The 110,911-nt window shown below is 66.0% G+C and carries 96 protein-coding genes, 1 tRNA gene and 3 pseudogenes; 36 read left to right on the top strand and 64 right to left on the bottom strand.

Features of this window, described 5'->3' with window-relative positions; genetic code table 11:
* The 15 genes from A5708_RS26990 to A5708_RS21170 all read right to left on the bottom strand — a co-directional run.
* Positions 1-574 (bottom strand): DUF732 domain-containing protein (locus A5708_RS26990; RefSeq protein WP_155766115.1); only part of this gene is annotated, 574 nt, incomplete at its 3' end.
* Positions 575-624: 50 nt separating this feature from the next.
* Positions 625-939 carry a hypothetical protein gene (locus A5708_RS21105; RefSeq protein ID WP_155766116.1) on the bottom strand — a complete coding sequence of 105 codons (315 nt, stop codon included), beginning with the start codon at positions 937-939 and terminating at the stop codon, positions 625-627.
* 156 nt (positions 940-1,095) lie between these two features.
* Entirely contained in the window at positions 1,096-2,061 is a 966-nt protein-coding gene (locus A5708_RS28055; protein WP_065030485.1) for a peroxiredoxin, read from the bottom strand.
* 349 nt (positions 2,062-2,410) lie between these two features.
* Positions 2,411-3,991, bottom strand: coding sequence for an ABC transporter permease (locus tag A5708_RS21115; protein WP_065030486.1), 1,581 nt, complete (start codon positions 3,989-3,991; stop codon positions 2,411-2,413).
* Positions 3,988-4,908, bottom strand: a complete 921-nt coding sequence (locus A5708_RS21120) for an ABC transporter ATP-binding protein (RefSeq protein ID WP_065030487.1) — start codon at positions 4,906-4,908, stop codon at positions 3,988-3,990. Before A5708_RS21120 ends, A5708_RS21115 begins: the two co-directional genes overlap by 4 nt.
* 13 nt (positions 4,909-4,921) lie before the next feature.
* Entirely contained in the window at positions 4,922-5,710 is a 789-nt protein-coding gene (locus tag A5708_RS21125) for an HXXEE domain-containing protein (RefSeq protein WP_231117972.1), read from the bottom strand.
* Positions 5,677-6,084, bottom strand: coding sequence for a hypothetical protein (locus A5708_RS21130; protein ID WP_065030488.1), 408 nt, complete (start codon positions 6,082-6,084; stop codon positions 5,677-5,679). The genes A5708_RS21125 and A5708_RS21130 overlap by 34 nt, the downstream gene beginning before the upstream one ends.
* The gene (locus A5708_RS21135) at positions 6,081-6,899 is read right to left on the bottom strand and encodes a TetR/AcrR family transcriptional regulator (protein ID WP_065030564.1); all 819 of its coding nucleotides are present in this window, start codon (positions 6,897-6,899) and stop codon (positions 6,081-6,083) included. The genes A5708_RS21130 and A5708_RS21135 overlap by 4 nt, the downstream gene beginning before the upstream one ends.
* A 63-nt stretch (positions 6,900-6,962) precedes the next feature.
* Complete coding sequence (locus A5708_RS21140) at positions 6,963-7,457, bottom strand: hypothetical protein (protein WP_155766118.1); 495 nt, start codon at positions 7,455-7,457, stop codon at positions 6,963-6,965.
* Between the two features lie 95 nt (positions 7,458-7,552).
* On the bottom strand, positions 7,553-8,377 hold the full coding sequence (locus A5708_RS21145; RefSeq protein ID WP_065030490.1) for an SDR family NAD(P)-dependent oxidoreductase: 825 nt from the start codon (positions 8,375-8,377) through the stop codon (positions 7,553-7,555).
* Between the two features lie 214 nt (positions 8,378-8,591).
* On the bottom strand, positions 8,592-9,794 hold the full coding sequence (locus tag A5708_RS21150) for a cytochrome P450 (RefSeq protein ID WP_196772707.1): 1,203 nt from the start codon (positions 9,792-9,794) through the stop codon (positions 8,592-8,594).
* A 14-nt stretch (positions 9,795-9,808) separates the two neighbouring features.
* Positions 9,809-10,828: an NAD-dependent epimerase/dehydratase family protein gene (locus A5708_RS21155; protein WP_065030491.1), complete on the bottom strand. Its 1,020-nt coding sequence runs from the start codon at positions 10,826-10,828 to the stop codon at positions 9,809-9,811.
* 4 nt (positions 10,829-10,832) lie between these two features.
* The gene (locus A5708_RS21160; protein ID WP_065030566.1) at positions 10,833-11,843 is read right to left on the bottom strand and encodes a zinc-dependent alcohol dehydrogenase; all 1,011 of its coding nucleotides are present in this window, start codon (positions 11,841-11,843) and stop codon (positions 10,833-10,835) included.
* A gap of 53 nt (positions 11,844-11,896) precedes the next feature.
* Positions 11,897-12,373 carry a VOC family protein gene (locus A5708_RS21165; protein WP_231117973.1) on the bottom strand — a complete coding sequence of 159 codons (477 nt, stop codon included), beginning with the start codon at positions 12,371-12,373 and terminating at the stop codon, positions 11,897-11,899.
* The gene (locus A5708_RS21170) at positions 12,370-13,260 is read right to left on the bottom strand and encodes an IclR family transcriptional regulator (protein WP_065030492.1); all 891 of its coding nucleotides are present in this window, start codon (positions 13,258-13,260) and stop codon (positions 12,370-12,372) included. The genes A5708_RS21165 and A5708_RS21170 overlap by 4 nt, the downstream gene beginning before the upstream one ends.
* 59 nt (positions 13,261-13,319) lie before the next feature.
* On the opposite strand from A5708_RS21170, the gene A5708_RS21175 reads away from it, so the two are divergent.
* Genes A5708_RS21175 through A5708_RS21185 form a run of 3 tightly spaced genes read left to right on the top strand, consistent with a single transcriptional unit; the run spans position 13,320 to position 16,621 of the window.
* Positions 13,320-14,600, top strand: coding sequence for a sulfotransferase family protein (locus tag A5708_RS21175; RefSeq protein ID WP_065030493.1), 1,281 nt, complete (start codon positions 13,320-13,322; stop codon positions 14,598-14,600).
* A gap of 9 nt (positions 14,601-14,609) precedes the next feature.
* Positions 14,610-15,875 (top strand): MBL fold metallo-hydrolase, encoded by a 1,266-nt coding sequence (locus tag A5708_RS21180; RefSeq protein WP_065030494.1) that lies wholly within the window; start codon positions 14,610-14,612, stop codon positions 15,873-15,875.
* The gene (locus tag A5708_RS21185) at positions 15,872-16,621 is read left to right on the top strand and encodes an SDR family NAD(P)-dependent oxidoreductase (RefSeq protein WP_065030495.1); all 750 of its coding nucleotides are present in this window, start codon (positions 15,872-15,874) and stop codon (positions 16,619-16,621) included. The genes A5708_RS21180 and A5708_RS21185 overlap by 4 nt, the downstream gene beginning before the upstream one ends.
* On the opposite strand, the gene A5708_RS21190 is transcribed toward A5708_RS21185, so the two are convergent.
* Positions 16,590-17,276, bottom strand: coding sequence for a TetR/AcrR family transcriptional regulator (locus A5708_RS21190; RefSeq protein WP_081293039.1), 687 nt, complete (start codon positions 17,274-17,276; stop codon positions 16,590-16,592). The genes A5708_RS21185 and A5708_RS21190 overlap by 32 nt on opposite strands.
* Positions 17,277-17,284: 8 nt before the next feature.
* On the bottom strand, positions 17,285-18,055 hold the full coding sequence (locus A5708_RS21195; RefSeq protein ID WP_065030496.1) for an SDR family NAD(P)-dependent oxidoreductase: 771 nt from the start codon (positions 18,053-18,055) through the stop codon (positions 17,285-17,287).
* 99 nt (positions 18,056-18,154) lie between these two features.
* Between A5708_RS21195 and A5708_RS21200 the strand changes: the two genes are divergently transcribed.
* The 4 genes from A5708_RS21200 to A5708_RS21215 are packed head-to-tail and all read left to right on the top strand — an operon-like array spanning position 18,155 to position 21,801.
* Positions 18,155-19,399, top strand: coding sequence for an alkyl sulfatase dimerization domain-containing protein (locus tag A5708_RS21200; protein WP_065030497.1), 1,245 nt, complete (start codon positions 18,155-18,157; stop codon positions 19,397-19,399).
* The gene (locus A5708_RS21205; protein ID WP_065030498.1) at positions 19,396-20,142 is read left to right on the top strand and encodes an SDR family NAD(P)-dependent oxidoreductase; all 747 of its coding nucleotides are present in this window, start codon (positions 19,396-19,398) and stop codon (positions 20,140-20,142) included. Before A5708_RS21200 ends, A5708_RS21205 begins: the two co-directional genes overlap by 4 nt.
* 14 nt (positions 20,143-20,156) lie before the next feature.
* A complete protein-coding gene (locus tag A5708_RS21210) occupies positions 20,157-21,353 on the top strand; it encodes a sulfotransferase family protein (RefSeq protein ID WP_065030499.1) in 1,197 nt (398 codons plus the stop codon).
* A complete protein-coding gene (locus tag A5708_RS21215) occupies positions 21,340-21,801 on the top strand; it encodes a VOC family protein (RefSeq protein ID WP_065030500.1) in 462 nt (153 codons plus the stop codon). Before A5708_RS21210 ends, A5708_RS21215 begins: the two co-directional genes overlap by 14 nt.
* A 49-nt stretch (positions 21,802-21,850) precedes the next feature.
* Here the strand turns inward: A5708_RS21215 and mobF are convergent, their stop codons facing one another.
* Positions 21,851-24,655: a MobF family relaxase gene (mobF, locus tag A5708_RS21220; protein ID WP_065030501.1), complete on the bottom strand. Its 2,805-nt coding sequence runs from the start codon at positions 24,653-24,655 to the stop codon at positions 21,851-21,853.
* A 524-nt stretch (positions 24,656-25,179) separates the two neighbouring features.
* Between mobF and A5708_RS21225 the strand changes: the two genes are divergently transcribed.
* Positions 25,180-25,335: a helix-turn-helix domain-containing protein gene (locus A5708_RS21225; RefSeq protein ID WP_231117974.1), complete on the top strand. Its 156-nt coding sequence runs from the start codon at positions 25,180-25,182 to the stop codon at positions 25,333-25,335.
* Positions 25,336-25,434: 99 nt separating this feature from the next.
* Positions 25,435-26,832 (top strand): site-specific integrase, encoded by a 1,398-nt coding sequence (locus A5708_RS21230; RefSeq protein WP_065030503.1) that lies wholly within the window; start codon positions 25,435-25,437, stop codon positions 26,830-26,832.
* A gap of 66 nt (positions 26,833-26,898) precedes the next feature.
* On the opposite strand, the gene A5708_RS21235 is transcribed toward A5708_RS21230, so the two are convergent.
* The 7 genes from A5708_RS21235 to A5708_RS21265 form a co-directional block, all read right to left on the bottom strand.
* The gene (locus tag A5708_RS21235) at positions 26,899-27,417 is read right to left on the bottom strand and encodes a hypothetical protein (RefSeq protein ID WP_081293040.1); all 519 of its coding nucleotides are present in this window, start codon (positions 27,415-27,417) and stop codon (positions 26,899-26,901) included.
* Positions 27,414-28,277 carry a TIGR02391 family protein gene (locus A5708_RS21240; RefSeq protein WP_065030504.1) on the bottom strand — a complete coding sequence of 288 codons (864 nt, stop codon included), beginning with the start codon at positions 28,275-28,277 and terminating at the stop codon, positions 27,414-27,416. The genes A5708_RS21235 and A5708_RS21240 overlap by 4 nt, the downstream gene beginning before the upstream one ends.
* Before the next feature lie 81 nt (positions 28,278-28,358).
* Positions 28,359-29,486, bottom strand: a complete 1,128-nt coding sequence (locus A5708_RS21245; protein WP_065030505.1) for a S1 family peptidase — start codon at positions 29,484-29,486, stop codon at positions 28,359-28,361.
* 285 nt (positions 29,487-29,771) lie between these two features.
* Positions 29,772-29,846, bottom strand: a tRNA-Val gene (locus A5708_RS21250).
* A gap of 55 nt (positions 29,847-29,901) precedes the next feature.
* Complete coding sequence (locus tag A5708_RS21255) at positions 29,902-30,363, bottom strand: peroxiredoxin (RefSeq protein WP_065030506.1); 462 nt, start codon at positions 30,361-30,363, stop codon at positions 29,902-29,904.
* Entirely contained in the window at positions 30,363-30,785 is a 423-nt protein-coding gene (locus A5708_RS21260) for a DUF3052 domain-containing protein (protein ID WP_065030507.1), read from the bottom strand. The genes A5708_RS21255 and A5708_RS21260 overlap by 1 nt, the downstream gene beginning before the upstream one ends.
* Before the next feature lie 83 nt (positions 30,786-30,868).
* Positions 30,869-31,456, bottom strand: a complete 588-nt coding sequence (locus A5708_RS21265; protein ID WP_065030569.1) for a hypothetical protein — start codon at positions 31,454-31,456, stop codon at positions 30,869-30,871.
* 184 nt (positions 31,457-31,640) lie between these two features.
* Between A5708_RS21265 and aceE the strand changes: the two genes are divergently transcribed.
* The 7 genes from aceE to A5708_RS21300 all read left to right on the top strand — a co-directional run bounded on the left by aceE (position 31,641) and on the right by A5708_RS21300 (position 41,384).
* A complete protein-coding gene (gene aceE / locus A5708_RS21270; RefSeq protein ID WP_065030508.1) occupies positions 31,641-34,430 on the top strand; it encodes a pyruvate dehydrogenase (acetyl-transferring), homodimeric type in 2,790 nt (929 codons plus the stop codon).
* Positions 34,431-34,585: 155 nt separating this feature from the next.
* Positions 34,586-35,914 carry a PucR family transcriptional regulator gene (locus A5708_RS21275; RefSeq protein ID WP_065030509.1) on the top strand — a complete coding sequence of 443 codons (1,329 nt, stop codon included), beginning with the start codon at positions 34,586-34,588 and terminating at the stop codon, positions 35,912-35,914.
* 137 nt (positions 35,915-36,051) lie between these two features.
* Positions 36,052-36,960: an ACP S-malonyltransferase gene (locus A5708_RS21280; protein ID WP_065030510.1), complete on the top strand. Its 909-nt coding sequence runs from the start codon at positions 36,052-36,054 to the stop codon at positions 36,958-36,960.
* An 85-nt stretch (positions 36,961-37,045) separates the two neighbouring features.
* A complete protein-coding gene (gene acpM / locus A5708_RS21285; protein ID WP_065030511.1) occupies positions 37,046-37,393 on the top strand; it encodes a meromycolate extension acyl carrier protein AcpM in 348 nt (115 codons plus the stop codon).
* On the top strand, positions 37,390-38,640 hold the full coding sequence (gene kasA, locus A5708_RS21290) for a 3-oxoacyl-ACP synthase KasA (protein ID WP_065030512.1): 1,251 nt from the start codon (positions 37,390-37,392) through the stop codon (positions 38,638-38,640). The genes acpM and kasA overlap by 4 nt, the downstream gene beginning before the upstream one ends.
* 36 nt (positions 38,641-38,676) lie before the next feature.
* Complete coding sequence (gene kasB, locus A5708_RS21295) at positions 38,677-39,930, top strand: 3-oxoacyl-ACP synthase KasB (protein ID WP_065030513.1); 1,254 nt, start codon at positions 38,677-38,679, stop codon at positions 39,928-39,930.
* Between the two features lie 32 nt (positions 39,931-39,962).
* Complete coding sequence (locus A5708_RS21300; protein WP_065030514.1) at positions 39,963-41,384, top strand: acyl-CoA carboxylase subunit beta; 1,422 nt, start codon at positions 39,963-39,965, stop codon at positions 41,382-41,384.
* Positions 41,385-41,405: 21 nt separating this feature from the next.
* Here the strand turns inward: A5708_RS21300 and A5708_RS21305 are convergent, their stop codons facing one another.
* Positions 41,406-43,007, bottom strand: a complete 1,602-nt coding sequence (locus A5708_RS21305) for an FAD-dependent monooxygenase (RefSeq protein WP_065030515.1) — start codon at positions 43,005-43,007, stop codon at positions 41,406-41,408.
* A 136-nt stretch (positions 43,008-43,143) separates the two neighbouring features.
* On the opposite strand from A5708_RS21305, the gene A5708_RS21310 reads away from it, so the two are divergent.
* Positions 43,144-43,536 carry a hypothetical protein gene (locus tag A5708_RS21310; protein ID WP_065030516.1) on the top strand — a complete coding sequence of 131 codons (393 nt, stop codon included), beginning with the start codon at positions 43,144-43,146 and terminating at the stop codon, positions 43,534-43,536.
* 6 nt (positions 43,537-43,542) lie between these two features.
* Here A5708_RS21310 and A5708_RS21315 read toward each other — a convergent pair whose 3' ends face one another.
* Positions 43,543-45,084 carry a glycerol-3-phosphate dehydrogenase/oxidase gene (locus A5708_RS21315; RefSeq protein WP_065030517.1) on the bottom strand — a complete coding sequence of 514 codons (1,542 nt, stop codon included), beginning with the start codon at positions 45,082-45,084 and terminating at the stop codon, positions 43,543-43,545.
* A complete protein-coding gene (locus A5708_RS21320; protein WP_065030518.1) occupies positions 45,081-45,650 on the bottom strand; it encodes a TetR/AcrR family transcriptional regulator in 570 nt (189 codons plus the stop codon). Before A5708_RS21320 ends, A5708_RS21315 begins: the two co-directional genes overlap by 4 nt.
* Before the next feature lie 47 nt (positions 45,651-45,697).
* On the opposite strand from A5708_RS21320, the gene A5708_RS21325 reads away from it, so the two are divergent.
* Together A5708_RS21325 and A5708_RS21330 are read left to right on the top strand one after the other, a co-directional pair.
* Positions 45,698-47,278, top strand: a complete 1,581-nt coding sequence (locus A5708_RS21325) for an FAD-binding oxidoreductase (protein WP_155766123.1) — start codon at positions 45,698-45,700, stop codon at positions 47,276-47,278.
* On the top strand, positions 47,275-48,210 hold the full coding sequence (locus A5708_RS21330; RefSeq protein ID WP_065030520.1) for a diacylglycerol kinase: 936 nt from the start codon (positions 47,275-47,277) through the stop codon (positions 48,208-48,210). The genes A5708_RS21325 and A5708_RS21330 overlap by 4 nt, the downstream gene beginning before the upstream one ends.
* A 114-nt stretch (positions 48,211-48,324) precedes the next feature.
* Here A5708_RS21330 and A5708_RS21335 read toward each other — a convergent pair whose 3' ends face one another.
* The 3 genes from A5708_RS21335 to A5708_RS21345 form a co-directional block, all read right to left on the bottom strand.
* Complete coding sequence (locus tag A5708_RS21335) at positions 48,325-48,837, bottom strand: DUF3145 domain-containing protein (protein ID WP_065030570.1); 513 nt, start codon at positions 48,835-48,837, stop codon at positions 48,325-48,327.
* Positions 48,838-48,989: 152 nt separating this feature from the next.
* Positions 48,990-49,808 (bottom strand): serine hydrolase domain-containing protein, encoded by an 819-nt coding sequence (locus tag A5708_RS21340; protein WP_065030521.1) that lies wholly within the window; start codon positions 49,806-49,808, stop codon positions 48,990-48,992.
* On the bottom strand, positions 49,808-50,866 hold the full coding sequence (locus tag A5708_RS21345; RefSeq protein ID WP_065030522.1) for a class I SAM-dependent methyltransferase: 1,059 nt from the start codon (positions 50,864-50,866) through the stop codon (positions 49,808-49,810). The genes A5708_RS21340 and A5708_RS21345 overlap by 1 nt, the downstream gene beginning before the upstream one ends.
* Positions 50,867-50,969: 103 nt before the next feature.
* On the opposite strand from A5708_RS21345, the gene A5708_RS21350 reads away from it, so the two are divergent.
* The 4 genes from A5708_RS21350 (at position 50,970) to A5708_RS27895 (ending at position 54,329) form a co-directional block, all read left to right on the top strand.
* Positions 50,970-52,055, top strand: a complete 1,086-nt coding sequence (locus tag A5708_RS21350; protein WP_065030523.1) for an S-(hydroxymethyl)mycothiol dehydrogenase — start codon at positions 50,970-50,972, stop codon at positions 52,053-52,055.
* The gene (locus tag A5708_RS21355) at positions 52,056-52,679 is read left to right on the top strand and encodes an MBL fold metallo-hydrolase (protein ID WP_065030524.1); all 624 of its coding nucleotides are present in this window, start codon (positions 52,056-52,058) and stop codon (positions 52,677-52,679) included.
* A gap of 48 nt (positions 52,680-52,727) precedes the next feature.
* Positions 52,728-53,825 carry an SAM-dependent methyltransferase gene (locus A5708_RS21360; protein ID WP_065030525.1) on the top strand — a complete coding sequence of 366 codons (1,098 nt, stop codon included), beginning with the start codon at positions 52,728-52,730 and terminating at the stop codon, positions 53,823-53,825.
* Positions 53,826-53,897: 72 nt separating this feature from the next.
* On the top strand, positions 53,898-54,329 hold the full coding sequence (locus A5708_RS27895) for a hypothetical protein (protein ID WP_065030526.1): 432 nt from the start codon (positions 53,898-53,900) through the stop codon (positions 54,327-54,329).
* Between the two features lie 22 nt (positions 54,330-54,351).
* On the opposite strand, the gene A5708_RS21370 is transcribed toward A5708_RS27895, so the two are convergent.
* Both A5708_RS21370 and A5708_RS21375 read right to left on the bottom strand, forming a co-directional pair.
* On the bottom strand, positions 54,352-56,070 hold the full coding sequence (locus A5708_RS21370) for an Hsp70 family protein (RefSeq protein WP_065030527.1): 1,719 nt from the start codon (positions 56,068-56,070) through the stop codon (positions 54,352-54,354).
* A gap of 108 nt (positions 56,071-56,178) precedes the next feature.
* The gene (locus tag A5708_RS21375) at positions 56,179-57,264 is read right to left on the bottom strand and encodes a dihydrodipicolinate reductase (RefSeq protein WP_065030528.1); all 1,086 of its coding nucleotides are present in this window, start codon (positions 57,262-57,264) and stop codon (positions 56,179-56,181) included.
* 83 nt (positions 57,265-57,347) lie between these two features.
* Here A5708_RS21375 and A5708_RS21380 point away from each other — a divergent pair, with 83 nt between their 5' ends.
* The 4 genes from A5708_RS21380 to A5708_RS21395 all read left to right on the top strand — a co-directional run bounded on the left by A5708_RS21380 (position 57,348) and on the right by A5708_RS21395 (position 60,163).
* Complete coding sequence (locus A5708_RS21380; RefSeq protein WP_196772705.1) at positions 57,348-57,695, top strand: MmpS family transport accessory protein; 348 nt, start codon at positions 57,348-57,350, stop codon at positions 57,693-57,695.
* A gap of 37 nt (positions 57,696-57,732) precedes the next feature.
* Complete coding sequence (locus A5708_RS21385) at positions 57,733-59,040, top strand: cytochrome P450 (protein WP_065030530.1); 1,308 nt, start codon at positions 57,733-57,735, stop codon at positions 59,038-59,040.
* A 91-nt stretch (positions 59,041-59,131) separates the two neighbouring features.
* Positions 59,132-59,674, top strand: coding sequence for an ester cyclase (locus A5708_RS21390; protein WP_065030571.1), 543 nt, complete (start codon positions 59,132-59,134; stop codon positions 59,672-59,674).
* 36 nt (positions 59,675-59,710) lie between these two features.
* Positions 59,711-60,163, top strand: a complete 453-nt coding sequence (locus A5708_RS21395; RefSeq protein WP_065030531.1) for a hypothetical protein — start codon at positions 59,711-59,713, stop codon at positions 60,161-60,163.
* A gap of 5 nt (positions 60,164-60,168) precedes the next feature.
* On the opposite strand, the gene A5708_RS21400 is transcribed toward A5708_RS21395, so the two are convergent.
* Together A5708_RS21400 and A5708_RS27665 are read right to left on the bottom strand one after the other, a co-directional pair.
* Entirely contained in the window at positions 60,169-61,656 is a 1,488-nt protein-coding gene (locus A5708_RS21400) for a flavin-containing monooxygenase (RefSeq protein WP_065030532.1), read from the bottom strand.
* 277 nt (positions 61,657-61,933) lie between these two features.
* A pseudogene (locus tag A5708_RS27665) lies at positions 61,934-62,172 on the bottom strand (acyl carrier protein).
* A 232-nt stretch (positions 62,173-62,404) separates the two neighbouring features.
* Between A5708_RS27665 and A5708_RS21405 the strand changes: the two are divergent.
* Positions 62,405-63,163, top strand: a complete 759-nt coding sequence (locus A5708_RS21405) for a cutinase family protein (protein WP_065030533.1) — start codon at positions 62,405-62,407, stop codon at positions 63,161-63,163.
* A 12-nt stretch (positions 63,164-63,175) separates the two neighbouring features.
* Here the strand turns inward: A5708_RS21405 and A5708_RS21410 are convergent, their stop codons facing one another.
* The 16 genes from A5708_RS21410 to A5708_RS21485 all read right to left on the bottom strand — a co-directional run bounded on the left by A5708_RS21410 (position 63,176) and on the right by A5708_RS21485 (position 87,388).
* Positions 63,176-64,099: a sensor domain-containing protein gene (locus A5708_RS21410; RefSeq protein WP_196772706.1), complete on the bottom strand. Its 924-nt coding sequence runs from the start codon at positions 64,097-64,099 to the stop codon at positions 63,176-63,178.
* A 76-nt stretch (positions 64,100-64,175) separates the two neighbouring features.
* The gene (locus A5708_RS21415; protein ID WP_065030535.1) at positions 64,176-65,186 is read right to left on the bottom strand and encodes a sensor domain-containing protein; all 1,011 of its coding nucleotides are present in this window, start codon (positions 65,184-65,186) and stop codon (positions 64,176-64,178) included.
* A gap of 4 nt (positions 65,187-65,190) precedes the next feature.
* Complete coding sequence (locus A5708_RS21420; protein WP_065030536.1) at positions 65,191-66,198, bottom strand: sensor domain-containing protein; 1,008 nt, start codon at positions 66,196-66,198, stop codon at positions 65,191-65,193.
* Positions 66,199-66,201: 3 nt separating this feature from the next.
* Entirely contained in the window at positions 66,202-67,176 is a 975-nt protein-coding gene (locus A5708_RS21425; protein ID WP_065030537.1) for a sensor domain-containing protein, read from the bottom strand.
* Between the two features lie 17 nt (positions 67,177-67,193).
* Complete coding sequence (locus A5708_RS21430; protein WP_065030572.1) at positions 67,194-68,348, bottom strand: hypothetical protein; 1,155 nt, start codon at positions 68,346-68,348, stop codon at positions 67,194-67,196.
* A 23-nt stretch (positions 68,349-68,371) separates the two neighbouring features.
* Positions 68,372-69,298, bottom strand: coding sequence for a hypothetical protein (locus A5708_RS21435; RefSeq protein ID WP_065030573.1), 927 nt, complete (start codon positions 69,296-69,298; stop codon positions 68,372-68,374).
* Positions 69,298-71,787 (bottom strand): hypothetical protein, encoded by a 2,490-nt coding sequence (locus tag A5708_RS21440; RefSeq protein WP_065030538.1) that lies wholly within the window; start codon positions 71,785-71,787, stop codon positions 69,298-69,300. The genes A5708_RS21435 and A5708_RS21440 overlap by 1 nt, the downstream gene beginning before the upstream one ends.
* On the bottom strand, positions 71,784-73,829 hold the full coding sequence (locus tag A5708_RS21445) for a hypothetical protein (protein ID WP_065030539.1): 2,046 nt from the start codon (positions 73,827-73,829) through the stop codon (positions 71,784-71,786). Before A5708_RS21445 ends, A5708_RS21440 begins: the two co-directional genes overlap by 4 nt.
* A gap of 2 nt (positions 73,830-73,831) precedes the next feature.
* On the bottom strand, positions 73,832-76,483 hold the full coding sequence (locus tag A5708_RS21450) for a hypothetical protein (RefSeq protein ID WP_065030540.1): 2,652 nt from the start codon (positions 76,481-76,483) through the stop codon (positions 73,832-73,834).
* A gap of 2 nt (positions 76,484-76,485) precedes the next feature.
* Positions 76,486-80,031, bottom strand: coding sequence for a tubulin-like doman-containing protein (locus A5708_RS21455; RefSeq protein ID WP_065030541.1), 3,546 nt, complete (start codon positions 80,029-80,031; stop codon positions 76,486-76,488).
* Positions 80,031-83,036 carry a VWA domain-containing protein gene (locus tag A5708_RS21460; RefSeq protein WP_231117976.1) on the bottom strand — a complete coding sequence of 1,002 codons (3,006 nt, stop codon included), beginning with the start codon at positions 83,034-83,036 and terminating at the stop codon, positions 80,031-80,033. Before A5708_RS21460 ends, A5708_RS21455 begins: the two co-directional genes overlap by 1 nt.
* Positions 83,036-83,602: a hypothetical protein gene (locus A5708_RS21465; RefSeq protein ID WP_065030542.1), complete on the bottom strand. Its 567-nt coding sequence runs from the start codon at positions 83,600-83,602 to the stop codon at positions 83,036-83,038. Before A5708_RS21465 ends, A5708_RS21460 begins: the two co-directional genes overlap by 1 nt.
* A 10-nt stretch (positions 83,603-83,612) precedes the next feature.
* Positions 83,613-84,278, bottom strand: a complete 666-nt coding sequence (locus tag A5708_RS21470) for a DUF4190 domain-containing protein (RefSeq protein WP_065030543.1) — start codon at positions 84,276-84,278, stop codon at positions 83,613-83,615.
* Positions 84,279-84,282: 4 nt separating this feature from the next.
* On the bottom strand, positions 84,283-84,957 hold the full coding sequence (locus A5708_RS21475; protein ID WP_065030544.1) for a DUF4190 domain-containing protein: 675 nt from the start codon (positions 84,955-84,957) through the stop codon (positions 84,283-84,285).
* A gap of 372 nt (positions 84,958-85,329) precedes the next feature.
* Complete coding sequence (locus A5708_RS21480; protein ID WP_065030545.1) at positions 85,330-86,109, bottom strand: Rv3717 family N-acetylmuramoyl-L-alanine amidase; 780 nt, start codon at positions 86,107-86,109, stop codon at positions 85,330-85,332.
* 16 nt (positions 86,110-86,125) lie between these two features.
* On the bottom strand, positions 86,126-87,388 hold the full coding sequence (locus A5708_RS21485; protein WP_065030546.1) for a condensation domain-containing protein: 1,263 nt from the start codon (positions 87,386-87,388) through the stop codon (positions 86,126-86,128).
* A gap of 270 nt (positions 87,389-87,658) precedes the next feature.
* Here A5708_RS21485 and A5708_RS21490 point away from each other — a divergent pair, with 270 nt between their 5' ends.
* Entirely contained in the window at positions 87,659-88,828 is a 1,170-nt protein-coding gene (locus A5708_RS21490) for an acyl-CoA dehydrogenase (protein WP_065030547.1), read from the top strand.
* On the opposite strand, the gene A5708_RS21495 is transcribed toward A5708_RS21490, so the two are convergent.
* The 5 genes from A5708_RS21495 to A5708_RS21515 form a co-directional block, all read right to left on the bottom strand.
* Complete coding sequence (locus A5708_RS21495) at positions 88,808-89,344, bottom strand: TetR/AcrR family transcriptional regulator (protein WP_196772710.1); 537 nt, start codon at positions 89,342-89,344, stop codon at positions 88,808-88,810. The two genes, A5708_RS21490 and A5708_RS21495, sit on opposite strands and share 21 nt — an antisense overlap.
* Positions 89,345-89,468: 124 nt before the next feature.
* Positions 89,469-90,014, bottom strand: a complete 546-nt coding sequence (locus A5708_RS21500) for a carboxymuconolactone decarboxylase family protein (protein WP_065030549.1) — start codon at positions 90,012-90,014, stop codon at positions 89,469-89,471.
* Positions 90,011-90,562, bottom strand: a complete 552-nt coding sequence (locus tag A5708_RS21505; RefSeq protein ID WP_155766121.1) for a carboxymuconolactone decarboxylase family protein — start codon at positions 90,560-90,562, stop codon at positions 90,011-90,013. The genes A5708_RS21500 and A5708_RS21505 overlap by 4 nt, the downstream gene beginning before the upstream one ends.
* Before the next feature lie 86 nt (positions 90,563-90,648).
* The gene (locus A5708_RS21510; RefSeq protein ID WP_155766122.1) at positions 90,649-91,320 is read right to left on the bottom strand and encodes a C39 family peptidase; all 672 of its coding nucleotides are present in this window, start codon (positions 91,318-91,320) and stop codon (positions 90,649-90,651) included.
* 200 nt (positions 91,321-91,520) lie between these two features.
* Complete coding sequence (locus A5708_RS21515; RefSeq protein WP_065030576.1) at positions 91,521-92,360, bottom strand: GAF and ANTAR domain-containing protein; 840 nt, start codon at positions 92,358-92,360, stop codon at positions 91,521-91,523.
* Positions 92,361-92,524: 164 nt separating this feature from the next.
* Here A5708_RS21515 and A5708_RS21520 point away from each other — a divergent pair, with 164 nt between their 5' ends.
* From A5708_RS21520 to A5708_RS21530, 3 genes and pseudogenes are all read left to right on the top strand, one after another.
* Complete coding sequence (locus A5708_RS21520; RefSeq protein ID WP_065030551.1) at positions 92,525-93,235, top strand: cutinase family protein; 711 nt, start codon at positions 92,525-92,527, stop codon at positions 93,233-93,235.
* A 266-nt stretch (positions 93,236-93,501) separates the two neighbouring features.
* Positions 93,502-94,307: pseudogene (locus A5708_RS27670) on the top strand (virulence factor Mce); the annotation flags it as partial.
* A gap of 142 nt (positions 94,308-94,449) precedes the next feature.
* Entirely contained in the window at positions 94,450-96,012 is a 1,563-nt protein-coding gene (locus A5708_RS21530) for a serine/threonine-protein kinase (protein WP_065030553.1), read from the top strand.
* 202 nt (positions 96,013-96,214) lie between these two features.
* Here A5708_RS21530 and A5708_RS21535 read toward each other — a convergent pair whose 3' ends face one another.
* The 5 genes from A5708_RS21535 to A5708_RS21550 all read right to left on the bottom strand — a co-directional run bounded on the left by A5708_RS21535 (position 96,215) and on the right by A5708_RS21550 (position 104,129).
* The gene (locus A5708_RS21535) at positions 96,215-98,479 is read right to left on the bottom strand and encodes a DUF2357 domain-containing protein (protein WP_065030554.1); all 2,265 of its coding nucleotides are present in this window, start codon (positions 98,477-98,479) and stop codon (positions 96,215-96,217) included.
* A gap of 2 nt (positions 98,480-98,481) precedes the next feature.
* On the bottom strand, positions 98,482-100,629 hold the full coding sequence (locus A5708_RS21540) for an McrB family protein (protein WP_065030555.1): 2,148 nt from the start codon (positions 100,627-100,629) through the stop codon (positions 98,482-98,484).
* Between the two features lie 685 nt (positions 100,630-101,314).
* Positions 101,315-102,847 (bottom strand): adenylate/guanylate cyclase domain-containing protein, encoded by a 1,533-nt coding sequence (locus tag A5708_RS21545; RefSeq protein ID WP_065030556.1) that lies wholly within the window; start codon positions 102,845-102,847, stop codon positions 101,315-101,317.
* A gap of 279 nt (positions 102,848-103,126) precedes the next feature.
* Positions 103,127-103,399, bottom strand: a complete 273-nt coding sequence (locus A5708_RS26465; protein WP_081293043.1) for a DUF3761 domain-containing protein — start codon at positions 103,397-103,399, stop codon at positions 103,127-103,129.
* 277 nt (positions 103,400-103,676) lie between these two features.
* Positions 103,677-104,129, bottom strand: a complete 453-nt coding sequence (locus A5708_RS21550) for a VOC family protein (protein ID WP_065030557.1) — start codon at positions 104,127-104,129, stop codon at positions 103,677-103,679.
* Positions 104,130-104,281: 152 nt separating this feature from the next.
* Between A5708_RS21550 and A5708_RS21555 the strand changes: the two genes are divergently transcribed.
* Complete coding sequence (locus A5708_RS21555; protein WP_065030558.1) at positions 104,282-105,550, top strand: cytochrome P450; 1,269 nt, start codon at positions 104,282-104,284, stop codon at positions 105,548-105,550.
* Between the two features lie 4 nt (positions 105,551-105,554).
* On the opposite strand, the gene A5708_RS21560 is transcribed toward A5708_RS21555, so the two are convergent.
* Positions 105,555-106,160: a TetR/AcrR family transcriptional regulator gene (locus A5708_RS21560; protein ID WP_065030559.1), complete on the bottom strand. Its 606-nt coding sequence runs from the start codon at positions 106,158-106,160 to the stop codon at positions 105,555-105,557.
* Positions 106,161-106,224: 64 nt separating this feature from the next.
* Here A5708_RS21560 and A5708_RS21565 point away from each other — a divergent pair, with 64 nt between their 5' ends.
* Complete coding sequence (locus A5708_RS21565; protein WP_065030577.1) at positions 106,225-106,653, top strand: DUF1707 domain-containing protein; 429 nt, start codon at positions 106,225-106,227, stop codon at positions 106,651-106,653.
* 28 nt (positions 106,654-106,681) lie between these two features.
* The gene (locus tag A5708_RS21570) at positions 106,682-107,503 is read left to right on the top strand and encodes an SDR family NAD(P)-dependent oxidoreductase (protein ID WP_065030560.1); all 822 of its coding nucleotides are present in this window, start codon (positions 106,682-106,684) and stop codon (positions 107,501-107,503) included.
* 127 nt (positions 107,504-107,630) lie between these two features.
* On the opposite strand, the gene A5708_RS21575 is transcribed toward A5708_RS21570, so the two are convergent.
* The gene (locus tag A5708_RS21575) at positions 107,631-109,118 is read right to left on the bottom strand and encodes a serine/threonine-protein kinase (RefSeq protein ID WP_065030561.1); all 1,488 of its coding nucleotides are present in this window, start codon (positions 109,116-109,118) and stop codon (positions 107,631-107,633) included.
* A gap of 270 nt (positions 109,119-109,388) precedes the next feature.
* On the opposite strand from A5708_RS21575, the gene A5708_RS21580 reads away from it, so the two are divergent.
* Positions 109,389-110,774 (top strand): FAD-binding oxidoreductase, encoded by a 1,386-nt coding sequence (locus A5708_RS21580; RefSeq protein ID WP_065030562.1) that lies wholly within the window; start codon positions 109,389-109,391, stop codon positions 110,772-110,774.
* A 3-nt stretch (positions 110,775-110,777) separates the two neighbouring features.
* Here the strand turns inward: A5708_RS21580 and A5708_RS26995 are convergent.
* A pseudogene (locus A5708_RS26995) lies at positions 110,778-110,911 on the bottom strand (thioredoxin-disulfide reductase); the annotation flags it as partial.

Consider the following 110,911-nt stretch of genomic DNA (forward strand, 5'->3'; position numbering starts at 1 on the left):
GCGCCGCCGCATGCACCTCGAAGTCCAACCGCGCGCCGGCGGAGCGACCCGTCGCGAAGGCGCCACCGTGCGACACATGCGGCTCCCGCAGGCGGTTGCGCGAGTCGACCGCGTTGCGGATGTTGTCCGACATCCGATGTTCCGGATCGTTCCATCGCGATGTCGGATCGGTGACCAGGAAGGTGATTTTGCTCCGGTCGTATGGACAGTAGGCACCCACCGACGCGGTGATGAACCGTGCCTCGGTGCGCGCGAGGCGGCCGGGGGCGTAGAGGCGCTCGGGTGGATCGTTGCCCTCCGCATACTCGACCATCGCGTTGAGTACGCGGTCCGCGGGAATGCCGGCATCCAGTGCGCGACAGACCTTATGAGCGACGTCGACGAGGCTTGGCACGCCTTCGAGGGCGGGGATGCCTTCTTGAGCGAGCAGCGTCAGGAAATGGTCGTCTTCGTTTAAGTCAGCCGTTGCTGCACCGCCGCGAAGAATTGCGGCGCCGCTTAACAACACGAGGGTGGTAACCAGAACGCCGGCATGGCTGGTGACGCCGGTGCACCTGGTGGTGGGGGTGAACATGACAGGATTTCCGTTCTGCGAGAGCCCGTCCCCGCGCGGACTTTGAATAATCACTTATGCCGCAGGTGTGATTGCCTGCGCGCCAGCGCGTCCCAACGCAGGTTCGCGATGGGGATATCGCCGGTGAAAGTGGTGCGCACGGTCGTTGACGCGCACCACGTAAGACGCCTTGGCGCGGTCGCCGGATCCGTCTGTGTCACCAGACGGTGGGCGTCGTCCGCGCAGACGCCGGTGCTCAGCATGTTGAGCGAATTACCGCGGGCCAAACGGGGACGCCGGGTGAAGTAGACCTCGCCCATCCCGACACATCCCAACAACCGCAGGATGGCATACCCAGCAAACATATTGCCGTTAGCCAACGGCATGAAGAAATCGTAATTCCGAGTTGCTGTTAAGTGACATAGACATTAGCTGCGGGTGTACTGCGGGTTAACTGTCATCCGGCTAGCGAATGCCTATCCGGATTGCGAAACACGTGTACAACAAGTCCGAGGCGGCAGCAATACTCGTCGCCCGCCCCCTCAGAGTGCTCGTAGGCCGCGCAAAGTCCTGCCTATCAGTTCACGTCGTTGGTCGATCGTCATCGAGTCACCGAGGGGGGTGTGCACCCGCAAATATCCTTGTGTGACCAGCTCGCCGACCAGAAACCGCGTCGCACCGAGCGGCAAGGACAGACGAGCGGCGATCTCTGCGACCGAGGGGCTCTGGACGCAATACGTCAGGATCTGGCCCCGCACATCGTTTCTCGGCCAGCGCGGCGGCTTCGATGCGGTGGTGAGCGCTTCGACCGGAGCCTCGAGTGCCAGTTCGACGCCGGCGTCGGTACGGCCTCCCGTCAGCGTGTAGGGCCGGACCAGGCTTGCCTCGTCCGCGGCTTTCCGTTCGCTGCCCTCGTCCTCCGACTGCTGATGCGCGTCGGAATGTTTCCCTCCGGCATGCGGCGAACTGTGCGGCCCCTTGTGGTTCTGCAAGAACCACAAGGTCTGGTCGGCGTGCACGGACGCCCGAAGCTCGTTGGAGACCACCTTGAGTACGGTGCGATCGGTGTCGATGACGAACGTGGTCCGTCTGACCGGCAGCAGCCGGGCCAGCAGGCCACGGCGCCGAGCGTGCCGGCCACGCCGGGCCGCCTCACGCGCCACGACCGATCTACTCAGCTTGGCGAGCCTGCCCCGGCGCACCCCGAACAGCTCGGACACCACGCCGTCGGCGTCGGAGAGCAGCGGATAGTCGAACGAGCGCTGTTGAGCGAAGTGCGCCTGCCTGTCGACGGTGTCGGTGCTGATGCCCACCCGCTGGGCGCCCACCGTGACGAATTCGTTGCTCAGGTCCCGAAAATGACAGGCCTGGGCCGTACAGATCGGTGAGGACGCCAGCGGGAAGAAGAACAACACAACCGGCCCGTCGGCCAGGAGCGCCGACAGCGCCCGGGGCCGACCGGTGTGATCGTAAAGAGTGAAGTCAGGCGCCTTCTCGCCCGCGATCATGGGCAAAGAGTAACTCTGGGGAAGCTCGACGCGACCACACTCGAAGAATTCGCCCGAGGCCGACCAACCGACGGGGTTGCCCGCCAAACCCGGTCAACTCGACCTGCGACGCTGACCTGCGTAAACGTTGGTGGGCGCGGACGGTATCGAACCGCCGACCGCTGGTGTGTAAATGGTTTTTTGCCGTATTCGTGGCGTCTCGTCTGTCGTGTTGAGTGCGGATCCGAGCAGGTCAGCGCGTCGCAGCTGTTTCACTGCGTCGACTGGCTATCGCCTGTTTTTGCGGGTCTTGGCACACTCTCGGCACAACGGGGGATCGCATACGCAGCGGTGCCCGCGATGACGTCCATCAGCTGATGTCACGTTGTCGGAATCCGATGAATGCGATGGTTGTCAGTAGCCCAAAGGCAGTGATGACGGCAGCTGTTCCGGTCCAGTCGATTTGTGCCGCGGTGACGTTCGGGACGTGGTGGAGGGGGCTGATCCCGAGGGCCCATTCCGGAAGTTTGAAGGTGGGTCCGAGGATGGTCAGGCCGAAGGTCGCGACGATGGCGAGCCATCCGGCGAGCCGCAGGACGGGTCGGGCGCCAACGATTGCAGCGGAAACAGAGACGAGCGCCCATACGGCCGGGACTGTCAGCGCACCTTGACCGACCACGTCCGCGGTGCTGACCCCGATTCCCGCGGCAACGACGCCGATCACGGTGGCAGCGACAATTAAACAGACTGCTGGGGTGAGGTACGCGACGGCGAGGTTGGCGGCTAGGTACGTGCGTCTGCGTAGCGATGCTGCCAGGAGGGGTTCGATGCGAAACTCGTTTTCCTCCAGGACGATCCGGTTGACGATTTGGACGCCCGCGATGGCGGCGATCAGCCCTGCCAGCTGCAGAACGGTGACCAGGAACGCGAACGCCGGGTTCGCGGTGGAGCCGCCGTTGGCGGCCAGCACATTGGCGAGCGAAGAGTTGGCCAGGACATCGGTGATCGAGGTGGCCAGATAGCCGAAGATGATCCCCAGGCCAGCGAAAGCGGTGAGCCAGGTCAGTAACGATCCACGGTTGAGCCGTATCGCCAAGCCCCACACATTCGCGGCGTTGCGGCCGCGTGCTGGGCCGGGTCGGGCCGCGATGATGCCGGCCCCGAAGTCACGCCGGCTGTCGAGCGCGACAGCTACGACGACCAGAATGCTGGCCAGCCCCAGGGCGGCCAGCAGGGGCCAGGGGTTGTTGTCGGTGGCAGGCCGGACGTGTTCAAGCCAGCCGAATGGCGTAAGCCAGGACACCCAGCCGGGGGCATCGACGGTGTCGATGAATCCCCGCAGCACAAAGAAAATGCCGAGGGCGGCGACCGCGATGCTGCTGGCGGTGCGGGCTTCTGAGCCCAGTTGGACGGCGATGGCCCCGATGCCGGTGAACATCAGTCCGGATGCGGTGAATGTGGCCGCAAGCAGCAATGAGGAAACCGGGGCACCCCCCACTGCCACGGTGATGAGCAAGCACACTATTCCCAACGTGATTGAGGCAAGGGCCGCCAACGCGATCGCCGTGGTCAAGCGGGCTTGACGGCCGAGCACACCGGCCGCGATGAGTTCGGCTTGGCCGGAGTCTTCGTCAGCGCGGCTGGTGGACACGACGGTCAAGATGGCCATCAGGGCAGCGAAGAAGGTGCCGAGGGCTCCCGAGCGCCAGGCGTTGAAGCCGTCGTTGGTGAGCAGGTTATGGGCGGGCCCGAAGATCAGCGACAGCGCTGGGTTACCGCCGAGCGCACCGGCGAGCTGTTTGCGATCGGCGAGGTCGGGAAAGATCAGGCGGTAGGCCAGGATTGAGGATGCGGACAGCGCGCTGACCCCGGCGATCCAGGGGGCGAGACGCCGCGCGTTGGCTTTAGCGGTGACTAGCAGCAGAACGCGGGTGCCGGTGAACGCCCTCATGCCCGTGTACCGGTACCGGTGTACTGCTGCAAGAACAAACTCTCCAGAGATGGCGGGGTCACGGTCAAAGTGGTGATGTCGTAGTGGGTCAACTCGGTCATCGCGCTATTGATCGCGTCATTGTCGACGGTGGCGGTCAGCCGGTTGCCGTCGAGGCGAGGGAAACGTATGGCATGCAGCTGACGCAGATCCCGCGGCGGACGACCCAGCGTGGCGGTGATGGTGGTGCGCGTGGTGCCCCGCAGCTGGGCGAGCGTGCCGGTCGTGACGACGCGGCCGGCGCGGATGATGGAGACCCGGTCGGCGAGCGCTTCGACCTCGCTGAGGATGTGGCTGGATAGCAGCACCGTACGGCCGCGGGCCTTCTCGGCGGCGATCTCATCTTGAAACACCGATTCCATCAACGGGTCCAGGCCGGAGGTGGGCTCATCCAGGATCAGCAACTCCACCTCGGCGGCCAGCGCTGCCACGATCGCGACCTTCTGCCTATTGCCTTTGGAGTACTGCCGTCCACGTTTGGTGGGGTCGAGCTCGAAGCGCTCGATCAGCTCTGCGCGGCGGGTCTCGTTGAGCCCGCCACGGAGGTTGCCGAGCAGGTCGATGGCTTCCCCACCGGTGAGGCTTGGCCAGAGCACGACGTCGCCAGGGACATAGGCGAGCCGTTGGTGCAATTCCACAACATCACGCCACGGATCGGCCCCAAGGAGGGACACCTTTCCGGAGTTGCTCCGCAACAGGCCCAGGAGCACCCGGATCGTGGTCGACTTCCCCGCGCCGTTTGGGCCGAGGAAGCCATGGACCTCACCGCGGTTCACTGTCAGATTCAGACCGTCGAGGGCGGTGAACGCCCCGAACTTCTTCACCAGACCCTCGATGCGGATCACCGGATCATCCTGTCGAGTCACAATTGCCGCCATTGGTTTCGGTTGGTCACGCCGCTGCCACGGCCAGTGAGGGCGCTACCGGGGTGGGCGGCCATCTGCGACTGGCCACCCAGGGCAGCAGCAGCAACAGCACCGGGTCGATGGACTGGATGACGATCGCCGCCGCTAGCGGGATGGACCCGCGCGACAGTGCCATGAGCAGCATGAGGAGCACTGCTTGCGCCAGGATCGAGGCGACGAGAATGACCATCAGCACGGGCCAGCGCAGCAGCTTGCCGCGCCCGAAGAACGTGATGAACACCCACACCGATAACGGGACGAAAATAATTGCCGCAGTAAGTGTTCCCGGTGAGTACCCCATCGGGGTGAAGGCCCCACCGATATGGCTGAGCGCATTGGTGAAGACCAAGCCGACCCCGGTCAGCCCGACCGCGGGATTGCGGCGGCACCACAACGCAGCGATCGGGAGCACTATCCAGATAAATGGGATGTTGACCGCCACGAAGAACGACGGCACCAGTGGGCAGCCGTTGACCGAATCGAAGCCGTACTGAGCGCAGGCCGTGACGGGAAAATGAAACGGCCGGCCTTTGGCGTCGATGCCGTACTCCTCGAAGTTGTGCAGCATGTAGGCCACCACCATCGACCACGCGATCCAAACCGGGTCACGCCACCGGGACACCCCGGACATACTTCGGAAAGTATTGGTGCACAACAACAGTAACGCCAACACGATGGCGGCGCCGAGCCCCACCGAACTCCAGTACCGCTCAAACCACTGCCCCATCAGCGTGCTCGCGATCAGCTCTGCTCGACCGGCGGACGGGTAGCCCACCAGGTCAGGGTGGCAACTGCCATCTGTGCTGGGATACGGGCGAGGACCAGCTTGGGGTTGACCCCGAGGGCCCGCATCTGCTCGGGTTTGCGGGTCTGGGCAACTGCTGCGGGCAGGGTGGGGACCAGCATCGTCAGGTTGACCCAGCGTGCGAGGAGCCGGGCCCGAGGAATGAACATGGCGATACCTCCGACGAACTGCAGCACCGCTGTGGCCGCGCTGATCGGTTTGCGCCACTGAGCCAGACCGTCGGGGACCAGCTGCTCGAACCACTCGTGCTTGACAACGTGGGCGACTCCGGCGCCGGTGAACGCGATACCCAGCGCAATGCGCGCTTTCTGTGTCGAATCGAGTTGAGATCCTTGCTCACTCATGATTTTCTCCTCGCTTTCGTCGTGGTCTTCGACGTGATTGGGGCCGCAACCGCGCGGACGAAGGCATCAGCGAAGACATCGCACACCGTGTCCTCGTCGGGTAGCTCCAGTCCCGCCAACTGTGGGACAGCAGGACGGATCAGCATGTGCACAGCGATCGGCGCGAGCAACTGTTGGATCAGCAGCGGTATCGGCAGCTCTCGGATGGTGCCGGTGTTGATCTCGCCGGCCAGCCAGGCGCCGAGGCTGGCCAGAATGCGAGGTGCGTTGTGCCCCAACAGGTTCTGGATGGCTGGACTGTCCGGTCGGGCGAGTGCCTCAGCCAGCAGCGCAGGGGCGACACGGGGTTCCTGCGCCAGCGTATGAGTGATCATCCCGTAGAGCCGACGGACGGTGGTCGCCAGGTCGGCGTGGCCGCTATCGAAGAAGTCCTCGATTTGCAGTAGTGGGCTGTGTCGTTCAAACAATGCCCGAAGCAGCTCATCGCGGCCGCCGAATGCCGCGTAGAGGCTGTGCACTGAGCACTGCGCTTGGATGGCGATCGCTTCAAGCGTGACCGCGGAAAGTCCGGCGGTGCCGATCAGGGCGGCAGCCGCGTCGAGCGCGCGGGTCCGGACGGGAGCTTGGCCGCCGGGATCGAAACCAGCTTCCCGCACGGCCTCATCGAGAGCTGCGCGTTTACCTCCGAGGCGGCGGATCAGGGTGGACCGCGAGATCCCCGCTTCGCGGGCGATCGCGATGACGGGCACATCGGCGACATCCCGGCCCAGTGCCCGGGCGGCACGAAGCGCGGCGGCTACCAGATCTTCGCCTATAGCGACGGTGTCGCCGGCTGACGACGTCGGTGTACGGGTTGTGTTGGTGGGCATCGCTTTCCGTCAGTGGTCGCCGAGCATCATCAACTGCACCGCACCGGCAGGGACGCCAGCCCAGTCGCTGGCCTCGATCTGCTTGTACATCTGGCGTAGTTCGGCACGCATCGCCGGGATCTCCGCTCGTGGGGCGTCGGTCGCATGGAATGAGTAGCTGGGGAACATCAGGTTGGGATCTACAGGGCCGCCGGCATTCGACGCGACCTGGTTACGCATCGCCTCCAGAAGCTTGGTGTGGATGGCGATATGCTCCGGTGCACCTAGCGCCCATTCCTTGAATAGCGCGAAGGTGGGAAATGTGTAGAACGACAAGGTCAGCCCTTGGTCTTCGCCGGCACCCATGAATTTGGGGCCGATGATCGGAAACCCATCAGTGACGTTGTGCCAGGACAGCATCTTTCCCGGCTTGATCCAGTGCTCCTCGATCGCTGCCACTTCCTCGCTGACGTCCAAATCGGCTAGCCACTGAGGGCAAGGACCGATCTGACCTCGCACAAACATCCCAACTCCTTTCACTCTCAGCGATAGTGGTGCGGCAACTACCGCGCCACGACCCGATACAAGCTGCGTGCCTACAAGCCCGCCACGGCGGCGGTCTACTCTGCGGCGTTGCGTTTGAACGTTTCCAGCATGTGATTGCGCCGCTCGTTGGTGAGATAAGCGGCCGCAGAGAACCAGCCACCGTCGACGACGATGTCGGTACCGGTGATGTACGAGGACTCGTCGCTGGCCAAGAACAACGCCGTCGCGGCAATCTCTTCGGGCTTGCCCATCCGGCGAAGCAAGACTGTCTCGGACATCTGCTTGTCGATAATGTCCTTCATCGCCGGATTGGCGCTCATCGGCGCGGTCATCTTGGTGGCGATGAAGCCCGGCTGGATCACATTGCACCTAATGCCCCAGTCGGCGAAAATATAAGCCGCTGAACGTGACAGACCCTCCAGGGCCCATTTTGATGACGAGTACGCCGTGGAGAAGGTTCCCGACAAGCCGCCCACCGAGCCGATATTCACGATCGAGCCCCCGCCGGAGTCTCGGATCAGCGGTGCGCACGTCTGCATCCCGACCATCGTCGCGGTGACGTTGATTTCGAATACTTTGTTCCACGCGTCAAGGTCGGCATCGGGCATCATCACGAGCTCGTTGGTGCCCACCACGTTCATCAAGATGTGCAGACCCCCGTAGAGGTCTTTCGCCTGTGCGACGGCGGCGGCCCAGTCCTTCTCTTCTGTCACTTCCAGCTCTACGAACGAGGCAACTCCCCCAGTTTCGGTGATCTCCGAAATCAGTGGGTCGGCAAGCTCCTTGTGTCGAGCAGCTAGCAGAACCGACGCGCCCTCCTTGGCGAACATTCGAGCCGAAGCGGCGCCCATGCCACCGGTGGCCCCCGTGATCAACGCGACCTTGCCTGCCAGCCTCATCCGCGAACCTCCCAGAATTGCCCGCCCGGAACCGAGCGCTCCCTATCTGATACTTGATGCAATGTAACCCGTACTTGGGTATCACACAAGGAACGGGTGAATCACTGCCATGACGTCGTGGCGCAGATCGCGGGAGGCGTGCGCCTATTAGGTGCAGCGCGCAAACCCGCTCAGCCCATAGCGACGAGCCGTTCGAGTAGGTCTTGGTCCGAGCTCAGGCGGTGGCGCCCAGTGGCTGGGTGGGTGTGAAGCGTACGGGCATGGATTCCAGGCCGCTGACGAAGTTCGCGGGCCGCAACGGCAACGCAGTCTCGTCAGCGAGCGTCAGGTCGGGCAGGCGCTGCAGCACCCGGGTCAGCATGAGCCGCAGCTCGAGTCGTGCCAGCTGGTTACCCAGGCAGAAGTGCGTTCCGAAGCCAAACGCCAAGTGACTGTTGGGGTCTCGATCGATGCGAAAGTTCTCGGGGTCCCCGAAGACACTCTCGTCGAAGTTGGCCGATTCGAACATCAGCATGATCTTCTCGCCGGCGGCCAGCTCCGTGCCGTGAAAGGTGGTGTCTGCGGTCAGGGTTCGGCACATGTTCTTCACCGGTGAGGTCCAGCGCAGCATCTCCTCGATGGCCATCGGCAGGAGTGACAGGTCACCGGTGAGGCGATCCCACTGGTCTGGGTGCCGCAGTAGTTGTTCGGTTCCGCCGGTCAGGGTGTGTCGGGTGGTCTCGTCGCCGGCAATCAGGAGCAGCAGCGTCTCCATGACCAGTTCGTCGTCGGCCATCCGTGCCCCGTCCACCTCGGCGTGGACCAGAACCGAAAACAGGTCGTCGGTGGGGTGCGCGCGGCGTTGAGCGATGACACCGGTGGTGAATGCGGTATAAGCGGCGAAGGTTTCCGACAGCATCAACATGGTGCTCTCGTCGAGATGTGAACTCAGTCCGCACACCAGATCGTCGGACCAGTTCAGCAGCATGGAGCGTTCTTCGGGGGCCACACCGAGCATGTCGCCGATGACCGCCATCGGCAGCGGGGCAGCCAGATCGCTAACGAAGTCGCACTCGCCTTGTTCGCAGATGGCGTCGATGAGCCAGTCACAGAGCCGCTCAATGGACGGCAGCCGATCCATCAGGCGTTTACGGGTGAATCCGGAGTTCACTAGCTTGCGGCGGGTGAGGTGGGCCGGGTCGTCCATGTCGATCATGTAGGGCATGCCGGGCTGGTCGGGTCGGATACCTCCGGTGTTGGAGAACAACTCCGGATTACGTTCGGCGTCGATGACCGTCTGGTAGGTGGTCGCCGCGGCCAGACCGTTGCGGTCACGGAACACCGGCTCGTGGGCACGCATCCACTGGTAGACGGCACGGGAGTGCCGATCGGCATAGAAGGTGCCGTCGGCCAGGTCGACGTCGGGACGGGTCTGAATGTCGGAAGTCATGGTCATTGCGGTGCTCCTTCGATGGCGGATCGCCGGGCCGCGCGCTGGCGGGCCCGGTCGGCGAGTAGATCCTGCAGGGACTCGGCTGCCGGGCGGAACCGGACGCCGAGGTCCCTTTCGGCGGGGGCGTTGTCGGCCGGTGGCTGGTCGACGAGGTAGCGCACGCCGGCCTCGCTGAGCTTGCTCAATGCCGCGGGCACTCGGGATCGGAACCGGTCGGCGAGTTTGCCTGCGCCGATGAGCAACTCGTCGGGAACGCCGATGTGGCGCACGGTGCGCCCGGTGATGCTGCTCAGCTCGGCGGCCAGTTGGCCACCGGTGAGATAGTGGCCGCCGAGCACGTAGCGTCGCGGGCCCCGACCGGGCTGCAGGAGACGAGCGTGTGCCTCGGCAATGTCGCGGACGTCACCGATGGTCAAGCCGGCACCGCGGCCGAGGATGCCGGATTTGACGAAAGCGGCGATCGCTTCACCTGATTCGCCGTACTGATCGCCCGCCGCCGGACCGATGACGGTGGACGGGTAGGTGACGACCACCGGGGCGCCGAGGGCCTGCAGATCGCGAACGTACTCCTCGACGCGCACCTTGCTGGTGGCGTAATCGTCACCACCGCCGTGTGGGGGTAGCTCGGCGTGCAGCAATGCGCAGCGCGGATGCCACAGTGCCGTCACGCTGGAGACGTGGATGATCGGGTCGATATCTCGCTGAGCGGCCTGCCCGATGACGTTGTGCGCGCCAGCGAGATTGGCGTTGATCATTTGGTCGGCCTCGCCAGCGCGCAGCGCGATCACCGCTGCGGCGTGGATTACGGCGTCACACCCGTCGAGCGCCTCGCCGACGCGGCGTGCGTCGGTCATGTCGCCGACCACGACGTCGGAGTCATCGAATGATAATGCCGATGCGATCGGTGCGAGCTTGGCGGGATCACGCACCAACAGTCGAAGCGTGTGTCCGTGTTCGTGGACGGCTTTGGCGGTCCATGCGCCAACGAAGCCGGTCGCACCGGTGATGAGTACGCGCATCTTGCTAGTCGCGGGTAACGACGATCTTGTCGGCGGCCCCTGGTGTGCTTGCTTTGACCAGCGCCTCATCGACGTCATCGAACGGGATGGTATGGCTGACGATGAGGGCGTACTTTTCCCAGTTTTCGACGAGATCCTTTGTAACCTCGAAGATCTCGTCGGGGTAACCCATCGATCCAACGATGGTCAGCTCGTGGCTCATCAGTGTCAGGAAATCGAGGGGAACCGGCTGCTTGTGGACAGCGACGACGCCCAGCGTTGCGCCCTTCTTGGCCGCCGCTATGGTGGCGTCGATGACGGCGGGCACCCCGGCGGCGTCAAGATAAATGTCGGTGTCCGCGCGTCCCGGGAACATCGCTTCGCCGTCACCATGCAGCTCGATGAGCCGTTTGCGCAAATCCTCGGAACCGGAATCGATGACAGCATCGGCACCGACCTCAAGGGCCTTCTGCAGCCGAGAGGGGATGACATCGGCAACCACGACGTGTTGCACACCAAGTGATTTGAATCCCAGAACGGCACCTAGCCCGATCGGTCCCGCCCCGAAGATCACCACCTTGTCGGATTGTTTGGGCTGACAACGATTCACCGCGTGGCGTGCAACCGCCATGGGCTCATTGAGCGCAGCGACCTCAAAGGGGATGTGATCGGGGATCACTTCCAGGCTGACGCCTCGGCGGGCATCCTTGAGCAGTACGAATTCTGAGAGACCGCCCTGTGGACCGCCATTGCCGATGATGCCATCCGGGGCGGCCATCGGATTGAGCACGACATGGTCACCGACGGTGATGCCGGTGACGTCGGATCCGACTTCGATGACCTCGCCGGCGGGTTCGTGGCCTAAAGGCATGTGTCCTTGCAGCGGGGGCAACCCGCCGATAGCGATGTACATCGAGTCGGTGCCGCAGATGCCGCAGGCCCGTATGCGAACCAGCACATCGCTCGACCCGATTTCCGGTCGCGGTGCCTCGACGACTTGGGTTGTGCCCGGGCCGGTCACCACAGAGGTTTTCATTCGATCTCCTTCGGTCATTTCGGTCGAGAATTCGTGCGGCGTGAGGACGGCATTCAGCGGGCCATGGAGTGCAGGAAGCCGGGCCAATCCGTGAAGTATTTGCGGGCGACCAGTTCAATCCGGACGCCGGAAGTGTGGACGTAGTAGCCGAAGGTGCCTGCGAGGTCACCGAGCGGTTCGAGTTCTCGTGCGTATCCGGCAGATTCGAGGCGGTCGACTGCAGCGGCCATGTCATCGACCCAGAACCCGAGATGATGCGCGGCGCTGTCAGGTGAGGTCGTCCACGGGGTGCCCGGTACCGCTCTGACGAGTTCGATATGCGGCGCCTGCACCGAATAGACGAACGCGACGTCGGCTGTCGTTTCACCAGTAGGTGTAGCGATGGTCATCGCGGCTTCGATCGGCCGGGTCCACTGGTAGCCGGCGAGCTGGGTCAAACCGGTTGCGGCGGCGTCGATGTCGGGGACAATCAAACCGAAGTGGTAACAGTCGGCCGGCGACAGGCACGGCGGGGTTGTCGCCGGTGTCACGCGAGGTTCGTTTCGATCTGGGCTGCGGCAACCTTGACCTGCTCACCCAGGGCGGCGACTGCGGTGGCGGTGAGTTCGCAAAACGGTGCAGCGCTCACAGACATGACCACCGTCCCGGTTGAATCCCTTATCGGTGCTGATACTGATGCGATCGGATACTTCTTACGGCCGCTGAATTCACCGGGCAGGAAATCGACCAGGGTGAGATCGGCGAAGGCTCCGGCCAGTCGGGCGGTGATGGCGTCGGGTTGCCCGTCGACGCTGAGCGCCCGCAGCGCCGAATACACCCGGACGTATTCCCGGCTGAGGCGCTCGACGACGTAGCCCCGGTGCCGGACTTCGGCCAATACCTCTGAAAGGCGCTGTGTCAGTTCATTTGTCGGTGTTCCCAGACCGGCCAGCCATGCCTGACGGTCGGTGTCTTCGGCCCAAGCGAGGAAATCTCGTCCGAACGGCGCCACCAACGGCAGTCGAAAGCCCGCACGCGCCGGAGACGCGGTGATCAAATCCCCAACGCTGTCGATGACGGCGATCGTCGCCGCCTCACGACGCGCCACGAACGCTTGGACCCCGGTCACCTCATGTAGCTCGCGCAACGCCTCCTGAAACGGTTGTCCACCGGCCGCTTTGACCAGCGCCGGCACCGCAGGACCCCACGAGTATCCGTGGGTGCGGTCGTCACGGCGCACCCAACGGTGAGCGACCAGGCTAGCCAAAATGGCATGCACAGTAGCCCGGCTCAAATGCAACGCACGAGCGATCTCGGTCAAGGTGATCGCTCGACCCGCTTCGGCGGCAAGCAGTTCCATCACCGCGATGACCCGTTCGGTCGGCGGGGAGGGAACTTGACGGCCGTCGTCTTCCGGCTCTACCGTCTGAGGCGTCATATTATCGAAACCATACATCGAATATTCGACGCTGACAACACACGGATCGGAGCTCGGCGATGGCCGATACACACGACGTACTGGACTTCGACGATCTGATCGCGCCGCGATTGACCGACGTGCAGCGGCAGATCCTCGACTACACCGAGTCCAGCGTTGTGAACTTCGATCTCGATCTCATGCTGGCCGAGGCTGTCGAGCAATCCGGTGTCGACGACCTGGACGATTCCGACGGCGTCACCGCACGCATCGCCGCCTACATTGACGCGATCGAGGCCGACGACGGACTAACGCAGATGATCCGCGGCACGCTGCGCGCCCGGGTCGTGCGACTGTTGCGCAACCGCCTCTCGCTGACCGAGCTGATCAAGCGCTATCCGGAGATCGAGTCGGTCCCGATCGAAAAGCCGTTCATCGTGGTCGGCATGCCTCGGTCCGGAACGACACACCTGGTCAACCTGTTGGCAGCCGATCCGCGGCGCCGAGCGTTGCCCTATTGGGAAAGCCGCGACCCGCTGCCGGTTCCTGGTCGAGGGCCCGACATCTTCGGCATCGATCCCCGTTATGCCGCGGCGAAATCCGAGCACGACGCGCTAATGGTGACCGCTCCAAAGACCGCCGCCCTACACGACCGCTTCCCCGAGGCCATCGAAGAGGAGTGCGAGGTCCAAGACCTCGACTTCTCTGCCTATGTATTGGAGTGGCACGCACGGGTTCCGGGCTGGCGCGACTACTACTTGTCGCTGGACCAGACGCGTCATTACGCCTACATGAAAAAGGTGCTGCAAGCGCTGACGTTCCTGCGCGGGCCACATACCTGGGTGCTGAAATCACCGCAGCATTGCGAGCAACTGGCAGCACTGACCGCGACGTTCCCCGACGCCACGGTGGCTTTCACACACCGGGATCCGGTGGCGGTCATCCAATCGGCGATCACGATGATGGCGTACTCCGACCGCCTACGCCGGCGCAGCATCGATGCGCAGTGGCTGGTGGATTACTGGAGCGATCGGGTCGAAAGACTATTGGGCGCCTGTGTGCGGGATCGCGAGTTGGTACCGGCTGAGCGCAGCGTCGATATCAGCTTTCATCACCTCAACGGCCATGAACTCGAACTGCTCGACGATCTCTACGCACGTGCGGGCGTGGAACTGACCCCGGCCGTGCGGTACGCGTTCCAGACCTACCTGGACAGCAATCCGCGCGGCAAGCACGGCAAAGTCCGCTACGACCTGCAAGGGCACTTCGGTGTCAGCCCCGAGGAGCTGCGGTCGCGATTCGACTTCTACTTCGACCGATTCGACGTCCGCCCCGAAAACCCCACGCCGGCAACCAGGTAAGGACCTGCCATGAGTACACCAGAATCCGCATTCGAACCCATCTACCGCAGCCGGCCCGGAGCCGATGCACTGGCACCGGCGACGGCGCCTCAAGCGATCGAAGTCGCCCCGCATGTGTGGGAATCCCCCGGGCTGTCCAACGCCTACCTGCTGCCCACCGACGACGGCCGCGTCATCATCAACACCGGAATGGGCTTTGAAAGCCCAGTCCACCGAGCCAATTTCGACGCTGTCGACGACTCCCCCACGCGCTACATCATCATTACTCAGGGCCACTACGACCACGTCGGCGGTCTCGATGTCCTGCGCGATTCCGATACCCAGGTGATCGCCCGCGCCAACTGGCGGCAATGGCGCGACGACAACGAGCGCCTGGCCACCTTCCGGGCCCGCAACAGCGCCTTCGCCTACGCCGATACCCTCGCCACAGGTTACGCCGCCATTCAGAACCGCATCGGCACTAAAGACCTCCCTGCTCAGGCCAGCCCGACCGCTGACATCGAGGTCGACGACACCCTCACCCTCGCCGTCGGCGGTCGCACGTTCGAGATGTTGGCGACCCCCGGCGGGGAGACCACTGACTCGATGGTCGTGTGGATGCCCGAGGAGAAAATCTGCTTCTGCGGCAACACCTTCGGCCCGATCTTCGGCCACATCCCCAACTTCGTCACGATGCGCGGCGACCGTTACCGCGACGCGCTCACCGCTATCGCCTCCGTCGAACGCGTCCGCGACCTCGAACCGGACATCTTGATCACCGGTCACTTCGACACCATCACCGGTGCGGACCGCATTCATGCCGAACTGACCCGGCTACGCGACGCGATCGCGTACGTCCACGACCACACCGTGGCGGGGATGAACGCCGGGAAAGACGTCTACACGCTGATGCGCGAGATCACCTTGCCACCGGAACTCGAGGTCGGCCAGGGCTACGGCAAGGTGTCCTGGGACGTGCGCGCAATCTGGGAAAACTACACCGGCTGGTTTCACCACCGCTCGACGACCGAACTCTACGCGGTGAATCCCAGTGAAATGCACAGCGACATCGTGGAATTGGCCGGCGCCAAAGCGCTGCTCACGCGGGCTGAAGGACACCTCGCCGCGCACCGCCCGGTGCAGGCCATCTATCTGGCCGAACCCGTCCTCACTCAAGAACCTGACAACGGCCACGCCAAAGACGTCCTCAAAGCCGCTCACGAGCAGCTCTTGGCGCCGAGCGTCAACTTCTGGGAACGTGCCTGGCTGACCAAGCAGATCGCGTCCTTCTCATGACCGCCCAGATCACTTTTGACTTCAGAGGGACCTCAGTCCTGCTGACCGGAGGGACGAGCGGTATCGGCCACGCCACAGCCACACTATTCCGTGACGCCGGTGCCGATGTGACGATCACCGGCACCAAAGCATCCGCGGCAGACTACGACACCGATCTGTCCGGAATGACCTACCACCAGCTGAAGCTCACCGATGCAGCCGCTGTCGACAAGTTTGCGAAAACCTTTAGCCGCCTTGATGTCCTGATCAACAACGCTGGAGCCAACTTTCCCGACGGCCTGGACGAAGTCACTCCCAAGGGATTCGATGCCTCGGTCGCACTGAATCTGACCGCGCCCTACCGGCTCACCATCGGCCTGCGCCACGCACTGCGCGCATCAACGGCTATTGGCGGGGGCAGTGTCGTCAACTTGGCGTCAATGTCCGCCCTCCGCGCGGTCACCCTGGTACCCGGGTACGGCGCCGCCAAAGCCGGCGTCATTGCCATGACCCGCAACCTCGCCGTCGACTGGGCCGCCGACCGAATCCGGGTCAACGCCGTGGCTCCAGGAGCGATCAACACACCGATGACCGCACCCGCACTGGGGATTCGTGAAATCGTCGATGCCGAAATCGCCCACATCCCCATGCGCCGCTTCGGCGAAGTCGGCGAGATCGCCCCCACCATCGCGTTTCTGTGTACCAAACACAGCAGCTACACCAGCGGCGCGCTGTTCATCGTCGACGGCGCGTCCGACTGCTTCTAGCCTCGACCACTGCGGCGGCCGCTCGGTCCACTGAAGTCGCGGCGCCGTGAGTGATCGCGATTCCAGCGACGACGGACTCAAGCAGTTCCTCGACCTCGACGGGGTCACCGAGCGAGGTGTCGCCCGATATGAATCGGGTGAACAGGCCGGCGATCACGGTCATCACCGCCGTAGTTTGTTTGTCGCGCAGATCGCGGTCCTCGCTAGCGAGTTGCAACCCGGCGATCGCATCAGCCGCCAAGGCGAAAACGCGAATGGTGAAATCGCGCGATATCTCGACCAGTTCCTGGTCGCGTGTCGAGGCCAGCAGCAGTTCGTGACGGGCCTTGTTCAGCATCAGCCCTTGTCCGTCGGATTGCATCATGACGAGCTGCGCCAGTCGTGCGAACGGCCTACTCGTGCCGGGAATGTCCGACAGCAGCGATTCAAGATTGGCACGGTCAATGTCGGCCACGCGGTGCCCCACGCCGCGGAGCAGGGCTTCGCGGGTGCGGTAGTAGTACGACGTCGTCCCCTCCGCGACGCCCGCACAGCGGTCCACCTGCTGATGGGTCAACCCCCGCGACCCGTGTTGACCCAGCACCTCGATGGCGGCGTCACACAGTTCACGGCGGCGCTCTTGGCCGTCTCGTCGGCGGGGAATTGACCTGTTCATCGGAGCACTCAGCGTAGAACAGTGCCACCGTCGACGTTGATCACCTGCCCGTTGATCCATTCGCCTTCCGCGGAGAGCAAGAATGCCACCAGAGCCGCGACATCGGCGGGACCACCAACGCGATGACTACGAATCCGTCTGAGCGCTGACGCCTCCAGATCGGGCCACTGCGGGGCCGAACGAATCGCGTCGGTCGCGGTGAACCCCGGCGCGACCGCATTGCACCGGATCCCGTCTTTACCCCAGCGGGCTGCCACGTGCCGGGTCAGCGCACCGATGCCCGCCTTCGCTGCGGCGTACGCCGGACGTGTCGGTTCTCCTTGAAACGCTGCCGCCGACGACATGTTCACGATCGCGCCCCCGCCTGTCGCCAGCATCGCCGGGATCGCGGACTTCATGGCCGCGACGTAGCCGCGCAGATTCACGGTCATCACGCGGTCCCACAGCGCGAAGTCGATATCGACCACATCGCTGTCATCTCGCAGGGTGGACATGTCGGCGCCGATGGTGAATAGGCCGTCCAGCTGCCCAAAGGTATCGGTGGAGTGCGCGATCAGGTTGGCGACTGACTGGGGGTCAGCGAGGTCGAACGCGACCGCGACAGCCGTCCCTCCCCCACCGCTGATGCGCTCCACGGTGCGCCGCGCAGCATCGATCGCAATGTCTCCCAGGACAACCCGGCACCCCTCTGCCCCCAGTCGCAGCGCCGTCGCCGCACCGATACCGGTGGCACCGCCCGCGACGACCACAACCGCGCCCGCCAGGCCCTGCAAGCCCATCGGCGTGCCTCCTTGAGAGACGGGGGTTGACAGTAACTCTATAAGCCTAGAGTATCACCTCTGCAACTCTAGAGTTCAGGTGCAGAAAAGGGAGCGACCATGGTCGGCATCCATCGCGAACGCCCCGGGGTCGACCAGTTGGCCGCCGCTACCGGGGACCCAGCCATCGCGCTCGGCGACGACATCTGGATGTCGCCCGGAGTGTCCAACGCCTACGCCATCGGCACTGACGCCGGCCGCGTTGTCATCAACGGCGGTTTGTTCTTCGAGGGTGAGCTGCGGCGCAAAGCTTTTCAGGACATACCCGGCCCCACTCGCGCTCTGATCGTCACCCAAGGCCATGCCGATCACTACGGCGGCGTCTATGCCCTGCGCGAGCCCAACACCGAGGTGCTGATGCACCGCAATTACCGCTACTGGCGCGATGACAACGAACGCCTCGGCGGGTACCGCGCACCCAAGACGGCCTTCGCGTTCCAGAAGTTCTCAGACGCCATCGTCGCGGCTCTCCACGACATCGATCCAGCCACCATCGACTTCTCGTTCCCCGAACCCGACACGACGTTCGACCACCGACACTCCTTCGCGGTGGGCGACCGTCGCTTCGAACTGATCTGGACTCCTGGCGGCGAAACTACCGACTCACTAGTGGTATGGCTACCCCAAGACCGGATCCTGTTCACCGGCAATCTTTTTGGCCCGCTCTTCGGCCACGTACCCAACCTGATGACCATCCGGGGCGACCGCTACCGTGACCCCGTCCTCTACATCGAAGCACTCAATGCCGTCCTGGATTTACAGCCGCACAGACTGATCACCGGGCATTTCGACCCTATCGAGGGGGCCGACCGCATCGCCGAGGAAGTGACCGCGATGCGCGATGCCATGCGCGCGGTGCATGACCAGACGATCGACTACATGTCCTCGGGTCGCGATCTCTACACCGCTATGCGCGAAGTCGCAGCGCCCGAAGAGTTCGATGTCGGCGAAGGCTACGGCAAGACATCCTGGAACGTGCGAGCCATCTGGGAGACGTACGCCGGCTGGTTCCAACACCGCGACACCACCGAACTCTACGGCGTGCCAGCCGATTCCGTCGCTGCCGACATCGTCGACGCCGCCGGCAGCGTGCCACTGCTGCGCGCCGCCCGCGCACACCTGGACGCCGGCCGCGCAGTGCAGGCCCTGCACCTGACGAGTCTGATCCTGATCGCCCAGCCCGACCACGACGACGCACGCGAGATGGCCGCCGAAGCACACCAGGCCCTGCTGGACGACACCGAAAACTTCTGGGAAAAAGCATGGCTGACCAAGCGCATCGAAGAACTGAGGAGCTTTCAATGAACACCAACACCTTTGACTTCACCGGGTCTCACGTCCTGGTGACCGGGGGCACCGCCGGCATCGGAAACGGTATCGCCGCCGCCTTCGCCCGGGCCGGCGCGTCCGTGACGATCACGGGAACCCGAGACTCCGCCGCCGACTACGACGACGACCTCAGCGCGTTCACCTACCGGCAGTGCCAGATCCGTGATCCCGAATCCATCGACGCCCTGGCCGAATCTCTCGGCGACTTGGACATTCTGATCAACAACGCAGGCGGTCCCTACCCCGCCGGAGACGAATACGACCCCGACGGCTACATCGCCTCGGTAACCCAGAACATGTTCGGCCCCATGCGATTGACCATGAAGTGCCACGACCGCCTCAAATCAAGTAACGCCCCAGGCGGAGCCAGTGTCGTCAACGTGGTGTCGATGTCCGCGTTCCGATCAGCCGTGTTCGTTCCTGGCTACGCCTCATCCAAAATGGGTTTGATCTCGCTCACCATGAATCTCGCCCGCCAATGGGCCAACGACGGCATCCGGGTCAACGCCATCGCACCCGGACTCATCGACACCCGAATGACTAATCCCGCCATGGGAATTCCCGAGATCATGGACGTCGAGATCGGATTCCACACTCCCCTCGGCCGACCCGGCACCCCACAGGATTGCGCGGGCGCCGCGCTGTTCTTGTGTACCGACGCCGCGGCCTACATCACCGGAACGAGCATCGCCGTCGACGGCGGCTATCTCACCGTCTGAAGGATCACTTCACTATGAGCGAATTCGACAACATCGAAACTCCCGACGACGTGTTAGATCTGGCCTCGCGCCGCGCTGGCCTGACCGAGGTCGAATCCGATTCGTGGAGAGAAGGACTCGCCTACATCCTCGACGAGCTCGACACCTCAGCGCACGCCTTCACCGACTACGGCCGACAACGCATTCTTGACGACGCCACCAATGCACTCGCGCGGCGACTGCAAATCCACGACTACATCTCCACCCACCCCCACGTGCTCGACACCCCCGTTGAACGGCCGTTGATCATCCTTGGCATGCCCCGCACCGGCACCACCGTCATTAGCTATTTGCTCGACAAGGACCCCGCTCGCCGCTCGCTGCTGCACTGGGAATGTGTGCACCCGGTTCCGCCCGCCACCACCGCCACCTTGCGTACCGATCCCCGATGCGTGGCCCTACTGGAAGAACAACGCAACATCCTCGCGTTCGCGAAGGAAGCCAAGATGTCAATTCCACACTGGGAAGACGCCGACGGGCCCACCGAAGACATGTTCATCCACAACCAGGACTTCAAAGGGCTGTCCTGGGATTCCTTCATGAACACCCCACGCTACGGCGACTGGCTGCTCCACGAGGCCGACATGACCAGCGCCTACGAATACCAGAAGCGCTACCTCCAGGTGCTGCAGTCAACCGCACCTGGCACCTGGAGCTTGAAAATGCCGTCGCACTCGGTGCACATCGAAACGCTGCTATCGGTATTCCCCGACGCCCGGCTGGTCTGGGCACACCGCGACCCCTACCGGGCAACGGCGTCCCTGGCCAACCTGTGGAAGTTGCCACGCAGCTTGACCCAGAAGCCGGAGGCCGTCGACCTGAACGCCATGGGCAAAGCCGCTGCCGCACAAATGCAAGTCCACGTCGAACGCCCACTCGCCGCACGCAAACGGATCGGCGACGAGCAGTTCTTCCATATGTACTACTCCGAAATGATGCGTGACCCGATCGATGTCATGCGCCGCCTCTACGACTGGGCCGGCGATCCGCTGACCCCTGAAACCGAAGACGCCATGCGTGCGTGGCTAGCCGCGCACCCCCAAGACTTCTACGGCATCAACTCCTACAACCTCGACGAGTACGGCCTCACCGTTGAGCAACTCAAACCGATCTTCGCCGAGTACCTTGACACCTTCGATATCGAACTCGAGGCCAGCAATGCTCGCCCCTAACGACTGCTACCACACCGGACTCGTCGTCCCCGACATGGACGCTGCCGCACAAAGTTTGACCCGCGCCGCCGGATACACCTGGACACAACCCATTGAGGCACCGCTGTCCGTCACGACCGACGACGGTGACCGTGAGGTGCCCTTCAAATTCGTCTACTCGATCGAAGCGCCCCATCTCGAGTTAATCCAAGAGGTTCCCGGCACGATATGGACGGCCTCCCCGCACGGAGCCGCCCACCACCTCGGATACTGGACGGACGACCTGGCGGCGACAGCGGCCGCGCTCGAACACGCTGGATACCGACTGGAGGCCCGCCCCAGCGGCGAGGAACTCAAAATGTTCGCCTATTACCTCGACCCTTTCGGGGTTCGCATCGAAATCGTGGAGCGCGGACTCTTTCCCAACTGGTCTGACTTCCTGGAGATGATGAAAGCCTCGACACAGTGACGATGGCTTGACTCGGCGGGAGTGAGGTTGTCCGGGCCGAGTCTTCAGATCAAAGTTCGAGTCCGAAGTCGGCGCTGCGGTGCTGGCTTTGGTCGATGGTCCGTTGGCCGACTTCTTCCATGTGGCGGTCGTGCTCTCGACGCGGGGCATTCCAGGCTTGGTAACTCTCGTTGCGGTGTTGGGTCGCGGCGGCGCGCATGGCGAGCAGGGAGCGGACGCGATCGGGTAGTGCTTCGACCCGGGTATGTGTGGCGTAGTCGTGAGCGGTGATGACGGATTCGTCGTTAGCCAGGATGGCGCGCAGGAGGGCGGCAGCTTCGAAACTGTCCCCCCGCTGGGCGGTGTGGGTGCCGGCAGGCTCTTGGTGGCTGAATTCTCCTGCTTCGGTGGCACGTTTGTAGATGTGGGCGTGGTTGGCGTGCCGTCCGCGGGTCATCGCGACATACAGCAGGTTGCGGCTTGTGCACTCGCTGAGGACAGCGAGGCTGGCATCGGCGGTTACTCCTTGCGCGGAGTGCGCGGTGACGGCATAGCCGAGGCTGACGTGCTCCCGGAAGTAGTCCTGGTCGAAGAGAACGCGGGCGCCATCGTCGAGTCGTTCGGCACCAAGCAGATTGCGGGTGGTGTCGATCCCTGCGACTCGCCACCGGTTTCCGTTGCGCACCGACGGGAGCGAGTCCGCATTCGGAGTGGAGTGGTGGAACGCAATGGTGGGGTCGTTGCGGCGGCTGATGATCACATCCCCCACTGCCACCTGCTGCCCTCGGGCCACCGTCATCGTGGGTGCATCGGGGTGAACACGCTCGCCATGGATCCGCTGGTTCAGAGCGTCCACAATCTCCGTGGTGTCGCACACCAACAACGCGTCCCGGCCTAGCCTCGTGTCAGTGTTATAGGCGGCGAGCGCATCGCTGGCCATGGTGATGGCATCGCCACTGTGCAGCCGGTGGTGGGTGCGATACCAATCCACTGCATCACGAGTGTCTTTCGCGTCACCGTCGCGCAGCGCTAAAGACGCGTGCCGTTCTTCCGGGTCGGCCATCCGCCACACTTCCGACAGCTGTTGTGTCCAGGGCAGGTCGGTGCAGAGTTGGGCGAACATGCCGCCGCGCGCTTTGACAGGGGCCAACTGATTCGCATCACCGACGAGAACGGTCTTGGCGCCGGCTTGGGTGGTCGCGGTCAGAAGGTGCCGCAGATCGTCGGTGCCGACCATGCCGGCCTCATCCACGATCACCAACGTCGCGGGGTCCAAACTCAACGTGTCCTCCCGCAGCGCGTGGAGTGCTTTGGCGATCGTCATGCCCTCATCACCGGCACCCTCGCGCATCGCAACATCGACCGCCTGACCAGTGGGCGCCAACACCAAAACCTTCCCGCCGAATCGTTTGCGCACCGGCCCGGCCAACGCCCGCAACGAGGTGGTCTTGCCCGCACCTGCCGGCGCGCTCAAGGGCTGCACCAGCCAGGGTGAGCGACCGATGTTCTCCACCACCGCCTTCTGATCCTGGGATAAGCCTGCGGTGTCGTCCTCGGTCACCCACAGCATGCAGCGCGGATTCTGCGCGTCAACCAGATTCAGGACTGCGGCTTCTTCGGCCAGGATCCGCGCCAGCGTGAATCGCTCATGGCCCTCGCGCTGGTGCGCGGCGCGTGACGCGGTTAACCGCAGCCCGATGTCGTCAACCGCCGCCTCCACCGCAGCGCGCGGTGACAATTCGCCATCGACGGGGAGTTGCGCGCCGACGATCTCGACTAGATCCGCGCGCGTGAACACCGCTTTCTCGATCTTCTCGGCGGCCGCGGCCAACCGCGCCTTGCTCAGCGGCGTCCGCGCCGTGGCGCGGCGGGCCGCGCGCGCTTCCAGGAACGCGGCGCGGTCCACCCCGAGACCCCGCGCGTCGGCGCGCCACTGCTGCTGCAACTGGTGCCAGGCCAGCTCCTCGGGCTTGGCCGGGCGCGTCGCTTTCTGCGCCGCTGCCAACTGCGCCGCGCTCAACGAGCCGTCGGCCGAGAACAGGTTATGGGCAGCCCATTCCCGCAATTGTGAGGAGCGCCGCGACCACGCCTGGATAGTGTCGCGATCCACGCCCGCGATTTCGGCCATTCCAGTCGATGGATCGACCGGCTCCCATTCGATCCCCAACAAGTAGTGCAGTTCGCGGCGCAGGGTGGCCTGATAGATCACCCCGGCGGCGCGGGCCTCGTGATACAGCGACGTCCCGTCCAGCGACACCAACACCCCGTCGGCGCGGGCTTGCCGGTTCGGCACGATCACATGGGTATGCAGATGCGGATCCCCACACCGCGACGTCTCATGCTGATAGGCCACCGCCACCAACCCCGGTAACCGCACCAGATCCTTCTCCCCCGTCACCGGGTTGTGCACGCGGGTGTAGCCGGCATGAACGGCGAGATACTCCATTGCCTCGGCCAGCGCAGCGGCGTGCCCGGCCGCGATCGCCTTCTGCGCCACATCATCACCGCGCAACGCACGCACCAGCGACACACTCTTGGGCGCGGAGAACGTCAGATCAAAACCATGCACACCGCGGGCACCGAATGCACGCCCTCGCGCGGCGTTCGGCGCAACCCCGTCATCCAGCCAACGCGCCACCGCGGCTGAATCTGCTTCGCCGCCCGCGCGCTGCACATTGCTCAAACCCACCAGCCGCGCGGCGGTGTGCGCGTCGCCCGCGCACACCCACACCGGTGTCCGAGTCTCGTGCTCGGAGTAGTACTCCCCCAGCCCGCCATTCGCGCGCCGTAGATCAGAGCTTGCCCGCGAAGCCGTTGCGGCGGTGTCGATGTAATAGCTGACCGACGACCGCTTCAGCTTCGAAATCGTCAACACTCGCAGACCCACTCACCAACTGACGGTCGACGACGCTTACTGCGCCACAGCCATTCTCGCACATTGTGCAAATGTGCCAAGGCGAATAAAGGATTTGAGAGAGGTGAGATGGATTGATGTAAGTGTAATGGGGACAGGGTATTTGGGACGTATTGGTATGCGATGATGTGTTGCGTTATGGGTAGGTGATGACGTTGGAGAACGTTGGGTAGAGGACGTGAGGGTAGAAGCGGGAGCGGCTGCCTCGGCGCGGGACTTGTACGCGGCCGTGACATTGGAGGGTGCGGATGATCTCCGGCGAAAAATCTGTGCATGAGACGTCGGTGGAGCGACTTACAGTTGTGTTAGTCGGCTCGATGGATGCCACACCGGGGCGATCAATCCGCCCGTTGCGGTGCAGACCCTCTGGGCATCAATCGCATAAAGCATCTGCTGCCCATCCTCGGTCGGCCAGCAGGGACTCCCGAAGGGTGATGAATGAGATGCACGACAGCGTATTTAACAACTTGCCGCTACTACTACCCGTGCCTCAAGCAGCCGAACTCCTGGGAGTGAGCCGCGCCGCGGCGTATCGGCTGGCGGCTTCGGGTGAACTGCCCACTCGCCGACTCGGCGGGCGGGTGTACATCGTCACATCGGGTCTGCGCGACCTCGTCGCGTTGCAGGGCGAATGGGCATAAGTAGCCGCCCGCGTATGCGAGGCCCCCAGAAGTGTCATGCGCCAAGCCGGGTGTGACTTTGGCAGGCTCTGAAGAAGCGGCGAACGAACTGGTGATCCGATGACCAACGACACTGACGAGGCGGCATCGAAGCGAGCCCGCCGCGCGGAACCGATCACGCGGCGCACCGCCAAGAATGGCAGCGTCGCCTATACGTTCCAACTCGACATCGGCGTCCGACACGACGGATCTCGCGAGCGGCAGCGGTTCACCTTTCCGACACTGGCTCAGGCTCGTCGTGAATACCGGCGCATCTCGACTGATGTCGCCGCCGGGACGTTCGTGAAGCGGAATCCCACGACAGTGGCCGATTTCCTCATGGGATGGCTGGATGGCCGACGTGATATCAGGCCCAATACGCTCCAGGGCTACCGAAATCATCTGAAGCCTGTCATCGAGCATCTTGGCGAGATCACCCTGCAGCAGCTTCGTACTGCAGACGTCGACGCATTGGTGACTCTGCGGCTTGAGGGGAAGCCAGTCGCGCAACGGGACAAGCGGGGTCGGCGTGCAGCGGAGGTTCTCGCATTCCTGCGCAGTCACCCTGACGGCGCACAGTACTCGGATATCTATGCCGCGCTGGGCAATTCGGGTATCAAGGCACTGGATCGGTTGGTGGCGGCCGGTGATGCGCTGCGGCCCGCACGAGGTCGCTACCTCGCCGCACAGCCCGCGGATCCTCAGCGTCCGAAGGTTGCCGGCGGAGTTACCGCGCGAACGGTGGTGAGCATGCTGGTTGTCCTGTCAGCGGCTCTCGACGATGCGATGAGACAGGGTCTGGTTACCCGCAACGTCGCGCGCATGGTCAAGCGTCCAGCCATCAAGCACTACGAGATGGCCACGTGGACACCGCAGCAAGCGACACAGTTTCGGGACCACATCCGTGATGATCGATTGGCCGCGTGTTGGCTGCTCACCCTCGCCGGGCTGCGGCGATCAGAGATCCTGGGACTACGGTGGTCTGATGTTGACTTCGACGCGGGGACAGTGAGCGTCGCCCAGGGGCGCGTCGTGGTCCAAGGTATTGGAACAGTGACGGGTGATCCGAAGTCGAAGCGATCACGACGCGTGTTACCCATGCCTCCTGAGATCTTCGCCGCGTTACGGACGTTCAAGGTTCAGCAAGCAGCCGAGCGTCTCGCCCTGGCAAAGGCTTACCACGACAGCGGACTGGTTGCCGTCAACGAGGACGGTTCACCGATTAGGCCCGAATCCTACTCGGCGGAATTCGCGCGCCAGTCGAAAGCTGCTGGGGTGCCGCCGATTCGGCTTCACGATGTGCGCCACACTGCGGCGACGATGTTGTTGGATGTTGGAACCACCGCGATCGCTACCGCGAAGTGGCTGGGCCACGATCCGGCGATCACCCTGCGGGTGTACGGGCATGTCTATGACGATGCATTGGCGGCGGCCGGCGACGCTCTAATGGGTCGGACTCGCGCGACCGAACTGCGATAGACCCCGCACGCTGGAAAGCTTGGTCCGTAGCTGGTTGCGTGTCGACCGCCTACGCCGAGCTAATTTCTAGATTCGGCGGCGCGATAGGTTTGAGGTAAAAGTCCGCCCGCCGCTTTCGACGGTCGCGATGATGCGTTGTCGGCGTGGATCAATCGCTCCGCTGGCGGCGGACAGCGCGCGGATATTCACGACGCCGGTGAAGAACGTGGCTTCAGCGCCGGGTGCAATGTCGTGCGGGACCGACGGGCACCCCAGTGGGTCGTCAACAGACACAAACGAGGTGCGTGCGGGGTCGGCTCGAATTGCCCACTTCGCGACATGGAAAGGTGCGCGTCCCGCGTTGACGACGTTGACGCCTACGACGAACTGACCACCCGATGGAAACTGGGAGATGGCCGAGCGGAGTGACTCGCGTACATCGCGGCTCGCGTCGTTCGTCAGCAGTCCGCCGCCATAGTGGTAGCCCATCACTGGTGTCAGTTTGGGCCGCGCCCCCTGCATGAGGAAGGTGTACACCTGCCAAGTCAACGAGGAGACGGCAACGCCGAACCCGAGCAGACCCAGTATGAACGCGGCGACGGTCATGACACGTCCTCGGCTGATGAATGAGGTGCCTCGATTAGGTCGCACGCGTCGACCCATCGCGCAAGCAGGCTGAGAACCGATAGCCGTTCGACCGCCTCCTGCGAGGTCATTTCACCCGGACCGTGCGTCGCTGGATTCCGGATCGTCATTTGCGCACCCGGGGCAAACCGGCGCAGTCCGTCGTTCATCGAAACGACGGTTCGGTCGGTCTGGTCGCCCGGCCAACGCAGCCGCGGCCTGCCCGGTTCGGGGTCCTTCTCGGAGAACGCTTGATTCCACCGCGTCGTATCGTCGAGTTCCGGTCCTCCCGTCCGCGACTTGACTAACTGCACGACGCCGTCCGCGCCCGCCTGCACCGCCTGCCGATAGTGGCCGTCCCGCCATAACCGTGCCGCCTGACCCCACACCGCCGGATGCATCTGCGCGACGTCGACTGTAGGCGGTGCCTCGGCCTCGGCTTGGGCCGCCATGTCCTCCAACGACCCGATCATCTGGTCGCAGGCGTCGATGATGTTGGCCGGTTCAAGCAAGGGCTTCGGCTGCGTCACGGTGTGCCAGGCCGCGATTGGGTCAACGATGTCGGGCTTTCCTCCAGCGGGGTCTCGGACGCCGAAAACGCAGCCGGTCAGCGCCGGTGCACGACGGGCTCGGCCCGCCGCCTCGGACGTTCGGGCGCGGCGAACTTCGATCTCTGCCGGATCGGACCCGTCTAGGGGGGAAACGGCCGGGAACATGCCGACACCAGGTCCTCTATAAGTCGGCGTGTGAAGTTCGAGGAACGATCGGAACGCGTCCCTAAATACCGTGACATGCCCGGCAAGGTCGCGAAGATAAGTGGGATTGCGGTCTGCGTCCGCCATAGCTACCGACGCTAATTACGACCTAGCGGACTACCACCCCGACATGCCGAAGCTGCGTCGCCTAGAGCGGACAGACCTGAACTACGTTCCGGGGAGCGCGTCCATCTCGAGAATGCCGCCGAAGCCCATCTCATCGAGCGCGCGGACGATCTCGCTCGATGGGATACCGCGGTAGAACGACGGCGCGAACGCCTTCTCCTTCAGCTCCGCAATATCGCGGTCGAAGCGTTCCAGCCTTTCGGGGGTAGAGCGTGGAGGCGACGACCCCTCGTGGTCGTCGGCGCCCACACCGGCGCGCGTAGATGTTCCACTGTCTTCGACCACGAGACCAATAACGCGGCCATCTTGCGCAACGATCGGACCGCCGCTGTTGCCAGGCCGAGCGACAGCCGAGTAAAGGAAGATTTTCTGCCGCGCGAGTGTCTCGGCGGCCGGGTTAACCACCTCGCCGCGCTGGACGGTGATCGCCATCTCGGCAGTCATCGGCACCCGCGGGTAGCCGAACACGTAAACCTCATCAGCCCAGTCAGGATCGCGGAAAGCCATACCGCCCAGGCGAGGAATCAGCCTGCCCTCGGGCAGCTCGAACTCGATCACTGCGACGTCAATCGTGGGATGCGTGCGAGCTTTGCCGCCGATGGCCATCTGCTCAGCCGTGGACAGGTCGCCGGACGGAAACACGGACAACCCCGCGCTTGTGCCAGCGAGTCCGGTCACGACATGCTTGTTCGTGACGACATGCTTGTTATCAATGATCAGGCCGGTACCCCAGCTGTCGACCGGATCGCCAAACTCATCGTGACCGGCCAGCTGCAACGTCACCGCCCGGTAGCTCGGGATGATCAGGGCGGCTCCGAAAACCGGTGACAACCAGAGATTTCCGCCTGACTGCCCCTTCGAAATGTGGCCTGTGGAGTAGTAGCGCTCGCCCATGATTGGCAGTTGAGGGTCGCGCCCTACCAACCACAGGAGCCCTGCTCGTTCGAGTGCACCGAGCAGTTTGGTGAGTTGGATTGCGTTGTTCGCCCCCGGTACTGCTTGAGCACCGAGATATCGGGAGAAATCTAGGACGCTCCACGGATCGAACGGCATCGCATTGCGCGGGTTTACGGCCGTTGCCGCCGCCGCGCCAGCAGGCGGGACGGGCTTGCCGATCGCTTCGGCGACCTCGGGATCATGCGCAACGCTAAAGAACGCGTGGGCATACATCGCTACAGTGACGCGCCAATCAGGTGTACCCGGTTTCAAGTCGGCAATTGTCAGTGCAGGCCGCGGAGGCGCGGCCGCCTCATCATCGGTATCCGCCACGACAATCGACGCTACCGACGGCTGGCCGGTTTCCCGCGCTTCGACATGCCGCCGTCTCGTACGTGGGCAGGCCAGCGCGCTGGCAGATCGAACGGCACTCGAAAACCGTTGGCACACTCTTGGCACAACGGGGGTTCGGGGCTCTGACCAGAAGCCGGGCCGAAAAGCCTTGAACTGCAGTTTTCTTGGTGGGCGCGGACGGTATCGAACCGCCGACCGCTGGTGTGTAAAACCAGAGCTCTACCACTGAGCTACGCGCCCGTGCCCGGGCAGGCTACCTGCCCGAAGGCCAACTTCCCAAAATTCTCAGTCCCCCTCAGGCCCGCAAGGCCGCCAGGGCGTCCGTCCAGAGCCGCTGGTCGCGGGACTCGCCGGGCTGCTTCATCTCGGCGAAGCGAATGATGCCGGACCGATCGACGACGAACGTCCCACGGTTGGAGTAGCCGGCGTCCTCGTTGAATACGCCGTAGCTCTGGCTGACCGCGCCGTGCGGCCAGAAGTCCGACAGCACCGGGAAGGTGAAGCCGCTGTCCAGCGACCAGACCCGGTGCGTGGGCGGCGGTCCCACCGAGATGGCCAGCGCCGCGCTCTCGTCGTTTTCGAACTCGGGCAGGTGGTCGCGCAACAGGTCCAGCTCGCCCTGGCAGATCCCGGTGAAGGCCAGCGGAAAGAACACCAGCAGAACGTTCTTGGCGTCCCGAAAGGAACTCAGCGTGACGCGCTGTTGGTTCTGGTCGCGCAAAGTGAAATCCGGGGCGGCTGTGCCGACGGGCAGCATCAACGCTTCCCGGCACGGGATTTGGGCTGCACCAGCCGGCTGGCGCTCCAGTCCCCCAGGTTGACCGACGAGGTCGGCATCAAACCGGCGGTGGGCGCGGCCTCGGCGATTTCGGCCGGCAGTACGTGACCCGGCTTGCCGGTCTTGGGCGTCAGCACCCAGATCACGCCGTCTTCGGCCAGCGGGCCGATCGCGTCCATCAGGGTGTCCACCAGGTCGCCGTCCCCGTCGCGCCACCACAGCAGCACGACATCGACCACCTCGTCGGTGTCCTCGTCGAGCAACTCACTGCCGCAGGCTTCCTCGACCGCGGCGCGGATCTCGTCATCGGTGTCTTCGTCCCAGCCCCACTCCTGGACAACTTGGTCCCGTTGGATGCCCAATTTGCGGGCGTAGCTCGGGGCGTGATCCGCCGCGACCACCGTGGAGCCTCCTTAACGTCCGCGCGCTATGCGATTGGGGATTATCGTCGCACAGCCAGAACCTGGTCCATACTTCCGCATCATCACGTTGCCAGGCACAGTTTCACCGCGTTCTTTTTTGTGTCGTTGAGTTGATCGACCCGCTTGTTGAATTCCCCGGTCCCCGCGTGGGTGCCGATGGCGTTCGCCACCGCGCGGGCGGCATCGATGTAGGCGTTGAAGGCGTCCTTGATCTGCTGCGACATCGCATCGCTGAAACTGTTGCCCACCGTGGTGGCGCTGTCGTTGAGGGCGTCGATAGCCGGGCCCTCGGTCGGGCCGGTGCCGCGCCCGGCGTTGAACGCCTGGACGAATTCGTTGGTCTTATCGATCGCGTTCTTGCTGGTGGTGATCAGCGTGGCGCAGGCAGTGCGCACCGCCTTGGTGGTCAGCGACTGTTGCCGCTGGGACTCCCGGACGCTGGAAGTCACCGACGACGCGGACACCGACGCCGACACCGACTGGCGGTAAGCGGGCGCCACTTTGGTGTCCGGCGTTGCCGTGCCGTTGGTGACGGAGGTGCACCCGACGATGCCCATCAGCGTCACGGCGACACACCCGAGGGCCGATGCCGCGCGCCGGGGAACAGCCTTCACCTGCGTCTGAGGGATGGCACCCCACCGGATGAGCACGAGCCTGACGTTACCGGGTGGGTTGCACGCCTGCCCCATACACGCCGAGTTGGTGTTCGCCAGGTGAAGCTCCGTCGGCTACCGGACGTCGGCTATCCGCGCGAAACACCGGTGCGGCACGATGGTGGCAGGGTGCGACCCACCCGTTACGGCACACATTCCGCCACACAACAGGAGTAGTGCGTTGACAACTGAGTTCGTGCGCCACGATCTGGCCACAAACCCCACCGGCGCAACCGAACCCGACCGCGTTCGGGTGATCCGCGAGGGGGTGGCCTCCTACCTGCCCGACATCGATCCGGAAGAGACGTCGGAGTGGCTGGAGTCCTTCGACGAATTGCTGGAGCGCTCCGGCCCGTCGCGGGCGCGCTACCTGATGCTGCGATTGCTGGAACGGGCGGGCGAGCAGCGAGTCGCCCTCCCGTCGCTGACGTCAACCGATTACGTCAACACCATTCCGACCGAACTCGAGCCGTGGTTCCCCGGCGACGAGGACGTCGAACGGCGCTACCGGGCGTGGATCCGGTGGAACGCCGCGATCATGGTGCACCGCGCCCAGCGCCCGGGAGTCGGTGTGGGCGGCCATATTTCGACCTACGCCTCCTCGGCGGCGCTGTACGAGGTCGGCTTCAACCACTTCTTCCGCGGCAAGTCGCACCCCGGCGGCGGGGACCAGGTGTTCATCCAGGGCCACGCGTCGCCGGGCATCTATGCGCGCGCGTTCCTGGAAGGCCGCCTGACCGCCGACCGGATGGACGGCTTCCGGCAGGAGCACAGCCACGCCGCCGGCGGGCTGCCCTCCTACCCGCACCCGCGGCTGATGCCCGACTTCTGGGAATTCCCCACGGTCTCGATGGGCCTGGGCCCGCTCAACGCCATCTACCAGGCGCGGTTCAACCACTATCTCCACGACCGGGGCATCAAGGACACCTCCGACCAGCACGTGTGGTGCTTCCTGGGCGACGGCGAGATGGACGAGCCGGAGAGCCGCGGCCTGGCGCACGTCGCTGCGCTGGAGGGCCTGGACAACCTGACGTTCGTCGTCAACTGCAACCTGCAGCGCCTCGACGGCCCGGTGCGCGGCAACGGCAAGATCATTCAGGAGCTGGAGTCGTACTTCCGTGGCGCCGGCTGGAATGTCATCAAGGTGGTCTGGGGCCGCGAGTGGGACGCCCTGCTGCACGCCGACCGCGACGGCGCACTGGTGAACTTGATGAACACCACGCCGGACGGGGACTACCAGACATACAAGGCCAACGACGGCGCGTACGTGCGCGACCACTTCTTCGGCCGCGATCCGCGCACCAAGGCGCTCGTGGAGAACATGAGCGATTCAGAGATCTGGAACCTCAAGCGCGGCGGTCACGACTATCGCAAGGTCTACGCCGCCTACCGGGCCGCCGTCGACCACAGGGGTCAACCCACGGTGATCTTGGCCAAGACCATCAAGGGCTACTCGCTGGGCGCGCATTTCCAAGGCCGCAACGCTACGCATCAGATGAAAAAGCTTGCGCTGCAAGATCTTAAAGATTTCCGCGACGCGATCCGGATTCCGATCAGCGATGCCCAGCTGGAGGAGGATCCCTACCTGCCGCCCTACTACCACCCCGGCTCGGACGCGGAGGAGATCCGCTACATGGTCGACCGCCGGCGCACCCTGGGCGGCTTCCTGCCCGAGCGGCGGACCAAGGCGAAGGCGCTGCGGCTGCCCGGCCGCGACATCTATGCCGCGTTGAAGAAGGGGTCGGGAACCCAGGAGGTCGCCACCACCATGGCGACGGTGCGCACCTTCAAGGAAGTGTTGCGGGACAAGGAAATCGGCCCCCGCATCGTGCCGATCATCCCCGACGAGGCGCGCACCTTCGGCATGGACTCGTGGTTCCCGTCGCTGAAGATCTACAACCGCAACGGTCAGCTGTACACCGCCGTGGACGCCGAGCTGATGCTGGCCTACAAGGAAAGCGAAGTCGGCCACATCCTGCACGAGGGCATCAACGAGGCCGGGTCGGTCGGCTCGTTCATCGCGGCCGGCACGTCGTATGCGACGCACAACGAGCCGATGATCCCGATCTACATCTTCTATTCGATGTTCGGCTTCCAACGCACCGGCGACGGCCTGTGGGCCGCGGCCGACCAGATGGCCCGCGGCTTCCTACTCGGAGCCACCGCGGGGCGCACCACGCTGACCGGCGAGGGCCTGCAGCACGCCGACGGCCACTCGCTGCTGCTGGCCAGCACCAACCCGGCGGTGGTCGCCTACGACCCGGCATTCGCCTACGAGATCGCCTACATCGTGGAGAGCGGGCTGGCGCGGATGTTCGGGGAGAACCCCGAGGACGTCTACTTCTACATCACCATCTACAACGAGCCGTACGTGCAGCCGCCCGAGCCGGAGAACTTCGACCCCGAGGGCGTGCTGCGCGGCCTCTATCGCTACCACGTCGCCACCGAGCAGCGGGCCAACAAGGCGCAGATTTTGGCGTCTGGGGTGGCCATGCCGTCGGCGCTGAACGCCGCGCAGATGCTGGCCGCGGAGTGGGACGTCGCCGCCGACGTGTGGTCGGTGACCAGCTGGGGCGAGTTGAACCGCGACGGCGTGGCCGTCGACCGGGCGCGACTGCGCCATCCGGACCGGCCGGCCGGCGTCCCGTACGTCACCCAGGCCCTGTCGAACGCCACCGGGCCGGTGGTCGCCGTGTCCGACTGGATGCGCGCGGTACCCGAGCAGATCCGGCCGTGGGTACCGGGCACCTACGTCACCCTGGGCACCGACGGGTTCGGCTTCTCCGACACCCGGCCTGCGGCGCGGCGGTACTTCAACACCGACGCCGAGTCGCAGGTGGTGGCGGTGCTGGAGGCGCTGGCCCGCGACGGCGAGATCGACCCGTCGGTGCCCATCGCGGCCGCCCGCCAATACAAGATCGACGACGTGCTGGCCGCCCCGGAGCAGACGTCCGACCCCGGCGTGGCCTGACCCGGGCCGGGCGCTCAAGCCAGGAGCGCCGCCTGCCCGGCCAGCCGGGCGGTGAGCGCTGAGCGCTCGGCCAGCCGGGCGCTCAAGCCAGACTCTAAGAACGCCACGCGCCGCCTTTGGCGGAAACTTCCAGAAAAGTCGCGTAGGTTTTAGGGGTGAATGACAACCCCTTCGCCGGTCCGTTCGCCAAGCAGCCCCGATCCCCCCTGGAGCTCCTGGACACCGTGCCGGATTCGGTCCTGCGGCGGCTGAAGCAGTACTCCGGCCGGCTGGCCACCGAGGCGGTCTCGGTGATGGGCGATCGGCTGCCGTTCTTCGCCGACCTGGAAGCGTCGCAGCGGGCCAGCATGGCGTTGGTGGTGCAGACGGCCATCAACAACTTCGCCGAGTGGATGCAGGACCCGCACAGCAACGTCAGCCACACCGCGCAGGCGTTTGAGCTGGTGCCCCAGGACCTCGCCCGCCGCATCGCGCTGCGCCACAGCGTCGACATGGCGCGCGTGACCATGGACTTCTTCGAGGAGGTCGTCCCGCTGCTGGCCCGCTCCGAGGACCAGCTGACCGCGCTGACGGTGGGCATCCTCAAGTACAGCCGCGACCTGGCGTTCACCGCGGCGACCGCCTACGCGAACGCGGCCGAGGCCCGCGGGACCTGGGACAGCCGGATGGAGGCCAGCGTCGTCGATGCGGTGGTCCGCGGCGACACCGGCCCCGAGCTGCTGTCCCGCGCTGCCGCACTGAACTGGGACACCACCGCCCCGGCGACGGTCGTGGTCGGCACCCCGGCCCCCGGGCGCGACGGGTCGACCGGCCCGGACGACAGCGAGCGCGCGAGCCAGCACGTCCGCGATATCGCCGCACAGCACGGGCGCGCGGCACTCACCGATGTGCACGGCACCTGGCTGGTCGCGATCGTCTCCGGCCAACTGTCACCAACCGACAAATTCCTGGGCGATCTGCTGGTCGCGTTCGCCGACGGCCCCGTGGTCGTCGGACCCACCGCGCCCATGCTGACGGCCGCCTACCACAGCGCCAGCGAGGCGATATCCGGCATGAACGCCGTCGGCGGCTGGCGCGGGGCGCCCCGTCCGGTGCCGGCCCGCGAACTGCTGCCCGAACGGGCCCTGATGGGCGACGCGTCGGCGATCGTGGCGCTGCACACCGACGTGATGGGCCCGCTCGCCGACGCGGGTCCTACGCTGATCGAGACTCTTGACGCTTACTTAGATTGTGGCGGCGCGATTGAGGCTTGTGCCAGGAAGTTGTTCGTTCATCCAAACACCGTGCGCTACCGACTCAAGCGGATCACCGACTTCACCGGGCGCGATCCCATGCAGCCCCGTGACGCATATGTGCTGCGAGTGGCGGCGACGGTGGGCCAGCTCAACTACCCGACCACTCCTTCCAGCACCGTCGGCAACGCCATGCCGGCGGTCCCGCTGCCGGTCAAAGGGACTGTTGCGGTGCAATCCGGGCGACAGTGACTCAGGCAACAGGTCGCGGCACGATATCAAACCAGTAGCTTAAGGAGCCGTTTTGTAGGGTCTACACAAAAAGCTAAGACGAGGTTCATAATCTGTTACACCCGCCAAAACCGTTTCCACAGTGTTCTCTTAAACACGTGATTGCATTGCTTGCGCCCGGACAGGGTTCGCAGACCGAGGGGATGCTCTCGCCATGGCTGGAGCTCGTCGGCGCCGCTGACCAGTTGGCGCTGTGGTCCAAGGCCAGTGGCCTCGATCTCGTGCGCCTGGGCACCACCGCATCGACCGAAGAGATCACCGACACCGCGGTCACCCAGCCGCTGGTCGTGGCCGCCACGCTGCTGGCCCACCAGGAGCTGACCAAGCGCGGTCTGCTGTCGGACGCCGACCTGGTCGTAGCCGGCCACTCCGTCGGAGAGATCGCCGCCTATGCGATCGCCGGCGTGATCGCCGCCGACGACGCCGTCGCGCTGGCCGCCACCCGTGGCGCCGAGATGGCCAAGGCGTGCGCCCTCGAGCCGACCGGCATGTCCGCGGTGCTCGGCGGCGACGAGGGCGAGGTTCTGGCCAGACTCGAGCAGCTCGACCTGTTCCCGGCCAACCGCAACGCCGCCGGGCAGATCGTCGCGGCCGGCGCGCTGAACGCGCTGGAGAAGCTGGCCGAAGACCCGCCGGAGAAGGCCCGGGTGCGTGCCCTCGGGGTGGCCGGAGCGTTCCACACCAAGTACATGGCGTCGGCGCTCGACGGCTACGCCGCCGCGGCGGCCGCCGTTCAGACGTCCGAGCCCACCGCCAAGCTGCTGTCGAACCGCGACGGCAAGCCGGTCGCCTCGGCGGCCGCGGCGATGGAGGCGCTGGTCGCTCAGCTGACCCAGCCGGTCCGCTGGGACCTGTGCACTGCGACGCTGCGTGACCTGGAAGTCACTGCGGCCGTGGAGTTCCCGCCCGCGGGCACTCTCACCGGCATCGCCAAACGAGAACTTCGGGGGGTGACGGCTCGGGCCGTCAAGTCGCCCGCAGACCTGGACGCTTTGGCCGAGCTGTAAAGCCAGCTCGACCAGTTGCACAACCAGTACAACCGCATAACACGTCAATTCGACTAACACACAACACATCACGAAGGGAAACGCTGTGGCTGTCAGCCAGGAAGAAATCATCGCCGGTATCGCCGAGATCATCGAAGAGGTCACCGGTATCGAGCCCTCCGAGGTCACCCCGGAGAAGTCGTTCGTCGACGACCTGGACATCGACTCGCTGTCGATGGTCGAGATCGCCGTTCAGACCGAAGACAAGTACGGCGTCAAGATCCCGGACGAGGACCTCGCCGGTCTGCGTACCGTCGGTGACGTCGTCTCCTACATCCAGAAGCTCGAGGAAGAAGACCCCGAGGCCGCCGCAGCTCTGCGCGCGAAGCTCGAGTCGGAGAACCCCGACGCCGTGGCCAACGTCAAGGCGAGGCTGGAAGCGGACACCAAGTGAGCAAGCCTTCCACTGCTAATGGCGGTTACCCCAACGTTGTGGTAACCGCCGTCTCGGCAACGACTTCGATCGCGCCGGACATCGAGAGCACGTGGAAGGGATTGCTGGCCGGCGAAAGCGGCATCCACGTCCTCGAAGACGAGTTCGTCACCAAGTGGGACCTGCCCGTCAAGATCGGCGGTCACCTCAAGGAGCCCATCGACGAGCACATGAGCAGGCTGGACATGCGGCGCATGTCGTATGTCCAGCGGTTGGCCAAGGTGCTGAGCAGTCAGCTGTGGGAGACCGCCGGTAGCCCCGAGGTCGACCCCGACCGGTTCTCGGTCGTGGTCGGCACCGGGCTCGGCGGCGCCGAGCGGATCGTGGAGACCTACGACCTGATGAACGAGGGTGGCCCCCGCAAGGTGTCGCCGCTCGCCGTTCAGATGATCATGCCCAACGGCGCCGCGGCGGTGGTGGGCCTGCAACTCGGTGCCCGCGCCGGGGTCATCACCCCGGTCTCGGCCTGCTCGTCGGGTTCGGAGGCCATCGCCCACGCGTGGCGTCAGATCGTCATGGGTGACGCGGACTTCGCCGTCTGCGGTGGGGTCGAGGGCCCCATCGAAGCGCTGCCCATCGCGGCGTTCTCGATGATGCGGGCGATGTCGACGCGCAACGATGAGCCCGAGCGCGCATCGCGGCCGTTCGACAAGGACCGCGACGGCTTCGTGTTCGGTGAAGCCGGGGCGATGATGATCATCGAGACCGAAGAGCACGCCAAGGCCCGCGGCGCCAAGCCACTGGCCCGGCTGATGGGTGCCGGCATCACCTCGGACGCGTTCCACATGGTGGCACCGGCGGCGGACGGCGTTCGCGCCGGTCGCGCCATGACCCGGTCGCTGGAGCTGGCGGGGTTGTCCCCCAAGGACGTCGACCACGTCAACGCCCACGGGACGGCAACTCCGATCGGTGACACCGCCGAGGCCAACGCCATTCGCGTCGCGGGTTGCCAGGAGGCGGCCGTGTACGCACCGAAGTCGGCTCTGGGGCACTCCATCGGTGCCGTCGGGGCTCTGGAATCTGTTCTCACGGTATTGAGCCTTCGGGACGGCGTGATACCGCCGACACTCAACTACGAAACCCCCGATCCCGAGATCGATTTGGACGTTGTCGCGGGCGAACCTCGCTACGGCGACTTCCGTTATGCGATCAACAACTCGTTCGGGTTCGGTGGCCACAACGTGGCACTCGCCTTCGGGCGTTACTGAGCGCTGCCAAGCACGGAAGGAACGTTCGCAAGACCCATGACAGAGCTGGTTACCGGGAAAGCACTCCCGAATGTGGTCGTCACTGGCATTGCCATGACGACCGCCCTGGCAACCGACGCCGAGAACACGTGGAAGTTGTTACTCGACGGCCAAAGCGGCATCCGCACCCTCGAGGATCCGTTTGTCACGGAATACGACCTGCCGGTCCGCATCGGCGGCCACCTGTTGGAGGATTTCGACAGTCAGCTCACCCGCATCGAGCTGCGCCGGTCGGGCTACCTGCAGCGGATGTCCACCGTCCTGGGCCGGCGGGTATGGGAGAACGCCGGTTCGCCCGAGGTCGACACCGGCCGACTGATGGTGTCGATCGGTACCGGCCTGGGCTCGGCCGAGGAGCTCGTCTTCGGGTATGACGAGATGCGCACGCGCGGCTACCGGGCGATGTCCCCGCTGACCGTGCAGAAGTACATGCCCAACGGCGCGGCGGCGGCGGTCGGCCTGGAACGGCACGCCAAGGCCGGGGTGATGACGCCGATCTCGGCCTGTGCGTCCGGTTCGGAGGGCGTCGCGCGGGCCTGGCAACAGATCGTGCTCGGCGAGGCCGACATCGCGATCTGCGGCGGCGTGGAAACGAAGATCGAGGCGGTGCCGATCGCCGGCTTTGCCAACATGCGCATCGTGTTGTCCACCAACAACGACGACCCCGCCGGTGCGTGCCGCCCCTTCGACCGGGACCGCGACGGGTTCGTGTTCGGCGAGGGCGGCGCGCTGATGGTGATCGAGACCGAAGAGCACGCAAAGGCGCGTGGCGCGAACATCCTGGCCCGGATCATGGGGGCCAGCATCACCTCGGACGGCTTTCACATGGTGGCGCCGGATCCCAACGGCGAACGCGCCGGCCACGCCATGAGCCGGGCGATCCAGCTCGCGGGCCTCAGCCCCAGCGACATCGGCCACGTCAACGCCCACGCCACCGGCACCTCGGTGGGTGACCTGGCCGAGGGCAAGGCGATCAACAACGCCCTGGGTAGCAACAGGCCCGCGGTGTACGCGCCCAAGTCCGCCCTCGGCCACTCGGTGGGTGCGGTCGGCGCGGTGGAATCCATCCTGACCGTGCTCGCCCTGCGCGACCAGGTGGTTCCGCCCACGCTCAACCTGGAAAACCTCGACCCCGAAATCGACCTCGACGTCGTGGCCGGCAAGCCGCGGCCGGGTAACTACGAGTACGCGGTCAACAACTCGTTCGGCTTCGGCGGACACAACGTGGCCATCGCCTTCGGGCGGTACTGAACCGAGCAACACCGAATATCAGGAGACCTGCGATGACTATCACGGCCCCCGAGACGGTTGGCGAGTCGCTCGACCCTCGCGACCCGCTGTTGCGCCTGAGCACCTTCTTCGACGATGACACGGTCGAGCTGCTGCACGAGCGCGATCGTTCCGGCGTTCTTGCCGCGGCGGGGACCGTGAACGGTGTGCGCACCATCGCGTTCTGCACCGACGGCACCGTCATGGGCGGCGCGATGGGCATCGAGGGCTGCACGCACATCGTCAACGCCTACGACACCGCCATCGAGGAGCAGAGCCCGATCGTGGGTATCTGGCACTCCGGCGGTGCGCGACTGGCCGAGGGCGTGAAGGCGCTCCACGCGGTGGGCCTGGTCTTCGAGGCGATGATCCGGGCGTCCGGCTACATCCCGCAGATCTCGGTGGTCGTCGGCTTCGCGGCCGGCGGCGCCGCCTACGGGCCGGCCCTGACCGACGTGATCGTGATGGCGCCGGAGAGCCGGGTCTTCGTCACCGGGCCCGACGTGGTGCGCAGCGTCACCGGCGAGGACGTGGACATGTGCTCGCTCGGCGGCCCGGAGACCCACCACAAGAAGTCCGGCGTGTGCCACATCGTCGCCGACGACGAGCTCGACGCGTACGAGCGTGGTCGCCGGTTGGTCGGGTTGTTCTGCCAGCAGGGGCATTTCGACCGCAACAAGGCCGAGGCCGGTGACACCGACATCCACGCGCTGCTGCCCGAGTCGGCGCGGCGGGCCTACGACGTCCGCCCGATCGTGACCGCGATCCTCGACGACGAGACGCCGTTCGACGAGTTCCAGGCCAACTGGGCGCCGTCGATGGTGATCGGCCTGGGCCGGCTGTCCGGCCGTACGGTCGGCGTGCTGGCCAACAACCCGCTGCGTCTGGGCGGTTGCCTGAACTCCGAAAGCGCCGAGAAGGCAGCACGTTTCGTGCGGCTGTGTGACGCCTTCGGCATTCCGCTGGTGGTGATCGTCGACGTGCCCGGGTATCTGCCCGGTGTCGACCAGGAGTGGGGCGGCGTGGTGCGCCGCGGCGCCAAGCTGTTGCACGCGTTCGGCGAGTGCACGGTTCCGCGCGTCACGCTGGTCACCCGAAAGACGTACGGCGGGGCCTACATTGCGATGAACTCGCGGTCGCTCAACGCGACCAAGGTGTACGCGTGGCCGGACGCCGAGGTTGCGGTGATGGGCGCCAAGGCCGCCGTCGGCATTCTGCACAAGAAGAAGCTGGCCGCCGCGGCGGATCATGAGCGCGAGGCGCTGCACGACCAGCTGGCCGCCGAGCACGAGCGGATCGCGGGCGGCGTGGACAGCGCCATCGAGATCGGCGTGGTCGACGAGAAGATCGACCCGTCGCACACACGCAGCAAGCTCACCGAGGCGCTGGCCCAGGCGCCCGCGCGTCGCGGCCGGCACAAGAACATCCCGCTGTAATTCTTTGGCGCGCGAGCGCTCTTATACTTGCGGCGGTAGCGGGCTCAGGATCGCCGAAAGCGCTTGCCGCAGAGCCCCTTCGGGGTCGTCGGGAAGTTTGTCGGCACGCCACCCGACAAAGTCGTCCGGGCGGATCAGCAGCGCCCCGTCCGGCGGCAGTCCGGTGACCGCGGCCCACTCGTCACTGTAGAAGCGATGCGCGGCCAGCGACGCCGAAGCCGCTGCCGCACACCATCGCTCGTCCCCGGACAGCACGGTGAATCGGGGCCCCAGCAGGTCGAGCGTCGAGACGCCCTCGCCCACCCAGACGTGCGGCATCCGGGTGCCGGGTTGGGCGCGCAGCGTGTCCACCGGGCCGTCGCCCTCCGCATCGCTTGTCAAAACCGCGGCTGAGCGGTACCGGTACCCGATGAGCAGGGCGAACATCGAGCACTCCTCGTCGGCCGGCAACTGCGGCACGTCGCCACCCGCCCGCAGCAGCGCCACCGACGGCCCCGTCAGCGACTGGCGCGCGGCGAATCGGCCCACCGGGTGGCGCTCGGCGTGGTAGGTGTCAAGCAGTTCGGGACCGGCGTCTCCGCCGAGGACGGCGGCGAGTTTCCACGCCAGGTTGTGGGCGCTCTGAATGGCGGTGTTGGCTCCCCCGGCCTTGAACGGCGGCATGGTGTGCGCCGAATCTCCGACGAGAAATGCTCGCCCACAACGGAATTGGTCGGCCACCCGTTCGTAGGGTTGCCACGCGGCAACCTCGATGATCTCGATGTCCATCGGCTCGCCGAAGGCTTTGGTCAGCAGCTCGCGGCAGCGCTGCGGGGTGAACTGCTCGGCCGTCTCTCCTGCGCCGGGAAAGTAGGTGGTGATGAACATGCCGAAATCGTCCTTGACGACCAGGAAGATCCCGTCCACGTCGTCGTTCTTGACCTGCACGCCGTCGCCGTCGTGCAACTCCGCGATGAACCGTCGCCACGGCGCGCGGAAGTAGACGAAGACGACGTAGATCGGCAGTGCGCCGTATCCGGATGTGGTGATGCCCAGCCAGTCACGGATCGGGCTGTGCACGCCGTCCGCGGCGACGAGATAGTCGGCGCGGACGGTCTCCGGCTCCCCCGACGCCGCGTCGCGCAGCACCGCGGTGACACCGGTCTCGTCCATCTCGATCGAAGACAGCTCCGTGCCGTAGCGCACGTCGCTGCCGCCTCGTCGCGCCGCATCGCGCAGGATCGGCTCGAGCCGACTCTGCGGGCAATACTGTGCCGCCGGCTCGGGACTCAGCTTGTCCAGGCTGGCGAAGATCGCCTCGATGTCCAGCGCCGGTTCTTCCACGGCGCTGTTCAGCGTGGGCCTGACCACCATCGCCGAGACGTGTTCGGCGACCGCGCGCACCTCGTCGCGAAGCCCCAGGCCGCGCAGCACTTCCGAGCTGCGGAAACTCAGATTGCGAGCCTTCGGATAGAGGAAGGATTCCCGTCGCTTCTCGACCAGTAGCGAGCGGACCCCGTGCTGGGCCAGCAGCGCCGACGTGGCCAACCCGCCGACGCCGGCTCCGACGATGAGCACCGGAACACGCGTAGCCACCACACCACCTCCGAACGCCAGGCCAGACAAAGTGATAGTAACTGTCATTATACATTTACTGTCATTAACTGGCGTTGATGCATCCAGAATTCCAAGGGTGCCTGTTGCCGGTTCAGCTGGAGTGGGTAAACAACGCACCAGCGGGCGTCAGTGGAATCAGGTCCTAGTCAGAAGGCGGCATCGAATGGTTCGTGAAGAAGGGGGCCGGTGGGACGTCGGCATCCAGAACAACGCGGTTTACCTCGCGCGCATATCGGAGAGCGACAAACGGATATTCGACGATTCGATATCAGCTGAAGAGGCCCGTGATCTCGCTGGCCTGTTGACGAAGTTCGCAGCCAAGCTCGAAGAGGCCGCGGAATCCGACACCGCCGAGAAGTCCGAGGACGACGAAGACTCCAAAGACGATAAGGAGTCCAAGGACGACGATAAGGACTCCAAAGACGATGAGTCCGAGGACGACAAAGACTCCGAGGACGGCAAGGACTCCGAAGACGACGAGTCCAAGGACGACAAAGACTCCGAAGACGACGAAGACTCTAAAGACGACGAGGACTCTGATAAGTCGTCGGACTAGGTTCGGCTAGCCGAAGCGCGCCAAAAACTCCTCGGCGACGACGACAGCCCGCTCCCGATCGCGCGCCACCAACCCGATCCGGGTCCGCCGGTCCAGGATGTCGGAGACATCCAGCGCGCCCTCATGCGTTATCGCGTAGGCGAATTCCGCTCTGCTGACGTCGATTCCCTCCGCGACCGGCTCGGTCGGCCGATCGCAGGCCGCGACGGCGACGACCTTGGGCGCCTCGGCCCCGTACCGCTGCACCAGCGACGGCGGCAGCTCGATTTCGTGAGCCGCGATCACCCCGGGATTGGCCGGGGCCCCGATCAGCGGCAGGTTGCGGGTCTGGCATTTCCCGGCGCGCAGGTGCCGCAGCTGAATCGCGCGGTTCAGCACGTCCTGTGCCATGTAGCGGTATTCGGTCAGCTTCCCACCGATCACGCTGATCACCCCGGATGCCGATTCCACGACGGCATGCTCGCGGGAGACGTCGGCGGTGCGGCCTTCGCCGGTATCGATCAGCGGCCGTAGCCCGGCGTAGGCGCCGATCACGTCTGTGGCGGCGAGCTCGGTGCCCAATGCGGTGTTCACCGTGTCCAGCAGGAAGGTGATCTCTTCGACCGACGGCTCGGGCACGTCCGGAATGGGGCCGGGAGCCGCTTCGTCGGTGAGCCCCAGATAAACCCGGCCCAGTTGTTCGGGCATGGCGAAGACGAAGCGATTGAGCTCGCCGGGAATCGGAATGGTCAGCGCCGCAGAAGGATTGCCGAAAGACTGGGCATCGAAGACCAGATGCGTGCCGCGACTGGGCCGCAACCGCAACGCGCCGTCGATCTCGCCCGCCCACACCCCGGCCGCGTTGATGATCGCGCCCGCTGACACGTCGAACGATCCCCCGGCGCGCAGGTCCGTCAGTCGCACCGAGGTGCCGGTGGCCCGCGATGCCGACACCCTGGTCAGGATCCGCGCGCCGTGCTGCGCCGCGGTGCGCGCGACCGCGGTGACCAGTCGGGCGTCGTCGATCAATTGACCGTCGTAGGCCAGGAAGCCGCCGTCCAGGCCGTCCCGCCGCACGGTCGGCGCCATCTCCACGACGCGCTGCGCCGAAACCCGGCGCGAGCGGGGCAGCGTCGACGCCGGGGTGCCGGCGAGGAACCGCAGCGCGTCACCGGCCAGGAAACCGCCACGCACCAGCGCCCTCTTGCCCGGGCTCATCGACGGCAGCAGCGGCACCAGCTGGGGCATCGCGTGAACCAGGTGGGGGGCGTTGCGCGTCATCAGGATTCCACGCTCGACGGCGCTGCGCCGGGCGATGCCCACGTTGCCGGTCGCCAGGTAGCGCAGCCCGCCGTGCACGAGTTTGGAGCTCCAGCGGCTGGTGCCGAACGCCAGATCGTGTTTCTCCACCAGCGCCACCCGCAGGCCGCGCGCCGCCGCATCCAGCGCGATGCCGGCACCGGTGATGCCGCCGCCGATCACCACGACGTCCAGCGCTTCACCGTCGGCGAGCGCGGTCAGGTCCGCGGCGCGGCGGGCGCCGTTCAGGGCGGTCGGATCGGGTATCACGACAGGTATCCGTTCAGCGAGTAGGCCAACTCGGTGGCCAGCGCGTCGGCGTCGAGCATCGGTTCGACGATCCGCGCCGACTGGATGGTCGATTGGGCGATCAGCAGCACCATGGCCGCCATCTGGACGGGGTCGCCGAGCCGGACGCTGCCGTGCCGCTGAGCCATCCGCAGCCGGGCGGCGAGGGCGTCGATCAACATGCGCTGGCTGGTCCCCAGGCGTTCGGTGATGTACGTCGACGCGAGATCCGAGTGCAGCACCGACATCACCAACCGGTCCGCCCGCAGCAGATCGGTCACCGTGACTATCTGTCGCACAAGGGATTCCCGATCGTTCCCGAGCAACGGGGCGTCGCGCATCACCTCGGTGATGTGCTGGGTCAGCAGCGCCGCCACGATCGACGGCGTGTCCGGCCAGCGCCGATACACCGTCGGCCTGCTGACGCCGGCTCGCCGGGCTATCTCGGCGAGGGTGACCCGGTCCACGCCGAAATCCACCACACAGCTGGCGGCCGCCGCGAGGATGCGCTCGCCGGTATCCAACTTGTCGTTACGGATTGACAACATATGTAATACTGTAACGCATGACCGATTCCCAGGGGCTGTTGCCGCCGATGAAATGGAACGCGTGGGGAGACCCCGCCGCGGCCAAGCCGCTCTCGGAGGGGATCCGGTCCTTGCTGCAGCAGGCCGTGGGCGTCGAGGGGTCCCGCACGGTCGAACTGCGATCCGACCAGGTGCAATTGCGCCCGTCGGCGTTGTCGCAGTCCGATCGGGATGCGCTGGCCGCCATCGTCGGCGCCGAATACTGCCGCACGGCGGATTCCGATCGTTTGCTGCACGCGGGCGGCAAATCCACCATCGACCTGCTGCGTCGCAACGACCGAGGGGTCCAGGACGCGCCCGACGCCGTGCTGCTTCCCGGCGATGACGACGCCGTTGCCGCGATCCTGCGCCACTGCTCGCAGCATCGCATCGCCGTCGTACCCTTCGGCGGGGGCACCAGCGTGGTCGGTGGGCTCGACCCCGATCGCGCGGAGTTCGCCGCCGTCGTGTCGCTTGACCTGCGCCGCTTCGACCAACTGATCTCGCTGGACGACGTCTCCGGGCAGGCCGTCTTCGGGGCCGGGGTCACCGGACCGGAGGCCGAACGCCTCCTTGGCGCACAAGGCTTTTCGCTCGGCCATTTCCCGCAGAGTTTTGAGTACGCCACCATCGGCGGCTTCGCCGCCACCCGCTCGTCCGGTCAGGACTCGGCGGGCTACGGCCGGTTCAACGACATGGTGCGCGGCCTGCGCGTGGTCACCCCGGTGGGCATCCTGGATCTGGGCCGCGCACCGGAATCCGCCGCGGGCCCCGACCTGCGCCAGCTGTTGATCGGCTCGGAGGGCACCCTGGGCGTCATCACCCAGGTGCGGCTGCGCGTGCACCGCGCGCCGGAAGCCGTCCGCTACGAGGCGTGGTCGTTCCCCGACTTCGCGACCGGGGCCGCGGCCCTGCGCGCCGTCACCCAAAATGCCACCGGCCCCACCGTCATTCGGCTCTCCGACGAGGCCGAGACCGGAGTCAACCTGGCCACCACCGAGGCGATCGGCGAATCCCAGATCACCGGCGGATGCCTGGCCATCACCATGTTCGAGGGCACCACCGAACACGTCGAAAGCCGGCACGCCGAAACCAGCGCGCTGCTGGCGGCCCGAGGCGGAACCTCGCTGGGCGACGGTCCGGCGCGGGCCTGGGAGCGCGGCCGATTCGGCGCACCGTACCTGCGCGATTCGCTGCTCGCGGCGGGCGCGCTGTGCGAAACGCTGGAGACCGCGACCGACTGGGCAGGCGTCCCCGCGCTGAAAACCGCTGTCACCCAAGCACTTACCGAGGCGCTCGCCGCAACCGGCACGCCGGCCCTGGTGATGTGTCACATCTCCCACGTCTACCCCACCGGCGCCTCGTTGTATTTCACCGTCGTCGCCGGGCAACGGGGCAACCCGATCGAGCAGTGGAAAGCCGCCAAAAAGGCCGCGTCGGATGCCATCATGGCCACCGGCGGGACCATCACCCACCACCATGCGGTCGGAGCCGACCACCGGCCGTGGATGCGCGACGAGATAGGCGAGCTGGGAGTGCAGGTGTTACGCGCGGTCAAGGCGACACTGGATCCGGCCGGAATTCTCAATCCCGGCAAGCTGATTCCGTGACGGCCGAGCTGCGCCGCCGAGAGATCGGCAAGGTGATCGCGCTGACCAACCCGGTGTCGGGTCACGGCGCCGCGGTCCACGCCGCCCAGCTCGCGATCGCCCGGCTGCACCGCCGCGGCGTGGAAGTCGTCGAAATCATCGGCGACGACGCGCAAGACGCCCGCCACCTGGTCGGCGCGGCCCTGGACAAGGGCACCGACGCGGTCATGGTGACCGGAGGCGACGGCGTCGTCTCCAACGCCCTGCAGGTGTTGGCGGGAACGGACGTTCCGCTGGGCGTGATTCCGGCCGGCACCGGCAACGACCACGCCCGCGAATTCGGCATCCCCACCAAGGACGCCGAGGCCGCCGCGGACATCGTCGCCGACGGCTGCACGGAATCCATTGACCTGGGCCTGATTCAGGGAAGCAGCGGCGCCAAAAAGTGGGAGAAATGGTTCGGCACCGTGGCGGCCACCGGCTTCGATTCGCTGGTCACCGATCGCGCCAACCGGATGAGCTGGCCGCACGGCCGGCTGCGCTATTACGTTGCGATGCTGGCCGAGCTGTCACAGCTGCGGCTCTTGCCATTTCGCATGGTGCTCGACGGCAGCAGAGAGGTCGACGCGGATATCACGCTTGCCGCCTTCGGCAACACCCGCAGCTACGGCGGCGGGCTGCAGATCTGTCCCGGCGCCGACCACACCGACGGACTGCTCGACATCACCATGGTGCACGAGGCGTCGCGGACCAAGCTGGTTCGCCTGTTCCCCACCGTCATGAAGGGCACGCACGTCAACCTCGACGAGGTCAGCACGGCGCGGGCCAAGTCCATCCACGTCGAGTGCCCCGGCATCAACGTCTACGCCGACGGCGACTTCGCCTGCGCGCTGCCGGCCGATGTCTCGGCGGTTCCGGGCGCTCTGCAGATTCTGCGCCCGGCCAACCGATAGGCCCGGTCTCGAGGGACCATTACGGCATGTTCAAACGCGCTAGCGGATGCGCTAGCGCGTTTGAAAGTCACCCATTGCTTCCAGACCGGCGGCCCCGGCTGAGCCGCCGACCGACTAACCGACGCCGCGGCTGAGCCAGGTCACCTCGCCGACGTCGCCGCCGTCGCGGTAGGCCTCGAGCGCCTCGTCCCAGGCCGTGCCGAGCACCGAGTCCAATTCCGCGGCCAGGGTGTCGGCGCCCTGGGCCATCATCGCCCGCAGCCGCATCTCCCCGACCATGATGTCGCCGTTGGCGCTCATCGCCCCGCTCCACAGGCCGAGCTGCGGGGTGTGGCTGAACCGGTGTCCGTCGACGCCGGGGCTGGGGTCCTCGGTGACCTCGAACCGCAGCACGGACCAGGACCGCAGCGCGTTGGCCAGTTTGGCGCCGGTGCCCACGGGCCCGACCCAGTTGGTGACCGCGCGCAGCTGTCCGGGCATCGCCGGCTGGGGCGTCCAGGTCAGATTCGCCTTGGCACCCAGGGACGACGACAACGCCCACTCGACATGCGGGCAAACCGCCGCGGGTGACGCGTGCACGTACACCACGCCGGTCGTCACGTCGGCGAATTGATTCGACGCTCGCATTTCCTGCTCCTTCGGTTCCACGAGGGACGTCTTCCCCAACGACCTGCGGACCCGACAAACAGGGCAGCTTGCTTGAAATCTTCGATTTTTTGTGTGTCGTGCGTGTCTATTGTGCCTTGTGATACCCCTGTTGCGCTAGTGTGCATTTCCCACTAGCTGTAATCGGCTATCACGGCGTCCGAAATCGCCGGCCACGGCCGCAGCGCCCACTCCCCGAAATCCCGGTCCGTGAGGACCACCAACGCCAGGTCTTTTTCGGGATCCGCCCAGATAAAACCGCCCGCCTGACCAAAATGGCCGTACGTTCGCGCGGAATTCTGGGTGCCCGTCCAGTGCGGCGATTTCGTGTCCCGGAGCTCGAAACCCAGCCCCCAATCGTTGGGCCGCTGCACCCCGTAACCGGGCAGAACGCCGTCCAGACCGGGAAACTGCACCGTCGTCGCCTCGGCGTGCAAGCCGTGCGAGACCGTCGCCGGGCGCAGCAGGTCCCCGGCGAACGCCGCCAGATCGGCCACGGTCGACCTCACCCCGAACCCGGCGGCCACCGCACCGCCGTGCAGCTCGGTCGCCGCCATGCCCAGCGGCTCGCACACCGCCTCGGTCAGGTAGCGCGCAAACTCGATGCCGGTCTCGCGCTCCACGGTCTGGCCCAGCACCGTGAAGCCCTGGTTGGAGTAGATCCGCCGGGCCCCGGGCGCGGCCAGCACCTGGTCGTTGTGCATCGACAGACCCGAGGTGTGGGCAAGCAGGTGCCGGACGGTTGCGCCGGGCGGGCCGGCCGGCGTGTCGAGCTCGACCGCGCCTTCCTCGATGGCGACCTGCACGGCCCGGGCCGCCAACGGCTTGGTTACCGAGGCCAGCTCGAACACCCGCTCGGTGTCGCCGTGACTGGCCAGCACGCCGCCCGGGCCGATTACCGCTGCGGCGGCGGCCCCGACCGGCCAGTCGTTCAGGGCGTCGAGGACCGCCATCACTTCCGGGCGATGTAGTAGTTGTTGATCGGGTCCGACTCGATCTCGGCCACGCTCACGTCGCCGAACCCGGCATCGCCCAGCATCGAGACCGCCAGTTGCGTCCCCCAGGCGGTGCCAAGTCCGGCGCCGTCCAGCGCCAGCGACACCGTCATGCAGTGCATCAGCGACGTTGTATACAGGTAGGTGCTCATCGGAACACCGACGTTCTCCTCGAGCCGGCTCGACGCCTTGATGTCGGCCATCAGCAGCACACCGCCGGGGCGCAGCGCGGCGTAGATGTTCTCCAGGACCCGCGCCGGCTGCGCCTGATCGTGGATGGCGTCGAAGACGGTGATGACGTCGTAGGCGTCCGCCTTATCCAACTCAGCGAGATTGTGGCTTTCGAAGGCCGCGTTGGACAGGCCCCGCTCGGCCGCCTCCGCGATCCCGGTGGCGATGGCCTGCTCGGAGAAGTCGATGCCGGTGAAGCGGCTGGCCGGAAACGCTTGTGCCATTACGTTGATGGCATGTCCGCTGCCGCAGCCGAAATCCGCCACGTCGGCGCCGGACCGCAGCCGCTCCACGAGTCCATCCACCAACGGCAGCACCACGTCGACCAACGCGGTGTCGTACACGACGCCGCTCTGCTCGGCCATCAATGCGTGGAAGCGGGGAAACTCGCTGTACGGCAGCCCGCCCCCGGCGCGGAAGCACCCGATGATCTTTTGTTCGACCTCGGCGAGCACCGGAACGAGCAGGGTCACCAGGGCCAAATTGTCCGGTCCGGCCTCGCGCGTCAGCACCTTGGCGCGCTCCGCGGGCAACGAGTAGGTCGCGGTGTCGGGGTCGTAGTCGACGACGCGTCCGGTGGTCATGCCGGCCAGCCACTCCCGGACGTAGCGCTCGTTGAGCCCGGCCGCCTCGGCGATCTGCTCGCTGGTGGCCGGTGCCTGCCCGGCCATGGTGTCCAGCAGCCCGGTCTGATGCCCGATGCTGAGCAACAGCGTCAGGCTGGCGCCGTCGATGGCCGCGGTGATTCGTTCGGTGAATTCTTCGGTGGTTTCCAAAGCCGTCACGCCCAGGGACGCTACACCCGCTCGATGGTCGGCCGGTTGCCAACAGCGGATGGGTGGACAACCCGCCGCGAGATGTATGGCGGCGGTCAGTAGGTTGTAGCCCATGAGTCAGACAGTGCGCGGCGTGATTTCACGCAAGAAGGGCGAACCCGTTGAATTGGTGGACATCGTCGTCCCGGATCCCGGGCCCGGGGAGGCTCTGGTCGACGTCATCGCCTGCGGGGTGTGCCACACCGACCTGACCTACCGCGAGGGCGGCATCAACGACGAGTATCCCTTCCTGCTCGGCCACGAGGCCGCCGGCCGGGTCGAGGCCGTCGGCCCGGACGTGACCGCCGTCGCGCCGGGCGACTTCGTCGTCCTGAACTGGCGCGCGGTCTGTGGGCAGTGCCGGGCGTGCAAGCGCGGCCGGCCGCACCTGTGCTTCGACACCTTCAATGCCACCCAGAAGATGTCGCTGACCGACGGCACCGAGCTCACGCCCGCGCTGGGCATCGGCGCGTTCGCCGACAAGACGCTGGTGGCCGCCGGCCAGTGCACCAAGGTCAATCCCGAGGCCGACCCCGCGGTCGCGGGCCTGCTGGGCTGCGGGCTTATGGCCGGGCTGGGCGCGGCGATCAACACCGGCGCCGTCACCCGCGATGACACCGTCGCGGTCATCGGTTGCGGCGGCGTGGGCGACGCCGCGATCGCCGGTGCGGCGCTGGTGGGCGCCCGGCGGATCATCGCCGTCGACACCGACAACGCCAAACTGGACTGGGCCCGCAAGTTCGGCGCCACGCACACCGTCAACGCGCGCGAACTCGACGTCGTCAAGACCATTCAGGACCTCACCGACGGCTTCGGCGCCAACGTGGTGATCGACGCCGTGGGCCGGCCGGAAACTTGGAAGCAGGCCTTCTACGCCCGCGACCTCGCCGGAACCGTTGTGCTGGTTGGTGTTCCGACCCCCGACATGCGCCTGGACATGCCGCTGGTGGACTTCTTCAGCCATGGCGGCTCGTTGAAGTCATCGTGGTACGGCGACTGCCTGCCCGAACGCGACTTCCCCACCCTGATCGACCTGTATCTGCAGGGCCGTCTGCCGTTGGAGAAGTTTGTGTCCGAGCGAATCGGGCTAGACGCCATCGAGGAGGCGTTCGAGAAGATGCATGGTGGCAAGGTCCTGCGTTCGGTAGTGGTGCTGTAAATGGTGGACATCGATCGGGTCGTTACCCACGGCACCTTTGAACTCGACGGCGGCAGTTGGGAAGTCGACAACAACATCTGGCTGATCGGCGACAATTCGAACGTCGTGGTGTTCGATGCCGCCCACGACGCCGCACCCATCATCGAGGCGGTGGGCGGTCGCCACGTGGTGGCGGTGGTGTGCACGCACGGTCACAACGACCACGTCACCGTGGCACCCGAACTCGGCAAGACACTCGACGCGCCGGTTCTGCTGCACCCCGCCGACGAAGTACTGTGGCGAATGACGCACCCGGACAGCGACTTTCGCACGATCGCCGACGGTGACACGCTCGACGTCGCCGGCACCGAGCTGCTGGCGTTGCACACGCCGGGCCACTCCCCTGGATCGGTGTGCTGGTACGCCCCGGACCTGGGCGTCGTGTTCAGCGGCGACACCCTGTTCGCCGGCGGGCCGGGCGCGACCGGGCGCTCCTATTCGGACTTCCCCACCATCCTGCAGTCGATTTCCGGCCGGCTCGGCACGTTGCCCGGCGACACCGTCGTGCATACCGGCCACGGCGACAGCACCACCATCGGCGACGAAATCGTCCACTACGAGGAATGGGTGGCCCGCGGCCACTGATTCCTTGCACGCCGAACTGCCAACCGGTCCGGCCTCTATCGTTGACCCATGCCGCCTGAACCCCGGATGCCCGAATCGAGCATTGTGGTGCGGCCCGAGCCCGACTACACCGAGGCGTCGCGGCTGCGGGCCGCCGGGTTGGCGCAGGCGATCGCGGCCTTCGAGCGGGCCGCCGAAGAGGTCACGCTGCCCAAGCCTCCGCAGCCGATCGTCATCGCCGACTACGGCGCGGCCAACGGCCACAATTCGCTCAGGCCGCTGTCGGCGGCTATCGCGGTGCTACGTCGCCGCACCCGCCACGATCACGCAATCCTGGTGGCGCACACCGATGTACCGGGCAACGACTTCGCTACGCTGTTCGAGACGGTGCACGACGACCCGGAAAGCTACCTGCACTCCGACACGGCGACGTTCACCTCGGCCGTCGGCCGTTCGTTTTATGACCAGATCGTGCCGTCCAAGACGGTCAACCTGGGGTGGACGTCGTGGGCGACGCAGTGGTTGAGCCGAACGCCGTGCGAGGTGCACGATCACGTGCACGTCTCGCGGAGCCACGACGACGCCGTGCATTCGGCCTATGCCGACCAGGCGGCGCTGGACTGGCATAACTTCGTCGCCTTCCGCGGCCGGGAGTTGGCCCCCGAGGGCCGACTGGTGGCGCTGACGCTGGCCGCCGACGAAGACGACACCGCGGGCTTCGCCCCGCTGCTCGACACCATCGTCGATGCGCTGGATGATTTGGCGCGCGAGGGCCTACTGCACCCAGATGAGTTGCGCCGCATGACGATTCCTACCTTCGCCCGTACCGAGAAGGATTTTCGTGCCCCGTTCGCGCCGAAGGGGCGCTTCGAGGGCCTGATGATCGAGCACCTCGAGATGTTCAACGCCGAGGACCGGTTCTGGGCTCGCTATCAGTTAGACCACGACGCAGAGGCATTCGGCGCGCAGTGGGCGGCGTTCGCCCGGTTCGCGCTGTTCCCCTCGCTGCTGGCCGCACTCGACGGTGGGGTCCACGACGAGCGGGCGACGCGATTCGTCGAGCACCTGGAGGGCGCGGTGGCCTCGCGCCTTGCCGGCGCGCCCGAGCCGATGCGAATCCCGCAGGCCGTGGTCGTGCTGATCAAGCGCGACACCTCGCACCGATGAGAGTTTTGGCACAACGGCGCAGCGGGTAAGCCCCTACCAATCGTCAACCTGCGACCGCAAGGGGGTAGACGCATGAGCGTGCAGGACGATAAAGGGACTGATCGGGACGAAAAAGCTGATCAGACTGATCAAGAGACTGATCGAGCCGACCGAGCCGATCAAACTGGTCAAGGTGATGAGCAACGGCTAACCGAAAAGCCAGAGCCGGACGAGGACGACAAAAAGAAGGCCGCCGAGATGATGGAGGCCTACAAAGAAAAGCCCACGATCGTCCTACCCGGCACCGGCGGCAGCGTCTCCGGTACCGCGGTCAACGAGTGGCTGGACGACGAGGGCAATCCCAAGCACGAGACGCCTGAGGGCGCCGATGCCGATGATACCCAGGACAAGGGTGACGGCCAGCGCGACGAAAAGGACCTGCAGGAACAGATCGAAAAGGACAAGGCCCTCAACGAGAAGCTGAGAGAAGCCGCCCAAGAGGAGAACAAGGGCGAAAAGGGTTGAGCTGCAGCCGATAACGTAGGACTCAATGAGCGGGTATCGGCCCCAGCGCGGTGATGCCCAAATTGCCCTCGATCTCCTGGATGATCTGGTTGACGCGGTCAAGCCCGGGGATGGGTTCGTTGACGCCCGGAACGGGTGGAATCGGCGGGGCCGCCACTTTGCGCGGAGCCGCCGGACGCGCGGGCACGGCCGGCGGGGCCGCCTGAGGGGTCGCACGGGGTGTGGTGGTCATCGGCGTCTCGGTCTCGGCGGGCGGGGTGGTGTCAGACGTTGACGGCACCGGAACGTCCGGTGGCGGCGGGGTGGGCTCGGCCGTCGCGCTGTGGGGCGCCGGTGGCGGGGCCGCGGGTGTGGTATTCGGTGCCGGCGCTGGTGTCGTCGCCGTCTTGTTTTGCGCGGTCAGCCCGATCGCTATGGCGGTTCCCACCAGCAGCACCGCCGCGACGGTGATGATGATCGCCGCTACCGGCAGCACATGCCAGTGAGACGCCAGCCGCTTGCGCTTGACGGTTACAGGTGCGGCCTCGGTCGACCCAATCGCGGCCACGGCCGCTCCGGTCGCCGCGTCGGGGTCTGGCCCGGAATACCCGGCGCCGGTGATCCGCGAGTTGGTTCCGGTGGCCGACCAGGCCCGCGCCAGCTCGGCCTGAGTCGGCTCGGCGGGCGCGGCGGGCGCGGCGGGCGTCGAGCCGGCATCGCCGGGGCCGTGCGCGACCCGCAACGCGGCGCCTACCGCGGCGGTGAGTTGCGGGCGCGGCGTCGTGGCGACGGGAACGCGAAAGTGCCGCGACAGGGCCGTGGTGACGGTCGGCAGGTTAGCCCCGCCGCCCGTCGAGACCACCGCGACGAGATCACGGATTCCGTTGCGCGCCAAGGCTTCGTCCAATGCCGAGATCGCGCGGTCCAGCGAGGGGCGGATCGCGTCGTCAAGTTCGTGCCGGGTGAGCCGGACTTCGCCGCGCGTCCCGGTCAGCCCGTCGGTCAGCGTGGCGACCGTGCCCGAGGACAGCTCCTCCTTGGCAATCCGGCATGCGCTGCGCAGCCGGCTCAGCGAGCCGATCGCCGCGTCGCCGGACGGAAACGCACCGGTGGTCGGCATGTTGGCGATGACGGCGCCCAGCAGCGCCTGGTCGATCAGGTCGCCGGAGAAATCGCGATGCCGAACGGTCGGGGCTAACGCCCGGTAGTCACCGTCGGCGTGCATCAAGGTGATGTTGGTGCCGCTGCCGCCGAAGTCGCAGACCGCGACCGTTCCGCGCGGCGGGATGCCCGGGCTGGTCCGCACGGCGAGCAGTGTCGCCGCGGCGTCGGGGATCAGCAGGATCGGGCGCGTGCGTCGCGACCACTCGGGGATCTCGCTCAGCGCCGCGCCGAGGGCCTCCACAGCGTGCGACTCCCAGTGGGCCGGATAGGTGACCGCGACGTCATCGGGCAGAGCGCGCCCGCCGGTGGCGGCATACGCGAGCGCACGCAACCCGTCGGCGACCAACACCTCGCTGCGGTGGACCGAGCCGTCGACCGCCACGACGCCACGCGGGTCGCCGACCCGGTTGACGAAGCCGGTGATCACCACGCCGGGACCCTGCAACCGGGGGTTCTCCGCGGGGATACCGATTTCGGCGGGGCGATCCGGATACAGCGTCAGAACGGGCTTGCGGGTGATGGCGTTATCGGCGGTGACGGCAGCCAGGTTGGTGGCGCCGATCGATAAGCCCAGCGCGGTCCCGACTCCTTTGGCCATATCCCGATCCCCGTATCCGCAGCACCAACTCGCATCCGGCTAGCCGTTATTGTGCCGCCAAAACCTGTATTCCGTGTCAGCGACGGCTATGCACCCGCTGTGCGCCGGTCACCGGATGTTGCCTTCGCCGGCGATCAGCGGGAGGTCGAGCGGGGTGACCCAGCCTGGCCGCAGATCGTTGACCGCCGGAACCGCGTTGAGCGCCCGCAGGCCGGTCGCCAGGCATCCGGCCGCCGCCGCGTCCCGGCCCGAGCCGTCGGTGAACCGGAACGCGGTCTCCTGGAAGATGCTCGGGGTCCCCTCGATGTCCACGCGGTAGACGTCGTTGTCGTGGCCGGTCGGCCAGTCCGGGGCGGCGTCCAGCCCGATCCGGTTGACGTGTTCGAGCTGGATGCGGGTCTCGCCCTGATACACGCCGTTGATGGTGAACCGGACGGCGGCCACGTGCCCCGGCTTGATGACACCCCTGGCGGAGTTGCGCTCCGTGGGTGTCACCCACTTGTCCCAGGTCGTGGTGATCTCGTCGAGCATGATGCCGGCGGCGTGCGCGATCATCGGGACGGTGGCGCCCCACGCGAAGATCAGCATGTCGCGGTCTTCCAGCATCGGCTTGAACTCCGGCTCGCGGCCGATGCCCATCTCGAATTCGTAGTCGCCCTCGTAGTTGGTGTAGTCCAGCAGTTCGGACGCCCGGACCCGGCGCACCTCGGAGCACAACCCCATCAGCGTCATCGGGAACAGGTCGTTGGCGAATCCGGGGTCGATGCCGGTGGTGAAGCAGGACGACTCCCCCAGCTCGCAGGCCTCGGTGATCGGCTGGATCCAGTTCGGCGGGTTGAGGCTCATGGTCGGCCAGACCCACGGGGTCATCGCGGTCGAACACACGTCGATGCCAGCCCGCAGGAAGCGGGTGATCAGCGAGATGTTCTCCTTGGCGTGCATCGCCGTCGGGCCGTAGTGCACCAGCGCATCGGGTTTCAACGCGATCAGGGCGTCCACGTCGTCGGTGGCGGTGATGCCGACCGGCTCGGGCAGCCCGCAGACCTCGCCGACGTCGCGACCGACCTTGGCGGGATTGCTCACGCCGACGCCGACCAACTCGAACAACGGATGCTTCACGATCTCGGCGATCACCATCTTGCCGACGAAGCCGGTTCCGTACACCACCACACGCTTTGAGCCGCTTTTGGACATACCCAACCTTCCGGTCACCAGCCCCCGCTTTGGGCTTCACCATAAGCTTCCCTACCGTCGCTCGTGGTGACACGATGCAATTCATGACCAAGCACCTCGCCGGACCTTCGGTCCTGTTGGCCATCGGTTTCGGGTTCGCGAACGCGTGCGGCGTAGCGCACGCCCTTCCCCAGATGCCGAAGGTCCGCTACGAGATCAACGGGCCCGCCGTCGCCGAGTTCATCTACTACCAAACCGACAACGGGCAGCTGCATCAGGCGAACGCGCCGCTGCCCTGGTCGACGGAGTTCACCGGCTACGGCGGCGAGGTGTTCACCATCAGCGCGCAGGGACCGGGTCCCATCTCCTGCAAGATCCTGCTCGACGGCAACGTGGTGAGTGCCGCGACGGCTACCACGGGCGCGCCCGCCAGAACCGTCTGCACGCACTGACCCAGCACTCCCCTTTTTCACGACAAAGGAGGTCTCGGTGAGCCTCAAGACGGGTCCCAAGAAAGGCCTGGCGCCGCGGACGAACGGGACGCCACCGCCCGACATTCCGCTCGCCGACATCCATCTCGATTCGCTGGACTTTTGGGCGTTGGACGACGACTTCCGCGACGGCGCGTTCGCCACCCTGCGCCGCGAGACACCGATCTCGTTCTGGCCCGCGATCGAGTACGAGGGTTTCGAACCGGGCGACGGGCATTGGGCGCTGACCAAACACGACGACGTGCATTTCGCGAGCCGTCACCCGGACATCTTCAGCTCCAGCCCCAACATCACGATCAACGACAACACCCCGGAGATCAGCGAGTACTTCGGCTCGATGATCGTGCTCGACGATCCGCGGCACCAGCGGCTGCGCTCGATCGTCAGCCGCGCGTTCACCCCGAAGGTCGTGGCGCGTATCGAGGCCTCGGTCCGCGAGCGGGCCCGCCGGCTGGTCGCATCGCTGATCGCCAATCATCCCGACGGGGAGGCCGAACTGGTCAACGAGCTTGCCGGTCCGCTGCCGTTGCAGGTCATCTGCGACATGATGGGTATCCCCGAGGAGGACCATCAGCGCATATTCCATTGGACCAACGTCATTCTCGGGTTCGGCGATCCGGATCTGGCGACGGATTTCGACGAGTTCCTTCAGGTCTCGATGGACATCGGCGCCTACGCCAGCGCGCTGGCCGAGGACCGGCGGTCCAATCACCACGACGACCTGACCACCAGCCTGGTGGAAGCCGAGGTCGACGGGGAACGGCTGTCGTCGACGGAGATCGCGTCGTTCTTCATCCTGCTGGTGGTGGCCGGCAACGAGACGACGCGCAATGCCATCAGCCACGGTGTGCTGGCGCTGTCGCGCTACCCCGCCGAGCGGGAGAAGTGGTGGTCGAACTTCGACCGCCTGACCCCCACTGCCGTCGAGGAGATCGTGCGGTGGGCGTCCCCGGTGGTCTACATGCGGCGCACCCTGACCCGGGACTTCAAGCTGAGCGGCACCAAGATGAAGGCCGGCGACAAGGCCACGCTGTGGTACAACTCGGCCAATCGCGACGAGTCGACGTTTGAGAATCCCTGGGTTTTCGACGTGGCGCGCACCCCCAACCCGCACTTCGGCTTCGGCGGCGGCGGCGCCCATTTCTGCCTGGGCGCCAACCTCGCTCGTCGCGAGATCAGGGTGGTCTTCGACGAATTGCGCCGCGAGATCCCCGACATCGTCGCGACGGATGAACCCGCGCGGCTGCTGTCGCAGTTCATCCACGGCATCAAGACCCTGCCGGTGGCCTGGACCCCGCCGCGGTAGCGCCGTATCCGAATCGGCTCTGCCGGAGGGTATATCGCTGTCTAGAATCCGCTAGCGCATGTGCTATCAATTCCGGGATTACGCTGACCCCGTGACCATTCCCGCGTTCCCCGCCGCCGAGGTGCTGGCCGCCCGCCAGAAACTCGTGCTCGACCACTTCCATGACGAGGTCCGCCAGGCCTGGGATGACGTCTTGGCGACCTTCCCGCATCCGCGCTACGAGTTGATCCCCCAGATGCTCGTGCACGACGGCGATGCGGCCGTACGCGACTACTACGCCTACACGCGGACCGCATTTCCCGACCAGGACCACGAAATCATCGCGCTGCGCCACAGCGCCGACGCGGTGATCGTCGAATTCTGGCTGATGGGCACGCACCGCGGTTACCTGGGCAAGGTCCCGCCCACCGGTAGCCGGTTCCGGGTCCGCATGACCGCATACTTCGTCTTCGACAACGCCGAAACCCTTGTCTGCGAACGCATTTACTTCGACACGCTGACCATGATCAAGCAGCTGCTGGGCGGACTGGACATGAAGAAGCCGGCGAACTGGTGGCTGGCCGCGCGGTGCCTGCGCGGGTTCTTGTCGATGTCGTCGGAAAAACCGGACCCGGCACTGACCCACACCCCCTAGACTCCACCGCTAAGGGATGGAGCAAGGGAGGCTGCGATGCGGTTTTCAAGCCTTCACACGATGTGCGGCGGCACCGCCGTGGCCATGTTGTGTTCCTGCGCGTTGGCCACCGCCGCACCATTACAGCCTGGGGCGCACACCGAGAAGTGGATCGACCTGCGGACCGGCGAATGCGTGACCGATCTGCCGCCCGCCGACGGGAGTCGCGTCAACGTCACCGTCGTCGATTGCGCGACAGCGCATTTGGCCGAGGTGTATCTGCGGGCCCCGATGGCCGTCGACTCCGCCATCGCCACCGTCGCCAATCGCGACTGCGCGGCCGGATTGGCCCCGTACACCGGCCAATCCGTTGACGGCGGCCGGTTTTCGATCACCTATCTCATCGACTCGAACCAGGACCGCACCGGCGCCAACCCGACCCCGAGCACCGTCATCTGCCTGCTGCAGTCCGCCAACGGGCAACCGTTGACCGGATCCGCGCGCCGCTGAGGTGCCTAGGCGATGACGTAGTCGCTGAGCGGGAAGGTCCGGCCTTCTCGCACCGCGTTGAGTGTGGACGTCGGCCGCAGCAAGGTCGCCTCGCCGCTGGGATTGAAATAGTAAGACCGCGACGTCGCACAGTCACCATTGTTGAACACCGAGGTTTCCAACAGTTCGCTCATCCGCTCGCGGAAACGGTTATTGGCTTCCTCGGTCACCTCGAACGTGGTCGCGCCGCGGCGCTTGACCTCACCCAAAAGCCGGTCGATGTGCCGCATCTGGTATTCGATGGTGTGGAAGAACGAGAACCCGGAGAAGGCAAACGGACTGGCCAGGCCCAAGTAGTTGGGGAAGTAGGGCACCGACACCCCCTGGTAGGCCTGAAACTTGGTCTCCCGCCACCACTTTCCGAGGTTGCGCCCTTTGCGGCCGATCACCTCGATGGCCGGGAAGTTGGCCTCCCAGAGGTCAAAACCGGTCGCTAGCACCAGAGTGTCGATGACGGTCTTACGCCCGTCCGCCGTGACTATGCCGTCGGCCTCGATGCGCTCGATCGAGTTCGTCTCCAGGTGTACGTGCGGCATGGTGAAAGCGCGGTAGAAGTCGTTGGACATGGTGGGCCGCTTGCAGCCGCAGTCGTAGTCCGGCGTCAACTTGGCGCGCAGATCCTTATCGCGGAGCGTTCTGAACCGGTTGATCTTGGCCAGGTCGGCGAAGGCGATATTCCCCCGCCCCCGGGTCTGCACGAATTTCAGCGCACCGATGACCAAGATGAGCTCCATAACAATGTCGGTCACCCAGCGCAGCGCACGTTGCAGCACGGGCAGCCGGGCAAACATGCGTTGCACGCTTGGAGCGAACGGGAAATCCGGCTTGGGCAGGATGTGCGCCGCGGTGCGCTGGTAGACGGTCAGGTCCGCGGCCTCTTTGGCCAACTCGGGAATGACCTGCACCGCGGAGGCGCCGGTGCCGATGACCGCGATACGGCGTCCCTCATAGCTATAGCCGTGGTCCCACGCGGTGGTGTGCACCACCTTGCCTTTGAAGCTGGCGATGCCGGGGATGTCCGGCATGCGCGGCTGGGACAGGAAGCCGGTCGCGGTGATCAGGAACCGGCAGGTCAGGCTTTCGCCGCCGGCCAGCCCGACCCGCCATTCGGCGGTTTCCTCATCCCACTGCGCGCCCTCGACGGTCGTGTTGAACCGCATGTGGCGGCGCACGTCGTACTTGTCGGCGACGTCCATCGCGTACTGCTTGACCTCCGCGCCCGGCGCGAACAGCCGCGACCAGTCAGGATTCGGCTCAAACCAGTAGGAATACGTCGTGGACGGGATGTCGACGGCCACGCCCGGGTAATGGTTGACATGCCAGGTGCCCCCCAAGTCGTCCTCGCGGTCGAGGATGATGAAGTCGTCAAACCCGAGGCGCTTGAGCTGAATCGCGGCACCTATGCCGCCGAAACCTGCACCTACGATGATCGCGTCGAAACGGTCCGTATTCACAGCATGCTCCGTGCTAACTGGTTTCCCTACTTAACGAATCATAAGCTTTCCCTAAGATACGTAACTCTAATAGGGCGCCACGCCGAATGCATCCGAGCTTTGCCAGTATGTGACCTTGCTGACACGAATGCGGCTACTCATCGGCGGGTCTATCAGACCTGGCCATCCGGCGATCAACCTGCGGAAACGGCGGCACCCTCAACGATTAGGTGACCCTCGGTCGCGATCGGTGCCGTCGACTTAGCTCAGGGCGAAGCCGCCAGCGCGCGCAGATTTCTTATCTTGCGGCCCGCCCAGCCGTCAGAGAACCCTGCTGCCGGAACAAGAACTCGCGGCACCGCCGTGCGCGCTCGGAGTCTTGAGCCATCACTTCGCTGAGAACGACGCCATCACCGAGGCCGGCGTTCTTCGCGTCGCGCACGTATTGGCCGTTATCGTGCCCCCCTTGCGCGAGTGATATTGGAGGGAAATAAGATCGAAGGTGACGTCGTCGAAACCCGTTTCACCCGTTGCCATGTCGCCGCCCCCTGACAGTGAGCGCCGAATCCGGTGCTCGCCGCCTCCGGCTACCTTGAATGGACAACACCAAACGACGGCTTAAAGTGTTTTTGTAGGCAATCCGACACGCAATGGCTGCGTCGGTCTGATGGCGGCGACGCCGCCGCTATCCGCCACCTGTCGCTGCGCCCCGGTATACAGGAAAACATCACCAAATCGTTGGCAACTTGACAGTTTTGGAGGGGCTTGCATGGGCATCTCGGACGCCATGATCGCACGTCACATCGTTCGTTCCTTTGGTCCAGCAGTTGTTATCGCAGCGTCGGGCGTAACCGCTTCCGCGTTGACCACGTCCGTTATCCCCTCCGCCTCGGCCCAGTGTCCGGACGTGCAAGTGGTGTTCGCCCGCGGCACCGGTGAAGCGCCGGGCGTCGGCCCCACCGGTCAGGCCTTCGTCGATGCGCTGCACCAGCGCGTCGGCGGGCGGTCGTTCGATGTGTACCCGGTCAACTACCCCGCCAGCGACCAATGGGACACCGGCATCGACGGCATCAGAGACGCGGGCGCCCACGTCAATTCGATGGCCCACGACTGCCCCAACACCAAGATGGTGCTCGGCGGCTACTCGCAGGGCGCGGCCGTGATGGGGTTTGTCACCTCGGCCGCCGTTCCCGACGGCGTCGACCCCAACACCGTTCCGAAGCCATTGGATCCCGACGTCGCGAACCACGTGTCCTCGGTCGTGCTGTTCGGCATGCCCAACGTGCGGGCGATGAACTTCCTCAACGAGCCGCCCGTGGTCATCGGCCCGATGTACCAGGACAAGACCGTCAAGGTGTGCGCCACCGAGGACCCGGTCTGCTCCGATGGCCTCAACTTTGCCGCGCACGACACCTACGCCGACGACGGCGCGATGATCGACAAGGGAGTCGCCTTCGCCTCCAGCCACCTCGGTATGGGCGGGCCGGCACCGGTCGCGGCACCGGCGGGCGGCGGCTTCGGCAGCTGAGTAGCCGGCCGGCTAGCCGGGGATCCTGCCCAGAATCAGGTTGGTGACTGCCAGGGCGGCGTGCTGACTGGCGTCGGACCCGTCGTTGGAGCATGTGTCCACATCAATGACCACGTTGGCCTTGGCCGCCGCGGCACGGACGCAGAAGATCCGAGTCGCCGATTGCAGGACGTGCGCCAATGTGGTGATGCCGTTGCCCGCATCCGCCGGCGGCTCCACAGCCAACGGGTACGTCTTGCCGTTCGGCCACGTCGCGTTGATGGTCGTGCCACCGCATTGACGCAGATTCGACAACAGCTTGTTCAGCTGTGCCTGAGCGGCGGCCGCGTCGTGATACGTCGAGACCGTTTGAGCCACGACCCACTGGTGGTGAAAGTCGTGGTTGTCGGAAAAGTCTGATCCGGCGAATCCCACGATGGCCGGCAGGTCGTAGGCCTCCGGGGCGCCCGTCTCCATGACGGCCCAGCAATCCGTCCGGTCGATGTGTCCTCGCTGCGGGTCGGGTCCCGGTTGGTGGACTGTCGCATCGGCTTTCATGGCCGGATCGCCCGTGATGTTCTTGGCGTCCTCCAGGTTGGGTAACAACCCGTCGACATCGGCCGGCGCGACAGTGGGTGGTGAAGCCGGCGGAGTGGTGGTCGGCGTGGTGCTCGCGGTGGTTGTCGTGGTGGTCGCGGGTGCCGCGACCCGGGTTGGGGTCGTGTCGGGCAGCGTCGCGCGGACGATCAGTGCGACCACCGCCGCGGTGATGAACACATACGAGAGCGTCACACCCACCAAGGCCCGATCACGGCCTCGCTCACCGCTGCGGCGGATCTGCGCTAATCCCAAGTGCCCCAGGATGAGTCCTGCCGGAGCGAAGACGAACGCGAATACCACCGACAACGTCGCCAACACGTTGGCCTCATCACGCCGCGGGGCCGGGGGTTGCTGCATCGCAGGCTGCTGACCGGGCGGACCTCCGAACGGATTCGGCTGAAACGGGCTGGAACCGAAGGGATTTGTCATATGCCTAGCCCGGGATCTTGTTGAGAATGAAGTTGGCGATGTCGAGAACGGCCTGGCGACCGCGGTCGCCCGTCGCCACCATCAAAACCATGACATCGACCACGACATTGCTCTTGGCGGCAATCGCGCGGTAGGTGCCTAATCGTGGCGACAGCTGCTGCGCCAGCACCTCCAAAGAGGTGATGCCGCCGCCCGAATCGACGGGGCTCATCACTGTTAATGCGACGTCGACCTTTCCCTTCTGGTTGGGAGGGGCGAGCAGAGTCATGGCAGAGCTGGCGCATTGATGCCAGATCGACTGGATCTTCGTCAATTGCGCTTGGGCCGCGCCCGCGTCGCGATATGCCACGACCGCTTGACCGGCTTGGGTAGGGGTGTGCGGATTATTCGTTTCCATCATCACCGTGGCGTAGTAGCGTAGCGCGCCTTGCATGTCGTAGGTGTTCGGTGCACCGGCCGCGAAAACCGCTGAGCACTCAGGTCGGTCGACCAACTGGTATTTACTTCCTGGTTGAGATGTCGGCTCGTACGCCACCAAAACTTGATCCCCCGTAATGTTTTTGACGTCGTCGAGGCTCGGTAGCAATCCGGGCAAGTCCGACGGCGGCACCATCGGAGTTTGCGGCGGAGCGGCCACCCGCGGCGTGGAACTGGGTGGGACCGTCGTGGTGGTCGTGGGTGCGGCGACGTGGGCCGGGGCGCTCTCGGGCAGTGTTGCACGGACAATCAGCGCCACCACCAACGCGGTGATGAACACATACGACAACGTCACACCCACCAAGGCCCGATCACGGCCTCGCTCACCGCTGCGTCGGATCTGCGCTAATCCCAAGTGCCCCACGATCAAACCCGCTGGCGCGAAGACGAACGCGAACACCACCGACAGAGTCGCCAACACATTGGCCTCATCACGCGGCGGGACCGGAGGTGGTTGTACCTGCTGCTGTTGCGGGGCGAAGGAACCGCCGCCGAACGGATTCGGCTGAAACGGGCTGGAACCAAAGGGATTACTCATCGGCTCAACTCGGGATCTTGCCCAGAATGTAGTTGGCGATGTCCAGCGCGGCCTGCCGGCCGCGATCGGTGTCCACCAGCACAACATTGATGTCAACGACCACATTGTTTTTGGCGACGATTGCACGATCGTTGCGCGACCGCAGCACCGGGCCCTGTGCGGTCAAAACCATGGCGGTGATCCCGTTTCCGGCGTCGGCGGGAACACCCATCGACACCGCGACCGGTGCCGCCTGCTTGCCCGGAGGCGGAAGGATGTTCATCGTCGACCCGCCACACTTACGCCAGATCGACACCAGGTTCGCCAGCTGCCGCTGCGCACCCGGTGGGTCTCGGAAGGCCATGAGCACCTGTCCCGCTTCTTTCATGGCAGGCACGTCGTGGTCGTCGATCAGCACCAACCCGTAGTAACCCACGAGCGCCTGCGTATCGGTGTTCGGAGCGCCGCCACCCATGACCGGCCAGCATTCGGGGCGATCGACGGATGCGCTGTCGGAGTCCGGGCCCGGCTTGAATGTCGGCGGCAGGGCAACAAGATTGGGGTTTCCCATGAACCGCTTGACGTCATCGACGGTTGGCAGCAACCCGGGTAGGCCCGTCGGGGTGACCATGGGCGAGAATGGCGCTGAGCTGGCACCGGTTGAGGCCGCCGCGCTGGTCGGTGACGCTGTTCGCGACGAGCCGCCGTTGGCCTGGGTCGCCCACGCCACCACGGCCACGACCGTCAGTGTGATGACCGCATAGGAGAGCATCAGCCCCACGATCGCGCGGTCACGGCCCCGTTCGCCGGACCGCCGGATCTGCGCCAGGCCCAGATGCCCCAGCACCGCCCCTGCGGGAGCGAAGACGAACGCGAACACCACCGACAACGTCGCGAGGGCGTTGGTGCGCCGTTGCTGCGGTGGCGGCGCCGTGTAGACCGGCGGACCCGGCGGCATTCCACCGTAGGGGGCGCCACCATACGGGTTGGCGCCAAAGGGATTGGTTCCGAACGGTTCCTGCGGATTCGTCATCGCTCAGCCCGGAATCTTGTTGAGGATCTGGTTGGCCACCGCCGACGCGGTTTGGCGGGCCCGGTCCACGTCGTTGCCGGTGTAGGACACCAGCAGATCGATGACGACGTTGGCTTTGGCGGCGATCGCGTGCACGGAGAGGTCGTCGCGTGCCGAGGCTTCGATGGTGGTGATGCCGTTGCCGGAATCGATCGGCTCGTTGAGCGAGAACGCGACCGTGCTCTTATTGAGGAACGTGATCTTCACCGGCAACCCGCCACACTGGTGCCACGCCGACGACATCTTCGTCAGTTGCGCTTGCGCCGCGGCCGGGTCCGGGAATGCCGCGATGGCCGCGTCGATCGACCTCGTGTTGACCGGGTCGTCCCGGTCGGCGAAGACCGGCATGTAGTAATTGACCAGAGTTCCGACGTTGTACAGGTCCGGCACACCGGCGTACAGCGTTCCACGGCATTCCGGACGGTCGGTGGTTTGTCCGCCTGCCGCGAGATCCTCAGGCCGGCGCAGGATCACCGCCTGGATCAACTTGTCGTCACCGGTGATGGCTTTGGTGTCGGCGAGGGTGGGTACCAGCCGCGCCAAATCGGACGGCGTCACCGCGGGCGCCGCGGGCGGAGGAGCCGTAGTGGGTGCGGCGCTGCGGACGGCAGGGCTGTCGGGCCGGGTCAGCCACACCACCGAAACGCCCACCACGACGACGATCACCGCATACGACAGCACGGTGCCGACCAGAGCGCGGTCACGGCCGCGCTGGCCGGTGCGCCGGATCTGCCGCAGGCCCAGGTGCCCCAGGATCGCCCCGACGGGGGCGAACATGAACGCGAACACCACCGACAACGTCGCCAAGGCGTTGACGGGTGGGCGATCCGGTGGTGGCGCGGGCGGTGCCGCGTACACCGGAGGCCCGGCGGGGTTGCCCCCGAACGGGGTGCTGCCAAACGGATTGTGCTCGAACGGATTCTGGGGTGGGATCGTCATGTTCGCCGCGCGGAAACCTAGAGCACACCGAAGCTCGACGTGACCCAGCGGACCGGGTCGACACAACGGAACGGGGCGATGCCCCGGGCGTGCAGCCGTTGGCCGCTGGGAGGCTGGCCGAGGGCGGAGACGACGAAGAAGCGATGCCTCAATCGTCGTGGTGTGGACGGGTTTTCGACGCCGGCGATGATCGAGCCGGCGTTGAGCCGGGTGAGCAGGCTGCGCACCTCTTCGTGCAGCAGCTGGCCGTCGTTGTCGTCGTAGAGCACCGAATCCGAGGGATCACGCAGATACGCGGCCCCCGCGTTGGACATCACCATGCTCCACTCGGAGCCGTCGACATCGCGCAGCGCCCGCAGGGCGTCGAACTTCGACAGGATGACGGCCAGCCGCGGCTCGCCGGAACCGATGGCCATCATCACGTTGTTGAGCACGCCGCGCGGGTCTCCCCCGCTCACCATCTGTGGGGGCAGCAGGTCCTGCAACTGATCCCGAATCGATTGCACCCGAAGCGGATCGAACATGAAGAAGACGGCCTCGGCGTTGCTGAAGAACCGGAACGGCGGTGAGTGGAGGTTCCCGGACTCCATGTCCTCGCCGGCGACGTCGCGCAGCACCAGGTAACGCTGCACCCCGTGCCAGGTGCCCAGGCTGAAAATCAGCGGCTCGCGCTGGGTCGAGGTTTGGGTCATCATCGTTGGCGTCGGCGGGATCAACCCGCGCTGCACGAACAGCGGTGTCTCGTAATGGGTGGCGTACGCGACCGCGGTCGAGCGCGTCGCGGGCGCCATCGCGAACCCGAGGTGTTCGCACAGCAGCTGCAGTTGGCGGACCAGCACCGCGATGTAGAGGCTTTTGCCGGTGGCGCGGGCGCCCGCCATCGCGATGCAATAGGCCTGCCCCTCGCGCCACCGGTCGGGCAGGGCGAAATGGCAGACCGGGCAGATCTCGTGCACCGGACCGCGCAGCGCCTGCGCGGCGATGTTCGGCGGCGGCGGACCGTTGTATCCGGGTGGGCGATCCCACCGGAACATCGGCCCGATCTCGGCCTTCGCGCCCAGGAATGCCGACCCGACCTCGTCGTGGTAACGGGGTGCACCGCTGGTCGGCGCCAGCGTCCACAAGTGATGATCGGGATCCAGAAGCGCGAAGCAGCGTGGACATTTCGTCAGCATCGCCTGGGCTGTCGGAGCGCTCATGTGAGGGCCCGAACAAGCCCGGCGGTGATCTCGTCGAGCACCTGCGGGTGCGCCAGCAGTTCGGCGGAGGCATCTTGCCCCGACCGCGGCGCCGGCAGCCGTGGGCCGGCGGCACGGCGGTCATCGGACAGGGTGATCAACGCGAATTCGCGGTGCACGCCGCTGGCCGGGAAGTCCGAACACGCCACCGTGGCGATGTCGGTCCGCAGCCGCGACCAGCGCGCGCCCGCAGACCATCGCGGCTGCACCTTGCGGACGGCGTCGGCGAGCTTTGCGCCGGGGGCGTGGCTGTCCACCGGAACCTTGGTGACGTCGGCGCCGACGAGGACCGCGGCCACGTCATGAATTCCGAGTGCGTCGGCAACCCCGACGGCCAGGTCGGTGGCGGCCGCCGCGCTGCCATCGGCGAACCAGGGCCGCATCGACGCCGAACTGTTCAACGCGACAACAAGTTCGGTGTGGGCCGGCTTGCGGTCCCGGCCGATGAGACGCCGCGCGGAGGTGCGCGCCGCGGCGGCCAGCGGGCTGAGCGCGGTGTCGGCGGCGGCGGTGACGGCCACTTCGATGTGGTGACCGGCCGGACGCAGTTCGGCGAACACCACCGCGCCATCGCCGCTGACGTCCACCGGGTCGAACAACACCTGGACCGGGTCGGCTTCGTCGGGCACATCGTGCGCGATCGCCAGGTGCACGACGGTGCCGGCACCGAATTGCGTTGTGAACGCGGGTCGAACGGCGACGGTGACCTGACCGGTGAGCGAGGGCAACACGACGTGTTGGGGGCTCGAGCGCACCACGGGCTGGCTCGGTGCGCCCTGGACGTCGAGCGCGGCGTCCTGGACCGCGCCGCTGATGGAGATCGATAGCGGCCCAACGGGTATGTGCGCGCGCTGATTACGCGCGGTCAGGGCATAGATCGGCATCAGTGGTTCCTCCACATCTGTGCCGGCGGGGCCGTCAGCGGTGCCCGCACGTCGGCACGGCGGGCCAGCATCGTGCTCACCAGCTTCCGGTACCGCCGTGGCGGCGATGCCTCGTTGCTGCCGGCCATCCGCATCATCATCGCCAGCACCACCTCCTGATCGTCGTCGCTGAACTGCCGGCTCGCGGTTAGCGCGGCGGCGGCCGCGCCCAGCACGCCATCGACGGCATCGCCCGGCTCGGCGGCGTCGGTGCGTAGCAGGCTGGCCGCCAACACCTCTGTGGTCGTGACGATGTTGTGGTCGACCAGAGCCAGCACCTGCTCGCCGGCGGCGGTGGCCACCGCCGGATCGGCGGCGAGTTGTCCCGCCAGGACGGGTCGCGGTTGTCCCGCGATCATGCCCAGGACCGCGAGCACCGCCACCCGCACCGCGCAGTCGGCATGCACTCGGCCGGGGCCGATTTCGCTCAATGCCGCGTCCCACAGCCCGGCGTACGCCTTTTGATGAGTGTTGACGTAGCCGCGCTGCACCCAGGACGCCGGGGCGACCATGCGTAGCGCCCCGCACGCCACCGCGAGGTCGTCGTTGTTCGCGCCGCTGATCTCGTCGGCCAACCGGGCCAACGATTCACTGTCGGGTGCCCCCAGCAGGGTCGGCAACAGCGCCGCTGTGCTCAGGGCGGGTCCGCCCGCCGCCAGCAGTTCCGCGGGATCCCAAATACGTTGGGCCGCTAGCTCATCGCGGCGCGGGGATCCATTGGCCGCGAGCCACCACAACTCCGCGAAGGGATCCGACTCACCGGGGTTGCGTTCGGCGCGCATGCCGCACACCGCCGCTCGGGTCCACGTGGCGTCCCACGGTTGTGCGCCCCGTAGTTCGGCCGGCAAGGGCATGGTGGATCCGTCGGCGAACCAATCCAGCACGGCGTCGCTGACCGGGGTGGCGCTCTCGCAACTCAGGCGCAGGGTCGCGGCCGCCGCGACGATCCGGGTTTCCAGACCGAGCCGGTGCGGCAACCGCCGTGCCAGCGTGGGCCCGGTGTGCGGGTCGGCCAGCTGGGGCGCGACCCGTTCGGTGAGGGCTTGAGTCAGGCGGTCATCGTCGACACCCGCGCGCAGTAACAGGTCGACCAGCTTGAGCAGCCGTTGCGGATCATCGGTGGCCCCGGCCCGCTGCAGCGCCGGGCCCAGCGCGGCCGCCAGTGGTTCGGGAACCGGACGGCCATGATAGGTCTTGGCGCTCAACGGGATCGGCCCCAACTGATCCAGCCAGGTGTCGTCGCCGACGGCGCGACACAGGTAGGTCAGGGCGGCGTGTTCACCGGCGAAGCCGGGCAGATTCTGCTCGGCCGCCTTCCAGGCGTCGGGCGTGGTATGGCCGACAAGGGCCGAAAGTGCCTCGTCGACAAGGCGTTCGGTCGGCGATCCCGGGGTGACGCCGGCGGGCGAGTGCGCGGTGATGATCGCGTTCGCTTCGGGATGGGCAGCGGCGAAGCCCTCGTCGGCGGCGATCGTGACCGCCAGCGGCCAGGCCGGGTGCAGGTCTCGATCCTCGGTTTGCGCGGCCCGGTGGTCGAGTTCGTCGAGCACCGCGAGTGCCGACTGCGGATCGAGCAGCACCTCCTGCGCCATCACCGACCAGGCGGTGACGGCGATCGCCTGACCCGATGCGGTCCGGTGCGGCTCGCCACCCAACTCCCCCAGCGACAGCGTCGCGGTCTCGTCGATGACGACGAAACCGGCCGGGAGCGTGTGCAAGTCGCCGAGAGGTACCGCGGCCAGGTGCTGGATGGCGTGCTGCGCCGGGCCGAGTTGGTCGGCGCGGTCGAAGGTGCTGAAGTTCAGGGTGGCCGCGGTCCCCGGTGACATCAGGAAACTCACCAGGCCGACCCACTGCGCGGCCGAGTCGACGGAGACGGCGCCCAGGACGACGGGTGAGCCCCCATTGAGCGCGGCCGCGACCGCGTCCAGGAGTCCGAGCAAGGTGCCGACCCGCCAGGTGCTGGTGTCCAGCGCGAAGGCGATCGCACTTTCTCGGGTGACGACGTCCGCGACGCCCGGCGGTTCGGCGGGCAAGGCGGCGCGTCCGACGGCCGCCGCGCCGAACGGGCGTAACCAGGCCGGCGAGCCCCATCGTTGGATGGGGCGCAGCCGCGGCGCGGAATCCGGTGCGCGGTCCAGCAATACGTGGGCGAACACGTTCCCCGGGCGCCCGGTGCTGTCGGCGCCGGCGGCAACGGTATGCCAGTAGCCGGCCGCGTCGCTGGCCCAGCGTCGGTACTCCAGCCGCCGCGGCGTCGCGTCCAACTGCTCCGGTGTCGGATAGTCGGGCAGCGGCGTGACGGGCCGAAACGCGGTGCGCACAGCCGACGCCAGGCGTTGCGTTTCCTCGGGCGACAGATCACCGGTGGTCTGCTTGACCTGCCAGCCTCCCGCGCCTCCCGGCCGGTCGAAACTCGTGTAGGCGAGTTGACCGTAGCGCGGGGTCACGGTGCGCCCGCGCTCAAGCGGAGGCTGTGCACCGGCGGGTCCAGGAGTGCGATGGTGCGCAGCCGCGCCGCCGAGGGCGTGTTCACGAACAATCGGATCCATCCGCGCCGGCCGCGCAGGTCGACGGCCCACGGCTCGGCGGTACCGGCGGTGGTCAGGGCCGACCACCGCAGTTCCTTGGACGGCGTGGCCGCGAGCCCGCCCTGCGCGTCCAGCGGTGCCGCGTCGAGCGCTTCTCCATCGGTGGGCGACAACGGAATTCGGTCCGGGTGGTTGACCAACACGAACGCCGGGGATCCCGGCACTTCGTATTCGGACCGCATATAGATGGTGGCGTGCGACGGCTGCCCCGCCGGGTCGCGGCTCAACTGCACCGCGTACTGCAGCCGCAGCAGGCCCGCGTATTCGATGCTGCGCACGGCGCCGATGGCGCGGCGGCCGGCTGAAAACGCTACCGGCGCCAGATGCAGGGAACACCCGCTGACCGGCAGCTTGCCGTTGGGCAGTTGCAGGCCGCCGTACTTCTCGTACTGCTCGACGGTGATTTCGTAGGACGTACCGGTCAGACCGTTGCGCGGGTCGTAGCCCTTGGGCGCCAGGTACACCACGACGACGGCGGCGCCTTGCGGCCAGTCGAACGTCAGGACCTGCTTGTTGCAGTATTCGGCCAGTTCGACATCCCGGATGACACCGGTGCGCACCGAACAGAAGGTTTTGCCCAGCAACGCACGACCGGCCAGCACCGTGACCGGGGTGAAGTAGGCGCGGCTCCAGTCCGTGGGCCAAGACACTCCCGACATCACCGACCGCGGCCGCCCGTCGGGACCGGGCTGCTCGGTAATCGGTTGCGTCAAGCGCAGATCCGGGGTCAGTCCGACCTGCTCGAGCGCCGCCTCGGGCAGGTCATTGGCCTCGGCGCCGGCGGCCGGGCCGGTCTGGCTGCGATAGATCACCACCTCGCCGGCCGACGGCGCCTTCCAGGTGAGCTCGAAGCCCGCCGCGGCCCCCGGCGCCGACGTCACCATCAAGTCGGTGACCGGCGTTAGGACCGCGGCGATTTCGACTTCGGCGTCGACCGGTGCGGCCAGCCGCAGCACACCGTTGACCGGGACCGCGGCCCGAATCCGATACACGTAGTGCCGCCCCGGCGCCGGGTCGGAGTCGACGAATCCCGCGCGGTTGTCGCGGTCCAGCAAAATCCGGTGCTGGGGTCCCTCGCGGCCGGCTTCCTCGGCCGGCATCCGGGACACGAACACGGTGCTGACCGCAGAAGGCACCGTCCAACTGCCGATGACCTTGCCGTTGTCCTGCCGAACCACGCAATCGCGCACCGGGCTGACGGCCACGCCTTCGGCGTGCTTGATCGGTTGCGCCGCAAGCGCTTCGGCGCGGGTGCCGCCGACGTTGACCCACACCTGGTAGTAGCGCACCGCCGCGGCCGAGGGCAGCGGGTCGGCGGCGGTGGCCGCGGGGGTGGCCGCCACCAGCCGGGCCCGATCCGGGGAGTACGGCGCGTTGTCCTCCTGCGCGACCAGCCGGTAAATCACCACGGCATCGCCGCCGGCCAGATACGGGGTCCAGGCCAGCTCGGAGCCTCCGGTGTCACCGTCGCGCGACGGCCTGACGGTGACGGCGGCCAGCGGGCCGGTCTGTTCACCAAAGGTGAATGCCGCGAAATCGCTTGTGTTCATTGGCAATTGGCCGCTCGCCGCGTCTTCTGCCAACGGCGCGGTTCCGGTCGATGCACCGTCGACCTCCACCGCCGACAGGGCCGCCGAGCGGTGATGCCGGCCCGGCGACGACTCCGAGTCCACCTCGGCCAGGACGGCCGCCAGTTCCTCGGCGTACTCGGCGACCGAGCCGGGCAGCATCGCCCGAATCTGTTCCACATCGGTGCGCCCGGATCGCAGTATCAAGCGCAGGTGGGTTTCTTTGAAGCCCGCCTTGGACACCGCCCCGGAGTCGATCAGGCGCTGGCGCCATGCGATCAGAGCGTTGAGGCGGGGGTCGTCGGCGTCGCCGGTGTGCTGCGGATCGGGCATGGCTAGAACACCAAGTCCCCGCCGGGCGGTGCGTCCCGGTGTTCGCTGTGGGTGATCACCGCGGTCTTCTCCATTTCCACGCCTGAGGCGGCCGCCAGCGGCACCTCGAACAGGGTGAAGTCGTAGGGCGCCAGCCCGTCGCTGGCCTGCACCACCGCGGCCCGAAAACCCAGACCGGGCCGGGCGATCGCGGCCGTATCGATGGCTACCGCGCAGCGGCCCGCTGTCATCGCCGCGTCGGTGAACACCGACCCGTCGAAGGGAGCCGCCTGCCCCGGCCGATGGTCGACGACACCGGCGGCGAACTGTTCGGAGGCCACGTGCTGCCCCATCGCCGGCGCCGACACCGCACCGGTCAGCGCGGTGCCCACGCGATCGTCCTCGGCGAACATCTGCTCGACCCGCTGCCACAACGCTTCGGCGCCAGTGGAGTGCACCTGCCCGGACGCCACCGCCGCCGACCATTGGTCCAGACCCGAAGAGGTCCGGAAACCCGGCATGCGATAGAGCATTTCGGGCTCTTCCCGCAGTCGGCCCGCGGCGTGGGCGACCATCTCCTGCCACGGCTTGGTCAGCCAGCCGAGCGCGTAGAGGCGGCGCTGAATGGCATGCGCCGCATCGTCGGCACGATCGGCGCCGGGATCGGCCACACCGACCTGGGCGCAGCGGGGCAGGCCGTCGGAGATCAGAGGCGCCGCAGTGCGCCCGGCGGGCGCGGGCCCGAACGGTGCGCGCAGCACCGGCCCCAGCACGCGACACCACGACAAATACTGGCCGTACGCGGTGGACAGGCGGCTGACGTCCTGCAGCGCCGTCTGCAGATTCGCCTGCATCATGTCGAGCTGATTCTGCTGGGATTTGCGCAGATTCATCAGGGTGAACATGTCGCGCTGGGCGAACAGGAACAACGTCAGCGATACCACGATGTAGAGGCCGAGCAATATCCCACCGGTGATCAAGGTGTATTTCCAGCCGGTGAAGCCGGCCACCGCGAGGCCGACCACTATGACGAGGACGCCCAACGTCGCCCAGGTCAGCGTGGCCAGGATGGTGCCGATGGCTTGTTGGCGGGCGCGCACCCGCTCGTCGATCGAGATCTCGCTGGCCGCCCGCTGAATCTGTTCGGCGATTTGCGCGACCTCCGTGCGGGCCCGCCCCAAGAAGTCGGCCAGGATCGATCCCGCCTGCCAGGCATAGCTTTTCGACGCGTGCTGCTGCCAGCGCTCCAATTCGGTGGACGCCCCGCGCGCCTCGACCCCGGCGGCGGGGTCGGAGTAGGCGCGCTGCAGCCGCTGGCGCAGATCGGCCGCGCCCAGCACATCGGCCGGCTCCAGGTCGCTGACTCCGATCACGGCGGCCAGCGACGTCGGGATGGCGGTGAATCGGTCCGCGCGGCTGGGCACGACGTCGGCGGCGCTGGCCACGACACCGACACCGGCGCCCACTTGGATCGGGTCGAGTCCCTTCGCGCGGCGTCCGCCGTCGGCCAGGGTGAGCGCGCCGTTGACGAAGTCGGTCCACAGCGGGCTCAGATCCTGTTGAGCCAGCTGCCCGTTGGCCCCCGATCCGCCGATGGCCGCGTTGAGCGTCTCGGCGCTGCGACCAAGATCCTGCCAATCGGCGAGCTGACTGCTGGTCACCACCGAGAACGCCGATTCGCGGCCGCCGAACACAGTGCCCTGCACCGTCGAGGCCAACACCGCCGACACCGATCCCTTGACGGCCGACAGCCACGCCGACGGCGCGTTGCGCAGCGCACCGCCCATGAAGCGCAGGAACATCTTCAGCGCGGCCCAGATCGAAATGGCCTGCGTGGCAACATCGTCGGCGCCCATCCGCGGCCCGCGCAGCACATCGCGATGTTTGGTCCACAGCGCGCGGGCCATCGTCTGGGTGGCCGCCGACACGTCCTCGACGTAGAGCACCGGCACCTGGCCGCCGTGCGGCAGCGGCAACCGCCCGGCCGGATCGAACAGCCGTGCCCGCAACCGACGTTCCACCTCCGCGGTGTCCAGGCTGCGGTAGAAAGCGCGCACCGCGCGCAGCGTCTGCCCCGGCAGGATTTCCACGCTGTCGAAGGGGGTCTGCTGCACGTCGGCCCACAGACCGGCCACCGCGGCGACCACCGGCGCGGCGCGCTGGGCCAGATCGAGCGGCTCGGCGAGGTGTCCCCACGGCACCGCGCCCAACCCGGGTGCCGGCGAATCCTCCGGCGCGATCAGCAGGTTGTGCCAGCCCTCCACCACGACCGACGAGCTGAGCTGGCTGGCGCCGGCCCGGCCGCTGGTGAGCAGCATCCGCAGCAGGGTCATCCTTGCTCCCCGGGCGGTGCTGCGCACCACCTGCTCGACGAACTGCTCGGCGGCCAGCGGCGCCCGTTGATCGCCCGGAACGTCGAGCGGAACCAGTACCGCGACCCGGATCCGGTCATAGCGCTTGGCGGTCAATACCTGTTGCAGTACCACACTTTCCGACCTACCGCCGCGCACCATCGTCGCCGCCGTGGCGGGCCCCCGAGCATCGCCGGCATCCACCCAGACGAAGACGCCCAGCAATCCCGCGGCGGAGTAATCGCATAGGACGCCGAGAAGCTCGTCGGTATGCAGGTGGGGAGCCACGATCACGGTGAGGGCGGTGTCGTTGGGTGCAACCATGGTCAGAACGTCCCGCCCTCGGGAATCACCACGGGCGCACCGCCATCGAGCACCGGACCACCCGCGGTGGCGCCGGCCGCCAGCGCCTCGGCCTCGTGCTGGATCAGGTTGATCAGCGCGCCGGTGGCCGCGTACACGTCGGGCGCCAGGTCGCGGAACATGGGCGTGTTGGACGCCGTGGTTCGGGTCGGCACCGTCGTGAACGCCCCACCCGGGGTGGCCCCCGCCATGTCCGCCGGAAGGTACTGCGCCGCAACATCGCGGATGGTGGTCAACCATTCGACGGCCGCGGCGGCGCGCTCGTCGGCGGTCTGGGCCTCGGCGATCCCGGGCACCCGGGACTGCACCCCGGGTGTGCTCGAAACCCCTTGCAGGAATTCACCAAGGAGTCCCTGTGCCGACAACGCGACGATCCCGCTGGCGGGGTCTTGCGAGTGCGCGTCGTAAAGCTCACGCAGCACGCTGTAGGGCCGCAGCGATCGCATCACCGGCGGCTCGTGCGACTGCGCGATGGCCAGCAGGATCGATTCCAGTACGGCGGGCAACCAGTCGTAGGGGGCGTGGAACGCCGACGGCGGCGTCAGCAGCGGGTTCGGGAAGTTCAGCCACTGTCCGCTGTCGGCGTCGTAGATCCGCACCGGCTCGGTGAACGGGGACGCCGGGATCTGGATGCGGCCCAGCAGCTGCCCGACGAACCAGCCGCCGGTCATGGTGCGCCGCTGTTCGTCGGTCATCGGCAGCGATGCCGAAAGTGGTCGCGAGCGACGGTATTTCCAGAAGGCGCCCCGGCCGGGGCCCGCGGTCTGCGCCCACTGCTGGGCGGCGGGCTTGAGCACCGAGTCGAACGCCAGCGGCGAATAGTTGGGATAGGAGCCGAAAATGTCGATGCGGGTCACGCTGTCCTCGTCGGACAGCGAGCGCCCGTAGTTGTCCTTCGTCGCCTGGTCGATGCGCGGATTGTTCCGGATGACTTCGAACAGTTCCCGGTCAACCGGTTGACCGGCGAACGGAATCTCGGAGAACTTGTAGCGGTACTCGGTCTGCTGGCCCGGGTGGACCCGCTGCAGCGCCTGGTCGTTGACGCTGGCCAGCGGTCGCGCCAGCGACAGCGCCTCGGCGAACTTGGTGGCGATGTCGCGCCGACGCGCCACCAGTTCCGACTCCGACGCCCCGGCGCCCTGCACGTAGTCGCGCAGCGACACCTTGCAGAATTCGGCGAACGACTCACCGGGCCGCTCGACGTAGAGCCGCGCCCGCCGCAGCAATTCCACTGGGCGGGTGTGGATGTCGAACTGGGCGATCGACGGCACCCGCGCGCGGCCGGTTTCCGGGTCGGTGCCCAGCGCCCGGGTGACCCAGGTGGCGGTGCGTTCGATCAGCCCGCCGGGTGCCGCGACGCCGCCGGTGGTCTGCCACTCCCCCAGGATCACCCGCGTGGTCGCCTCCTCGATGGCCGACTGCAGCGGGATCATCGCGTTGGCACCGGCCACCGCCTTCGGCAGATCCGCCTCGTAGCGTCCCTTGAACGCCGTCGAATTGATCAGCAGCACTTCGTTGTTCGCCTCAGCGAACCGGCTGGGCACCAACTCGTCGGCGTCCGCCGGCCACGCCGCGTACTGATCGGTGGCCAAGCGGGCCAGCCCGACATCGGTCGGCGGCTCCGAGCGGGCGATCTCCAGCTGGATCATCGCCTCGCTGAGGCGATCACGCAGCGGCACCAGCAATTCCATGCCGAGCACCCGCATCACGTCGGCGATGCGGGCGGCCGCGTCGGCGAACAGCTGGCGACGTACCGTCGCGCGGAACCCGTCGACCACGGCCGCCACCACCTGATCGGTGTTGGTCATCACCCCGTGCAGTGATTTGAGCCCGGCGTCCACCTGCGGCGAAATCGCCACGATGTCGGGCGGACCCATGTTGCCCAACTGCGCGACCCCCGCGGCGAGTTGGTCGTCGATGTGACGGCGCAACTGGTCGACGACTTCCCGCGCGAAGGGCAATCCCAGCGAGGCGATGGCCGCGCCGACCACCTTTTCGAGCCGCCTGGCGAAATCCTGGTGCCACTGAAAGGCCATGGCGTAGGCAGCATCCGCGCACGCACGGATCAGCTCGGCACGCCGATTGTGCACGGCCTGCAGCATGGTCGGCACCCACTGCTCGGCGGCAACGCCTTCCGGGTTCGGCAGGTGGTTGCGCAGCTGACGGTCGATGAGGCTGTTGACCGTGGCGGCGACGGTGTCCGCCGTGAAGGCTTCGGTGCCGATCCAGCGGCCCAGCTGGCTGACCCGGGTCTGCTCGTCGCCCGCGCTGGGCGGCAACCCCAATTCGCCACAGAGCGCGGCCCATTGGCTGGACAGCAGCGAGTCCAGCTGTTCGGTGCTCGATGCCGGATTGCCCTTCTGCATGTGCCCGTCGAGCAGCTTGTCCACGCAGCTGCGGGCCAGCCGCTGGGCGGCGTATTCGGCGTAGCGGTCCCGGCCCATGCTCAGGCTGGAGAAGCCATAGGTGCCCCAGGGCAACACATCCCACGACGAGATGCCCCATCCCAGCAGGTCGCGATCGCCCACCGGCGACGCGGTGTTGCCCAGGTCGTAGGCGACGAACTGGTCGCTGGCCCGCCCACTCATCATCAGCCCCGCCAGGCCACGCGCCAATCCGCGGTACACCGCGTACTGCGAGCCGTCACCGAACAGGGTTCGGTCGGCGCCGATGTAGCGGCCCACCGGGAACACCCGCGCGAACGGAATCGGTTCTCCCTCACCATGATGGTGGCCCAGCGCACGCAATATCCGTACGTCGTGCTCGCGGGCCGCGCCGGATTGACTGGCCACGATCTCGCCGAGCATCGCCAACGCGTTGGCCCGCACGCCGATGATGGCGCTCTGCGGCAGCGAGTCGAAAATGTCTGGCGTCACCATGAAGACGCCCATCAAGCGGGGATCCAGGCCGGTGACCAAGGTCAGCAGGCGGCATACGTCCAGCGCCATCGACGCGCCCGCGCCGCCGGCCATCGACGACACCACCAACACCAGGGGCGGTTCGTTGGGGTCGAAGCGACCCATGCCCGGCACGTCGACCGTCGACATCTCCGACACGGTCTCGACGCGAAACAGCGTGTCCCACGCGGCCTGTAGCCGGGCGTGGATCTCGGCGGCCTTGCTCAGGGTGATCATCCGCCCGATAGCCCGGTACTGCCCGGCGCCGGCCGAGATCGGGATCGACACCTCCTGCGGGCTGCGCGGCGCCCAGGTGGCGATGGTGTCCAACGCCGACTCGGCCGCCAGCCGTTGCGACAGCGCACCGTCGAGCACGGCGTAGCTGCTGCCCTGCGGTCCGCACCCGACGTAGCTGCCGCCCTGGGCGGGGACGTTCGCCAGCCCCTCCGGGCCCGACTCCGCGGCGCTCGGCACGTCGATGTGGACGAATTGCCAACCTGCCAATAACTTTTCGATTCCAGCGGTGTGCAGTTCGGAGCGCAGCTGGTCCATCATCAAGGACAGCGTGGCGCCGCCGGAACCGCCGCAGCCCACTACCAGGAATCGTCGCATCAGGTGCCCTCTCCGAACGGGTCGAATGGTTCTGGGTCAAATCGATAGGAGGGTTGCGTCGCCTCGGTCGGCGGCGGCGCGGGCGGCTCGCCCTCGCCGCGCTCATTGCGCTCGTCGCGTTCGTCGTAGCGGTAGCCCGAGGCCATCGTGTCGTCTTGGCGCGGTATCGGTTCGGGGATCGGCCGCTCCTGTGTCTCGGCCTCATTGAAGCCGGGCGGCACCGACCCCGTCGCCGCGGGCGGCACCGACCCCGTCGCCGCGGGCGGCGCGGGCCTCGGAGCGGGCGGCGCCACAGGCGCCGAAGCGGGCGCGCCACCGAACGGTGAGTCGGCCCCGCCGCCAAAGGGATCATCCCCCGCCGGGCCGACCACGACGCCGGCGGGCGTGTCACCGAACGGAGAAGCCGTCTCGCCCGGCGCCGCGAATGGCGTCGTCATGCCGGCCTGTACGGCGCGCAGCCGCAACCCGGTGAGCAGGTCGGGCAGCCGCTGCGCGATGTCCTCGTAGAGCCGCTCCCGCGCGATGGTGTCGGTGGTTCCGGCCACCAACAGCAGTACCTCGGCGGCATTCTCGGGCCCATAGGGGTTGTGCAGCAGCACCCAGGTGTTGTGCACCGCCAGCGGCAGCACCGCGCGCAGGCCGGTCTTGTCCGATCCGGGCAGCTTGGACCCGACGCTCACAAGCGCCTCGGCGTCTACGACCACATGGCCGGAGCCGAAAGGACTGCGCCCCAACATAACCGACAGATTCACCCCGGCCACCGACAGCTGGCGGGCGCCGCCGGGCGGCAGCCCGGTCACCGGTTGCACCAGATCGGTGTCGGCCATCGCGAACGGCTCACCGCCGCGCAGCACGGCGTCGTGCTCGACCTCCACCGGGATGCGTTCGGCCAGCAGCGGGTTGTCGGGGATCTTGCTGACCCACCACTTCGACGCGTACAACAGTGCCAACGGGATGCCGGGACCCAGCAGCAGCGCGGCGATGAGCACCAGGACGAAGTTGGTGGTGTTGAGCGGGTTGATCATCGACGCCGTGAAGGCCACCGGCACGGTCTGCGCGTCGTCGGGGTTGTCCAGCGTCGAAACATGGACGGGCACAGTGCCGTTGAGCCCGCCGTGGCCGTTGTGGTCGGTGCGCAAGGTGACCGATAATTGTGCGGTTTCCCCCGCCTGCACCTTCAGACAGTGCTGGCCCGAATTCGTCGGTGAGCCGACGTGCGGCGTGCCGATACCGTCGGGCGCACCCGACACCGTCGCGGAATCGGTGTCGCTGATCCAGGCACAGCCAGGGCCGGTGATGTTCAGCGTCGCGGTCGCCCCCTTGGCCCCCTCGACGGTGCCGAAGTCGATGCGCTCACCCGGGGTGGGCAGGCCAACCTTGGGCAGAATCTGCACCGGCACATCGACTTCCTGCGGCGACAACTGGGTGCCGGCGATGGGGCCGCCGTTCGGATCCGAGGTGTTCGCGGTGGTGATCACCAGCGACATCCGCAATGTCGCGTGCCCGGGGGCGACCTTGGTCAGGTCGGCGTCGACGGGTTTGGCGATGTCATCCTTGCCCGCCGCCGTCAGCAGCGGGATCGGCGCCGCGCCGTCGGGACCCAGGGATGCCGACATGGTGGCCGTGCCGGCCAAGTCGCTCGGGACCATCGGCTTGCCTTGACCGTCAACCAAACCGAAGACCAGGCCCTTGAGCGTCTGACCGCTGTGCCAGGCGACCTTATCGCCGCCCGTCAGCGCCGGGAAGATGTCGGTGGTGATGTGAATGCTGACCTTGGACACCGCGTCCGGGTGCTGGCCGGTGGTGTCGACGTAGACGATCGCCCACTGTCCGGTCCAGTGCGGGGCGTTGCCGTTCTGCAGCGAGATCGTCTGCGCCGATTCGGATTGCCATTGATAGTTCACCGATACGCCGTCGACATTGACGTCTTGGGCGCCGTCCTTCTTGGGCAGCGGCAGGGTCTGCCCAGTCGGGGAGACGAGGTAGGGTTCGACGCCGGGCACGCCACCCGAGCCCAGAATGTTGACCTCTTTGATGGACCGGTCCAGCACGAAGTTGTGCCGCGCCTCCGGGCACACCTTGATCTGGCACACCCCACCCTGGTCGGTCACGCCGGGATCGGGGTTGAGGGCGTCGAACGCGAACAACATGTCGTCGATGTTGGCGACGGGAAAGAAGTCGCCGGGCACCGGATCCGTGATGGCGCCACACGCCATGCCCTGCAATCCCTTGCCGGTGCTGATCGCCGACATCACGTTGAAGTCACCGGGAGTCTGCTTGGCGCCCAAGCCGATTCCCAGCATGATGATGTTGCTCGACCGCAGCTGGTCGGCGAGGCCGCTGGGGCGGCAGATAGATTGCACGGCCTTCTGGGTGGTGTCGGGGATGCCGTTCGGTGAGTCCAGCGGGACCCCGTCGGCGTACGGCTTGGTGACCGGGCGGGCGGTGAAGTCGATCATCCCGTCGGAGAACCAGGCGATGGCCTGGCAGCGCTGACCTTTGTCGGCCGCCCCGCCGTGCTTGGTCAGCGCTTGCCGGGCGCCGTCGAGGGCCAGCCAGTAGTCGGTGTCGATGCCGGTGTTCTTCTTGGCGATCGGGCCCAGCGAGGCGCCGACGCTGTCGGCGGTCGAGCCGGTGAGCTGCGTCCAATCATGTTCGGGGACATAGGTATCGGAGAAGCCGGCCACCGCGACGTCGAGCTTCGCGCTCACCCGGTCGGCGTACTTGCCCAGCGTCTGCACCAGATAGCGCGCGGCCTGTACCCGCGCGGCCTGCGGGTCGGTCTGCTGCAGGCTGCTCGACTCGTCGAACAACAGCAGCAGATCGCCGGCCTTCTGCGAGGCCAGGCAGGCCCCGAAGCGGCTCGCGCCCGGCGAACCGGTCGCCGACGCGACCGGCGCCCACCCGACCAGATTCAGCACCACGACCAGGAAAGCGGCCGCGGCCACGCGCGCCAGCACCGCAAGGCCGTTGCGGCCGTGAGGTATTCGAGAAGGGTGGGCCACTACAGCGTCCCCGCCCACAGCGCGATCTGCCAGGCCCCCACGGCGATTCCGACCAGGCAGACGGCCAGCACCACCCAGTACAGCGTCGACGTCCAGGTGGGCGCCGAGTAGATGGCCTCGGTGCGGCGCCTGGTATCGACCCGGCTGAAGACGGCCAGCGCGCCGATCGCCAACGGCCCGGCCAACAGCCACCCGGCGACGGCGGCCGCGATCATCGGTCCGCCCAACGCGCTCGCGCCGGCCAGGGCAACGCCAACCAGAGCCAGCGCCAACGCCACCGCAAACCACACCAGCGGTGGGCCCGCCGTCGTCAACGCCCCGATGCCCGCGGGACTCGCGGTGAGTTGCCCGAACGCGTCACGACCGCCCGTCGGGCCGAACGCCGGTGCACCTGGGCCCGGAAAAGCATCGGGGCGCCCCGGCGCGGGGCGTTGGTTGGCCCAGGGATCGAAACCGCCCGAAAAACCCCCGCCCTGCTGCCCGTGCACCGGCGCCTGGCCGCCACCGGGCGCGGCCTGCTTGCCCGGCCCGAAGTCGCTGAAGTCGAAGGGGTTTGGTGCGTTCATTGTCCGGTTCTCAATACGGGTTCAGGCACAGGGCGAAGGAGCGGTCGGGCGGCGCGGCCACGTACACCGAGTTGCATTGGTTGCTCGAGCGCACTCGCGCGGCAACCGTGTACACCCCGTCGCGGTGTTCGCAGTCGACACCGAACAGGTCCAGCGCGTCGTTGCCCGTGCTGTTGCGCAACTGAAGCTCCACGCAGGTACCGATCGGCACGGTGGCCAGGTCCAGCTTCGGGCCGCGCGGCACCGTGGTGCCCGGCGCGACCGACGTGATCGTCCGCGGCGGCAACGGCCGGGGCAGGGCGGAGCTGGACGCGGTCGCCGGCGTCGAATCGCTTGGGCGGGTGCCCCAATACACACCGCCGAGGATCAGCAGCACACACATCAGGTAGCCGATCACCAGGCCGGCGATCGCGGCCGGGCGCCCCCGTTCGCCGCTGCGATTGATTTGCGGCAACGCGAGATGACCCATCACGATGCCGGCGGGCGGGACGATCACCCCGAAGACCGGCGAGAGCACCGCCAGCGTGTTGTAATCCGCGCGGGGCGGCCGTCCGCCGAACGGCGCGCCCGGGTAGCCGACCGGGGTCGTCGGCGCACCCCCGTATGAGACGGTGGGCGGCGGTCCGCCGAACGGGTCGCCGGACTGCGGCGCAAAAGGATCATCGCTGGGATACATCCGTTCAACCCTTGAAGTCGACGATGCAGGCGTACACGGTCTTGTTGTGGTTCCACAGCGTCGTGGGGGTCTTGCAGGAGTCGTTCGACAGCAGCTGGGTCACCTGCAGCACGCCTTCGCGCACCTCGCACGTGACGGGGTAGATGGTGATGAAGTCCGCCTTCTCCGACGGGTCCGGCTTGTTCTGCTGGACCTCGATGCAGTCACCCACCTTCAGGTCGCTGACGGAGACGCTCGGGCGCTGCGCAGGCGGGGCCGTGATCACCGTGGTGCGAGCAGGCGTCGGTGGCACGTACGGGCTGGGGGCCGCCGTCTTCACCGTGTGCGAATCGGATCCGCTGGTCGCCAGCCACACCGTCAGCGCGCCGACCGCCAGCACGATGATCAGATACGAGGCCGTCAGCCCGAAGATGGCGCGGTCGCGGCCACGCTGGTGGCGCTGGCGGATCTGGGACAGCGCCACGTGCCCCAGCGCGGCACCAGCCGGCGCGAAGACGAACGCGAAAATCGCCGACAGCGTCGCCAACGTGTTGACCTCGGGCTTCGCCCCCGGGAAGCCCCCAGGCCCCGCAGACGACTGATGCGGCTGGGTCTGCCCGAATGCCGGTCCCTGGCCGCCGGGCTGTCCCCCAAACGGGTCGGCACCGAACGGATCCTGATAACCACCGCTATATGTCATCGGTGCCCCTCGATGCAGGGCCGGAGCTGGTCACCCATCCCCCCATCAGCCGCCATCCCATTCCCCGTCAACGCGCCGGTTCGGCGGCGTTCACCGTCACCACATGCCCTGAAACTCGAGACGTCCCACCGCAACAAATCAACATAGTCGGTGCAGGCACGACGCACTCTTTTTCCAGCAGAAGCAGCTTTCGGTACTGCTACATATAGTGCTGTGCCGCGCACACGCGCAATTTAGGCTGCGGCCCAGCGTTCGCCACCCGGCCCGTCCTGACGTTAACTGCAGATCCGGCATCACCAGTCGGACCACATCAGATAAGTTAGCTGAGCGGCACTCGAATCCCGTCGGGCAGTTAGCTCAACCGCGCGCATCTCAGCCGGTCGCGCCTTTGGAGTTCAGAAAGGCGACTATGCCCTGGGTGACCGCGGCGGCATATTTCGCCCGACCGTCCGGACTTTCCATTCGCGCCAAGTCACCGGCGTTTTTCATGTTGCCCAGTTCGACGAGGACCGCCGGGTACTGCGCCAGGTTCAGCCCCGCGAGATCGTCGCGGCCGTACAGGCCATCCGAGCCGATGTAGGTCGCCGGCTGTAAACCCGACTGGACCAAGGCATCCCGCATCGCGTGCGCCAGCTGCACGGCGGGCCCGGATTGGACGTCGTTGAGCGGCGGGCTGGAGTAGTTGACGTGGAATCCGCTGCCGGAGGGTGGCCCTCCGTCGGCGTGGATGCTCACGATCGCGTCCGGGTGCATGGCGTTGGCCGCCGCGGCCCGTTGGTCGATGCACGGGCCGACCCCGCCGTCGCTATCGCGGGAGAGCTGGGTGCGCACCCCCATCTGGTTCAGCGAATCGTTGATCAACCCCACCACCGCCCAGGTGAAGGCGTGCTCGGCATAGCCGTCGTCGGCGACCGCACCCGACGTCTGGCACGGCTTGGTGCCGCCGCGGCCGTTGGGGACCTGCTGGTTGATCGACGCGTCGTTCACGGCGTTGTGGCCCGGGTCGAGGAAGACCGACATCCCGTTTACGCCGGCCGTGGCACGTGGGGCGGGCAGCCATGCGCCGGCGGTGACGATCGCCGGCATGACACCGGCGATCTTCAGGACGTCGCGGCGTGCGACGGATCGCGGCCCGCCCGGGCGATCACTCACCGCGCGATGGTAGCAATCAGGATTCCTCGACTGCAGCCATCAGGGCGACGCTCACGCTCTTCAAGAAGGTGGCCGGCACGCTGTAACCGCACGTCACCATCCTCAGCCTGCCCTCGTAGGTGGTGACTCCGGTCAGATACTCGCCATCGGTCTGGCTGAGCACCACCGGTCCCCACACCGCCGTCGGGCGCAAAGGGTTTGCGCCATCAAGGTTTTGCACGCCGAGGTTGGTAACCATGATGTCCCACGGGCTGATCCTGCTGAAAAGCTCCTCGGCATCGGCGGTTTCGGCATCTGGGGTGATCATCTGCTCGAGCGCAAGCGACGCCGAACGGATTCCTGGGGCCGACCGGGCGACGCCGAGCTGGGCTGTCGTCGCGCGGGCCTGCTCCCAGAACGGTGTCCCATCCCACGGCGCGTGCCCCGTCGCGGTCGGCACGATGCACAGGGCGCAGCCCCCCTCGATTCCGAGAATCGGCCGCAGGTTGATGGGGTTGAGGACGCGGATGAGCTCCTCGCCGCGGTCCGTGGCGCGCACTCGGCACATCGCCACCACCAGCGCCGCGTGCACCGTGGTGTGTTCCGCGCGGCAACGCCGTACCAACGCCGCGGTGTCCGCGGGGGTCATGGCCACCGTGCGCACGTTGGTCAAGGCGCCGTCGAAGGGACGGATGGTGCTGGGCTCGCTCATTCTCGGGTCGTCGGCTAGCGCGGTGGGGTCCGGCGGGTCTGCCGCTTCGAGCGTGTTGGTGATCAGGCCCTCTTGTGCTTGCGGCACAGGCAAACTCGCGAGATCTCGTCCGTTGAGCGCGGCAATCAGGTCGGTGAGCACGACGATGGAACTGATTCCGTCGGCCATCGTGTGGTCGAAGGTGAGCAACAGCGCGCTACGCGTCGGGGCCTGCAGCAACGTGGCGCGCATCAGCGGCGCGCGCAACCGGTCGAACGGTCGGCTGAGCTCCTCGGCCGCGGCGGCCTGCCACGCCAGTTCCGTATCGCTATGGACGGTCAGCTCGATGGGCGCCACGGTCGCCGCGCGATAGAAGCCCAGGCGGATACCGGCCCGGTCCTCCACGTGTACGGACAGCAGCGGATGCCGTCGCTGGACGGCGGCTAACGCGGTCCGCAGCTTGTCCGCGTGGAGCGGTTCGCCAAATTCCGCCACGATCGAAAAGGGAGCGGGATTGCGCTCGCTGTATCGGTAGAAAAGCCGCTCCGCCGCTCCAAGCGGCCTAATGAGAGTGGTTGCCTGGTCGTGAAGCGGGTTGTTGACGATCACCGAATCTCCCAACGCCGGTAAAGCACTGCGACACAATGCATACAGCCTCCCTGGCGACTCGGTTCATCGGTTCGAAAGCGTTCATCTGACGTTCAGCTGCGGAAGGCGCAATGCCCGCGCGACCAGTTTCCTGCCACTCCGGCGACCCCGGCTCCTCGCGATGAGCCACGTTTTCCACAGATCGCGACATCAACCGCCTTGCGCGCGCTCAGGTGGCCGGGACTCAGCATCCGGCGTTGCCATACTAAAAAGTATGTTACGGTCGGAGGCATGTCCGTGGTTGAAAGCCGCCCACTGCATGGCGTGACCGAAAATTTCGTTGCGCGCTTGGCCGATCGTGCCGAGGAGGCCGAGCGATTGCGGCGCCTGCCCGCGGCGACGATCGGCGATTTCCGCCAGACCGAGCTATTCCGGTTGTTGCTGCCGGCCCGCTTCGGCGGCCTGCAGGCATCGTTTCCCGAACTGCTGCAACCGATCCGGCGCATCGCGCATGGCTGCGCGTCGAGTGCGTGGACGCTGGGCTTCTACGCGCTGCACAACTGGATGCTGTCGTTGTTCGATCCGCGCCTTCAGGACGAGGTTTTCGCGTCGGGACCCGTGCTGGCGCCGGCCCCCCTGGCCCCCACCGGCCGTGGCGTACCGGCCGACGGCGGAATTCGCCTGACCGGCAGGTGGGCCTGGGCAACGGGCGCGATGGACGCCGATTGGGTGATCGTCGGCGTGCTGATCGAACGTCCGGACCGGATCGATCCGACGCTGGCCGTGCTGCCCGCCGACCAGGTGGAGGTCGTCGACACCTGGCACACCGTCGGCATGCGCGGCACCGGCTCGCACGATCTCGTCGTCACCGACGCCCTGGTGCCCGAGCATCGATTGGTCGCCGTGGCCGACATCTACGGCGGTACGGCACCGGGCGCACGTGAGCACGGTGTCCCGACCTACCGGTGGCCGATGGTTCCGGCGCTGGCGCTGACGGCGGCCATGCCCGTGCTCGGGACCGCCGAACGGGTGACCGAACTTTTCGCCGAACGGCTCAGCGGCCGCGTGCTGGCCTACAGCGGGGTGGCGCAAAAGGATCAGCCGGCCGCGCAGATCAGGCTGGGCGAGGCGAGGGTACGGCTGAGCTCACTGCGGGCGTTGGTCGACAAGACGGCCGACGATATCGAGGCGATCGTGGTCAGCGGTGAACGGGTGAGCCGATCGGTGCGGGCCGACGCACGGCTGGCGGCCGCGCGCACCGTGCACGAAAGCCGGGCGATCATCGCCAATCTCATGGAGGCGTCCGGTGCCAGCGCCCATTTCCTGTCGAGCCCCATGCAGCGCGCCAAGCGCGATGTGGACATCGCGGCGGGGCATGTGGTGTTCGATTACGACACGAGCCGAGAGTTGGCCGGGGCGTTGGCAATTGGCGCGAAGATCTCACCCATCGCCATGGTCTGAGCGGGTCGTCTCCCCCAGCATCACGGCCAGGAATCGTTCGCGCTTGGCCACCGATTGGGCCTGCTCGGCCGAGCTGGTGAGATGCAGCAGGCCGATACCCGCGGCAAAGGTCAATTCCGCGCGCAGCTTGGCGTCCTCATGGCTGAACCCGTAGTCGCTGTAAGCCTTTACCACGGTGCGCAGTAACAGCCGGTCGGCCGCGCGGATGTTTTCGGCGGCCGCCGGGTCAAGGCGGGCCCACTCCCGCATCGCCCGCTCGAGCATCCAGTACTGGGGGCTGACCAGCGTGAGTGTCAGTGCCGACAGGCGTTCCCGGGGCGGCAGCCCGTCAAGTTTGGACAGCGCCTGGCGGTCGCGTTCGAGGAATTTATTCCACGATTCGACCAGTGCGGCCCGATACTGCTCGATGTCCTCGAAGTGCCAGTAGAAGCTTCCGCGCGTGACGCCCGCCTGCTGGCAGAGGCGTTCGACTTTGAGGGCGCGCACTCCCTCATGGGCAAGCACGGTGTAACCCACTTCGAGCCAATCCTCGACCGACAGGCGGCCCGACGGCTGCTTTCGCACCTCCACACTGTCGACATTACGGGAGTCTTTCCTGGTCCGAGGGAAGATTAGGCAATCTCGGTAATTACTGTGGTCCTCACTTCGCCGGCGGAACGGGCAGTCGGGCGGTGTCGTCGAGGTCCACGTCGAGCGCGTTGAGCATCAGCGCCAGGCCCGCATATCGGCCGATCACCATCAGCGCTTCGACGGTGGCCTCCGAGCCGAGGGCCGTGTGCACCTGGTCGAACAGCGGGGCCGCGACGCGGCGGGTGGTCACCAATTCGGTCGTCAGCCGCAGGATCGCCAGCTCAGTGGCGTCGAATTCCTCTGTCTGCCAATCGGACTCGGAGGCGACGGCGTCGATGGTGGCAACGTCGACACCGACCGTCTGCGCGACGTCCCTGTGTTGGCCGAGTTCGTAGGCGCAGTCCATGAGATATGCCGTGCGCAACACGATCAGTTCGCGAAGTCGTCTGGGCAGCACCGGGCTGCTCAGGGCGGCGTCGCCGGCCACCATCCAGCCGGTGAACACCTTCTCGGCGTTGGCCAGTGCGCGATAGACGTTGAGATTGCCGCGCCGCGCGGTCAATTCGCGGGCGAGTTCGGTCATGTCTTCGGGCCGGCGATACGGGATTCGGGTCACTGGGCCAGGCCTTCGTCGGGGCTGGAGAAGGTCGGGGTGTCGATCTCGAGGTCGACGGCGTTGAGCACCAGCGCCAGGCCGTAGTAGCAGCTGACGATCATCAGCAGTTCGGTAAGCGCCTCGTCGCCGAGCAGGGCGTGGGCGGTAGCGAAGGTGGCGTCGCCGAGCCGGCGGGTGGTGCACAACTCGGTGACGGTGTCGATGAGGGTCCGTTCGTCGCCGCTGAATCCGGCCGCGTCCAGATCCCCGTTGTCGAGCAGGGCGTCGACCTGTTGGTCGGATAGCCCCGCGGTGCGGCCGAAGATCACGTGCTGGGCGAGTTCGTAGGGCGAGTCCTGCAGGTGCCCCACCCGCAGGATGATCACTTCGCGCATCCGCGGGGTGAAGGTGGGGCTTGTGAAGAGTTCGCCCGTCATCTGTGCCCACCCGTCAAAGATGTTGGGGGCGTTGGCGAGCAGTCGAATGACGTTGAGCGTGTCGGGGCGTGCGATGGGCTGTTGGATCCGATCGGGTTGGCGGTCGGTGTTGACCAAGGGCATTCGCGTCATCGGCGAGGTCCTTTCTCCCGCTGTTCGGAGCAGCAGGCTTTTGATTGCGTTTTACCGCAGGTTGTTTCGCCCTCGTATTGCGACCGTCACTTGGTCACGATTGCCGAGTTGTAGTTAGGGGCCCATGCCTGCTCGAAGACGGGGATCGGAACCTGCTCGTCGCGGCCGGTGCTGATGCCACTGTCATTGAGATGCACCACACCGGCCTTGCTGTCGATGCCGGTGACAACCACGAAGTGGTTTGCGGAGCTTCGCTTCCCGGGCCGGTTCCAAATGGTTTCGGCATTGAGGATCGCGATGATCTTGTGGTTTTGCGCCAGCTTGCGCGCCAGGGCGTCGGTGTGGGTCTGGATGTTTTCGGCGCTGATCCAGTAGTGCCACAGCAGTTTCGGAAGGTCGGCGATGTCGGTGGTGCCCATCGGCTTCCAGATCGGCCCGTGACCCGTTGCGCTCGGTGTGGTTTCGGCCAAAGCGATCATCTGCTGCTCGGTAGGTTCACGTCCCGTGAGCTGCCCGACCACATCGGCCACCGCCATTTCCCCGCAGTCGGAACCGTGTTGCTCACGCCAGTAGGGCGCGGCGGCAACGGGATCGCCATACATTCCCAACTCATGGTCGGCGTCAGGGACGGGTGCGCCGGGATTGGCATGAACCCCAGCGGCCAATATCACCGACGACCCTGCGGCGGTAGCGCACAACAGAACGACCCGGTCAACCGTTCGTGCGGCGGTGCCCCGCGCCCGCAAGGTGCTCGTCATAGGCGCCCGTTCTCGAGCCGCCGCGGCGGCGTGTAGATGTGACGAGAAAAGGCTCAGGTATGGCCCTGAACGGATATTTAACAGAAACCTGGCGAAGATGCGGCAGCGACGCGCGGGTCGTTATCGCCATGAGATCAGGCTGCAACTTGTAACAGCCAAACCGCGTGGCGCCCGTCCTGCACCCAGCGGCCAGTGCCAGCTCAGACGGCCTGCGGCGCATCGGCTTCCGGCTCGGAAGTCGCGCTGAGTTGCTGCACCAGATCGGCGGCGACAGCACGCAGCGGGACGTTCATCTCCTGGCTTTTCCGGCGAAGCAAGTCGAACGCCTGGTCGGCGTCGATCTGGTGGATGGCCATCAGCATGCCTTTAGCCTGTTCGATGGGGGCGCGGGTTTGCAGCGCCCGCTGGATGGAGTCGGCCACATCGCGGGCAGACCGGAAGCGGGAAAAGTCGCCGATCGCGCGGGACACTGCCGTGGTGAGCATGGCGAGGATCTCGGCGTCGAAGTTGTCGAACGCCGACCGCGAACGCCCATAGAGATTCAGCGACCCCAGCGTCTGGTCGTCGGTGAATAGAGGCGCCGCCAGGAAGCTGAGAATTCCTTCGTCGCGGGCCGCAGCGGCGAAGCGCGGCCACGTCGCCGCGGCGTCATCGGAGTCGACAAGCACGATGGTGCGGGTCCGGGAGGCGTCGAGGCACGGTCCCTGACCGGCGTCGTATTGCTCGGTATCGACACGCAGAGTGCGTTGGTCGGTGTGGACCGCGGTATAGATGCGACCGCCCAGGTCGATGGTCACTCCCGTGCTGTCGGCGCCGTCGACGGCGTCGTGCGCGATCTCGCAGACATGCTGCAGCAGGGTCAGCAGATCGTCCTCGTCGGCGATGCTGCGACTGGCGCTGACCAGCATCTGACCCAGCATCGTCGGCGTGATCCTGCTGTCGACGGTGGCCTGGACGACCAGGTCGGCGACCTGCTCACTGTCCTGCGCCGACGCAGCGGCCGGGAGGGAGTCGTCGATACGCCGATCAGGGGAAACCATCAGCACAGTGTGACACGAATTGCCGTCGGACACGCCTGCTGAGCAGGCATTCAAGTTTGGCGTGACGGCCTTCGCAGAAGTGACGAACGGTTGGTTCGTCGGCCGGCGCCGCGGACACCGCCGATGCCGGTTTCGGCTGACCTAGCAGCGGGCATCCGCCAGCGATGAGCGCACTACGATTCACCCGTTTGCTGGGGACCGCCGTGGCAACGGCCTGGGCGTGCATGGTCAGCGCGCCCTTCCCAATCGTGTCTGCCGCCCCGTGTCCTGACGTGGAGGTGGTATTCGCCCGCGGTACCGGCGAGCCACCCGGAGTCGGCGGGGTCGGGCAGGCTTTCGTCGACGCACTGGGGTCGCGAGTCGGCGGCAAGTCGGTCGGGGTGTACCCGGTCAATTACGAAGCCAGCGGCGATTTCAATGGCGGGGTCGCGTTCGCCGCAACGGTCGTCGAGGGGATCAGGGACGCCGGCGCTCACCTGCAATCGACCGCGGCCGACTGTCCCAACACCAGAATGGTGCTCGGCGGCTATTCCCAGGGCGCCGTCGTGTCCGGCTTCGTCACGTCGGCCGCCGTGCCCAAGGAGGTTCCCGCGGAGTTTGCCTCCTCCGTGCCCCAGCCGCTGCCGCCGGAGGTGGCCCGTCACGTCGCCGCGGTGGTGCTGTTCGGAACACCGTCAAACGAGTTCTTGCGGGACGCCGGCGCACCACCCATCACGATCGGTCCCCTCTACGCGCCCAAGACCATTCAGTTGTGCGCTCCCGATGACACCATCTGTAATGGCGCGCCCCCGGGGCCGCCCGGCATCGCCCACACCCTCTATCCGGCGAACGGCATGGTCGGCCAGGGCGCGGATTTCGCTGCGAGTCATTTATAGGCGTCGTGATTGGGTTATGCCGCCGGGTCGGGAGCGATTTGGTCCAGCCACCGTTCAGACTGGTAGCGACTCAGTCAGATACCCGATGCCATCCGAGGGGCTGGTGATTACTCCGGGTGAGGACGGATCCATTCGGTACAGTTCCACTTCCGACGCAGACCTGCCTGGACCGTAGAACGCTCGCCTCTCGCGGTCACCGTTACGCAGTGCCTAGTACGCCAACGCGCTCTCAAATGCCTTCCGTGTTGCTTTGATGACGCCTCGTGGTTTCGCGGCTCCTGGATCAGCTGAAGCCGACGCTGCCGGTGTTCTTGGCGAAACTGAGCACCACTGGGCAGATCGGCGTGACCTATCACCCGGCGCTGGAGCAGCTGCTGGTGCTGCTCCCCCACCCGGCGGGGCCTACGGGTCTTACGGAGTTACCAACAATCCGACCGGCCTGTCGGTCGGCGGCTTCACGCTGACCATCGCCGACCCGCCGGCGTGCACGGTGGGATTCCTGCCGCCATCGCAGTCGCGCTCGCCCGCCGATGTGAGCGAGGCCGACACCCCCGACATCTCTACTGCAAGCTCCGCAAGACTCGCCGATCAGCGTGCGGGGCGCGCGGAATTCCCCCTGCATGAGCAAGCCTGGAAAGCGTGCTCCCACAGTCGAATCTGCAACAGCGAGAAGGAGTATGTGCCGCTTGCCGAGAGGCAGCACGCGCCGGGCCCGTATCCACTCGACCCGAATCTGCTGTCGCAGGGTCTACCGCGGGGTGACCGGGCTGGCATCTAGGACAGGCTGTTTGGTCCGGTTGATGGGACCCCATTGCCGCCGGGGCGGCACCCGCCGGAACTCCGCCCGGGCCGCCCGCGCCGGGTTCACTAACCAGCCGTCGACGGCGGCGCAGGCGGGCGCCGCAGCAGCGGCGCCAAGCGCGTTCAACTCCAACAGTTCTGGTGTGTCGCCTTCGGTTGCGGTGCTGCGACCCGGTACGTCGCGCCCGATGGGCAGCTCCATCGGCAATCGGATTTAGTGCAGTCGAAGGCGCCGAAGACTTGGAAGGACATGCTAATCAGCTCGGCCTGAAGCCGAGCCTCTTGGCGAAATTGAACTTGGGCTCCGCGCCATCCGCCCCCAAGATAAATACAAAGCTTTCTAGGTAAAACCCCTGCGCAGCCCCAGCCGCTCGTCAGATACTGACCGGCGGAGGTAAACGCAGGAGGGTACGGTGTCGCTCGTCGGCAGCAAGTTCGGCAAATATGAAATCAAGCAGCTGCTTGGCGAGGGCGGCATGGGTGAGGTCTATGCGGCCTACGACACCAACAAGGGCAGAACGGTTGCCCTAAAGATACTTACCGATAGATACGCCGGTGATGAAACATTTCGTGCACGGTTTTTGCGCGAATCCCACGCCGCCGCAATCTTGCAGGAGCCGCATGTCATCCCCATCCATGACTGGGGCGAGATTAACGATGTTCTGTACATCGATATGCGACTGGTCCAGGGCCAAACATTGCACGAAATGCTTAAGAAAGGCGCTCTTGAACCGGACCGGGCTACCGATATCATCCGGCAGATCGCATCGGCTTTAGACGCTGCCCACGCTGCAGGGCTGATTCATCGTGACGTGAAACCCCACAACATCATCGTCACGCCAGACGATTTCGCTTATCTGGTCGACTTTGGCATCGCCGAGGCGAGAGGTGACACGCACCTGACCATGGTCGGATATGCGGTCGGAAGCTTCGACTACATGGCTCCCGAACGATTTGGTGACGAGGAGGCAACGTCAGCGGTCGATGTCTACTCGTTGGCATGCGTCCTTTACGAGGCACTCACGGGCGCCAAACCGTTTCCCGTTCACAGTGCCGAGCAGGCCATTCGCGCCCACGTATCGTCGCCGCCTCCGCGGCCAAGTGCCGTCAATCCACGCATTCCGGCATCCTTTGACGAGGTGATCGCCCGCGGTATGGCAAAGCATCCAGATGACCGTTACGGCAGTGCCGGAGCGCTCGGACGCGCGGCGAAGCGTGCGATCGCACCAGATCCGGCAATCTCGCCCGGCACCGGCACGCTGCTGGCACCTCACTACGTCGGTGCGCCTCCGAGTTACCCACCCTTCAACGCCCAATATCCCTATCCCGCAATGGGTCCGGCCGAAACAGGTGGTGCGGAGCAAGGGGGCTCGAAGAGGTTGATCGTGTTGACCGCTGTAGGGGTCGCGGTGGCACTGTTGTTAGGCGGCGTGGGATTGGCCATCGGCCTTCTCGCCCACGAGAATTCAAACACTTCGGAGCCGTCCACCGCGCCCCCTGTCACCTACACCAACCCCGTCACCACGCATGAGACGGAGTCGCCACCTTCGGCTACCCAGCCAGGGCGAGTGCCCGATTCGGTGACCTCTGCGCCGCAAGATCCCGCGCAGCAGCTACACCAGATCGCGAATGACGACCGGTCGTTCGTGAGCGCACAACTTGCGGACCGCTGGGTGCCGCAACTTAGCTCTAAGCGTCCCGGCGTCGTCGACAACGGCGTTGTGTGGGACAACGCCATGACGCTGCAAGAACACCTACGGCTCAGACAGCGCTTCCCCAACGTGAAATTGATTTGGTCGGGCGATTGGTCAACGTTTTCCGCGCCGGACTTTTGGGTCACAGTCGCCGGCATTACTTACGCCGACTCCGCAGGCCCACTGGCCTGGTGCAAGTCCCAAGGATTTGATCGAGACCACTGCGCCGCCAAACTCATCAGCACGACGCATCCCGAACCGGGTAGTACCGCATACAACTAGTTAGTTATCCCCGCCGATGGTGCACGAACGGGGCATCCGCTTCAACCGCCCTTGATGGCTGGGTCGACCGTCGTGTCCAGTCCTGATAGCCAGTGAGCGATTCGCCACAACATCACGACGGCAGCGTTCTCGCCGCTGCACCGCACACCGGCACACCCTGATCGGCTCCCTTACGGCGCAAGCTCTAGGATCGTCCATCGGCTCAGGGTTCGACGATCGACGCTGCTCGGACGACGTCCCACCATGTCACGACAATTGGCGCCCCGTCACTGACCTTCGATGTCAGAAGCTCGACGTCGATCGAGTCAGCCCAAGTGGGCAGATGTTCGACCAACTCGAGGTCTGCCAAGAAGTAGATATCACCCCGAGGGCCGGGGTACCCAGTGGTCAACAAGTCGCTAGCCGTTGCTGGCCGCCAACGCGCTACCTTTGCAGCGCGGGCCACATGGAGCGAGCCGTTCCGGTTCTCGTACAACAGAAGAAGCTTGGCACCGAGCTCTCGCCCACCGATTTCGACGGCGCCAACCCGATCTCCCGCACGAATGTTGTACTGCCGCAGCCGTTCTATCCATCTAAGGTGTTCAACGCTTCGAACGAAGCCGAGAAGCACATCCGTATCCGCAGGTGGTTCGTCGAGAAAGTCCGTTGTCAGTGACGACTTGAGGGTGGGCTCACCAGGTCGATGCACAGTCGCGGTCCAGAAGCGATACCGCTCGTCGCGCGTGACTTGGCTAGCGACATGCGTGAGCACATCGCTCAAGAAGTGATCGAGGGCCTCCGATGCCGACGGCAGGCCCTCACTACTCGGCCTGAGCGGGAAGGCGCCAAGGCCGGGCAACACTTCTTTGAACCCCGGGTGTCGTCGAATGTCCTTGATCTCTGATCCCGGATAGAGCACATACGCTCCTGCCGTTCGAGAGATTGCGTCTCGGTAGGCGTGCATCTTAAGCAAGTCGTCGCGCTTAGCGCCGCCAGAAGTCGTTGTGTCCCCAGCCAACTCATCTGAAGCTGAGGCCGGTGTCAGTTGTGCGAGGAGATTGTCGACACGGTACTTCGCATCAAAGTGCAGCCAGATCTCGAGCTCTTGCGCGGGAACGCGCGAAGGCGTGTTGCCTTCTGGTCGAATGCGCACCGAGCAGTCGGGACGCATCGCTTGACTCCATGAGCCCCGTCGATCGTCTCTTCCGACGAACGTCCGATTGAAGAAGACCTCGACAGCGAGTGGCCGGCCTCCTCGTCTGATAGACCACGACAACTTCGACGCGCCGCCTGATCGCATAGTCATGGAGGTGCCATCGCGAGCGACCGTGAAGGCACGTGCCGTTCGATCTTCCCCACATACTCGCCCGAGTGAATTCACTACCGCAAGAAAGCACCAGAACTCGTAGAGCGTTGCAACGTTGCGCTGCGACGCTGCGAAGATATCGGTCATGTCGTCGCGATCAAAGCGCACGGACGAGCCCGACTCGGTCATCGCAAACGTTCGAAAAATTTCGCGGTAGCCGGCGCGCTTGAGCAGCACCTGGTCCGAAGTAGGGATTCTCCGTAGAGCGCTAACCTCACGGAAGTGTGGGTGCGCCAGGTACTCGTCGAGTTGAGCACCAATATCAGCAGCGATCTGCTGACCGCGGCGCAGCGGCCCCGACTCGACCTCTCGTGAGGCAGCGGATAGCCTGGCCAACAATTCGAGCGCGACAGCTCGCCAGCGCACCAAAGCAAACTTGACGAACTGATTAGCCGAATTGTCGACGCTCGCTTCGGTGCGGTCGCGGGTGAGAGCGGCAGGCAAAGAAACGAGTCTGGCCGGCTCACCGGTCCATGGCACCCGTCGACCGGGCGCGCACACTGCGCGGCGAAAAGCGGCCCCCGCTGGAAACGGCGATCCAGTCGGACGGATCTCTTGCTTAGACACCCAAGTTCGGTGTGGCTGCAAGGTGACACGCGCAATTGCGGCCTGGACCGCCGGATCGCGTAGGTACGCCGCGATCATCGCGAAGCGGAGGTAGAGCAGTTCGACAGGTAGGTCGCTTGGCGCAAGTTCCAACAAACTCGGCGCAAATCCCTGCAACACTGCCTCAGCAGCGAACGACGAGATATCGGTCAGCATCTGGCGATATTCGGTCTCGTGGTCCAGCTTGACGGCCAGAACGTCGACTTCGGTCGACCCTGCTAACTCCGTCGCGCGATCAACGACTCGGATCCGCAGGCGCCCAACGGCTTGACCCGGACGTAGCCGCCCTTGCTTCCAACTCGCGTCATCAGGATCGAACAACTCACGGGGCTCAACATCGACATTCGTTGCATCGGTAATTATTTCGTAGCGGTAGATCGCCGCTTCACGTAATGCGAGGTCACCGCGCGGCGAGTACATGGTGTCACGCCGACCTGGGAGGTTGGCGACCAGCAGCTCAGCGACGACGCAACCATCGTCATCTCGAAGCGCCAACCGCAACGAACCCTGGGACATAGCTACTCAGCGAAGCTGACGAACTGATTCGCGCGGACGGACTCGATCATGCGGACGATCTTGTGGTGCGTGGTAGGTAGCCGCGGGTCCGGACCGGCTCCCACTGCCAGCGCATCGAGCGCAGTGAGAACAGGTTCCACGCGCCGTCGCGACCCGTGTACCTTCGGCAGAACCTTCTGCATCATCGCCAGATCGAGGGCAGTATCGGCATCGGTGTCTCCGGTCGCTGCGAAGAACGCGCAGAACCGCAGGATCTCGTATAGCGTGCGGTGCCCAAACTCTTGGTTGGCGCCAGCCATGATCACATGCGCCTCTCGAAGCGCCGAGACAATCTCGTCGCGAGCCGGATGAGGATGCTCTCGCTGCCAATCGTCACTCTCCGCGAGCGACGCGAACGCGCGCACTCGCTGGTCGTCTCCCGCCGGCGCAGCAATGGGCCGCTGGAGCTCGGCGTCGAGTTCATCGGAGGTCACCCGAAACTCAAAGGTGGAGGCTCTGTCCAGAACCTTCGGCGAGAACATGTAGGTCGTCTCGTCCACGTTGACTGTGCCGACTACGAAAAGGTTTCGCGGCAACGGCAGCCGCTGCGCTTCTATGTCGCGTAGGACCCATTGCCGAGACGGTTGATCAAAGACCAGATCCGGTAAGACTGGACGTCGCGATTCGACCCCGGAGAGAAAGTCCGAGAAGTACCGCTCGACGTGAGCCAAGTTCATCTCGTCGAGGATCAGCAAGTACGGGTGCTCGGGGTCGTCCGCTGCGCGTAGAACAAACTCGAACGCTTCGGGAACGAACCACACCGGCGCCCCAGACGCCGACGAACGTAGCGCGTCCTCGTAACCAAAGATGGATTCCGGGCCCGTCCAGTCAGGCCGCACGGGTACGACGACGTGGCGATGACGTCCGTGTTCATCTGTGCCGAACCATTCACCGAGTCTCATCGCGAGTTGAGTCTTGCCCGAACCGGCGAGTCCCGTCAGGATCGCGAAGGGTTTGGCAAGCAAACTGCTCAAGAACGAGCGAACGAGATTCGAGCCTGCTGGGAAGCGGAGTCCAGACGCTTCCACCGCTTCGGCAAAATCATGGAATAGTTCGGGCGGCGTCGGCGCCTTCGACGGTGTTGGTGTTGAAGCAGCGGCCGGGACCGAAGGGAGGTGCGGCGCGAGTTCGGGGAACCGCTGTGCCAGCTCGTTCACGAAGTCGCCTTGGAGGCGAACGAGATAGACCTGCTGGACGGCTCCGGTGACAGTGAATGGCGAACCCTGCCTAATTCGGGCACCCTCGTCGATAGCGGCAAGTGCGACCGGTTCATTCAGCTCCTGATACTGCGACTCGACTAGCCGGCCCGCGGCCTCCCAGGCTTGGTCGTTGAGCGGATTGGGAGCCGGTCTCGCAGCTGCGGTTACATGACTCGCGGCTCGCAATGAGCCATTGCTGTAATGCAGAACGACGTCACCTTCGCGAACCTCATCCATGGTGTCCCAGTGGTACTGCGGGCGGCCCGCCCTGTTGAGCTTCGGCGCCCACAGGAACCCACCATCGCGCTCCTTTGCGTAAGTGGCGCCTTGATTCACCCACCAGACCGAAGTTTGCTGCCCAAGAAAGGAGACCCCTTCCTCGGTTAGTTCACCGCTTCTATCGATTAGCCCACTCTCTATGAGGAGTTCTCGGTAGCGAGCGCCTTGCGACTCGAAGGTTCGGTCCGATTGCCACTGGTCGGAATTCGAACGGTCCGCCAGGGCGCGCCCGAGATCGTCGTTGGACCAGCCGGCCGATATGTCACGAACAATCTGAAGAGCGATTCGAGCGTCGTCAGCCAGCGGAGCGCTACCAGATAGCCGGTCACGAAGGACGCCAGCCTGTGTCTCATCGACAATCCAAGGGTTGCTGGAATCGACGTTTTCGGCATACGCATCACCCGACGCGGTCAGCTTGAACCTGCGCTCGTCCTCCACCACCAAATCAAGCATTCGCGCGAAGCGAAGACAATCACCGGCCCGCACTTTCGGGTTCTCAATTGACTCGCCAGACTTGAAGAGTTGCGTTGCATGGTCACTGAGGAGTTCCTCGATATTGGCCGAGCCAAGCTCGCGAAGGCGCGCGAGCAGCAGATTGCCATAGCTGAACTTGAGGGTGGGGATGGCCAGCACGGTCTCAGGCTAGTGGGGAAGACCAGCGGCGCCCAGCATCCGAGATGCACCTGCAGTCGTGTCCGCTACGAGGCGGATTACCGCCCAATCTGTTCGGCAAGGATTGGCCAGCGCGCCGGTAACGCGCCCTCCGTTAGGCCGAAGAGATGTTTAGGAGGCCGGCTCCCAGCGCCAGCCGTCGTTGTCCGCGCAAACTATGCTCTCGCCATCACCGGCTACCCCAGATGCTCCATGGTCGCTACGACGACAGAATTGGCCGGGCTCATAGCAGTTGCCTTTGTTGCTTTGCGGGTAGCAGCCTGAGGGCGTCGAGGGCGCAGTTGTTGAGCGCGGCGGTCCCGGAGCCAGGGCGGAGTTTGCAACGACACCCGGTGAACCGATGGCGAGCAGGATCATGAAGCCTACGACGGTGAGGCTGTGCTTGCCTTGCTGCTTCACTTATCTCGACCTCTCCAAGGAATCCGGTGTTTGACGCGTGTTGAACGCGAAAGTTATCAGATTTGGGATGATCGTCGATCGGTTTGCGAAAACCGGTGATAGCTTGCCTTCGAAAGGCCGGGACGAGAACCTGCTTGGACCCGTCGTCTGGTGCGAGTCTCAGAACTAACGTTGTGGGTTTTTCGAAGCCGCAGCGAAAGTGAGGGGTCCGAAGGGTCATCGCGCCGACGGTTCGACACGCCTGCCTTTAATTAGTGAGGCCAACTCGCGGGTAGGTCTCTTGGTCGAGGCCGAAGACCTGCACGGCGGCTGACTTTCCTTTCAAGACATAAAATCCTCGGTCGATGAGACCGGGTGGTCGAGACGCCAGGGCCTTGACGCACTGCTGGGTGAGAAGCATAGTGTCGCCGGTGCTTTTGGTGAGTTGCTCGACGCGTGCCGCAACGTTGACGGTGTCACCGATCAAGGTGAACTCCAACTTGCCCCCGGCGCCAATGGTGCCGGCGATTACCACCCCGGTGTTCATCCCGATGCCGATGCGAAGATCTCTGCCGAATCGCTTCGCGACCAGACGCTGAATCAGCACGGCGGCTGTCACCGCAGCGTCGGCATGCTCCGCGATGTCATTCGGGGCACCGAAAACGGCCAGTGCGCCGTCGCCGAGAAACTTGTTGACATGCCCACCGGCGTCCACGACAGCCGGCACGACGATCTCGAACAGCGCGTTGAGTCTGGCGACCGTTTCCTCGGCGGTGTTAGCTTCGGCGAACGGGGTGAAGTCGCGAACGTCAACGAACATCACCGTCACCTCGCGGCGCTCACCGGTGAACACGTCGTCACCCTGTTCGAGCAGCCGCGCCGCCAGGGCTGGGTCGACATAGGTACCAAAAGCGGCCTGAAGTCGTTGCCGCTCAGCCAAACCGGCCTGCATACGGTTGAATGACGCCGCCAAAGCACCGAGGTCGTCATCCTGCACCACCGGCACCCGTTGGCCGTAGTCGCCGGCCGCAACACGTTTGGTTCCATCGGCGAGGTCACGAATGGGTCGCAGCGACGGTGAGAATGAGGCGCCGACGGTCATGGGCACGCCGAAGACAAACGTGAAGGCACATCCGATCACGACGCACGCTACCGGGTTCTCACTGACGCGATCGAACACGGCCGCCACCATCGCGCCCCCAACCGTGAAGACGAACGCGACCGCGACCACCAACATGTCCGACCACACGGCGAAAGTCGGGCGAGAGCGCGGCAACGAATCACCAATCCTCATTTCACCGGTGATGGCGATCCTGGCAGGTCGCAGTGCGGCTTCCGCGAAGCTGTGCACAGCGATCACCTGGACGCCAGTTCCGAAGGCGGCGCCCAGAATTCCGTACTGGGCCAGCCGAGACCACGGCGCCCCCGCAATCGCACCGACGCCCACCAATATCACCGCTAGCGAAACGGCATTGGTCACTACCGCTCGAATAACCGTCCGTCGAGCCCAGGTGTACGTGGCCTCCAGTGCCTTCGCTCGATCGACCTCAAGGCCCGCCGCGCACTGCTCCGCAAGGCGGATGCCCCCAAGGCCGGGAAGAAGCGTCGCATACACCGGCACTAGCAGGCCAACAGCGGTGATGAGTGCCGCCCCAAGGTAGCGGCCCGACTTCTCGAACGTGACAACGACAAACGACGGAACGAGGTACACCGGCAGCAAGAACTGGAAGACGATCGCCCAAAGCGCCCACGAGTACCGCGAGCCATACCGATCCCACGCCCACTGCCAAATGCGATCCATGCCGCGAGACTAATCGTCCGCCTAGTTACGAGCTGGGGAAACGTGGGAGGTTAACAATCCCGCAAACAGCACCGTGGACGATTCCGAGATGGGTCGATCACCACACCGGTGTTGATCCCGATTCCTACGCAAAGGTCGCCGCCGTATCGCTCAGCAACGAGGCGGTGAATCAGAACCGCGGATCAGGCCGAACTAGCCGAATAGCTTCCGGCCACCAGAAGTCCGCCAACCGGAGCGGCGGCTCCAGAATCGACGCTGAGGTTTCGTTACCCCATAGTGCTATTTCGACCGACCGGTGCCGCCGTGCCAGGAGCCTGACCCTTGCTTGTGTTGAGAGTGGCTGTATGTGCCATCTCCGTCAGGAAGGCTGCTCCGTGTGTGGTCCGGCGATGGTACGCATTGCCCGTCGACGTTGGTGTAGCCGCCGCACGACGGAAGTGGGGCCTGCGGCGACAGCGGGGCCACCAAGAGCGGTTGGGTATTGGCGATCGGCGCCGCACCAATAGCGGCTCCGATGAAGATTGCGGTGCCGACGAGTACCGAACGGACCATCTGTATTAACTCCCTGTGTCTCAAAACGATCTGCTGTGGTAGTCCCGAGTACCGCCTTGGGGGAGGTTAGCTTGCTAGCTGTCACTGTGAGGCGGTTTTCATACGGAAGTACCAAAAATGCCCTGCAGAAAGTTCGTATCGAAAGTAAGCTCGCCGCTCAAGAGTTGTTGCAGGCCAAAGCATGTGCCTAGTCTATCTATATGATCTCCGCGCAAAATACGCGCAATTTGAGTCCGCCCGATGCAGCAGCACACGAAACGGAATGGCAACAGTCCGCCTACGGCCGCGGCGGCAACGCCGCCAACCACCCATCCGAAAGCAACTCCAGCAGCTGCCCGTCCGGATCCCGGATCATCGCCATCGCCTCACCCACGGTCCCGTCGACCACCGCTCCCCCAAAGTCGGCCACTCGAGCCAGCACGCCTGGCAGATCGGACACCGAAAACGAGATGTGCGTCAGCCCGATCTGATCCATCACGCGCTCCGAGCCGGCGTGAACCTGGCGCTTCGAGTAGTCCATCAGCTCGAGCACCAAGCCGTCCCGCACGAGATAGGTCGCATGCACGCCGAGCGGCTCGGGCAGCCCCACCAGCTGGGAGGTCGGGCCGTCGGGCGGGTCGAGTTCCCACCAGAACTGGAATCCCAGCAAGCCCTCGTAAAAGCGGCGCGACCGCTCACGGTCGCGCACGCATAACCCAACGTGATTGAAAACCGTCCGATGGCTCGTCATGACAACCTTTCCGCAGCAAATCGGGCCTGCGCGCCCGACGCCGCCCGACCCACGCCACTACCTTCGCCCAGCTCAAACGCGTAATAATGCAAAGATAGACCAATAAGCGCACCGCCGAAGAAGCAGATCACCTTCCGTTGGAGGGCTTTTCGATGGCCACACGTCCGAACGTCAGCGCCGACGCGATCGTTGACTTCGACCATCATTCCGATGCTTTCAACCTCAACGAGCTGGCCGTCAACGCCGACCTGCGGCAGCGATGTCCGGTGGCGTGGAACGAGAACTACGGCGGCTTCTGGTTCCTCAGCAGCTACGACGCCGTAAGCCAAACCGCCCGCAACGGCGGCACTTTCGCCCACAAGTACGAGCCCAATGCCGCCGACGGCGTCGACTACCAAGGCGAGATGGGCGTCCCCCGCCCCGACGGACAGCCGGCCCTCGGCATCGGCGAAGTCGACGGCCCCTACCACCAAGCCTTAAGACACGCACTCGCCCCGTTCTTCTCCCCCGGCGCCGTCGAGAAACTCAAGCCGTTCATGGAGCAATCCGCGCACTGGTTCCTCGACCAAAAAATCAAAGACGGGCACCTGGACCTGGTGCTCGACTACGCCAGCCCAGTCCCGGCCATCCTGACGATGAAGCTGATGGGCCTGCCCTACGACAACTGGCACCTGTACGCCAACCTCTTTCACTCCGTCATGGCCGTCTCCCAGGACAGCGACGAGTACGCCAACGCGATCGCCAAAGTGCCCGCCATGATGGAGGAGGTCCTCGATTTCGCCGCCCACCGGCGGGCCGACGCCCGAGAAGACTTGACCAGCTTCCTCATTCAGTTCGAGTTCGACGGTCAGCGCCTCACCGACGAACAGCTGCTCAACATCCTGTGGAATCTCATCGGCGGCGGGGTCGACACCACCACCTCCCAGACCGCGCTGACCCTGTTGCACCTGGGCACCCACTGCGACATCAGGCAGCAGCTCATCGACCACCCCGAGCTCTACCGCACCGCCACCGACGAATTCCTGCGCTACTTCTCCGTCAACCAAACCCTCAGCCGCACAGTCACTCACGACGTCGTCCTCGCTGGCCAACGCCTCCGCAAGAACGACAAAGTCGTCATCAGCTGGCTCTCGGCCAACCACGACGAAACCGAATTCGACCGGCCCGACGAGATCATCCTCGACCGCGCACCCAACCGCCACGTCGCCTTCGGACTCGGCCCACACCGCTGCATCGGATCGCATCTGGCCCGGTCAATGTCCGGCGTGCTGGTCAAGGCCGTCCTCGACCGCCTCCCCGACTACCAAGTCGACGTCGAAAACGTCCACCAATACCTGGGCAACCCGAGCATGACGGGCCTGGGCACGCTCCCGGTCACCTTCACACCGGGGACAACCAGGGAAACCCCACGCCCCTGGTAGTCGCTCAAAGCACTTGCGCCACAACGCCCGCGATCAACTCGTCGGGAGCTTGAACAATCCCCACCGCGGTCAGCTGGCCACCAATGGCGAGCGACGCGATGCCATGCACCAGCGACCAGAGCGGCGCGGCAACCTCACGGGGATCACGATCCGCGACGATCCCCGCCTCCTGGCACGTGGTGATCGCGTCGAGCAGGTCGCCAAACGCCTGCTCGCCGGCGACCGCTACGCCGGGCTGCTCGGCCTTCAGCGACTCCGCGCCGAACATCACCTGATAGTGGTCGGGATGGGCGACGGCCCATTGCACGTAGGCGCGGCCGAGCTCGATGACCCGCTCCTTCGGATCCGAGGCGCGGTCGGCGGCCGCGGCCAGAGCGGCGTGCAGTTCGAGGAATCCCTGTTCGGCGACGGCGGCCAGCAGCTCAGCCTTGTCGGCGAAGTGCCGGTACGGGGCCGCGGCACTGACGCCGGCGCGGCGCGCCGCTTCGGTGAGGGTGAACCCCTTCGGCCCCTTCTCGGCCACCAGCGATAACGCGGCGCTGGTCAGGGCGCGTTTGAGATCGCCGTGGTGATAGCTCTGACGCCTGACGGCCGACCGTTTGACTGCCATGTTGACGACATTAACATTATGGTCTATGTTAATGCTATTCACATCGGCGAACCGGGGAGACGAAATGTCGAATCTGCTTGAAACCACATCCACACTCGCCGGCACCCGCGACCGGGAGAAGGCCGCCGACCTGCTCGGTCAGGCGCTCGCCCAGGGCTATCTGCGGGTGGACGAGTACGACCAACGGCTGCAAACGGCTTTCCAGACGCAGACGTCCGAGGAACTACGTGACCTCCTGGCCGACCTGCCGCTCGATCGCATCCGACGCCACGATCCCCGTCGGCGTGCCGCCCGCGTCGCCGCGGCCCGCCGCGGAGTGCGCGCCCATTTGGCCGCGTACCTCGCCATGGTCGTCATCGTGCTCACCGTCTGGGCGGCTGTCGCCGCGACGACCGACGCCACGTACTTCTGGCCGATCTGGCCCATCCTCGGCGCGGGAATCGGACTCGTCAGCCACGCCGCGTCGATACCGCGGTACAAGCAAAGCCGTTGATAACCAACGCTACTCGTGAGGAGGAGTCATGAAGAACACGGCAGTGGTCACCGGCGCCAGCTCAGGTCTGGGCGCGATCTTCGCCGAGCAGCTGGCGCAGCGGGGTTTCTCGCTGGTGTTGGCCGGACGAGACCTGACTCGGCTCGAGGCGGTCAAACAGCGGATCGGGCAGAACGCCGACGTCGAACTGGTCGTGGGTGACCTCGGCACCGACGACGGTGTCGAGGATCTGATCGCCCGCCTGAACGGACGGGTGATCGACGTGCTGGTCAACAACGCGGGCTTCGGCACCTACGGCCCGTTCGCGGAAATCGACGCCGAGCGCGAACGCGAACTGGTCGCGGTCAACGTCGACGCGCCGGTCCGCCTGACCCACGCGGTGCTTCCCGGCATGCTGGCCCGCGGTCGCGGCGGCATCTTGAATGTGGCCTCCACCATCGCCTTTCAGCCCGGCACCTATCAAGCCACCTATGGCGCTTCGAAGGCGTTCGTACTGTCGCTGAGCCAGGCATTGTGGGCCGAGACCCGCGGCTCCGGCGTCACCGTGACCGCGCTGTGCCCCGGGCCCACCCACACCGGATTCGTCGACGCGCTCGGGTCGGATGTCTCACACACCGCGGTCTATCGACATCTCGCCGCACCCGGACCCGTGGTGACCGCCGGGTTGCGCGGTCTCGACCGCGGCCGCGCGGTGGTGGTGCCCGGCTGGCGCTACCGGATGATGGCGACGGGCGGACGGCTCGCGCCCGGATGGCTGTCGGCGCTCATGAGCGGGCGGATGCTGCGGCCCGCGGCGGCGCCCCGCGGACGCGCTGGCACCGGATCGATAAGCGACTTTCAAACGCGCTAGCACATCCGCTAGCGCGTTTGGGAATCGCTTCATGGTCGGAAAGCCGTTACCCAAGTGACGCATGAGGCCAAGGCTCAAACTATCCCGCCGCACGCAGGTGAGCCGAAACACACTGCGCGCTAAGCAATTACGACGCCGTGGCGTACTGCAGAACCCGTTCCGAGGAATCGACGTGGCCGTAGCTGATGATCCGCAGCCGGTTCGGACGCACCTCGTAGACCACGCCGTCGACCGGATTGGTGACGTCGAATCCGTCCTCGACCTGCTCGGCATTGGAGAGTTCGAGGTGGGCGCCGTCGCGGATCCGCTCGCCGCGGTAATAGTAAGTCCCACTGAGGTTTTTACACACCACCGCCAGGGACTTGGCGGTCCGCACCACCAAGGCCGGCGGGTTGCCCGGGTCGCAGCGGGCCGTCTCTCCCACGAACCCGAGCCCGTCGGCGCCCTTCACCGGACGCGACAGTGTCGGCGTCAGCGGCGGCGGCTGGGTCGTCGAGGACGGTGGTGCGGCCGCCTGCCGAGTCGACAGCGGCGCAGCCCCCGAACCGTTGTGATGTCTTCCGCCAACCAAATTCACCGATAACAGCAGCCCAGCGATCAACACCGCCGCCGCCACCGCGCCCACCACGAGCGGTGTGCGACCGATCGCCGGCCAGCGCCACGAGCGCTCGGCCGGAGGAGGCGGTGGGGGGTTGCTGTCAGCGGGCTCGTCGAGTTCCGCAAGCGAGACAGTCGGCAACGGGCGCGTCTTGGGAGGGGCACCGCTTCGACCGGCCGCGGCACCCACCGGTTCGTAGGCCGCGAACACCGCCTCACTGGCGGCGCGGGCGAGCTCACCCGCGGACGCAAACCGCGCGACGCGCGGCTTGGCCATGCCCCGGGTGATGATGTCGTCGTACTCGCGGCCGACGCCGCGGCGCATGATGCTGGGCCGGGGCGCCGGCGCCAGCATGTGCGCGCGCTTCAGCTCCCCCGCGTCCTCGCTGTCGAATGGTGGCTGGCCGGTGAGGCACTCGTACAGCACGCACGCCAACGAGTAGACGTCGGTCTGCGGTCCGGTGCGCCCGGTGGTGAATCGCTCGGGCGCCATGTAGGTCCGCGAGATGTTCTCGTCGCCGGCGGCCTGGGCGATGCCGAAGTCCGCGAGGTAGGTGAAGTGGTCGTGGGTCAGCAGGATGTTCTCGGGTTTGACGTCGAGGTGCACCAGCCCACCGGCATGCGCGGCGTCCAGGGCGCGCGCCACCTGTGCGGTGATCGATGCCGCGCGCGACGGCTCCAACCCGCCCTGCTCGCGCAGCAGGTCCTTGAGGCTGCCCCCGTCGTCGACCAGGTGCAGGTCGATGAAGGGCACCCCGTCGATCTCGCCGAAGTCATGCAGCGGAAGCACGTGCGGCTCCTGCAGTCGCGTCACCTTGCGGCACTCGCGCCAAAGGCGTTGCTGGAAGCCGGGGTCCGTGGCCGTCTCGCCACGTAACAGCTTGACGGCTACCATCCGGTCCTTAACCGTGTCGTACGCGCGGTAGACCTCGGCCATCGCCCCGGTGCCGATCAGAGATCGCAGCTCGTACGGCCCGAACCGGGTACCGAGCCGCGAACCGCGGGACGAGGAGGTCACGTCAACAATCCTTTCTCAAGACAGTCCGACCCGCGAGTTCCCGAATCGGACGTCGACATAACGTGCGCAGCCTCACGCGTGTCGCTACACCGAGACACCGCTGAAGACCGCTATCGTTCGCCGGCCGGCTGGCCAACGGGATCGGCCTGGAGGAAACTGCGCCGCCTCCACCCTAGCGGCAACGACACCGCCCACGCAGACCGGCGATCTCGCGCCACCACCCCCGATACAGTGAGTAATTGTCCGGCCCGTAAGAAGGTGAGGCCTTCGATGACCGACATGACGGCGCGGCTCGCGGAGATCGTCGGCGCGCACAACCTGCTTACGGGCGATGCCATTTCCGACGACTACGCGCACGACGAGGTGCTGACGAAGCCGCCGCAAAAGCCGGCATACCTGGCCAAGCCCGCGACCGCCGACGAGGTCGCGCGACTCCTGAAGACCGCGACGGACGGCCAAGTGCCGGTGACGGCCCGCGGCTCGGGCACCGGCTTGTCGGGCGCGGCGATCCCCCGTGCGGACGGGCTGCTGATCTCCTTCGAACGCATGAACGCCGTGTTGGAGGTCGACGTCACCAACCAGGTCGCCGTGGTCCAACCCGGAGTGACGCTCAGCGAACTGGACGACGCGACCGCCGGCACCGGACTGCGGTACATGGTGCACCCGGGCGAGCTGTCGTCCAGCGTCGGCGGCAACGTCGGCACCAACGCCGGCGGCATGCGCGCGGTCAAATACGGCATCGCCCGCCACAACGTGCTCGGGCTGCAGGCCGCGCTGCCCACCGGCGAGCTCATCCGCACCGGCGGCAAGATCGCCAAGGTCTCCACCGGCTACGACCTGACCCAGCTCATCGTCGGGTCCGAAGGCACCCTGGCCCTGGCGACCGAGGTGACCGTCAAGCTGCATCCGCGCCTGGACCACAGCGCCACCGTGCTCGCGCCCTTCGCCGACTTCGACCAGGTCATGGAGGCGGTGCCCAAGATCCTCGCCAGCGGCCTGGCGCCCTACATCCTGGAGTACGTCGACAACGTGACGATGGCCGCGCTGGTGCACACCCAGAATCTGGAGCTCGGCGTGCCCGACAGCATCCGCGATAGCTGTCAGGCGTATCTGGTTGTGGCGCTTGAGAATCGAACCGCGGATCGGCTGGACGAGGACGTCGAGAAGACCGGCGAACTGCTCGCCGAGCTCGGTGCCGTGGACGCCTATGTGCTCGAGGGCGGCTCGGCGCGCAAACTCATCGAGGCGCGCGAGAAGGCGTTCTGGACGCTCAAGGCGCTCAATGCCGACGACCTCATCGACACCGTGGTGCCGCGCGGCGCGATGCCGAAGTTCCTGTCCGGCGCCCGCGGTCTGGCGGCGGCGGCCGGCGGCGCGGCGGCGGGCTGCGGGCACGCCGGTGACGGCAACGTGCACCTGGCCATCTTCTGCCCGGACGCGGCGATCCGGAAGAAGCTGCTGACCGACATCTTCGCGCTGGCAATGGAATTGGGCGGCGCGATCTCCGGTGAGCACGGCCTCGGTCGCGCCAAGGCCCCGTACTTCGTCGAACTCGAGGACCCGGTCAAGGTCGACCTGATGCGCCGCATCAAGGCGAGCTTCGACCCGGCGGGCATCCTCAACCCCGACGTGGCGTTCGCGTCGGGCGGCCCGTAAACCTCAGCTGCGCAACGACTCTCGGCCGATCGCCGGTGTGACGGAGGCATCCACGTCGGTTTCTTCGTTGTCGGCGAGCCAGCGTTCGGCGTCGATGGCGGCCGAGCAGCCGCTGCCCGCGGCGGTGACGGCCTGCC

The organism is Mycobacterium colombiense (assembly GCF_001672755.1).
Classification (GTDB): domain Bacteria; phylum Actinomycetota; class Actinomycetes; order Mycobacteriales; family Mycobacteriaceae; genus Mycobacterium; species Mycobacterium colombiense_C.

Excerpts from the sequence above, each read along its gene's own strand:
- A5708_RS21380 (WP_196772705.1), top strand. The coding sequence starts at position 57,348 with ATGACCAAGCACCTCGCCGGACCTTCGGTCCTGTTGGCCATCGGTTTC.
- A5708_RS21355 (WP_065030524.1), top strand. The coding sequence starts at position 52,056 with ATGGTGGACATCGATCGGGTCGTTACCCACGGCACCTTTGAACTCGAC.
- A5708_RS21360 (WP_065030525.1), top strand. The coding sequence starts at position 52,728 with ATGCCGCCTGAACCCCGGATGCCCGAATCGAGCATTGTGGTGCGGCCC.
- A5708_RS21545 (WP_065030556.1), bottom strand. The coding sequence starts at position 102,847 with ATGGATCGCATTTGGCAGTGGGCGTGGGATCGGTATGGCTCGCGGTAC.
- A5708_RS21160 (WP_065030566.1), bottom strand. The coding sequence starts at position 11,843 with ATGAAAACCTCTGTGGTGACCGGCCCGGGCACAACCCAAGTCGTCGAG.
- A5708_RS21580 (WP_065030562.1), top strand. The coding sequence starts at position 109,389 with ATGACCGACATGACGGCGCGGCTCGCGGAGATCGTCGGCGCGCACAAC.
- A5708_RS21425 (WP_065030537.1), bottom strand. The coding sequence starts at position 67,176 with ATGACGATCCCACCCCAGAATCCGTTCGAGCACAATCCGTTTGGCAGC.
- A5708_RS21490 (WP_065030547.1), top strand. The coding sequence starts at position 87,659 with ATGTCCGTGGTTGAAAGCCGCCCACTGCATGGCGTGACCGAAAATTTC.
- A5708_RS21450 (WP_065030540.1), bottom strand. The coding sequence starts at position 76,483 with ATGGTTGCACCCAACGACACCGCCCTCACCGTGATCGTGGCTCCCCAC.
- A5708_RS21470 (WP_065030543.1), bottom strand. The coding sequence starts at position 84,278 with ATGTATCCCAGCGATGATCCTTTTGCGCCGCAGTCCGGCGACCCGTTC.
- A5708_RS21550 (WP_065030557.1), bottom strand. The coding sequence starts at position 104,129 with ATGACGAGCCATCGGACGGTTTTCAATCACGTTGGGTTATGCGTGCGC.
- A5708_RS21305 (WP_065030515.1), bottom strand. The coding sequence starts at position 43,007 with ATGACAGTTACTATCACTTTGTCTGGCCTGGCGTTCGGAGGTGGTGTG.
- A5708_RS21515 (WP_065030576.1), bottom strand. The coding sequence starts at position 92,360 with ATGGTTTCCCCTGATCGGCGTATCGACGACTCCCTCCCGGCCGCTGCG.
- A5708_RS21465 (WP_065030542.1), bottom strand. The coding sequence starts at position 83,602 with ATGAACGCACCAAACCCCTTCGACTTCAGCGACTTCGGGCCGGGCAAG.
- A5708_RS21420 (WP_065030536.1), bottom strand. The coding sequence starts at position 66,198 with ATGACGAATCCGCAGGAACCGTTCGGAACCAATCCCTTTGGCGCCAAC.
- A5708_RS21130 (WP_065030488.1), bottom strand. The coding sequence starts at position 6,084 with ATGAGTGAGCAAGGATCTCAACTCGATTCGACACAGAAAGCGCGCATT.
- A5708_RS21200 (WP_065030497.1), top strand. The coding sequence starts at position 18,155 with ATGGTCGGCATCCATCGCGAACGCCCCGGGGTCGACCAGTTGGCCGCC.
- A5708_RS21560 (WP_065030559.1), bottom strand. The coding sequence starts at position 106,160 with ATGGCAGTCAAACGGTCGGCCGTCAGGCGTCAGAGCTATCACCACGGC.
- A5708_RS21255 (WP_065030506.1), bottom strand. The coding sequence starts at position 30,363 with ATGCTGCCCGTCGGCACAGCCGCCCCGGATTTCACTTTGCGCGACCAG.
- A5708_RS21325 (WP_155766123.1), top strand. The coding sequence starts at position 45,698 with ATGAAATGGAACGCGTGGGGAGACCCCGCCGCGGCCAAGCCGCTCTCG.
- A5708_RS21520 (WP_065030551.1), top strand. The coding sequence starts at position 92,525 with ATGAGCGCACTACGATTCACCCGTTTGCTGGGGACCGCCGTGGCAACG.
- A5708_RS28055 (WP_065030485.1), bottom strand. The coding sequence starts at position 2,061 with ATGATCGCGGGCGAGAAGGCGCCTGACTTCACTCTTTACGATCACACC.
- A5708_RS21230 (WP_065030503.1), top strand. The coding sequence starts at position 25,435 with ATGACCAACGACACTGACGAGGCGGCATCGAAGCGAGCCCGCCGCGCG.
- A5708_RS21185 (WP_065030495.1), top strand. The coding sequence starts at position 15,872 with ATGACCGCCCAGATCACTTTTGACTTCAGAGGGACCTCAGTCCTGCTG.
- A5708_RS21535 (WP_065030554.1), bottom strand. The coding sequence starts at position 98,479 with ATGTCCCAGGGTTCGTTGCGGTTGGCGCTTCGAGATGACGATGGTTGC.
- A5708_RS21570 (WP_065030560.1), top strand. The coding sequence starts at position 106,682 with ATGAAGAACACGGCAGTGGTCACCGGCGCCAGCTCAGGTCTGGGCGCG.
- A5708_RS21115 (WP_065030486.1), bottom strand. The coding sequence starts at position 3,991 with ATGAGGGCGTTCACCGGCACCCGCGTTCTGCTGCTAGTCACCGCTAAA.
- A5708_RS21240 (WP_065030504.1), bottom strand. The coding sequence starts at position 28,277 with ATGGCGGACGCAGACCGCAATCCCACTTATCTTCGCGACCTTGCCGGG.
- A5708_RS21415 (WP_065030535.1), bottom strand. The coding sequence starts at position 65,186 with ATGAGTAATCCCTTTGGTTCCAGCCCGTTTCAGCCGAATCCGTTCGGC.
- A5708_RS26465 (WP_081293043.1), bottom strand. The coding sequence starts at position 103,399 with ATGGTCCGTTCGGTACTCGTCGGCACCGCAATCTTCATCGGAGCCGCT.
- A5708_RS21205 (WP_065030498.1), top strand. The coding sequence starts at position 19,396 with ATGAACACCAACACCTTTGACTTCACCGGGTCTCACGTCCTGGTGACC.
- A5708_RS21210 (WP_065030499.1), top strand. The coding sequence starts at position 20,157 with ATGAGCGAATTCGACAACATCGAAACTCCCGACGACGTGTTAGATCTG.
- A5708_RS21410 (WP_196772706.1), bottom strand. The coding sequence starts at position 64,099 with ATGCAGCAACCCCCGGCCCCGCGGCGTGATGAGGCCAACGTGTTGGCG.
- A5708_RS21555 (WP_065030558.1), top strand. The coding sequence starts at position 104,282 with ATGGCCACACGTCCGAACGTCAGCGCCGACGCGATCGTTGACTTCGAC.
- A5708_RS21310 (WP_065030516.1), top strand. The coding sequence starts at position 43,144 with ATGGTTCGTGAAGAAGGGGGCCGGTGGGACGTCGGCATCCAGAACAAC.
- A5708_RS21190 (WP_081293039.1), bottom strand. The coding sequence starts at position 17,276 with ATGAACAGGTCAATTCCCCGCCGACGAGACGGCCAAGAGCGCCGCCGT.
- A5708_RS21235 (WP_081293040.1), bottom strand. The coding sequence starts at position 27,417 with ATGACCGTCGCCGCGTTCATACTGGGTCTGCTCGGGTTCGGCGTTGCC.
- A5708_RS21445 (WP_065030539.1), bottom strand. The coding sequence starts at position 73,829 with ATGCCCGATCCGCAGCACACCGGCGACGCCGACGACCCCCGCCTCAAC.
- A5708_RS21370 (WP_065030527.1), bottom strand. The coding sequence starts at position 56,070 with ATGGCCAAAGGAGTCGGGACCGCGCTGGGCTTATCGATCGGCGCCACC.
- A5708_RS21505 (WP_155766121.1), bottom strand. The coding sequence starts at position 90,562 with ATGACGCGAATGCCCTTGGTCAACACCGACCGCCAACCCGATCGGATC.
- A5708_RS21140 (WP_155766118.1), bottom strand. The coding sequence starts at position 7,457 with ATGTTTGTGCGAGGTCAGATCGGTCCTTGCCCTCAGTGGCTAGCCGAT.
- kasB (WP_065030513.1), top strand. The coding sequence starts at position 38,677 with ATGACAGAGCTGGTTACCGGGAAAGCACTCCCGAATGTGGTCGTCACT.
- A5708_RS21395 (WP_065030531.1), top strand. The coding sequence starts at position 59,711 with ATGCGGTTTTCAAGCCTTCACACGATGTGCGGCGGCACCGCCGTGGCC.
- A5708_RS21340 (WP_065030521.1), bottom strand. The coding sequence starts at position 49,808 with ATGGCGGTCCTCGACGCCCTGAACGACTGGCCGGTCGGGGCCGCCGCC.
- A5708_RS21455 (WP_065030541.1), bottom strand. The coding sequence starts at position 80,031 with ATGCGACGATTCCTGGTAGTGGGCTGCGGCGGTTCCGGCGGCGCCACG.
- A5708_RS21170 (WP_065030492.1), bottom strand. The coding sequence starts at position 13,260 with ATGACGCCTCAGACGGTAGAGCCGGAAGACGACGGCCGTCAAGTTCCC.
- A5708_RS21320 (WP_065030518.1), bottom strand. The coding sequence starts at position 45,650 with ATGTTGTCAATCCGTAACGACAAGTTGGATACCGGCGAGCGCATCCTC.
- A5708_RS21350 (WP_065030523.1), top strand. The coding sequence starts at position 50,970 with ATGAGTCAGACAGTGCGCGGCGTGATTTCACGCAAGAAGGGCGAACCC.
- A5708_RS21105 (WP_155766116.1), bottom strand. The coding sequence starts at position 939 with ATGCCGTTGGCTAACGGCAATATGTTTGCTGGGTATGCCATCCTGCGG.
- A5708_RS21405 (WP_065030533.1), top strand. The coding sequence starts at position 62,405 with ATGGGCATCTCGGACGCCATGATCGCACGTCACATCGTTCGTTCCTTT.
- A5708_RS21375 (WP_065030528.1), bottom strand. The coding sequence starts at position 57,264 with ATGTCCAAAAGCGGCTCAAAGCGTGTGGTGGTGTACGGAACCGGCTTC.
- A5708_RS21300 (WP_065030514.1), top strand. The coding sequence starts at position 39,963 with ATGACTATCACGGCCCCCGAGACGGTTGGCGAGTCGCTCGACCCTCGC.
- A5708_RS21180 (WP_065030494.1), top strand. The coding sequence starts at position 14,610 with ATGAGTACACCAGAATCCGCATTCGAACCCATCTACCGCAGCCGGCCC.
- A5708_RS21565 (WP_065030577.1), top strand. The coding sequence starts at position 106,225 with ATGTCGAATCTGCTTGAAACCACATCCACACTCGCCGGCACCCGCGAC.
- A5708_RS21145 (WP_065030490.1), bottom strand. The coding sequence starts at position 8,377 with ATGAGGCTGGCAGGCAAGGTCGCGTTGATCACGGGGGCCACCGGTGGC.
- A5708_RS21120 (WP_065030487.1), bottom strand. The coding sequence starts at position 4,908 with ATGGCGGCAATTGTGACTCGACAGGATGATCCGGTGATCCGCATCGAG.
- A5708_RS21510 (WP_155766122.1), bottom strand. The coding sequence starts at position 91,320 with ATGACGAGCACCTTGCGGGCGCGGGGCACCGCCGCACGAACGGTTGAC.
- A5708_RS21155 (WP_065030491.1), bottom strand. The coding sequence starts at position 10,828 with ATGCGCGTACTCATCACCGGTGCGACCGGCTTCGTTGGCGCATGGACC.
- A5708_RS21215 (WP_065030500.1), top strand. The coding sequence starts at position 21,340 with ATGCTCGCCCCTAACGACTGCTACCACACCGGACTCGTCGTCCCCGAC.
- A5708_RS21335 (WP_065030570.1), bottom strand. The coding sequence starts at position 48,837 with ATGCGAGCGTCGAATCAATTCGCCGACGTGACGACCGGCGTGGTGTAC.
- A5708_RS21475 (WP_065030544.1), bottom strand. The coding sequence starts at position 84,957 with ATGACATATAGCGGTGGTTATCAGGATCCGTTCGGTGCCGACCCGTTT.
- A5708_RS27895 (WP_065030526.1), top strand. The coding sequence starts at position 53,898 with ATGAGCGTGCAGGACGATAAAGGGACTGATCGGGACGAAAAAGCTGAT.
- A5708_RS21435 (WP_065030573.1), bottom strand. The coding sequence starts at position 69,298 with ATGCCGATCTATGCCCTGACCGCGCGTAATCAGCGCGCGCACATACCC.
- A5708_RS21245 (WP_065030505.1), bottom strand. The coding sequence starts at position 29,486 with ATGTATGCCCACGCGTTCTTTAGCGTTGCGCATGATCCCGAGGTCGCC.
- A5708_RS21195 (WP_065030496.1), bottom strand. The coding sequence starts at position 18,055 with ATGGGCTTGCAGGGCCTGGCGGGCGCGGTTGTGGTCGTCGCGGGCGGT.
- A5708_RS21175 (WP_065030493.1), top strand. The coding sequence starts at position 13,320 with ATGGCCGATACACACGACGTACTGGACTTCGACGATCTGATCGCGCCG.